The 81,265-nt window shown below is 38.1% G+C and carries 70 protein-coding genes and 3 tRNA genes (1 of these 73 running past the window's edge); 46 read left to right on the forward strand and 27 right to left on the reverse strand.

The genetic code is table 11. The features are described 5' to 3' along the window. The 7 genes from K5G00_RS16380 to K5G00_RS16405 all read left to right on the forward strand — a co-directional run. Positions 1-21: the 3' portion of a hypothetical protein gene (locus K5G00_RS16380; protein WP_238767264.1), read on the forward strand. The gene continues 741 nt to the left of window position 1, outside the view; only the last 21 of its 762 coding nucleotides appear in the window; the start codon falls outside the window, past its left edge; it ends in the stop codon at positions 19-21. An 82-nt stretch (positions 22-103) separates the two neighbouring features. Continuing rightward, on the forward strand, positions 104-373 hold the full coding sequence (locus tag K5G00_RS16385; RefSeq protein WP_238767265.1) for a hypothetical protein: 270 nt from the start codon (positions 104-106) through the stop codon (positions 371-373). Continuing rightward, complete coding sequence (locus K5G00_RS16390; protein WP_238767266.1) at positions 366-866, forward strand: hypothetical protein; 501 nt, start codon at positions 366-368, stop codon at positions 864-866. The genes K5G00_RS16385 and K5G00_RS16390 overlap by 8 nt, the downstream gene beginning before the upstream one ends. A gap of 378 nt (positions 867-1,244) precedes the next feature. Next, positions 1,245-1,652, forward strand: coding sequence for a hypothetical protein (locus tag K5G00_RS16395; protein ID WP_238767267.1), 408 nt, complete (start codon positions 1,245-1,247; stop codon positions 1,650-1,652). A gap of 146 nt (positions 1,653-1,798) precedes the next feature. Then, positions 1,799-1,942: a DUF4870 domain-containing protein gene (locus K5G00_RS30210; protein ID WP_394800870.1), complete on the forward strand. Its 144-nt coding sequence runs from the start codon at positions 1,799-1,801 to the stop codon at positions 1,940-1,942. Between the two features lie 213 nt (positions 1,943-2,155). After that, a complete protein-coding gene (locus tag K5G00_RS16400) occupies positions 2,156-2,974 on the forward strand; it encodes a CPBP family intramembrane glutamic endopeptidase (RefSeq protein WP_238767268.1) in 819 nt (272 codons plus the stop codon). Positions 2,975-3,235: 261 nt separating this feature from the next. Further along, positions 3,236-3,637 (forward strand): GFA family protein, encoded by a 402-nt coding sequence (locus K5G00_RS16405; protein WP_238767269.1) that lies wholly within the window; start codon positions 3,236-3,238, stop codon positions 3,635-3,637. A gap of 151 nt (positions 3,638-3,788) precedes the next feature. Here K5G00_RS16405 and K5G00_RS16410 read toward each other — a convergent pair whose 3' ends face one another. The 3 genes from K5G00_RS16410 to K5G00_RS16420 are packed head-to-tail and all read right to left on the reverse strand — an operon-like array spanning position 3,789 to position 9,462. Continuing rightward, on the reverse strand, positions 3,789-5,081 hold the full coding sequence (locus K5G00_RS16410) for a TolC family protein (RefSeq protein WP_238767270.1): 1,293 nt from the start codon (positions 5,079-5,081) through the stop codon (positions 3,789-3,791). Continuing rightward, the gene (locus K5G00_RS16415) at positions 5,081-8,275 is read right to left on the reverse strand and encodes an efflux RND transporter permease subunit (RefSeq protein WP_238767271.1); all 3,195 of its coding nucleotides are present in this window, start codon (positions 8,273-8,275) and stop codon (positions 5,081-5,083) included. Before K5G00_RS16415 ends, K5G00_RS16410 begins: the two co-directional genes overlap by 1 nt. A 2-nt stretch (positions 8,276-8,277) precedes the next feature. Then, complete coding sequence (locus K5G00_RS16420; protein WP_238767272.1) at positions 8,278-9,462, reverse strand: efflux RND transporter periplasmic adaptor subunit; 1,185 nt, start codon at positions 9,460-9,462, stop codon at positions 8,278-8,280. A 387-nt stretch (positions 9,463-9,849) separates the two neighbouring features. Between K5G00_RS16420 and K5G00_RS16425 the strand changes: the two genes are divergently transcribed. The 9 genes from K5G00_RS16425 (at position 9,850) to K5G00_RS16465 (ending at position 20,678) form a co-directional block, all read left to right on the forward strand. Next, a complete protein-coding gene (locus K5G00_RS16425) occupies positions 9,850-10,173 on the forward strand; it encodes a cupin domain-containing protein (protein ID WP_238767273.1) in 324 nt (107 codons plus the stop codon). 84 nt (positions 10,174-10,257) lie between these two features. Further along, complete coding sequence (gene nadB, locus K5G00_RS16430; RefSeq protein WP_238767274.1) at positions 10,258-11,829, forward strand: L-aspartate oxidase; 1,572 nt, start codon at positions 10,258-10,260, stop codon at positions 11,827-11,829. Positions 11,830-11,834: 5 nt separating this feature from the next. Then, complete coding sequence (gene nadC / locus K5G00_RS16435) at positions 11,835-12,677, forward strand: carboxylating nicotinate-nucleotide diphosphorylase (RefSeq protein ID WP_238767275.1); 843 nt, start codon at positions 11,835-11,837, stop codon at positions 12,675-12,677. Then, positions 12,678-13,409: a type III pantothenate kinase gene (locus K5G00_RS16440; protein WP_238767276.1), complete on the forward strand. Its 732-nt coding sequence runs from the start codon at positions 12,678-12,680 to the stop codon at positions 13,407-13,409. Beyond that, on the forward strand, positions 13,396-14,700 hold the full coding sequence (locus tag K5G00_RS16445) for a PorV/PorQ family protein (protein WP_238767277.1): 1,305 nt from the start codon (positions 13,396-13,398) through the stop codon (positions 14,698-14,700). The genes K5G00_RS16440 and K5G00_RS16445 overlap by 14 nt, the downstream gene beginning before the upstream one ends. Positions 14,701-14,729: 29 nt before the next feature. Then, positions 14,730-16,367, forward strand: coding sequence for a tetratricopeptide repeat protein (locus K5G00_RS16450; RefSeq protein WP_238767278.1), 1,638 nt, complete (start codon positions 14,730-14,732; stop codon positions 16,365-16,367). 63 nt (positions 16,368-16,430) lie between these two features. Next, positions 16,431-17,114, forward strand: a complete 684-nt coding sequence (gene lptC / locus K5G00_RS16455; RefSeq protein ID WP_238767279.1) for an LPS export ABC transporter periplasmic protein LptC — start codon at positions 16,431-16,433, stop codon at positions 17,112-17,114. A gap of 10 nt (positions 17,115-17,124) precedes the next feature. Then, on the forward strand, positions 17,125-18,390 hold the full coding sequence (locus K5G00_RS16460; protein ID WP_238767280.1) for a hemolysin family protein: 1,266 nt from the start codon (positions 17,125-17,127) through the stop codon (positions 18,388-18,390). Positions 18,391-18,554: 164 nt separating this feature from the next. Then, positions 18,555-20,678, forward strand: coding sequence for a peptidylprolyl isomerase (locus tag K5G00_RS16465; protein WP_238767281.1), 2,124 nt, complete (start codon positions 18,555-18,557; stop codon positions 20,676-20,678). A 62-nt stretch (positions 20,679-20,740) separates the two neighbouring features. Here the strand turns inward: K5G00_RS16465 and K5G00_RS30215 are convergent, their stop codons facing one another. Both K5G00_RS30215 and K5G00_RS16470 read right to left on the reverse strand, forming a co-directional pair. Next, complete coding sequence (locus K5G00_RS30215) at positions 20,741-20,869, reverse strand: FKBP-type peptidyl-prolyl cis-trans isomerase (protein WP_394800868.1); 129 nt, start codon at positions 20,867-20,869, stop codon at positions 20,741-20,743. Then, positions 20,869-21,174 (reverse strand): FKBP-type peptidyl-prolyl cis-trans isomerase N-terminal domain-containing protein, encoded by a 306-nt coding sequence (locus K5G00_RS16470; protein ID WP_238767282.1) that lies wholly within the window; start codon positions 21,172-21,174, stop codon positions 20,869-20,871. The genes K5G00_RS30215 and K5G00_RS16470 overlap by 1 nt, the downstream gene beginning before the upstream one ends. A 126-nt stretch (positions 21,175-21,300) precedes the next feature. Here K5G00_RS16470 and K5G00_RS16475 point away from each other — a divergent pair, with 126 nt between their 5' ends. Next, the gene (locus K5G00_RS16475) at positions 21,301-22,605 is read left to right on the forward strand and encodes a hypothetical protein (RefSeq protein WP_238767283.1); all 1,305 of its coding nucleotides are present in this window, start codon (positions 21,301-21,303) and stop codon (positions 22,603-22,605) included. 55 nt (positions 22,606-22,660) lie between these two features. Here K5G00_RS16475 and K5G00_RS16480 read toward each other — a convergent pair whose 3' ends face one another. The 5 genes from K5G00_RS16480 to K5G00_RS16500 form a co-directional block, all read right to left on the reverse strand. Further along, entirely contained in the window at positions 22,661-23,440 is a 780-nt protein-coding gene (locus tag K5G00_RS16480; RefSeq protein ID WP_238767284.1) for a LytR/AlgR family response regulator transcription factor, read from the reverse strand. After that, entirely contained in the window at positions 23,430-24,464 is a 1,035-nt protein-coding gene (locus K5G00_RS16485) for a sensor histidine kinase (RefSeq protein ID WP_238767285.1), read from the reverse strand. Before K5G00_RS16485 ends, K5G00_RS16480 begins: the two co-directional genes overlap by 11 nt. A gap of 64 nt (positions 24,465-24,528) precedes the next feature. Further along, positions 24,529-25,170 (reverse strand): hypothetical protein, encoded by a 642-nt coding sequence (locus tag K5G00_RS16490; RefSeq protein ID WP_238767286.1) that lies wholly within the window; start codon positions 25,168-25,170, stop codon positions 24,529-24,531. Between the two features lie 106 nt (positions 25,171-25,276). Beyond that, the gene (locus tag K5G00_RS16495) at positions 25,277-27,409 is read right to left on the reverse strand and encodes a TonB-dependent receptor (protein ID WP_238767287.1); all 2,133 of its coding nucleotides are present in this window, start codon (positions 27,407-27,409) and stop codon (positions 25,277-25,279) included. 155 nt (positions 27,410-27,564) lie between these two features. Next, positions 27,565-28,482 carry a hypothetical protein gene (locus tag K5G00_RS16500; RefSeq protein WP_238767288.1) on the reverse strand — a complete coding sequence of 306 codons (918 nt, stop codon included), beginning with the start codon at positions 28,480-28,482 and terminating at the stop codon, positions 27,565-27,567. Between the two features lie 219 nt (positions 28,483-28,701). On the opposite strand from K5G00_RS16500, the gene gpmI reads away from it, so the two are divergent. From gpmI to K5G00_RS16520, 4 genes are all read left to right on the forward strand, one after another. Beyond that, positions 28,702-30,231, forward strand: coding sequence for a 2,3-bisphosphoglycerate-independent phosphoglycerate mutase (gpmI, locus tag K5G00_RS16505; RefSeq protein WP_238767289.1), 1,530 nt, complete (start codon positions 28,702-28,704; stop codon positions 30,229-30,231). Positions 30,232-30,294: 63 nt separating this feature from the next. Then, entirely contained in the window at positions 30,295-30,885 is a 591-nt protein-coding gene (locus K5G00_RS16510) for a DUF3109 family protein (protein ID WP_238767290.1), read from the forward strand. Positions 30,886-30,941: 56 nt separating this feature from the next. After that, a complete protein-coding gene (locus K5G00_RS16515) occupies positions 30,942-31,172 on the forward strand; it encodes a hypothetical protein (RefSeq protein ID WP_238767291.1) in 231 nt (76 codons plus the stop codon). Positions 31,173-31,241: 69 nt separating this feature from the next. After that, positions 31,242-31,460 carry a hypothetical protein gene (locus tag K5G00_RS16520; protein ID WP_238767292.1) on the forward strand — a complete coding sequence of 73 codons (219 nt, stop codon included), beginning with the start codon at positions 31,242-31,244 and terminating at the stop codon, positions 31,458-31,460. On the opposite strand, the gene K5G00_RS16525 is transcribed toward K5G00_RS16520, so the two are convergent. The 4 genes from K5G00_RS16525 to K5G00_RS16540 all read right to left on the reverse strand — a co-directional run bounded on the left by K5G00_RS16525 (position 31,447) and on the right by K5G00_RS16540 (position 35,148). Then, positions 31,447-31,974, reverse strand: coding sequence for a GNAT family N-acetyltransferase (locus tag K5G00_RS16525; protein WP_238767293.1), 528 nt, complete (start codon positions 31,972-31,974; stop codon positions 31,447-31,449). The genes K5G00_RS16520 and K5G00_RS16525 overlap by 14 nt on opposite strands. A gap of 5 nt (positions 31,975-31,979) precedes the next feature. Continuing rightward, on the reverse strand, positions 31,980-33,878 hold the full coding sequence (locus K5G00_RS16530) for a sulfatase-like hydrolase/transferase (protein WP_238767294.1): 1,899 nt from the start codon (positions 33,876-33,878) through the stop codon (positions 31,980-31,982). A 93-nt stretch (positions 33,879-33,971) separates the two neighbouring features. Continuing rightward, positions 33,972-34,361, reverse strand: a complete 390-nt coding sequence (locus K5G00_RS16535; RefSeq protein ID WP_238767295.1) for a VOC family protein — start codon at positions 34,359-34,361, stop codon at positions 33,972-33,974. A 115-nt stretch (positions 34,362-34,476) separates the two neighbouring features. Next, positions 34,477-35,148, reverse strand: a complete 672-nt coding sequence (locus K5G00_RS16540) for an HD domain-containing protein (RefSeq protein ID WP_238767296.1) — start codon at positions 35,146-35,148, stop codon at positions 34,477-34,479. A gap of 222 nt (positions 35,149-35,370) precedes the next feature. Here K5G00_RS16540 and K5G00_RS16545 point away from each other — a divergent pair, with 222 nt between their 5' ends. From K5G00_RS16545 to K5G00_RS16565, 6 genes are all read left to right on the forward strand, one after another. Then, the gene (locus K5G00_RS16545; protein ID WP_238767297.1) at positions 35,371-37,035 is read left to right on the forward strand and encodes an AMP-binding protein; all 1,665 of its coding nucleotides are present in this window, start codon (positions 35,371-35,373) and stop codon (positions 37,033-37,035) included. 111 nt (positions 37,036-37,146) lie between these two features. Further along, on the forward strand, positions 37,147-38,316 hold the full coding sequence (locus tag K5G00_RS16550; protein ID WP_238767298.1) for an AIR synthase related protein: 1,170 nt from the start codon (positions 37,147-37,149) through the stop codon (positions 38,314-38,316). Between the two features lie 35 nt (positions 38,317-38,351). Continuing rightward, on the forward strand, positions 38,352-38,480 hold the full coding sequence (locus tag K5G00_RS30220; protein WP_394800869.1) for a GIY-YIG nuclease family protein: 129 nt from the start codon (positions 38,352-38,354) through the stop codon (positions 38,478-38,480). A 205-nt stretch (positions 38,481-38,685) separates the two neighbouring features. After that, on the forward strand, positions 38,686-39,771 hold the full coding sequence (prfA, locus tag K5G00_RS16555) for a peptide chain release factor 1 (protein WP_238767299.1): 1,086 nt from the start codon (positions 38,686-38,688) through the stop codon (positions 39,769-39,771). 81 nt (positions 39,772-39,852) lie between these two features. Further along, the gene (gene pyrF / locus K5G00_RS16560) at positions 39,853-40,686 is read left to right on the forward strand and encodes an orotidine-5'-phosphate decarboxylase (protein WP_238767300.1); all 834 of its coding nucleotides are present in this window, start codon (positions 39,853-39,855) and stop codon (positions 40,684-40,686) included. Between the two features lie 20 nt (positions 40,687-40,706). After that, on the forward strand, positions 40,707-41,699 hold the full coding sequence (locus tag K5G00_RS16565) for a zinc-binding dehydrogenase (protein WP_238767301.1): 993 nt from the start codon (positions 40,707-40,709) through the stop codon (positions 41,697-41,699). 4 nt (positions 41,700-41,703) lie between these two features. Here K5G00_RS16565 and K5G00_RS16570 read toward each other — a convergent pair whose 3' ends face one another. The 3 genes from K5G00_RS16570 to K5G00_RS16580 form a co-directional block, all read right to left on the reverse strand. Continuing rightward, a complete protein-coding gene (locus tag K5G00_RS16570) occupies positions 41,704-42,144 on the reverse strand; it encodes a hypothetical protein (RefSeq protein ID WP_238767302.1) in 441 nt (146 codons plus the stop codon). Between the two features lie 13 nt (positions 42,145-42,157). Beyond that, the gene (locus K5G00_RS16575) at positions 42,158-42,313 is read right to left on the reverse strand and encodes a hypothetical protein (protein ID WP_238767303.1); all 156 of its coding nucleotides are present in this window, start codon (positions 42,311-42,313) and stop codon (positions 42,158-42,160) included. Positions 42,314-42,411: 98 nt separating this feature from the next. After that, a complete protein-coding gene (locus K5G00_RS16580; RefSeq protein ID WP_238767304.1) occupies positions 42,412-43,230 on the reverse strand; it encodes a hypothetical protein in 819 nt (272 codons plus the stop codon). Between the two features lie 130 nt (positions 43,231-43,360). Here K5G00_RS16580 and K5G00_RS16585 point away from each other — a divergent pair, with 130 nt between their 5' ends. The 6 genes from K5G00_RS16585 to budA all read left to right on the forward strand — a co-directional run bounded on the left by K5G00_RS16585 (position 43,361) and on the right by budA (position 49,836). Next, entirely contained in the window at positions 43,361-44,821 is a 1,461-nt protein-coding gene (locus K5G00_RS16585; RefSeq protein ID WP_238767305.1) for a sulfatase family protein, read from the forward strand. Between the two features lie 337 nt (positions 44,822-45,158). Further along, complete coding sequence (locus K5G00_RS16590) at positions 45,159-46,145, forward strand: ABC transporter substrate-binding protein (protein WP_238767306.1); 987 nt, start codon at positions 45,159-45,161, stop codon at positions 46,143-46,145. A gap of 22 nt (positions 46,146-46,167) precedes the next feature. Beyond that, on the forward strand, positions 46,168-48,096 hold the full coding sequence (locus K5G00_RS16595; protein WP_238767307.1) for a SpoIIE family protein phosphatase: 1,929 nt from the start codon (positions 46,168-46,170) through the stop codon (positions 48,094-48,096). Continuing rightward, positions 48,080-48,496: an ATP-binding protein gene (locus K5G00_RS16600; RefSeq protein ID WP_238767308.1), complete on the forward strand. Its 417-nt coding sequence runs from the start codon at positions 48,080-48,082 to the stop codon at positions 48,494-48,496. Before K5G00_RS16595 ends, K5G00_RS16600 begins: the two co-directional genes overlap by 17 nt. Before the next feature lie 34 nt (positions 48,497-48,530). Continuing rightward, on the forward strand, positions 48,531-48,860 hold the full coding sequence (locus K5G00_RS16605; RefSeq protein ID WP_238767309.1) for an STAS domain-containing protein: 330 nt from the start codon (positions 48,531-48,533) through the stop codon (positions 48,858-48,860). 178 nt (positions 48,861-49,038) lie between these two features. Further along, positions 49,039-49,836, forward strand: coding sequence for an acetolactate decarboxylase (budA, locus tag K5G00_RS16610; protein ID WP_238767310.1), 798 nt, complete (start codon positions 49,039-49,041; stop codon positions 49,834-49,836). Positions 49,837-49,843: 7 nt separating this feature from the next. Here the strand turns inward: budA and K5G00_RS16615 are convergent, their stop codons facing one another. Further along, positions 49,844-53,617, reverse strand: a complete 3,774-nt coding sequence (locus K5G00_RS16615; protein ID WP_238767311.1) for a beta-galactosidase small subunit-related protein — start codon at positions 53,615-53,617, stop codon at positions 49,844-49,846. A 75-nt stretch (positions 53,618-53,692) separates the two neighbouring features. Further along, entirely contained in the window at positions 53,693-54,553 is an 861-nt protein-coding gene (locus K5G00_RS16620; protein WP_238767312.1) for an AraC family transcriptional regulator, read from the reverse strand. A 114-nt stretch (positions 54,554-54,667) separates the two neighbouring features. Here K5G00_RS16620 and K5G00_RS16625 point away from each other — a divergent pair, with 114 nt between their 5' ends. From K5G00_RS16625 to K5G00_RS16675, 11 genes are all read left to right on the forward strand, one after another. Then, positions 54,668-55,711 carry a uroporphyrinogen decarboxylase family protein gene (locus tag K5G00_RS16625; RefSeq protein ID WP_238767313.1) on the forward strand — a complete coding sequence of 348 codons (1,044 nt, stop codon included), beginning with the start codon at positions 54,668-54,670 and terminating at the stop codon, positions 55,709-55,711. 21 nt (positions 55,712-55,732) lie between these two features. Then, positions 55,733-56,980 carry a DUF6807 domain-containing protein gene (locus K5G00_RS16630; RefSeq protein ID WP_238767314.1) on the forward strand — a complete coding sequence of 416 codons (1,248 nt, stop codon included), beginning with the start codon at positions 55,733-55,735 and terminating at the stop codon, positions 56,978-56,980. A gap of 66 nt (positions 56,981-57,046) precedes the next feature. After that, positions 57,047-57,940 carry a DUF6807 domain-containing protein gene (locus K5G00_RS16635; protein ID WP_238767315.1) on the forward strand — a complete coding sequence of 298 codons (894 nt, stop codon included), beginning with the start codon at positions 57,047-57,049 and terminating at the stop codon, positions 57,938-57,940. Positions 57,941-58,042: 102 nt separating this feature from the next. Continuing rightward, the gene (locus K5G00_RS16640) at positions 58,043-58,396 is read left to right on the forward strand and encodes a four helix bundle protein (RefSeq protein ID WP_238767316.1); all 354 of its coding nucleotides are present in this window, start codon (positions 58,043-58,045) and stop codon (positions 58,394-58,396) included. A gap of 68 nt (positions 58,397-58,464) precedes the next feature. Continuing rightward, positions 58,465-59,838, forward strand: coding sequence for a Gfo/Idh/MocA family protein (locus K5G00_RS16645; RefSeq protein ID WP_238767317.1), 1,374 nt, complete (start codon positions 58,465-58,467; stop codon positions 59,836-59,838). Positions 59,839-60,200: 362 nt separating this feature from the next. Then, a complete protein-coding gene (locus K5G00_RS16650) occupies positions 60,201-60,401 on the forward strand; it encodes a hypothetical protein (RefSeq protein WP_238767318.1) in 201 nt (66 codons plus the stop codon). 365 nt (positions 60,402-60,766) lie between these two features. Beyond that, positions 60,767-63,799, forward strand: coding sequence for a SusC/RagA family TonB-linked outer membrane protein (locus tag K5G00_RS16655; RefSeq protein WP_238767319.1), 3,033 nt, complete (start codon positions 60,767-60,769; stop codon positions 63,797-63,799). Between the two features lie 38 nt (positions 63,800-63,837). Beyond that, positions 63,838-65,556, forward strand: a complete 1,719-nt coding sequence (locus tag K5G00_RS16660) for a RagB/SusD family nutrient uptake outer membrane protein (protein ID WP_238767320.1) — start codon at positions 63,838-63,840, stop codon at positions 65,554-65,556. A gap of 718 nt (positions 65,557-66,274) precedes the next feature. Then, on the forward strand, positions 66,275-68,329 hold the full coding sequence (locus tag K5G00_RS16665) for a DUF2264 domain-containing protein (RefSeq protein WP_238767321.1): 2,055 nt from the start codon (positions 66,275-66,277) through the stop codon (positions 68,327-68,329). A gap of 53 nt (positions 68,330-68,382) precedes the next feature. Continuing rightward, complete coding sequence (locus K5G00_RS16670; RefSeq protein ID WP_238767322.1) at positions 68,383-69,747, forward strand: BNR-4 repeat-containing protein; 1,365 nt, start codon at positions 68,383-68,385, stop codon at positions 69,745-69,747. A 120-nt stretch (positions 69,748-69,867) separates the two neighbouring features. Further along, positions 69,868-71,265 (forward strand): putative oxidoreductase C-terminal domain-containing protein, encoded by a 1,398-nt coding sequence (locus tag K5G00_RS16675; RefSeq protein WP_238767323.1) that lies wholly within the window; start codon positions 69,868-69,870, stop codon positions 71,263-71,265. Positions 71,266-71,363: 98 nt separating this feature from the next. Here K5G00_RS16675 and K5G00_RS16680 read toward each other — a convergent pair whose 3' ends face one another. Then, positions 71,364-72,932 carry a M28 family peptidase gene (locus tag K5G00_RS16680; RefSeq protein WP_238767324.1) on the reverse strand — a complete coding sequence of 523 codons (1,569 nt, stop codon included), beginning with the start codon at positions 72,930-72,932 and terminating at the stop codon, positions 71,364-71,366. A gap of 113 nt (positions 72,933-73,045) precedes the next feature. On the opposite strand from K5G00_RS16680, the gene K5G00_RS16685 reads away from it, so the two are divergent. Continuing rightward, on the forward strand, positions 73,046-74,512 hold the full coding sequence (locus K5G00_RS16685; protein ID WP_238767325.1) for a M48 family metalloprotease: 1,467 nt from the start codon (positions 73,046-73,048) through the stop codon (positions 74,510-74,512). Here the strand turns inward: K5G00_RS16685 and K5G00_RS16690 are convergent. The 7 genes from K5G00_RS16690 to K5G00_RS16720 all read right to left on the reverse strand — a co-directional run bounded on the left by K5G00_RS16690 (position 74,463) and on the right by K5G00_RS16720 (position 80,006). Continuing rightward, complete coding sequence (locus K5G00_RS16690; protein ID WP_238767326.1) at positions 74,463-74,918, reverse strand: hypothetical protein; 456 nt, start codon at positions 74,916-74,918, stop codon at positions 74,463-74,465. The genes K5G00_RS16685 and K5G00_RS16690 overlap by 50 nt on opposite strands. Positions 74,919-75,183: 265 nt before the next feature. Continuing rightward, positions 75,184-75,256, reverse strand: a tRNA-Gly gene (locus K5G00_RS16695). Between the two features lie 2 nt (positions 75,257-75,258). After that, a tRNA-Leu gene (locus tag K5G00_RS16700) sits at positions 75,259-75,346 on the reverse strand. 19 nt (positions 75,347-75,365) lie between these two features. Continuing rightward, a tRNA-Gly gene (locus tag K5G00_RS16705) sits at positions 75,366-75,438 on the reverse strand. 86 nt (positions 75,439-75,524) lie between these two features. Beyond that, positions 75,525-78,143 carry a DNA mismatch repair protein MutS gene (mutS, locus tag K5G00_RS16710; RefSeq protein ID WP_238767327.1) on the reverse strand — a complete coding sequence of 873 codons (2,619 nt, stop codon included), beginning with the start codon at positions 78,141-78,143 and terminating at the stop codon, positions 75,525-75,527. A gap of 94 nt (positions 78,144-78,237) precedes the next feature. Beyond that, positions 78,238-79,446 carry an Lnb N-terminal periplasmic domain-containing protein gene (locus K5G00_RS16715; RefSeq protein WP_238767328.1) on the reverse strand — a complete coding sequence of 403 codons (1,209 nt, stop codon included), beginning with the start codon at positions 79,444-79,446 and terminating at the stop codon, positions 78,238-78,240. Between the two features lie 137 nt (positions 79,447-79,583). Further along, complete coding sequence (locus tag K5G00_RS16720) at positions 79,584-80,006, reverse strand: DUF1761 domain-containing protein (RefSeq protein ID WP_238767329.1); 423 nt, start codon at positions 80,004-80,006, stop codon at positions 79,584-79,586. Positions 80,007-80,102: 96 nt separating this feature from the next. Here K5G00_RS16720 and K5G00_RS16725 point away from each other — a divergent pair, with 96 nt between their 5' ends. Next, the gene (locus K5G00_RS16725) at positions 80,103-81,200 is read left to right on the forward strand and encodes a PSP1 domain-containing protein (protein ID WP_238767330.1); all 1,098 of its coding nucleotides are present in this window, start codon (positions 80,103-80,105) and stop codon (positions 81,198-81,200) included. Positions 81,201-81,265 lie beyond the last annotated feature (65 nt).

Raw genomic sequence — 81,265 nt, forward strand, 5'->3', positions numbered from 1 at the left:
AAATATGAATATTTTAATTAAAACCAACCCATAACGGTAGGTTTGAAGAAGCAACCAATTTCCAAGAAAAATCATCTTATGGAATAGCTAAATGATTAAACCAATGAAAACAGAACAATTAATGATTTTAATTTTCAGCATGATTCTTATCCTCAATTCAAGCTGCCAGAAAGAAAATGATTTTATCGAAAATCCTACATTCCCAAACAAAGGGAAACTGAAACGGATTTTGTTTTATCCTCCAATCGAAAGTAAAGATGCAGTTAGCATTGATAAAGAATATGAATATGACGAAAATGGAAGAATAAGTAGGATTAACTCCCCAATGTACGAAAATGGTGAAATAACAACAGGATTGTTTTCTTATGAATAATTACAATTCCATAGGACAGTTGGTTAAAATCGAAAATTATCATGCTAATTCAAATTCACCAACTGTTTTTATCAATTTGAAAAACTATGTGTATTCCTGTACAGACGATGGTAAAATTGACAAAATAGAAGTATCCAATGATTATTCCTTGTACAAATACGAAAATAATTTATTAACGAGAATAGAAGAATATGGAAACTCTGGTGGATTGGAAAGATATACAGAGTATGAGTATGACAATTCAGGCAAGCTTATTAAAGAAACTGATTATGGATCAGACAACCGACCTTGCGCGTATACAAAACATTCCTTTAAAAATGGGCTAAATATTCAGTCTGACATATATAACGGAGAGGAAATGACAACACGTGTACGCGAGATACATAGAACCTATGATGGAAATAATAATTTAATCATTAAAGAATCAAATGAATTGTTATTAACTAGCTCAACAATTAGCTATGTATTAAGATATGAATATTTTGAAGAATAAAAACCTTCCCACAGCAAATTGCATTGCAATTGCAGTGGTACATGTTGTCTCTGCTCCTTTCCTGACCGTCTTCGTCCTTCGGACTCCGACGTTCTTCTAAACCCGCAACGATAACTTGCAAGTGACCGTCAGGCTGTGCAAAAACTAATAGAGTATTCGGATAGGTATACATAAAAAAATGGAAGAAATGAAATCTCAAAAGGTTAAATATAGTTTTTACACAGACTCCCGTTATCACTCATTGGGAAAATAAAGATGTAACATAAAATAAAAACAATTTTTCTGAATCTTCATTACCACGTACAACGACAATAAATTTAAAGAATACTGTAAAAACAAAATGAAATATAGAAATAGGTTTAATATAAAACAAACAATATGAAAACAACGTGTCTTAATTTAATTTTTAAAAATATTTTCATTGCATCCGTGTTAATAGCAATGATTAGTTGTAACAAAGAAACTGAAAATCCTCCCGGAGGAGATCATCTTACACCAGAAGAAATAGAAGAACAGGCTTTTTTAGGGGTGACTGTTCCTTTTCTAATTCAGGAAGACAGTGATGGCATTTACACTGTAGGACTATCACCTCATGCAAGACCGTTCTCTTTTAGTGAAAAATTAACAGATGGAACAAAACATCTAAAACTTCTTAAAGACTCAAAAGAAACAGATATTCCTGTCAGAGTCTATGTTTATCCAAATACCAATGATATTTGGTGGGTCGAAGAAGCAACAAAGGAAGATATTCAGAAATATGAAGCTGCAAAACAACAAAAAGAGTAGCAGAAACAAAATACTGGAAATTTGAACTCAAATAAAAAATGTGTGGTAAAAAATTGCAAATTGTGTAATGCGGGACTTGTGCTTTTGCGCTCCAAGTTTTACCAGAAGAAATCATAGATTGGCAGATTCAAGAAGATGACAATATTATAACATTGATTAATCTATCTCAATTTAGATTTATGTTTTCTTCTTGGATTGGAATAATCGTACCAATGATTATCTGGATTAACAAAAAAAATAAAAACGTTGATTCTATCGGTAAAGCAATTTTAAATAACCAGATTTCCTGAAACATATATTACTTTTTGGAATGCTGATAGCCTCATTTGTAATAAGTCCACTAATAACTATAATCTGGTATTTATATAATTTTATATTATTATCAACACGAAAAAATATATCAAGAAAAAACCAGTGAATTATAAACCAGCTTTTAAAATTCTGTAATAAATTGCGCGACACGAAAAGTGCAACCATAAAATGGCTCACAAAAAACATAATCTATGACGAAAAATTATCCAAACGTAACGCAGAGTTTTGGAATTGCCGGAATTGTAATTTTAGGGATGTTATTCCTCAATCCGGTAAATATAGTATTGGAAAAATTGATAGGAAAAGAGGCCTCAATGTTTATTTATTATCTTTTGGCAATTGGACTACCTTTTCTCATTGTTTATACCATAAGAAAAAGAAAAACAAGGGAGGATTCATTTAACCTCAATATTGAAAACAAGCTTATAATACCTTTTGTAGTTGCCGGAACAATAGCCCTACTTTTTGGAATTATTTCACCAATTGGAAGTTTAATTCCAATGCCTGAAAATATTCAAAAAGTATTTATGGATTTCGGTAGTCAGACAGGATTTTTTCCATTTTTACTAATGGTTGTTGCCGCTCCGATATTGGAAGAATTGATATTTAGAGGGATAATCTTAGATGGTTTGTTGAAGAATTATTCACCCGAGAAATCGATCCTTCTATCAAGTTTTTTATTTGGGCTGGTACATTTAAATCCATGGCAATTTGTAACGGGATTCATAATTGGACTGTTTGCAGGGTGGGTTTACTATAAAACTCAAAGCTTATCACTGACCATAATAATTCATGCAACAGCAAATCTGAGTGGATATATAATGAGGTATTTTATAGATATGGATTCTTCGATGGATGACAGTTTGGTGAGAATGTACGGAGGGCTTACCAATTTAATATTTGTAATTCTTGGCTCAATTATTATCGCCTCTGCTTGTATATATTTCCTGGGAAAAGAATTTAGTAAAACGAAAGTAGAAATGGCCGCACAAAACAAAAGCTATATATAATGCGGGATACAACGGGTAAAACAACTGCAGTCCTCCGCATAAACAACACCAATTCATCTTTGATGATTTGGGTAGCTGACTTTAAAAGAATAAAATATTGAAATTTCAGGGATTTAATTTTACGTTGCAGACAAACTTGTTATGCTTTATTTAAACAGGGAGAAACAGCTTCAACGATAGGAAAAGTATAAGAAATTTAGTTTTAGTACCGAAAAAGGATTTCTACCGAATTCATAATTATAAAAAATACTAATTTATCATATGGAATACCTGGGGTCTTGTTTGTGCAAAGGAATTAAATTTAAAGTTACAGGTAACTTTGAGCATTTTTATTTATGTCACTGCAGATACTGCAGGAAAGACACAGGCTCCGCTCATGCTGCAAATCTGTTTTCAACAACTGCTAAACTTGAATGGATAAAAACAGAAACCGAAATTAGAACGTTTCGCCAAAAAAAAAGTGACCATGTGAAAGCCTTTTGTACAAATTGTGGTTCTGCGTTGCCCAATTTGCAAATGGAAGGGAAGCTTTTAGTGATTCCTGCAGGATGTTTAGACACTAAATTAAAAAAACGGCCTGATGCACATATTTTTATCTCAAATAAAGCAAATTGGGATGAGTCGCTGGAAAAAATAAATAAATTTGAACGTTTCCCTGATTAAATCGGAAATAGTAGAAGTATTAATATAAATAAAGCCGGAGAAATAGCTTACGGCGATTAATTGTTGAACCTAACTGAAAAATTCTCTCTCAGTCGATCACAACCATCTATAAAAAGCGGGGAATTTCAGAAATGAGATTCCCCGCTTTTTTTTATTCATATTCCTGAATTATCGTACCGGTAAGCCGCAACAATGCAGTGTGGGAATCAATAAAATTATAAATTGCTTCCAGTCTTTGTTGCGCAGCATTTAAATAAATATTCTGAACATCGCGAAAATTAAAAGAATTGATAGCTCCTGCTTCAAACTTTTCACGCGAAATCTGAAGATTCAATTTTGCTGCTTGAAGATTTTCATTAGCTACGTCCAGTAACTCTTTCCGCACCTGATAAAATTCAAATAAATTGGAAAGGCTATTGGTTAAATCATGTTGCATCTCTCCAATCTCAACCGTTCCCACTTCCTCATCAATCTTTGCTATTTGCAGGGCACGTTTTCGGTTTCCACCGCTAAAAAGATTAAAACTTAGTGTAAAGTTTCCATAAAATGATGCTGAATTCGCCCAGTTTGTACCCGAATTTTCGAAAGCGGTTCTTGCGCTGTTTCCATTCGCTCCGCCTGAAAAATCCAAGCTTGGAGAGAATGCACTTTTAGCCGAAGCAACTGCATTTTCCAGTAAACGCTGATTTACATATTGATTCTGCAAACTTTTGTTGTTCTCAAACATCTGTGTTCCCAGTTCTGCCAATGAATAATCCACCGGAATTGCCTCAAAACTGTCGGTCAGATTATAGGCAACATTACCGTTTTCCGCCATCAGATAATTTAAATCTCTAAGTGCATTCTTGTATGCCACCTCCTGCAACATAAATCCGGCTCTGTCAGAAAGGTAAGAATTCTGTGCCTGTAAAACATCATAGGTTACAAACGTTCCAAAGGCTTTTCTTTCTTCTGCCTGTCTGTACCTGTCTTCCGAAAGCGACATCACCTCGCGATAGACTTCAAGCTTTTCTTTCTCAAGCAAAACAGTATAATACGAGAGGATAACAGATTGAATCGTACTTTCTACCATAATAGCGGTATTTTGTTTTGAAAGTTGTTCAAGCTCCTCAAATCGTTGTTTGGCAATTCGAACTGACCAACCGTCAAATAATGTCCAATTCAAACTTGCACCTCCGGTAAACCTGTTTACCGTAGTGTTTTCACCTTCCGAAATATTATAGGAATTATTGTCGGCCAACGACAAATTCATGTAAGGATATCTTCCGGCGTTTCCCCAGTTATTTTGAATTTCTGCGATTTGCTGTTCACCGCGAATAATTTTCATTTGATAATTATTCTCAAGGGCTCTTTCAACAGCTTTATTCAAACTTAATGGCTGTTGAGCTAAAGCAACAAAACCTGTAAAAACAAACAGGATTAATATTGAAACTATTTTTTTCATTATTCGTTCTCTTTTTCAGGTTTCTTCCCGTTATCTATTTTCACCTGCGCATGTATCCATGCAATCTCTACTTCTTCCGGAGAAAACTCACGTCCATACCAGAACTTTCTGACTGTTCGACGAATATCGTTTAGCACTAAAATCAGAGCAGGAAAAAACAAAAGAATAAAAAAGGTACCAAACAATACACCATAAACCAATGAAATGGCCATAGGAATAAGAAACTGTGCCTGGAAACTCTTTTCCAGAATCAAAGGATACAAGCCAAAAGACGTTGTTAATGAGGTTAGAATAATGGGACGCAATCTTGTTTTTCCTGCTTCAACAATTGCATCTTTTACTTTTTTCCCTTCAACAATCAGTGAATTAAATTTTGACATAAAAACCACAGAATCATTTATTATCACTCCCGTTAAAGCAACAATTCCCCATAAACTTAATATCGACAATGGTTTTCCGTGTAAGCCATGCCCCCAAACTGAACCTAAAACAGAAATGGGAACTAAAATAAGTATGAGTAATGGTTGCTCAAATGATTTAAAGTTTATCATCAAAATAAATATAATGGCGAGAAAAGCCATTGGGAAAAGAAACATTAAATCGCCCATACTCCGCTCACTTTCTCTCTGTTGTCCCTGAAACTCTACACTTAATCCCGGGTAAAGCATTTTTAGTTCAGGTATTATATCAGCTTTTATCTGATCCAGTATTTCTGTAACCGATGCATCGGGATCAACCAGGTCGGCATTTACTCTTATCTCACGTTTTCCATTAAAACGATTAATGTTAACAGGCCCGCGTTTTAGTTCGTAATCGACCAACTCCGTTAACGGAAATTCTCCCTGTGGTGTTTTTATCCTCATTGCTTCCATTTGCCCGATTCGTGCTCTTCCTTCAGCCGGATATCTCACCCAAATTCTAAGTTCATCGCGACCTTCCTGCAGGCGTTGTGCTTGTCCTCCGTAAAAGCCTTGGCGCACCTGATTGGCAATGCTTGATTCCGTAAACCCCAACATATATGCTTTTGGCTTTAGTTTGAGTAATATTTCCTGTTTCCCCATCGCATTTGTATTCACAATGTCCTTTAATTGAGGAAGCTCATGTAATCGCTCCATCAAATAGTCCCGAGCGGCTTCCAGCTCCTGAATATTTCTGGAAAGTAAACCAACTGAGACAGGATCTCCAAACCGGTTCCGTGCACCAATCGTATATTTTTCCGCCTCGGGAACCAGCCCAACCTTCTGTCGTATGCGCTGAATTATTTCATAAGAACTTATCCCTGTTTCTTCTGAATTTCGCGGAGAAACGTCAACACTCCCTGTATGGGCTCCGGATTCTTCACCATCGAAAGCCGAACCTAAGTGTACGATACTATTTTCTATTATCGGGAGTGTGTCGTTATATTCGGCCATCATTTCCTCGTTAACCACCCAAACAATGCTATCAAAACGTTGCAGGTATTGCATTGTTTGTTTTTCTCCCGAACCGGGAGTAAATGCTATATTGATATTAAAAGAATCAAATTCCATTCGAGGAAAAAATGTCGTTTTAATAAATTGTCCGCCAATCAACCCTACAGTAATCAGAATCATGGCCAAAGGAATTCCCATTACAATATATCTCCACTCCAGTACCAAATTCATTACTCTGTCGTAAGCGTAGTCGCGAAGCCAATTAAAAAAACGCTCGGTATATTTCCGAATACCTTTTGCTTTTGCATGTAATACTTTTTCATTTAATACATGCTTATTGCTTAAGTGGGGAGGTAAGACAAAAAAAGCTTCAAACAAAGAAAAGAAAAGACTTAAAATTACGATCATGGCCATTTCGTACATCATCTCCATTCTCCCGGTTATAAAAATAAGCGGAGAAAAAGCTACCATAGTAGTTAACACTGAAGTAATTACAGCGGGAATTACTTCTACCGTTCCGTCGACAGCTGCTCGCATCGGGCTTTTGCCTTTTTCAAAGTGCTGAAAAATATTTTCACCAATCACAATCCCATCGTCCACAAGAATTCCAATAACCAGAATCATTCCGAATAGCGATTGGATATTGATTGTAATACCAATGGCATTGGCAACAATAAACATAGCCAGGAATGATGACGGGATTCCCCATGCTACCCACAAAGAGAGCCGTGTACTTAGCATTATCCCAAGAGCAAGTATAACCAACAGTAATCCTTGCCCACCATTCTTATATAACAGGCTTAACCTGGAATGTAAAATTTCAAGATACGAACGAGAAATAATTAATTCTACCCCCGGATTTTTTTTATTAAAATCAACTACATATTCTTTGATATATTTGTCAATATCATCCAAATCCTCCGTAATCAACTTCATTACGGTAATGTTTATCAAGGGTTTTCCTCTTTCCAATGCTTTGTTTGGCGTATCGGAGAATTTCTTTTTCACATCGGCAATATCCCGAATTCTCAATACACTGCCATCAGGATTTGCACGAAGAATAATGTCACCAATTTTATTTGGATCGGCGCTGCGGGATCGCAGCCGAATCAATAATTCTTCTTCCTCCGAGCGAATTTGTCCACCTGAAACATCTCGGTTATTTTGTGAAATTGCATTCTGGAGTTCGTCGAATGTAATTCCATACCGTAACAAATCTTCTTCTTTGGCTTCCACTGAAATTTCCAATGAAGGATATCCGGAGAGAGAAACCTGGCTAATAAACCCTGATGCCAGAAAGTCTTCTTCAACCTGCTGTGCATAACTTTTTAAGGTAAGCAAATCAACGTCGCCCGTAACCAGAAGCCGCATTGCCGGTGAAGTTGTACGTCTCTTCGAAACAATTGGTCGTTCTGCTGCTGTTGGAAAAGAAGATATTCCATCCACCGCGTTTTTTACTTCTATTAATGCTTCATCGATATCGTAGTTAGGCTCAATTTCGATCGTCACACGTGAGCTATTTTCTGAGGATACAGAATTTATTTCATAAATCCCCGGGATAGCTCTCACCGCCTCTTCTATTCTGGAAGTTACTCCTTCCTCCATTTCCACCGGTGAAGCTCCCGGATAAAATACACTCACTGATAAAATATGTGATTCTCGCTCCGGGAAGAATGACTTTTTCATTGAAACCATACTTAATCCTCCCACAACAACGAGAAACAGGATAATCAGATTTGCGTAAAATGGAAACCTAACAAATAATTCAACTGCTTTTTTCATTTTTAAGCCTGTTTGTCCGGTTTATTATTCTGATTATTTTGTCCTTCTCCCGTTTGATTATCTTCATCCAGAATTCCTACCGGGCTATTTTCTTTCACATTTATAAGTGGCTCAACAACAACTTCTTCACTCTCTTTAAGTCCATTAAATATAAGTGTTGTCTCATTGGTTTTTAATATATTAATCTGGCGTTTTTTGAGTTCTCCACCTTCTACGATAAAAACTTCATTTGAATTAAATATTGCATTTCGGGGAATTTCCATTGCACTGTGAATCTTCTGGCCCGGAAAAAGCACTTGTTTATATTCTCCAGTCAATAGTTCATCGTTATTTAAAGAGTTCACTCTGACAAAAATACTTCTAAACTGATTTTCGTTTACAAAGTCTGATTTTCGGACCACAGTACCAGGTTTCATATCTGTGTGGTTTCTTGAATAAACCTCTACTTTATCTCCTATTTTAATCCATTTGCTTTGTTCATTTACAACAGGCACTTCAACCTCCAGCTGGTCGGTACGAATCATTTTTGCAATTTGCCCGCCGGTATTTACATACGCTCCGACTTCAAAATTCACCTCTGTAAATGTTCCGCTAAATGGCGCGTACAAAGAGTGTCTGCTTAATCTTTTTTCATCCTGTTTGATGCCGTAATACTCACTCAAAACACCTCGGCTTGCCAAAAATATTTTTAATTGTTCTTGTTCTACCTCGGGCAATTCCGGCAAATTTTTATTCATATCAATAGCATTAAAAAACTTTTGAAATAATTCATACTGATCAGGATAATCAATTTTAATATCGGGAAGTAATGTTGTAATGGAAGTTAAAAAATTACTTTTTCGTGCTTTCAGAGCCAATTCAACTTCGTCTTTGTATATAGTGGCTATCAATTGTCCTTTTCGAAACGAAGTTCCTTTTCTTAATGACACTCCTCCTTCTTCTATTTTACCTGAAGCTTCTGCAACCAGCATCACTTCGCTGCTCGACACCACCCTGCCCTCGCTGGAAAGCGGTGAAACAATATCAGAGTAAACAACCGTTTTGGCTTTAACAAATCTTTTCAAGTCCTGTTCAGGCCTCATCTGCGGTTCGGGTTTTAGCGAAATAAATAGCATCGAAAGTGCTGCAGAGCCTCCCAACAATAGAATCAAGGCCACAACAATAAAAGTGATTTTTCTCCAACTCATAATCTAAACGTATTTAATGTTTCTGGTAAATTTTTTTGACACAAAATAAGCTTAATAACAAATGTTTAGGCTTTGCAAAAAATTGCAAATATAGATTGTTATTTGGTAATAATTCTTCTAAAATGAAATAAACCATCAACCTGCTCATTATTAGAAATCTACTTTGAGACTTGCTTTTTTATTGAAAGTTTAAATTTAAAACTGAAAAATATTTCAAAATAAACCAACAGTGATAATGCTGATTGTACTCTGAAACGTTCAAAAAGAAACTTGCAAAAAAAACAAACTAAAAGCCTTTTTCTTTATTCTCATAGAAAAACAGAAAGAAAAATTTTGATGATTTGAGCCAGTCTTTTAAATTCACTTTTCAAATTTTATTAAATAAAGATGTTCACTAAAAACAATTCAAAAGCATTTAAACCACTCATCGAAGGAGTTTTAATGCGTCCTTTGGTTTTTGAAGAAAAAACAATACTATGCGAATTCAAGCTTCAAAAAGGAAATATTCTGCCCAGTCATCAACATCCGTATGAACAAACCGGCTACCTGGTTTCAGGGAAATTAAAATTCAGAATAGGAGAAATATGGCACGATGCTGAAACGGGAGACAGCTGGTGTATACCTGAGAATGTGGAACATGAAGTTGAAATAATTGAAGATTCGATAGTAATCGAACTGTTCTCACCCATCCGTCCCGACTATCTTCCTTAATAAATCTATTATTCGTGAAAAAATTCATGTAATTGCTTAAAAGAAATACTAACTTTGCGCGTCGATCCGGAAAGGACTATTTTAATGCAAATACTTGAATTTGACACAGTTGTAATAGGCAGTGGATTAGCAGGGCTTACGGCTGCATTTCACTCTTCGAAATATGGGAAAGTTGCTGTTGTAACAAAATCGCAACTTGACACCAGTAATTCTTATTATGCCCAGGGTGGGATTGCTGCAGCAATTACCGATGACGATTCTCCTGAACAACATTTACGCGACACCAGCGATGCAGGCCGCGGACTTTGTGACATTGACGCCGTCGAGGTTTTAGTAAACGAAGGAAAAGAGAGAGTTTTAGACCTTATCAGTTTAGGTATGGCCTTTGACAAAAAAGAAGGGAACTATGTACTTGGACTGGAGGGAGGTCACAGAAAACGTAGGATTTTGCATGCCGGAGGAGATGCAACGGGGAAAGAACTAACCTGTTTTATGCTGCAGAAAGTAAAAACGCAAAAAAATATTCAGGCTTTTGAATATGTAGCAGCGATCCATCTGTTAAAAGAAAAAAACTGCATTTTAGGCGTTCAATGTTACGACTTCACCACGCAAAAGAATATTGTATTTAAAAGCAAAGCTGTAATACTGGCAACCGGAGGTTTATCCAGAATTTTTGCCCGTTCGACAAATCCGCACACAGCAACCGGAGACGGAATAGCAATGGCTTATGAAGCCGGAGCAAAAATTGCAGACATGGAATTTATTCAGTTTCACCCGTCGGCGCTGTATGTTCCCGGAAAAGAAGCCTACCTGATTAGTGAAGCTGTGAGAGGAGAAGGAGCCTGGTTACTTGATGAAAACGGGAACCGATTTATGAAAGACATTCATCCACAAGCCGAACTTGCACCGCGTGATGTAGTTGCTTACAATATTTTCAGACAAATCCAGAAGTCAGAATCCAATCATGTATATCTTTCTCTCCGGCACCTCGAAAAAACAAAAATTGAAAAACGTTTTTATCATATCAATTCTCATTTAAAAGAATATGGGTTTGATTTAAGTTCTGATTTGTTGCCTATATCGCCGGCAGCACATTATATGGTTGGGGGAATAAAAACCAACCTTGAAGCGGAAACCAACATTTCAGGACTATTTGTTTGCGGCGAAGCTGCTTCAACAGGGGTAATGGGAGCTAACCGACTCGCCAGCAACTCCCTACTTGAATGCCTTGTATTTGGAAAAAGAGCCAGCGAAAAGGCAGCAAAAATCAAAGAAAAAGAGTGTAATTTCCCTGAAATAAATCCAATAAACGTAGACCCTTCAAACGAAAAAATATTTCTGGAAATTCAAAATAAACTGGCAGAAACGATGACAAAATACCTCGGAATTGTCAGGACACAAAAAGAAATGGAAGATGCGCTGCGTTATTTCAACCAGCTTGAAACCAGATTTGAAAATTACAATAGTGAATACAATCTTTTAAAAATAAAAAACTCCGTTCAAATTTGTAAATTAATAACAATGGCTGCGCTGAATCGTAAGGAAAGCAGAGGTGGACACATTCGGGAAGATTTTAAAAATGAAAAACCGGAATTTGAACACCATAGCATTCAGCAAAAAGACAGGAATATTCAATTTGAACCAGTAAGAAAATAAATATCATGGATGAAAAAATATTGAAATCAGCAGAAGTGCTTTTTAATTTGGCATATGCTGAGGATATAGGGGATGGTGATATAACCACAAATAATCTGATTCCACCAAATAAAAACAAAACCGCTATTTTGGTAGCGAAAGAAGAAGGGGTAGTTGCCGGTCTTCCGGTTGCTGAAATGGTTTTTAAAAAATTTGACGGGAAACTGCAATGGAAAACGATATTACCGGATGGAAGTAAAGTAAAACAAGGAGATATTATCGCTGAATTCAAAGGGAATTACAGGGCCTTATTAACCGGTGAAAGAAAAGCTTTAAACTTTTTGCAGCGTTTATCGGGGATTGCTTCTTATGCCAGTAAATGTATGAAAGAAGTTGAAGGAACAAAAGTTGAAATTCTGGACACCCGCAAAACTTTACCCGGCTACCGTTACCTCGATAAATATGCCGTAAGAATGGGAGGGGCATCAAATCACCGTTTTGGTTTGTATGATATGGTTATGATTAAAGACAATCACATACAGGTGGCAGGTGGCATAAAACAAGCGGTTGAAGCTATTCGCAATAAGATTCCGAAAAGTATCAAGATTGAAGTTGAAACGACAAATCTTGATATGGTACAGGAAGCATTGGATGCTGATGTAGATATAATAATGCTCGACAATATGAGTTCCAGACTGATGACAGAGGCAGTTAAACTCATAAATAAAAAAGCTAAAATTGAAGCTTCAGGAAACATGACAATCAAACGTATCAGAAAAGTAGCGGGTACCGGAGTTGACTATATTTCCATTGGCGCATTAACGCATTCGGTAAAAGCGTTGGATATCAGTCAAAGAATTATTGATTAGATGAATCTGGTAATTGATATTGGAAATACCCGCACAAAGTTTTCGGTGTTTAACCACGGAGAAGTTTTAATAACGGTTCCCGTTGAAGAATTCTTACCGGAACATATTGAGGTTTTAAAAGACGAACATCCTTCGCTTGACAAAGTAATCTTATCATCGGTAAAAGAATATTCGCCACAGCTAAAGAAAGCGTTACAAAACAATTTCAAAACATTTATTGAACTGGATTACGAAACGCCAATTCCTTTAGAAAACAAATACATTTCAAAAAAAACACTCGGGAAAGACCGAATTGCGGCAGCGGTTGGTGCATACGATTTATATCCTGGCACAAATATTTTAATTATTGACGCCGGCACAGCAATAACATACGACATGGTAAACGACAAAAGCCAATACCTTGGCGGAAATATCTCTCCGGGAATAACGATGAGATTTAAAGCATTACATCAGTTTACCGGAAAACTTCCATTGGTGGAACAAAAACAATACAGCAAATTGTATGGTATCACCACTGAAGAGGCCATCCTTGCCGGTGTTCAAAACGGTGTAAGCTACGAAGTAGATAAAACCATTGAAAATTTTAAGGAATTTTATAGTAATTTAAAAGTTATTATTACCGGAGGCGACGCTGAATTTTTTGATAAAAAATTAAAAAATTCTTTCTTTGTACATTTCAATTTAGTAGCCTTAGGTTTAAATCGCATATTAGAACATAATGGGGAGAATTAGCAGAGTTAGTCTTATTATCGGATTAATACTTTTTCCGACAATATTATTCGCACAATTTAATAACAACACAACATCACCTTATTCGAGATTTGGATTAGGAGATCTTTCTTCCAGAAGTCTGGGGCGAACTGCAGCCATGGGAGGTGCTTCACTGGCAAGCCGAAACAGTTTGCAAATAAACATGGCAAATCCGGCATCGTACAACTCACTTGATTCGCTTGCCTTTTTATTCGAATTTGGAATAAATGGTAAGTTCTCAAAATTTAACAGTGAGCTGGAAAGTACAGGTGCAAACGATATCAATTTCAATTATCTGGCATTCAATTTTCGTATCACGCCTTGGATGGCTGCGAGTATGGGATTGACACCTTATTCAGATGTTGGCTACAATATTGAAATTTACGATTACCTGGAGAACACAGGCAATTTTTATACTGTATATTATGGCGATGGTTCACTGTCGAGGGCTTATCTTGGTTTCGCGGTAGAGCCCTACAAAAATATTTCTTTGGGTGCAAACCTTAATTATCTCTTTGGAAATCTATCTCACAACTCTGAATTATATTTTTTGGACTCGCCTTACTTCTATAATGCTCAAAAATATGAGCGGGTAAGAATTCGTCAGTTTGGTTTTGATTTTGGCCTGCAAGCCATTTTGCCGCTAAAAAACAACCAAAAAATTATTTTTGGTGCAGTACTGGAAAATAAGCCTGAATACAGAGCATTTAAATCAGACATCGCCCAAAAAAATATAAGTATAAGTGTTCCGGTAGGAACATCAACAACTACCGTCTCTGATCAGGACACCATAAACATCCAGGAAGAAGAAAAAGGAAAAATTAAATTTCCGTTAACATATGGAGCAGGCGTCTCCTATGTAAAGGAAAACGAGTGGGAAGTAAATTTTGATTACTACCATCAAACATGGTCAGATGCAACTTTTTTTGGAACTATAAACCCGGTTTTGACAGATTTAAATAAATTTGCAATTGGTGCAGAATGGATTCCTGATAAATTTTCTATTCGAAGCTATATAAAAAGAGTAGCATATCGCGCCGGGATAAAATATGAGAAATCATACCTTATGCTTAACAATCAACAAATTAATGATTTTGGCATAACTTTTGGTATTGGTTTACCGATATATCGTTCCAGTTCAACAATTAATATAGCTGCTGAATTGGGGAGAAGGGGTACAAAAAAGGATAATTTAATTGAAGAAAAGTACGCAAAATTAAATCTAAGTGTTAATTTGCACGACCTTTGGTTTATCAAAAGGAGATACGATTAAGAATAATTAAAATAAAAACTAATACTACAATGAAAGCTAATATTCGTAAAACGCTGCTATTTGTGTCAGTTTTGATGTTTTTCTCAACTTTCGTAATAGGGCAAAAAGTTTTTAAAGGTACAGTTTACCGAGATGGTGAGCCAGCTGCCGGGGTTACAGTTGAAGTTCACAGAGGGGGAGATATGATGACCAGTTTCGATGGTAAATATGAGTTACAAGGCGATGAAAAATCAAAATGGATTCGGTTTACGTTTATCGATGATACAGAAAAAATAGATATTCCTGAAAATTCAGATGGTATTATCAATTTTGCTTTTGACGGAAATATTCCTGAAGAAGGCGGCGGTGGTAGCACAGCAGTTGGAGGTGTTAGTATGAAAAGCCAGGAAGAATTGGTTAAAGAGCAGAACCAGGATTATATTAATGAATATTCGTTATATACTGAATTCTACAAACAAGATGATTACAATTCGGCACTTCCTCACTGGAAAAAAATATATACCAACTACCCAAAATCTTCTTCCAATGTATACATTCAGGGGATAAAGATGTACCAAAGTTTTGTTGAGAATGCATCTACTCCGGAAGAAAAAAACAAGTTCATCGATGAGTTGATGAAGGTTTACGACAAAAGAGTTGAACATTTTGGAGAAGAAGGATATGTTCTTGGAAGAAAAGGAACGGATTGGTTAAAATATAAAGTCGTTCAGCAGGAACTAAGCTTAGATGCCCAAAAAAGTGCATTAAAAAGCGGTTATGAATGGATCAGCAAATCGGTAGAATTACAAGGCGACAAAACAGAAGCACCTGTTTTGGTTTTGTTAATGCAAACATCAAAATCATTGTTCAAACTTGGTGAGCTTTCAAAAGAAGCAGTTGTAATGAATTACGAGAAATGTAATACCATTATGAACTCAATAATAAGCCAAGATTCCGATGCAGATATGGTTTCTTTAGTTAAAGAAAAAATTCAACCTGCAATTGAAAGTATTTTTGGAACGTCAGGTGCAGCTGATTGCGAAGCCTTGGTAAATATTTACAAACCGCAATTTCAGGAAAAAGGAAACGATATCGATTTCATCAAATCAATGCTTCTTAAATTGGGGCGTGCCGATTGTGACGAAAGCGAACTGTTTGCTGAAGCAACTGAAAAATTATACGAACTTGAACCATCAGCCTTGGCTGCCTACAACATGGCCCGCCGCCTCGTAAAAAGGAACGACATTGAGAAAGCAAAAGAATATTACAAAGAAGCCATGGAACAAGAAACAGATGAGGAGCTTCTTGCAACCTATTATATGCAGTATGCAAAAGTTCTTTTTAGCCAAAGTACCTATCCGGAAGCGCGGAGTTACGCAAGAAAAGTTTTGGATATCGAGGATAACTGTGAAGCGAACATGTTGTTAGGTGAAATCTATGTTCAGGCTACCCGTTCCTTTAGCGGTTCAAAACTTGAAAAAGATGCCATTTTCTGGTTGGCTGTTGATTATTTTGCAAAAGCAAGAAGAGGAGAAGATTGCTCAATTGAAGCAGCACAAAAGATTGCTACTTACAGCGCTTACTTTCCAAATAAAGAAGATGCTTTTATGGAAGGATTACAGGAAGGACAAACTTACAAAATTGGTGGTTGGATAAACGAATCAACAAAAGTAAGGTTCAATAAATAAGAAGAACACTTCTTCAAATAGGATTTACAAAATCAAACCTATTAAAATTGGTGGTCGGAATATATGAATCGTCAAAAATTAGGTTTTAAAATAAAGCAACAAATAAAAGCATTAGGTATTGCAGCTCTTTTTATGGGGGCTGCAATACTTTTCTTTGCCTGTGAGAAAAATAACCTCGAAGAAATAAAAGCATTCAGCTCCGCAGAAGATCTTCCTGTTCTGGAAGCATCTGATTTTGAAACCATCGATACCGACTCAGGTGTTATCAGATACGAATTAAAAGCACCTAAATTGCTTCAGTTCGAAACAGAAAAAGATTCTTATTCGGAATTTCCTGAAGGTGTTGAACTAACAGAATATGATGCAAACAAAAAAATAATCTTTAGTATAACTGCAAATTACGCCAAACAGTTTTTAGAGGAAGAAAAGTGGGAAGCAAAGAACAATGTTATTGCAATAAATGCACAAGGAGATACACTTAAAACAGAACATCTGATATACGAAGAGAAGGAAGGGAAGATATATACCGAGGAGTTTGTCCGGATTATTCGACCAGATCAGACCTACACAGGCGTTGGCTTTGAATCGGATCAAGCTTTGGGAAACTGGAAAATCAAAGATCTTAAAGGGACTGTTTTCGTATCTTCTAAAAATACGGAAAAAACGGAAGACAATATTTCTCAAGAAAATGATTCAGGGAATGATGCGGACACCCAATCAGGTCAGAAAAAAATAGAATTCAATTAGTAAACCAAAGATGAATCTGTATATTATCATCTTAATTACCATTCTTCTGTCTGCATTTTTTTCAGGTATGGAAATCGCTTTTGTATCTGCCAATAAATTGCGATTGGAACTGGATAAAAAGTCAGAGCCGTTTAGTTCCAGGATTCTAAAATTTGTTACGGCCGACTCAGGGCATTATATAGCAACCATGCTGGTGGGAAACAACATTGCCCTGGTAATATATGGTATCGCTTTTGCCGGACTTCTCGAACCGGCTTTCCGGAATTTTATTGAATCCGAATCATTAATTCTGCTCCTCCAAACCATTGTTTCCACAATAATTATTTTGGTTTTTGCAGAATTTTTGCCCAAAACACTGTTTCGTATTTTTCCAAATACCATTTTGAATATTTTTGCCCTACCTCTTGCATTGTTCTATGTGATCTTTTATCCAATTACAAAATTTACAATTAGTATAACCAATTCATTATTAAAATATTTCCTAAAAGCCGATGTAAAAAAATCATCCAAAGATCTCGTTTTCGGGCGGGTTGATCTGGATGAATTTGTAAAAGAAAATGACCTTCAAAGCCCCGACAAAAAAATAAATATCGAAACAGAAGTAAAACTTTTTAAAAATGCGCTCGATTTCTCAAAAGTAAAACTCCGGGAGATTATGGTTCCGAGAACAGAGATTGAAATGCTCGATATTAATGCAACAATTAACGATTTACGTCAGAAACTGGTAGAAACAGGCTATTCACGAATCCTGATTTTTGATGAAAATGTAGACAACATCATCGGGTACGTCCATTCATCGGTAATTTTCCAAAACCCCACCTCAATAAAATCTCACATTCAAAAAGTTTTGATAGTCCCTGAATCAATGCCAGCCAACAAATTGTTGAGTACATTCATTCAGGAACACCGAAGCATAGCTATTGTGGTTGATGAATTTGGAGGAACTTCAGGGATGGTTACCAGTGAAGATATTCTGGAAGAAATATTTGGAGAAATTGAAGATGAACACGACACCAGCGCAATTATAGAAAAGAAAATAAGTGAAAGCGAATACATTTTCTCAGGTCGGGCTGAAATTGATTTATTAAACGAAAAATACTTCTTTGAACTCCCCGAAAGTGAGGAATTTGAGACGCTTGCCGGACTAATACTTTTTCGTCATGAAAGTATCCCTAAAATTAATACGATAATAAAAATTGATAATTTCCAGCTAAAAATATTAAAAGCTACCAGCACAAAAATAGAATTGGTAAAACTCACACTGCCCAACGATTAGAAATTACCAAAGCACTGTCGCGAATTTATCTTAAAATCAAATGTTTACATTATTTAACAGGGTACTGTTAAAAAAAAAATAATTGTTCAGGTATAATATCGAAAATTGTTATCTTCGTAGCTCGAAAAAATTAAGTAGAAATTTATTAAAATTACTGTTATTCAATGGCAACGTTACAAAAGATAAGAACGAAAGCAGGATTGTTGGTAGCAATTGTAATTGGTGTTTCACTTGCCGCATTTATTCTTGGCGACATGCTACAGTCAGGAAATTCTCTGTTTCGGAAAAACCAGCTAAAAATTGGAGAAGTTGACGGAGAATCAATTCAATATCCTGAATTTCAACAAAAGGTTGAAGAACTTGGTGAAATTTACAGAATGAATTCAGGCCAAAGTCAATTGGATGAAAATACCTGGGTACAAATACGTGAACAAACCTGGCAAAATTTTATTCAGGAAAAAGTTATGGGAGATGTTTATGATGACCTTGGAATTGACGTAAGTTCCGACGAACTTTTTGATATGCTCCAGGGAAGCAATCTTCATCCAATCGTTCAGCAATTGTTTGCAAACCCCAATACGGGTCAGGTTGATCGAAATGCAATCGTAAATTTTTTGAAAAATCTGGATACAGGAGTTGATCCAGAACAAAGACAATACTGGCTTTATCTTGAACAACAAATTGTAAAGGACAGAATTCAGACAAAATATGCCAATATGGTTGGGAAAGGTTTGTATGTAACCACCGAAGAGGCACAAAACAGCCTCGTTGCCAGAAACAAACAATTCAACATCGACTATATTCTATTGAATAACAATTCAGTTGCCGACAGCCAGATTGTGGTTACACAAAAAGACATAAAAAATTATTACGACGCACACAAAGAAGATTATAAACAGGAAACGACGCGGAGAATAGAATATATAAACTTTCCCGTTGAACCATCTGCTACCGATTTCAGAAATACTGAAGAATGGGTCAAAGATATTAAAACCGACTTTGCATCGGCAACAGACAATATTCAGTTTGTAAATTCAAACTCTGATATAAGTTTTGACGGAACCTGGTTCAAGAAGGACGAACTTCCTGTAAATATTGGCAATTGGATTTATGAAGAAAATGCTGATACAAATGATGTTTTCGGTCCTTATTTCGAGAGTGAAGCATACAAACTTGCCAAACTCAATGCGATTGAGATGTTACCCGATTCGGTAGAAGCACGTCATATTTTGTTGCGGGTAAATACACAAGCTGAAGTTGCAGTCATACAGAATTTGGCCGACAGTTTAAAAACTGCTATTGAAAACGGAAGTGACTTTGCCACACTGGCACGCCAGTTCTCAACCGATCAGGGCTCAGCAATTCAGGGGGGAGATCTAGGTTGGTTCGGTCGTGGACAAATGGTAAAACCTTTTGAAGATGCTGCTTTTAGCAATAAAGTAAACGAGGTAACTGTTGTTATGTCTCAATTCGGGTTTCATGTAATTCAAACAACAGATCGTGGAAAATTATCAAAACAAATTCAGGTAGCTTACCTGGTAAGAAATGTTCAACCAAGTACACAGACCTATCAGGATGCATATGCAAAAGCAAGCAAATTTGCGAGTGAAAATACAAATTATAAAGAATTTGAAGCTGCCGTTGCTGAACAAAACTTAACCAAAAAAGTTGCGACTATTGGCGAGAATGACCGTTTGATTGCCGGGTTGGAAAACCCAAGACAGTTAATTCGTGCAGCTTACGAAGCTGAAGAAGGTGATATAATTTTTAGCCAGGAGGAAACACCTATTTTTGAATTGGGTGATAATTTTGTAATCGCTGCATTAACCAATATTACAGAAGAAGGAATTGCTCCTTTAGATGATGTTCAGGCACGTGTGGAGCTCGCTGTTACAAAAGAGAAGAAAGCGGAACTACTAAAAGAAAAAGCAGCTGCTGCAATGAATGGAAAAACAGATTTGCAGGCCATTGCAGGAGAACTTGATGCAACCGTTGAAAATGCAACAAGTATTAACTTTAACTCGTTCCAGTTGCCGGGAGTAGGATTAGAACCCGCTGTTATTGGAACTGCAGCATCGCTTGATACAGATCAGCTTTCAAAACCAATCGTGGGTAACAACGGAGTTTTTATTGTACAGGTTACGTCAGTTAACGAATTGGAAAATCAGGATGTTGCTGCAGAGCAAACTCGTTTGGCACAAAGCTTAACATTCCGGGCAAACTCTCAGGTTGTGAGTGCCCACGAAAGTGAAATAGAGATTGTTGACAAAAGATCTAAATTCTATTAAAAATATTTGAGAATAAGAGAGAAAAGCTGGCTCCATTGGGAGTCAGCTTTTTTATTTTTAATCTATAAGATTTCCAATAAGCGAATATCAAAAATCAGTGTTGCATTAGGAGGTATTTTGTTTCCTGTTCCTTTTCGCCCCCACCCTAATTCGGGAGGAATCCAAAATTTAAATCTGCTCCCTGCATTCATCAAAAGCAAGCCTTCCTGTAAGCCCTCAATAGCTCTTCAACTTTAACAAGCTCGGGAGCATTTTGTCGGTAGGTATCTTCTAATATTCTTCCATCAAGCAACATGGCTCGCTGATGAATCTTTACTTCGTCAAAAATGGCCGCAATCCTACCACCTTTTTTTTCTTCTACGATTGTATATTGTAATCCGGATTCAGTCTCAATTACGCCTTCTTTTTTTCTGTTTTGAACTAAGAAGTCCTCGCCAACTCTCCTGTTATTACCGGCGGAACCTTTATTTCGTTTCTTTTTCTCTCTCTTTGCCATAAACAATCTGTAAAATTCAACTATTTGAAATGTAAATAAAATATATAAATTTGCACGGTTTTTATTAACTAAATCCCCCCGGAAAAACAAAATTGCAACTTTAACCTAACTAAAAACGAATTATAGATGATTTCAAAAATATTTAATCTTACCGTCGTTATTCTTCTTTTGGTCACTTTTCAGATTTATGCCGGCAACAATCCAACAAACGACGATATCAAAAATATAAATACTACACGCATAAAGGGAGTTTCCCCCTACGGAAAAAAAGAAGGTAAACCGAAAGTTTTTATCGAAGGAATATGGCTCGATTTCGACTACATGAGACGGCACCTTCCATATATTGATTTTGTAAACGACCCTGCCGTTGCAGATATCCACATTATTATAAACAACCGCATCAGCGGTTCTGGCGGGCAGGTTTATTCTATTCGATACAACAACAATACGTTTGAAAACTTCACAGAATATACACTATCGTGCACAACAGCCTCAAGCGACACATACGAAGAAAGAAGAGGAAAAATCGTAAATACCATTACGCTGGGGTTAATGCCTTTTGCAAACGAGACAGAAGTAGCCGGCAACCTTTCTATTCGCTATCGTGGAGAACAAAATGAAATTAAACCGATTGTAACCGATGACCCCTGGCATAACTGGACATTCAGGGGAACCTTTAACGGAGATATTTATATGGAAGAAAGCCGAAAAAACTTCAATTATTCATATAATCTCAGGGCTGATAAAGTTACGGAAGACTGGCGTATAAGAAATTTTGGACAAATGAGTGTAAGAACAAGAGAATATGAGGATGATGGTGAAATATACCGTTCTGAAAACACCAGTAGTAATATTTCGTCAAGTGTAGTAAACAGTCTTTCAAGCCGTTGGTCTGCAGGTGCGTTTTTTGGTTATTCAAACAGCAACTACAGCAACCTCGTTTATTCTATTTCGGCAAAACCAGCTGTGGAATACAATATTTTCCCCTGGGATATTTCAGACCGAAAAGTTTTCACAATCGCCTATTATATCGGACCGGAGTGGAAAAGGTATTATGAAGAAACCATTTACGGAAAATTTCAGGAAAGTTTATGGGAACAGACATTGCGCCTGGACTTGCAAATTGTTCAGACCTGGGGCGAAATTGAAGCCGGACTGGATGCTTCAAACTATCTTCATGACTTTAGCAAAAACAGAATCACTTTTGACTCTGATTTATCCGTTCGTATTGTTCGCGGCTTCTCCGTAAATTTCAATTTCAGGGTTGAGAATATTCACGACCAGATTTATTTGGCAAAAGGAGATGTTTCACTGGAAGACATACTTCTAAACAAAGTTCAGTTACCGTCGACTTTCGAAGTGAGAGCAGGAGTAGGTGTCAGATTACAGTTTGGGTCCATATACAATAACATTGTAAACAACCGGTTATAACACCAGTTTAGATAAAGATTTACTTTTTACAAACAAGATCTCTTTTCATCTTAAACTAACTGTCTCCTTCAATCCATTTTTTAAAAGTTTTTACTTTTTCGCGCGCGACCAAGAAATCATCCTCAGCGGGGTTTTGAACTTTCAGCTTTAATCTTGAATTACTGTATGCAATTACATCCTGAATGCTTTGTAATGAAATGAGATACTTCCTGTTTATTCTGAAAAACGCAGATGGATTAACCATTTCTTCAATCATTTCCAGGCTGTAATCCAAAAGATAATCTTTCCCATCTGCCAGTTTCACATAGGTTCCTTTTTGATAACTATAAAAATACAGGACATCATAAATTTCGATAATCCGAAGATGACTGCCCACTTTTGCAAGAAATCTTTCTTTAAACTTTCTCCGGCTAAACGATGAAACAATCTCCTCTATAATTCCTGGCGAAAGATTCGGAGGTTTGGAAGGTGCTATTCTTTCATATTTTTGCAAAGCGTTTTCAAGTTCCTTTTTTTCAATCGGTTTCAGAATATAATCAACACTGTTAACTTTAAAAGCCTGTATCGCGTATTGATCATAGGCAGTAACAAAGATAACCGGGCAATTCAAATCTACTTGTTCAAATATTTCAAAACTCAGTCCGTCGCCAAGTTGAATATCAAAAAATGCCAAATCCGGTTCATCATTTTTCGAAATCCAGTTAATTGCAGATTTAACCGTATCGCAAACCTCCAAAATCTTTGCTCCCGGCTTCAAAGAAGCAATCAGAGCTGCCAGTTGCGCTGCAGCCAGAGGTTCATCCTCTACAATTAATATTTTTATTTCATTCTCCATCCAAAACAATTAAAGGCAATATGACTCTGAAGTAACGATTGTTTTCACTGATGTTTACTTTTTTGCCGGTTAAAAACTCGTAGCGGCTCGCCAGATTTTTTAAGCCTGTTCCACTACCCGGCTCCAACACTTTTTTAAATTGAATATTATTTTCAACTATCAATTCGTAATCATCAGTAATTGCAATCACTATTTTGAGTGGATTCGCTTTCGAAATCTCATTGTGTTTTACCGCATTTTCAACCAACACCTGTAAAGAGAGTGGAATAACTCTTCCTCTAATGTTTTCATTTGCTATAATCTCCACATCAAGTGCTTCGCCAAAACGGATTTGTTGTAAATAAATGTACTTTTTAACAAAAGCAATTTCTTCTTTTAACAAAATAATATCCTGATCTTTATAGTGAAGAACATCGCGGTAGAAAAGCGACAGTTCACGCGTAAATTTTTTTGCCTTTTCTGAGTCAACATCAATCAAAGATCCCAGCACATTTAAACTATTAAAGAGGAAGTGTGGATTTACCTGATTTTGTAAAACCTGATACTTTAATGACAACGCCTCTCTTTTTATTTCTTCCGACTGAGTAACCTCACTTCGCCATGCCTTGAAAAATGAGATCGCATAAATAATAGCTGCAACAATTATAAAAATAATATATTCAGAGATTATCATAGACGTATTTGAAGCCCAGAAATCTCTCAACTCCTGATCTAAAACTACTATAAACCAAAACCAGTTTACAATAAAGATTACAACACTTGAATATACAAAGTGCATTAAAAGAGCTGCAACAACACTTTTCACTGGTCGATTAATCCAGTCTATATACCGTTTTTCGTACCAGCGGAACAGATATCCGTTGGCAAACAACGGCAATCCGAGACACAAAGAATAACCCGCGTTCCAAACATAAACCGAAAAAGGCCGGTTTAATGTGCCGGTTATTAACAGCATTGTAGTTATTCCAATTAAAATGGAAATAAATGCAGCATAAACAATTCCAATAAAATTCTTTTGAAGCACGGTGCAATTTTAAAAAATGATATACATTATAAAAATAAACTAAAAAATCAGGGAATTAACAATCCTACGATTCTCCCAGGCAAGACTTTAACATTTGGGTATTGTGTTCTTTTCCCCAGGTAGGAGACAGCGAGCTCAGAGCTTGAAAAGCTTCAAACTTTTTTGTGGCTTTTTCAAAAAAGGGTTTGGCCTTTTCAGCTCCACCGCCAAACATTTTGGGAGTATGGTAGGTATTCATGCCACGCAAATAATAAACTCTCGGATTTTCAGGATCTAATTTTTCTGCAACGGCCAACGCTTCATTTGCCAATCCCGAATATTTCATCCCTTTTGTCATATCGGTTATTCTTAGTTGGTAAATAAACGCTTGTAAAACATAAACTTCTGATTCTTCAGAAGCCATATCTTTTAAAACATCCATTTCATTTTGAGCCATATCCAATCTCTGATGTTTTTCGTCGGCACTCATCTCGCCAAATACGGTCGACATAACAAAACAATACGAAGCATAATACCTTGGAAGCCATTTGTCTTTTTCAACCGAGGCAATCCGAAGAAACTGGTTTGCCTGGCTTAGCATTTCAGGCCCGGAAGTTATTTTATACATTTTCTCAATGTTTTTCTCCATTGTTTCTTTATAGCCAGAGGCAAAAGTGCTGCTCGCATAAACAGCAATAAAAAGAGTGACTATTAAATTTTTTTTCATGACATTGTTCTTTTTAAATTTACACTATTCAAATTTCTTACAGATTTATTCTTTTTGAAAAACTTGTTAACCGAACTGTTGATTTCTAGGGATGAATTGCAAATGATTAAAAATTCAGAAACAGCCCAATAAAAACCATTCGTTTTAAATCGCGTTTTACCGGAATCATTGTGTAGTTTCCCTGCGCATCCGATAGATTTGATGGACGATAGCTCAAGGTATTATCATTTCCCAAAACATTATTAACCGAACAGTAAAGAACCGAATACTGATCCCCGATATAAAAAACGTGGCTCAGGTTTAAGCTCAAGTCGGAATACGGTTTTGTCTTTTCCGCCATAAACTCATCCGAATTTATATTGTTATAAGGCCGGCCACTCGCAGCGGTGAACGAAAGACCAACCTGGGTATTGATTTGATTCACCCAGTACTTGCCAACAAATGAAAAATTATGATCCGACACAAACCAGGGCGTTACTTTCTCAGAATAATTTTGGTATTTTCTTTTTGTATCTATGTATGAATACGTTATCCAGTAATCAAAACCTTTGATTGATTTAAGGTCGCGCCAGAAAATATCAATCCCTCCGGCATAACCGGTTCCGCTGTTTCGGATATTGGAAATCTGATATTCGTTATCTCCGCTGTAAGTAACCAACTGGTTGTAGGTTTTGTAATAAACTTCAGCGCGAAACAAACGTTTTGATATATCGCCAAACTGGTAACTTAAAATATAATGATATGCCCTTTCAAAATCGAGCCTTGTTTGCCAGCGAAGATAATCAGTCTGCGGAGTTTGATGATACAAGCCCCAGGCACCGGAAACCTGAGCTTCTTTACCGGTTTTTAATGCAACAGCAAATCGTGGCGCAAAATTCCATTTATTTATTACAGATGAATATTCAGAACGAATTCCGGGTCGGATGGCAAGCTTTTTACTGAATTTAATCTCACTTTCAATAAAACCTCCAAGCAGGTGATCATCAAAATCCAGTTTCGAAGACGCGCTTTCAAACGGTTTGTATTCCAAATCGTATTTATTATACGTTTCATTTGCTCCCCATGTAATTTTCACACCATCTGAAACATCGTGAAATACAGAAAAACGCGTTTCCACATTCATTTCCAACGTTTGTATATTGTCAAAATCCAAGCCCAATTTGTTGTTCTGAATAGTTGACGAAACCCCAATTTTATAGCAACTTTTATCCGAAAAACAGTCGCGGTAGGAAAGATTAGAGTAGACGGTTGTTCCATTGTTGGAAATTCGCATTAACTCATCAGGTTTAGCAGCAGGAACAAAATACGAAAGATTGCCCCAATCGGTAGTTACATATCCTTTGAACATCCCACGTGAGCTGGTTTTGTGCCGGAATACAGCAGTTCCGTTTACTGCCTGAACCGGGTTTTCCCAGTCGATACTGCTGTTAAAAACCTTATCGTATGCCGAAAGGTTGGTATAGCCCCCCGACAACATTAGCGACGACTTTGTCCAGCGTTTGGTTTTGTTCACTTCTCCACCAATACTCATTATAGAGAGCCCTGTATTATCATTTTCGGCAAGGTCGTTGGAATTCAAAACCAGAACTGACGAGAGCGCCTGTCCGTATTCAGCTGAATATCCACCGGAATTAAATGAAACGCCGCTAAACAGCGAAGGAGCGAACCGCCCGCGGGTAGCCACATCAGGTGTTTTTGAAAAATATGGTTTTGCTGCAACAAGACCGTCAATGTATGTTTGTGTTTCATAAACATCACCGCCACGCACCAGCAAACGTCCGTCGTCGGAAGCAGCCTGATTTCCTGGCATGGTTTTCATGGCTGCCATTATATCGCCATTTGCAGTTGGTGTTGTATACACATCGAGCGATTTCATAACTGAAGCCCTCGATTCATCGGAAGCGGCAAAACTTCCGGCTGTAATCGTAACCGCATCAAGGGTATTTACACTTTCTTTTAAAATTATTTCAACATAAATATCTTCTGAAAGATCAACTTCTTTTTCCCAGCTTTTGTAGCCAATAAAAGTGGCTTTCAAAAGAAAAATACCCTTTTCGTCTGTTGAAAATGAAAAATCTCCGTTCTCACCGGAACTGGCACCATCGTATGTGTTTTCCAAAAAAATATTTACTCCGGGAAGTGCTTCTCCGTTTTCTGATTTTACATACCCGTTGATTTTGGTTTGACCACTTATTAAAAGAGAAAAAGAAATAAAAAAAATGGATAAAATTGTTTTCATGGCTTTGAAATTTATTTTGTAAAGTTCTGTTTTCATTTTCCGTTTGAATTGTTCATTCTTGCGAATCTTTTAATTCAAATTTCAGATGAAAACACAGCCTGTAAAAAACAATTCTACCGAACTGTAATTTTTTAGCGATGAATTGTAAAAGAGGTTCAATTAAGACTTATATCGCCTTCAATATATTTGTTTCCCAACCAAATTCGTCCGTCTGATTTCTTCCATTCACCAGCATCGACATTCGCCCCGGGAAAGGAAAAATAAAAGTGAACATTTCCGCTCGGTAAATCTGAAAAACCACCCCGGGAGATTGTTCTGGTTATCGATTTTCCCGGAACCAGTTTATAATACCAATTGCTTCTGATTTCCGGAGATGAAATACTTTCACTCTGCGAATAGTAACTAACATTATCTTTACGAAATGAAACCCCGTTTGTATAATAATGGAATCTCCCCTCGCCCATTTTGCTGGGGTCTAAAACGTAAATACTTTCTATATCGTTGTTTGTTATACGAATGGTGTATTCAAGTGTAGTTGCGTTTTTCTTTTTTAGCTTAGTTAGCTCAACATCTATTCCTTCGTGCAAAATCCCGGAACTTTCCAATGCCTCCCTGAAATGCTGAAAATTGGCACTTGTATCCACCGCCGAAGAAAAATTGATTCCACCTAAGCCGATAACATCTTGTGGATAAAAAAAGTCATCGTGTGCAACAATACTTGGAAATTGCGGCATAAATGACCAGTATACTGCAAAAAACACACCCAGGAGAAGAGGTGTATCACCGTCTTTTATTACAAAATAATTTCCCGAATATTGTCCTTTTTCCTTTTCTGTATTCAAATAAAAAATGTGAGATGACCAATCGTAAAATTCAATCTCCGAACTCTTTAACCATGGTGTACTCTCTAATTCCAACGACTCTAAATCCTCGTTTGGCTGAGAGCTGTCAACCTCCCCATCCTTAACAATATAAATAGAAATGTTGTTATCTCCGGTATTACGAAAATCGACATCCTCGTCAATACATGAAATAAAAAGCGGAAGCAAAAAGAACAGGAAGATTTTTTTCATGGTTTAGTTTTTCACGTTTTTAAACAGACGAAGTTGGCTATTATTTGGTTGCGTTTTTAGCTATTTAATTTTTAAAAAAGATTGATAACATGTTTTCGCAAAATTAGCCGAAAGAATTTGTTAAATCCTTTGTTTCATCCATTTGTTATTTCTTAAATGGATGGAAAAAAGATACTTTTGTCTGTTCTTTAAAAAGTAATATAATAAAACAACAATATTATGGCTGAAATACAAAAGACATTATTAATGATCCTTGACGGATGGGGGATTGGCGATGGTTCAAAAAGTGATATCGTTGCAACTGCCCCAACACCGTTTATGGATTCTGCAAAAGAGAAATATCCAAATGCACAATTATTAACTTCGGGAGAAAATGTTGGTCTTCCCGACGGACAAATGGGGAACTCTGAAGTAGGCCATCTAAACATCGGGGCAGGCCGTGTTCTATACCAGGACATGGTAAAAATAACAAAGGCAATCCGTGATAAATCGTTGTGGGAACATCCTCAAATTATTAAAGCCTACACTTACGCAAAAGAAAACAATAAAAAAGTTCATCTTCTTGGATTAATCGGGCCCGGTGGAGTCCATGCTTTGAGTTCGCATATGGTGGCATTGGCACAAATTGCAACTGATATGGGTTTGGAAGATATCTTTATCCACGGGTTAACAGATGGACGCGATACAGATCCTCGTTCAGGGTATGGTTTCATTGAGTCGGATCTGGAGGCTTTGAAACCAACAAATGCAAAATTTGCTTCATTGATTGGCCGATACTACGGAATGGATCGTGATAAAAACTATGACCGTTTAAAACTGGCATATGATTTATATATTGAAGGAAAAGGCGAGAAATCATCTAACATTTTAGCTTCTATTCAGGCATCATATGATAACGGTGTCACTGATGAATTTATGAAACCCATAGTAATGGTAGATGAAAACGAAGAGCCGATTGCGAAAATAGAAGAAGGCGACGTGGTAATTTGTTTTAACTTCCGCACCGATCGTTTGCGCCAGACGACCATTGCATTTACTCAAGAAAATCTTCCTGATTATGGCATGAAAACCATGAATCTGCAGTGGTACACCATGACCAACTACAAAGCTGACTTTAAAGGAATTAATGTTATTTTCGATAAAGAAAATGTTGTAAATACGATGGGAGAGATTGTTTCGAAAGCCGGGTTAAAACAAATCCGAATTGCCGAAACAGAAAAATATGCCCACGTTACTTTCTTTTTTAGTGGAGGCCGAGAAGATGAATTTGAAGGAGAAAGCCGAATTTTAATTCAATCACCCAAAGTTCCTACTTATGATTTACAGCCGGAAATGTCGGCACCCAAAATAAAAGATGCCATTGTTCCCAAATTAAAAAACGGGGAAGCTGATTTTGTTTGCCTTAATTTTGCCAATGGTGATATGGTGGGACACACAGGAGTTTACGATGCCATTTACAAAGCGGTAACCGCTGTTGATCAATGCGCTAAAGAAGTTGTTGAAGCAGCTATTGAAGGGGGATTTAATGTGATGATTATAGCGGACCACGGAAATGCTGACAATGCAGTAAACGCTGATGGCTCGGAAAACACAGCCCATTCTCTTAACCCGGTTCCCTGTGTTTTTATCAGCGACAAAAAAGATATTCAAATTGAAAACGGCATATTAGCCGACGTAGCTCCCACCCTTCTTTCTGTAATGGGATTGGAAATACCAAAAGAAATGACAGGAAAAGTATTAGTAAAATAAAATACTTTTTAAATTTTTGTGCAAATTGAGAGTTCTTATTAAAAGAGCTCTCAATTTGTTTTAATGAATAAAAACAGAATGATTGAAATTGGCCGTACACTAATTAGCCTCGACGTTTTTGAGAAACACTTTCTCTGCGACCTTTTAAAGTGCAAGGGAGCATGTTGCATCGAAGGTGATTCCGGCGCCCCGCTGACAGAGGAGGAAGCAGGAACTATCGAAAAAGATTACGCGGCTTACCGGGCTTACCTCCCCAAAAAGCACATCAGAGAAATTGAGAAACAAGGTTTCTCGGTTATAGACAGTGATGGCGACCTGGTAACTCCTCTCGTAAACAACCGGCAATGTGCTTATTCATTTTACGATGGCAATGGAATTTTGAAATGTAGCATCGAAAAAGCGTATTTTGAAAGAAAAACAACATTCAGAAAACCTGTCTCCTGCCACCTCTTTCCTATTCGAATAACAGAATATAAAAGATTTGATGCTGTTAATTATCAGGAACTCGACATTTGTAAACCAGGGAGACAGTGCGGTTCTTCAAATCAATTGCCACTTTATAAATTCTTAAAAGAACCTCTTATCAGAAAATACGGAGAAGAATGGTATAACGAAGTTGAAATTGCTGCAAAGCACCTGCAGGAGGGGACTTAGTACCTCTTCAAAAACTATCCTGCATCATACCGAAAAGAACAACAAAATTTTACCCCATGCCCCAAAATATATTATTTATATTTCTTTCGATACTCTTCCCTGTAATTTCATTTAGTCGTTTAAGGTTGGTCAATATAACAGGAAATGCAACATTTAATCGTCTCCTGTATAATGTCAGCGAAGCTGGAGAAGAATTCGTCTCCTCGCTCGAAAATGAATCTGATTTATGTCTCGACATTAAATATTCAAACATTGGGGACAAATGGTTGAATCCCAACAGAAAATAGAAAATCAGTGTTCAAAAAAACAGATATAAACTGGCCCCTGACATTGTAATCGAAACAAGAAGAACAGGAATGAGAAGCAGGTCGTGGCAAAGCCATGGCGTGGTAAATATCCGTTACGGGACAAGCTACCGGTCAATAACCAATAATCCTGTATATTTTTTCAGAGGCAAAACCGAAATTCTTAATATCCTCATAAGCATCAGAATAAGTGGCATTTCATTATATCGTGGAGCACAGGATTTTGAAACAAATATTATTATTACAGTTATGACGACTAATTGTCCTTAAACACCCTGAAAATAAAAACAGGAGCACCTTTAAACACAGCATCTTTCTCAAACTCCATTTTATTGTTTTTGGCAACCTCCATCGAAGCAATATTTTCCTTATGAACAATAGAAATCAAAGAGTCAGCAAAATCTCTCTTAAATGCAAATTCTCTGCATTCGTTTGATGCCTCGGTTGCATACCCCATCCTCCAAAATTTGGGATGAATTGAATACCCTATCTCCATTTCCAAAATACCGTCAACTTCCTGTACTAAAAGACCACACATTCCAATCCGCTCACCTGTAATTTTATCGACCAGAACATTATGCCCTCCTGTATTTTCTCTGTATCTTTCAAAAACCTTATCGAACCAAAAACGACAAAATTCTTCCGGATTTAAGTTCTCTGTAAAATCAAAATAACGGGTAGCTTCTTTATCCGAAGTAAATTCCAGCCACCATTCAAAATCAGTTTCCTCTAGATTCCGATAAAGCAAACGTTTCGATTCCTGTCCGGTTAGTAAATATTTCATTAATATTACCAGTTAAAAACCAAATCGTATTTAAGCGGATCCAGCCCCCATTTTTCAAATAATCCTCGGGCTGCACGCAAATCATAACGATTACGATCCATATCGGGCATCCTTTTTATCATAGCAATCACTCCGTCTATCATTTCCGGACTTGAATCTTCTGTTCCGTCAATGGCATTTAAAGCATAACAACGCGCAAAAGGATTCCCGTCTTCAAGAATTTCAATCAATGCTTTTTTGCCTTTCTCTTTTTCTCCCAGTTTGTAAAGTGCCTCTGCCGCTGCAACAACAACATTTGGAGATTCATCTGTTAGTGCATCTTCCAGGTCTTGCTTTGCTGAAGCAGCTTTTTCACCTAAAATCAATAATCCGGTTGCTCCCCAATACCGAACTGCGCTTTCATCATCTTTTAGATATGAAACCATCAAATCCACGTTCTCGGGTTTTCCGTGTGTTGCCGTTTCTGCCACCTCAATAAGTTTCTCCAGATTAACACTGCCATCTCTCATATAATCATAAAACGGCTCTTCTTCTGCCCGTTCAATCCGATCGGCTTCAGGAATAAATCCGGTATCTTCAATCCGCAACATCCAATCCTTGTTTGCTACTCTCATTCTATCTAAAACGTCCTTATAAGAAGGATCCTTTGCCAAATTATTTACTTCCCAAGGATCGTTCTCTGTATCGTACAATTCCTCCGCCGGTTTTGGTTCCCAGAAAACACTCTGCACTTGGTTACATTCACCGTCTTTGTATGCCCGCTCCCATGAGCCAATTGAAGGAGCACGCCATAAATATTCCAGATGCTGGCCATAAATCCGGTACGGCATGTAATTGCGAATATATCTGAATTTTTCATCCCGAACAGCCCTGCTCATATCATAGCGTTCGTCCATTCTTCCACGAAACATAAAAGCATATTCCGGATCTTTTGTTTTTTGCTCTCCCAAAAAAGCATCTCCCTGAAGGTAATCAGGTATTTCAATTCCGGCGATGCTAAGCAAAGTCGGGACAAGGTCAACAAAACTTACCAAACGGTCTACTTTCGCCCCCGGCTTGCTTTCAGGAAACAGATATTTATATTTTTCAGGGATACGAACAATAAATGGAACCCGTGTTCCCGATTCGTAAACGTATCTTTTGCTGCGCGCAAGCACACCACCATGATCGCCGTAATAAAAAACAATGGTATTATCAGCGAGGCCGGCATCTTCAAGCTCCTGTAGCCATTCTCCAATCTGAGCATCCATATCTTCAACCTTATCATAATATTGTGCCCAATCATGTCTCATTTCAGGAGTGTCAGGATGGTAAGGAGGCAGTTTTACGTCTTCAGGTTTGTGCCTCAGGTATTCGTTGGAAATCCACTTATGGATTGAACTTTCGTGTGAAATCGTAGTATTAAAGACTGCAAAAAACGGTTGCCCGGGTGCCCGATTCTTATAGTGAGCCTCCCTGCTGCATTCATTCCAAATTTCATCCGGGTTTATCGATGTCGTATTATAATCAGTTTTAACGTTATTGGTACAGTAATATCCTACTTCCCGCAAAAACTCGGGATATGTTTTTACTGTCTCCGATTTAGGATAATAACTCCGCATGTGCTGATTGCCATTTGAACAAGCGTAAACTCCTGTAATTATTGTATTTCGTGCAGGTGCACAAACTGGTGCATTTGCATATGCATGTGTATACAAAAACCCCTCCGACGCTAATTTATCCAGATTTGGAGTTGTAGCAAACTCATCTCCATAACATCCCGCAAAGGGGCTATTATCCTCACTTGTCAGCCACAAAATATTTGGCAATTCCCGGGGTGCCTTCTCCTTACAACTTATAAAAAAAATAAAGGTTAAAAAAGAGAATAACAAAGTTGATTTTTTCGAAAAATAGTGAAGTCTCATTGGTTAAGATTTTAGTTGAATCCCAAAAGTAACAAAACAACGGCTGCTTTTTCCGTTTCGGGGAAAATAATATTCAACAAAAACATTAAAGTTTCAGGCCACGATCTCAACCCTGTTTCCATCCGGGTCTAAAATGACACTTTCGTAGTGTCCGTCGCCTGTTGTCCGGGGTTTACTCACAACTTTAAATCCATCTTCCCTGAGCATACTCGTGAGTTTATTTACATCAGTTCTGGAATTCACTTTTATGGCAAAATGAATTAAACCGGAGAATTGTTTTATCGGGTCATTTTTTGATTTTGGAATGCCGGGCATTTCCATGATCTCCAAGCGGCAATCACCGTCAAAAGAAAGAAAATAGGAACGGTATCCTTTGGAATGATTATAATAAATCTCGTTTGAAGATGCATCGAAATAATGCATGTAAAAACTACGCATTCCTTCTAGGTTACTGGTCCATAACGCAATGTGTTCTATTTTCATATTATCTGTTTTTGTTAAGAAACGTTTTAAAACCAAAAGACTTTCTATTGTTGTAACCAATCATTTTCCATATTCAAAATTAAGAAACAAACATCATATTATTTATTCTAATTCTTTAAAAAATATTATCCCATTCAGAAAAAAACTGAAGAAGAAATTTTTCCATAAACTCGTGTCTGTTTTGGGCTATTTTTCTGGCTGTTTTAGTATTTAATCTGTTTTTAAGTAACAACAGTTTTTCGTAAAAATGATTGATAGTTGGAGCCGTGTTGTTTTTATACGCGTCAAAACTATTATGTCTAACCGGCTTTATTCCGGGATCGTAAATAATGCGGTTTTTATTTCCTCCGTAAGCAAAAGTGCGCGCAATCCCAATAGCTCCAATGGCATCAAGCCGGTCTGCATCTTGTACAATTTTGGCCTCTATTGTTGTTGTTCTTGTTTCAACACCTGCCCCTTTAAACGAAACCTCGCCAATTACCCGAAGAATTCTTGTCCGTTCTTCATTTTTAACGCCAACTTTTTCAAGCCAGCTTTCAGCTTTGCCTGTTTCTTCGCCACCGTTTAACTTCCAGTCATCCAGATCATGTAAAAGAGCTGAAAGTTCAATAACAAACTTTTCGCCTCCTTCCAACTCTGAAATTTTAAGCGCCAGATTGTATACCCTGTAAATATGCCACCAATCGTGCCCGGAACTATCTTTTTCAGAAATACTCTGGACATAATTGGCTGTTTGAGTAATTATATTTTTCTGATCTTCATTCATATTGATGCGAAATATAGTCATTCCCCGGCCATTTTAATTTCATAAAAAATGTTAATTCCTGCTCCGCACCAATCAAAAATCTGTTTTCCAGCCAGCTATACGTATATCGAAAAGTGGATATAAATGCTTTCGAAAGAATTGTTCATAGTTTTTTTACTATTTTTGCTCACTGAACAAAGCAGATTAGGAAACTGTTTTTTTATTGACAGTACAAGTTAAAAGTTTTAATAGTAGTAAATTAGAATGGTGAACAAATCGAAACTTACTTTACCTTCATTAATCAATGAATCGGTAGAAAGATATTCCGAGAACACCTCGATTGTTTTTGCAGGCGAGAAAGGCTACACCTACAAACAATTGGGTGAGGATATCAACCTGGTCGCCGATTTTTTAACAGAATTAGGAATCTCCAAAGGTGATAAAGTAGCTATTTTGAGTACCAATATGCCTAACTGGGGTGTTGCTTTTTTTGCCATTTCAGTGGTTGGCGCTGTTGCTGTACCCATTTTACCCGATTTTCATGAAAATGAAATAAAATCGATCCTACAGCATTCTGAAGCCAAAATTCTTTTTGTTGCAGGAGGATTATACAAACATATAAACAGCGATGCAGCTCAATCTCTTCAAAAAATAGTCTTGTTGGATAAATTTGCTATTATTCCCAAAGAAACACCGGCAGAACATTTGTATTCATTATCCAGTTCTCTTCCGGTTATTCCAAAAAAACAAGAAAGAATAAATGTAGAAGAAGAAGATCTGGCAACAATAATTTATACTTCGGGGACAACGGGAAACTCAAAAGGCGTTATGTTAACACATAGAAACCTGGCCTGGACAACGCAACAGTGTTATTCACTGTATCAGGTTAAATCAAAAGATCGTTTCCTTTCTATTTTGCCCTTGTCTCACACACTTGAAAATACAGTAGGATTTTTACTACCAATCAAGTACGGTGCGTCGATCCATTATTTACGAAAAGCTCCTGTTCCGTCGGTTTTACTTCCGGCATTTGAAAAAGTAAAGCCAACAATCATGCTTTCCGTTCCGTTAATTATCGAAAAAGTTTTTAGAGCAAGGATATTACCTGAATTACAAAAAAGTCCGATAACAAAATTTCTTTATTCGGTTCCTCCCACACGTAAATTATTACACAGAATCGCTGCTAAGAAACTCCATAAAACTTTTGGCGGCCATTTACATTTTTTCGGGATAGGAGGTTCCAAGCTCGATCCTACAGTTGAAAGGTTTCTCAACGAAGGAAAATTCCCTTACGCAATTGGGTATGGTTTAACAGAAACTTCTCCACTTTTAGCTGGTGCCGTTGTTGGAAAAACAAAAATAGGCTCAACCGGAGTAGCTGTTGAAGGAGTAAAACTAAGAATTGCGGATGCTGATGCGGCTACAGGAGAAGGAGAGATCCAGGCAAAAGGGCCAAATGTAATGAAAGGATATTATAAAGCACCGGAAATTACAGAAGAAGTTTTTACTGAAGATGGATGGTTCAGAACCGGCGACCGGGGTTGTTTTGATAAAAACAATATGCTTTACATTAAGGGGCGCATTAAAACGATGATTGTAGGTGCCAGCGGAGAGAATATTTACCCGGAGGAAATTGAATCGGTCATCAATAAAATGCGTTATGTATTGGAATCTCTGGTTGTAGAAAAGAAAGGCAAACTTGTTGCAATGATTCATCTGAATATGGAAGAGGTTGAGCAGAATTTTAAACATCTGAAAGCTGAAGCTCAACAATATATTCATATCAGATCAGAAGAAATATTAAAAGAGATACAGAAAAAAGTGAATGAGGAAGTAAATAAATTCTCAAGAATCCAACAAGTTGTATTACAACCCATTCCTTTTGAAAAGACACCAACAAAAAAAATAAAGCGTTTTTTATACGCTTAGCTTAAAAATACAAATTACAAAAATGGAAGGTCAAAACGATGGCTTTCCATTTTTGTGTTTTAAGGTGAATATAAAATATTAATTTTGCAGCCATAAATCCGAATTAATCGAATGGTAACTGAATCAAGATATAGCGCCAGAGGAGTTTCAGCGTCAAAAGAAGATGTGCACGAAGCAATAAAAAATGTGGATAAAGGACTGTTTCCAAAAGCCTTTTGTAAAATCGTACCCGATATTTTGGGTGGCAATTCGGAATGGTGCAATATTATGCATGCCGACGGTGCCGGAACAAAATCATCGCTGGCCTACATGTACTGGAAAGAAACAGGAGATCTTTCTGTTTGGAAAGGTATTGCTCAGGATGCTTTAATTATGAATGTTGACGACCTGCTTTGCGTGGGGGCTACCGATAATATTTTAGTTTCGTCAACCATTGGCAGAAATAAAAACAATATCCCGGGCGAAGTAATTGCGGCAATTATAAATGGCACAGAAGAATTGCTTGCCACGCTCCGCGACATGGGAATAAGTATTTATTCAACAGGGGGTGAAACAGCCGATGTTGGCGATTTGGTGAGAACAATTATCGTTGATTCAACCGTAACCTGCAGAATGAAGCAGGAAGACGTAATTTCTGCCGATAAAATCTCAGCCGGCAACGTAATCGTCGGACTTTCTTCTTCTGGGCAGGCAAGTTATGAGACTGAGTACAACGGCGGAATGGGTAGTAACGGATTAACCTCGGCCCGCCACGATGTTTTTGCAAATTATCTGGCGAAAAAATATCCTGAAAGTTTTGATCCGGAAGTACCTTCCGATTTGGTCTATTCCGGGAAAATGAAGCTTACTGAAAAGATTGAAGGTCTAGGTATTGATGCCGGAAAGCTGGTTTTGTCTCCAACCCGAACCTATGCTCCTGTAATCAAAAAAATTCTTGATCAATTCAGAAATCAAATTTCAGGAATGATACACTGTTCCGGTGGTGCGCAAACAAAAGTGCTTCACTTTGTTGATAATGTACATGTAATTAAGGACAATATGTTTCCGGTTCCTCCACTTTTCAAAATGATTCAGGAACAATCGGGAACTGACTGGAAGGAAATGTATAAAGTATTTAACATGGGACACCGTTTCGAAATTTATACAGACACTCGTACTGCAGAAGAAATAATTTCAATATCAAAATCATTTAATATTGAAGCTCAAATTATTGGCAGAACTGAACCCTCCAAGGGGAAGAAGCTTACCATAAATTCTGGAGAAGGGACCTATTTTTATTAGCTCATTCCCACGAAAGAGAGAACCTCATTTTACTTATGGCAAACTTCTGTGTTTACATATTAGTAAACAAGAAAGATGGAGTTTTGAATACAGGTTTAACAAATGAACTTGAAAGACAAATTGGAGAACACAAAAACAAAATATTAAAAGGGATTACTTTCTAAATACAATGTCGATAAATTAATATATTTTGAAGAATTTAACACATATGGAGAAGCTTTTAAAAGAGAAGAAAGATTAAAGAAATGAAACAGAAACTGGAAAATTAATTCAATTGAAAAAGAAAATCCAAACTGGTTAGATTTATCGGCAGAATGGCAATAAAAAAAATTCCCGCCTGCGCGGGAATGATGAAAGGAAAAAATAAAAATGGCACAATACGCATTACTTGAAAAATTTGAATCGATAAAACACCGCTACGAAGAGGTGGAACAATTAATTACCGACCCGGAAATAATTGCCGACATGAAACGGTACGTAAAGCTAAACCAGGAATACAAAACACTGCAAAAACTGGTTGCGAAATTCCAGGAATATAAAAACCTGGTAGATAATATTGAATCGGGCCGAGAAATTCTTGCTGAGGAAAGCGATGAAGAAATGCGCGAGATGGCGCGCGAAGAAATAGAATCCTCGGAGGAGATGATTCCTCAAAAAGAACAGGAAATAAAAATGTTACTTGTTCCGGCAGATCCGGAAGACAGCAAAAATGCAATTCTGGAAATCAGAGCCGGAACAGGTGGTGATGAAGCCAGTATTTTTGCCGGCGACCTTTATCGCATGTACACCAAATTCTGCGAGAAAAAAGGCTGGCGAATGGAAATAACAAACGTAAACGAAGGTACTGCCGGAGGTTTTAAGGAAATTGTAGCCAATGTTACAGGAGAGGGAGTGTACGGAATTCTCAAATATGAGTCAGGTGTGCACCGGGTTCAACGTGTACCTCAAACAGAAACTCAGGGACGTGTACACACTTCGGCAGCAACAGTGGCAGTTTTGCCCGAAGCCGATGAGTTTGATGTGGAGTTAAAGAATGAAGATATCCGCCGTGATGAATTTTGTTCTTCTGGTCCCGGAGGTCAGTCGGTAAATACTACCTATTCGGCCATTCGCTTAACCCATATCCCAACGGGAATTGTGGTAACTTGTCAGGATCAGAAATCAAAACTCAAAAACCTCGACAAAGCGATGACTGAACTTCGAACCCGATTGTATAATATGGAATACCAGAAGTACATCGACGAGATTTCTTCAAAGCGTAAAACCATGGTTTCCACCGGCGACCGTTCTGCCAAAATACGTACATACAACTGGCCGCAAGGTCGCGTTACAGACCACCGGATTAATTTGACATTATATAACCTGCAAGCAATCATCAACGGCGAAATCGACGAAATAATTGAAAAACTGATGATTGAAGAAAATGCAGAAAAACTAAAAGAAGCTGAGATTTAATAATCATTCCCGGCTAGCCGGGAATCTCAATATTTGATACCAACAGATTCCTTTTTTTACGGGAATGACAAAAGACAAACGATGAACAAAGATCAACTTTTCGAACAAATTCAAAAAAAAAGAAGTTTCCTTTGTGTAGGACTGGACACCGATATTCTTAAAATTCCAAAACATTTAAAAGACACTTCTGACCCCATCTTTTCGTTCAACAAGGAAATTATTGACGCTACTGCAGAATTTTCGGTGGCTTACAAACCCAACTTAGCGTTTTATGAAAGCCTTGGATGGCAAGGCTGGGAAAGTCTGGAAAAAACAGTTCATTATGTTCGGGAAAAACATCCTGATATTTTTCTGATTGCGGATGCAAAACGTGGCGACATTGGAAACACATCGAATTTATATGCCCGGGCTTTTTTTGATAAACTCGATTTTGATGCGATTACTGTGGCTCCGTACATGGGAGAAGACTCGGTGAAACCATTTATGGCTTATCTTGACAAATGGGTAATTCTACTGGCCCTTACTTCAAACAAAGGTGCTTTTGATTTTCAATTTTTGAAAGATGAAAGGTCGGGAGACCAATTGTTTGAGTCCGTTTTAAAAACCTCGCAAAATTGGGGAAACGATGAAAATATGATGTATGTTGTTGGAGCCACAAAAGCTGAAAAATTACAAGAAATTCGCGAAATTGTTCCCAATCATTTTTTGTTGGTTCCGGGAGTTGGGGCACAGGGAGGCAGCTTGCAGGAAGTCGCGAAAAACGGAATGAACAACAAGTGCGGGCTTTTGGTTAATTCTTCAAGGGGAATAATTTATGCCTCATCAGAAACCGATTTTGCAGAAAAAGCAGGCGAAGCTGCACAAAAAGTACAACGGGAAATGGAAATACTTTTATCAGAATCGAAACTAATTTAAGGATATTAAAAATGGGTAAAATGAAAGCTGCTGTTCTACCCGAAGCCGGACAGCCGCTCAAGATTTTGGAAATAGACATACCCAAACCTGGTCCGGGAGAAGTGTTAATAAAAATGCATGCCTCTCCTATCAATCCCTCTGATTTAGCCTTTATGGGCGGAGGGTACGGAATTCAAAAAAAATATCCGGTGGCTCCCGGATTTGAAGGCAGTGGAACAGTGGTGGAGGCAGGAAAAGGTTTTCTTCCAAAACTATGGAATGGAAAGAAAGTTTCTTGTGCTGCTTCTCCAAAATACAATGGCTGCTGGGCTGAATATATGGTAACATCAGCCAATATGTGTGTTCCGGTTTCAAAAAAAATAAACATGGAACAAGCATCCATGATGTTTGTAAACCCGATGACAGCACTTGCCTTTTTTGATATTTTTAAAAAGCTGCCAAATTTAGAAAAAGAAAAAAGAGGCATTATTAATACTGCTGCAGCAAGCGCCCTCGGCAAAATGATAATCAAGCTAGGAAAAAAATACAAGATCCCGGTAATATCAGTGGTAAGAAGACAGGAGCAAGTGGGTATGCTAAAAGCTGAAGGAGCCGAGTTTGTTGTAAATAGCTCTGATGTGGATTTCGAATCCCAACTAAAAAAAATTTCCCATAAACTTAATGCTACCGTAATTTTCGATGCCGTTGGAGGCAGCCTGGTCCAAAAACTGCTGGATGCGGCTCCCCGGGGTGCTCACTTGTTTATTTATGGCAGGCTCGACCCGGATATTTGTGAAATACTGCCCGGAAATTTAATTTTTTCGGGGAATCATATTCATGGCTTCTGGTTAACGGAATACCTGGAAAACAAAAACTTTTTTCATTCTCTAAAAACCACCCGTAAAATCCAGTCACTGATTGGCAATGAATTATCCACGCAGGTAAACAAAACTTTTCCGATTGAAAAAATATCAGAAGCAATTGAAACATATAAAAATAATATGAGTTCGGGTAAAGTACTGCTCCGCTTTTAATAAATCATTCACTGACAAAAAAGGTTGTCACTGTTCCCGGCGGCGCTTCGTAAAGCAACTTACCTTCTACTACCTCATATATCCCAATTTCAGTATATTTCTCCGATTCTGCTTCATTAGTCCGGAACGCCTTAAACGCTGATGCTTGAGTACCTGATATGGCGATAATACAGGGTTTATTCCATTTATCACTCATATTTATAATTACAAAAGCGTCGGTCTCCGCAGAACTTTCTTTACCAAATGCAATTACAGGAACCTGGCTTTCATTAGATGTCGTGCGGCAAACCACAGCTCCTGGTTGTCCGGCACGGGTTATCTGTTTATAAAAATAATATCCGCGACGGACTTCGTATGTATCGTCCTCATACACTATAAAAGCCGAGTCTGCCTTTTTTGTTTCATCCAGTAAGCTAAAACCGCCGTACTCCTGCTGGAAACTCATTATAATCCGGTGTTTATGCGGTTTCAACATAGTTAAATCCAACCCCAGCCCAGTCTCTTATTTTATGATCAAATTTTCCACGTATGTCTACTCCCTTTATTTCCGGATACTGGGCAAAAACTGAAACAAATACAAATATTGAAGAAGTAAGTAGAATAAACTTTTTCATCGGTTTAGTTTTAAGTCGAATACCTGAAATTTACGAATTCAACAGCTCAAAAAAAAGAATCTGTCGCTAAAGAATTAGGGTAAAACTGGTTGTAAACACTATTGATAAATAAACTCAAAAGTATCACTTCTTTTCACCGGATATCCTTCCGAATTGTATTCGTATTCATACTCTGTAATCTGCACTGGCTCTATATAATCGTCAACTTCGAAATGAATTGTATATGTTTCTTTTACAATGTTGTTCAGGTTGGTATTTCGCCCCGGAATCATCAATCCACGAAAACAATAATAGGGATTATGTTTGTCGTCAAACTCATATTCTGTTGTGGTTCGCAGCTCGTTATTGTCTTTCGACAACATGTTATACCGTTCAGTTTTTACCAGGTTGCCCTCAGCATCATAATGGTATTCATCGTACGATGAAGGCCTATTATTGGAGTAAAATGTTCTCCGGTTTATCCTCCCTTTCGTGTTGTAACTGTAAGTTAAAAAAGAGGTATAACTGTTTTTCACCCGAAACGTTTCAGATCTCTCCAACTGTCCTGAACGATCATAATAAAGTATTGAATACGAATCTCTTTCTGTATTTTCCGGACTCACCCATTCTGTCCGATTCATTGCCTCTTCCAAAACATAAGAACTACTGCTTGCAATTCTTTCGTCCCAGTAATTATCGGAGTGCACCAGTTGGTTAGAGCTGTTATATTTATGTTTTGAATAATGAAATTTACTTTTCTCTTCAAGCACAAAACCAGCGTCATTATACGTGTACGTGTAATAGGTTTCCCCACTAATTTTCACCTCTTTTAACAAAGTTCCGTCACCCGAAAAACCAGGTCTGAGAACAGGTTCTTTTTCACACGATAAAAGAAAAAGAAATACAATGGGGCTCAGAAGTACTTGTATTTGTTTCATCGGTAGTTAGATTTAAGTTATTTATCAGATGTTTAAAATAATAAAAAGGTTGCTTAATAAAAGGCAGTTTAATAAAATGAAAGCACTATTTTTATAGTTACAATTGAATAAACCAAATAAACTATCTGTTATGAAATCCATGCTTTCTGTTTTAGCCACCACCCTTTTTTTAGCTTTATTTTCCTGTACAACGCAACAAACCGGGGAAAAAGAAAACGCCGGTTCTCCCAATTTCGTTTTGGTTTTTATCGACGATATGGGTTATGGCGACATTGGTGTTTATGGTGCGACAGGGTTTAAAACGCCAAACCTCGACAAAATGGCTGCAGAAGAAATGCGCTTTACCAATTTTTATGCAGCGCAACCGGTTTGCAGTGCTTCCCGTGCCGGAATTCTGACAGGCTGCTATCCTAATCGAATCGGAATTTCAGGAGCTTTGTTTCCCTACGACAATATTGGAATTAATCCAAATGAAACTACAATTGCTGAAATGTTAAAAGCCAAAGGCTATTCGACAGCAATTTTTGGCAAATGGCATTTGGGGCATCATAAAAAATTTCTGCCGCTGCAAAATGGGTTTGATGAGTATGTTGGACTGCCTTACTCCAACGATATGTGGCCACTTGATAATGTAGGTCAACCACTGCCGGAGGGGCACAACAGAAATTCCTTCCCCGACCTTCCTTTGATAGAAGGAAATGAACCGATAGATTTTATTACTTCGTTACAAAAACAAGATACGCTTACAACGCTTTATACGGAAAAAGCAGTTGACTTTATTAACCGAAATGCCGACAAACCTTTCTTTTTATATATTCCACACAGTATGGGCCACATTCCACTTGGAGTTTCAGACAAATTCAGAGGAAAAACGGAAAAAGGAAAATACGGCGATGTGATGGAAGAAATAGACTGGAGTGTGGGTCAAATTGAAAATGCGTTGAAAGCCAATGGAATTTCAGAAAACACAATTTTTATTTTTACAACCGACAACGGGCCCTGGTTAAACTTTGGAAATCACGGTGGTTCTGCCGGAGGATTGCGTGAAGGAAAAACCACCAGTTGGGAAGGAGGACAACGTGTACCGTTTATTATAAAATGGCCGGGACATGCTCCTGCGGGAACCATCTGCAATAAACTGGCTTGTGCAATCGACATTCTTCCGAGTTTTGCGAAACTGGCCAATGCCAGTTTACCTCAATTAAAAATTGACGGAGTGGATATTACGACACTGTGGCAGGGAAATTTTGACGCCGAACCTCGTAAAGACATCCTGTTCTACTATGGGAAGAACAATTTAAATGCTGTTCGGAAAGGAAACTGGAAATTGGTGCTTCCTCATACCTGGGCTTCATATGATGCCAAACCCGGACAAGATGGATATGGCGGCCCAAGAATTAGAAAAACAGTGGAAAGCCCGGAATTGTACAACATGATGCGCGACCCGGGAGAACAATTTAATGTAATTGAATATTACCCTGAAAAAGCGAAGGAAATTATGGAACTTGTGGAAAACACACGCGCTGAACTTGGTGATCTAAATGTTGGGACTGAAAAAGGCAATGGTTCCAGAGAAATTGGAAGAGATTGATACTATTTTAAACAAAAAACCAAAATAAAGCAATGGGAATCATGCCAGCTAATGTATCAGTTTTGCCTTTTCTACTCTTCCTTTTTTTCTTAATAGTTATAAATAAATTTCTGTGTTTATAATTAGCTTGGAGTATGATTAGTGCCATTCACCTTCGGAGCAAATTCAATAAAAAACCCGGAAATAAGAAATTCATTAAATATTTGGAGTACTGGTCCACATACAACTGGTTTTATTTTCATATAAAAAAACAACATGGTCGGTTGGATTTACAAAAAAAATCGAAGCGAACAAACAAACTAATGTTATTTTTAAATTACTCGGGAACTAATACCAAATGACAAAAATAAATTTATACAGATACGTTATTATTACAGGTTTAATTTGCCTTTTTAATCTCCTAAAATTAAATGCCCAGGAAAAAATAACATTTATTCCACAATGGCTTCCTCAGGCGCAATTTGCCGGATATTATGCAGCTCTTGATCAAGGTTTTTATAGCGAGGCAGGACTGGAGCTTACAATTATTCATCCGTTGGCCAATATTTCATCTTTTGAATATTTAAAAAACGGAAAAGCAGATGTAGTTTCAGCTTTTTTAATGGATGGAATCAAACAACGGGAAAAGGGTACCCCGCTGGTAAATATTGCTCAGCTCTCACAGCACTCTGCCTTAATGATGGTTGTTAAAAAAGAAAGCGGGATTAATCAGATAAGAGATCTTCATCATAAAAAACTGGGGATATGGAGCAGTGGATTTGATGATATTCCGCTGGCATTTATGAACGAAAATAATTATGAAATTAAACTGATCCGTATTTTAAACACGGTTAATCTTTTTTTGATGAACGGTGTTGATGCCCAAGCTGTAATGTATTACAACGAGTACGACCAGATTATAAACAGCGGAATAAATGAAGATGAGTTAAACACTTTTTTCTTTGCCGATTATGGTTTTGATATTCCCGAAGATGGTCTTTACTGTTTGGAAGAAACACTGGTAAACAAAAGAGAAGTTTTGAAAAAGTTCATTTCTGCTACTTTTAAAGGATGGGATTATGTTACCCGGAATAAAGATTACGCCATTGATTTGGTTGTGGAAGAAATGAATAAAGCCCATTTACCCAACAATACGGCTCATCAACGATGGATGCTGGATAAAATTCTGGAATTGATGAAACCGGGCAAAAAAAATGTAAAAAAAGGACACCTGCTCGAACAGGATTATTACAGGGCACTAAGTGTATTTGGTTCTATAAAACCCGATTATTGCAAACAGATCTTACACCTGGAGAATTTTCACCAACCACTTTTAAACGAATAAGCAAATCCCGGAGAAATTAAGGATGAAAAAACGCAACCTTTCAATAAAAATTATTTCACGAATTCTGATTTTCTGTATCGGATTAGGGACTATTATCTTTTCAATTTACTACTATTATACGCGCGCAGCGATACAGGAGTCAACAAGGGAAAATGCCGTTATCCTGGCGGAGAATACAATCAACCAAATAGAGGAAGTAATAGAACCTGCTGAAAAGTTACCTGAAAACCTTGCGTGGATTATTGAAACAGGGGTTATACCAAAAGATTCATTACAATATTTTCTGGCACAACTGGTCAAAAACAACCCGGCAATTTATGCCAGTGCCATTGCATTCGAGCCCCATATTTTTTCAGAAAATACACCGGCATATGCACCTTATGCATTCCGAAACGGTGCCAGAATTAATACTATCGATTTATGGTCGCCTGATTACAACTATTTCATCATGGACTGGTACCAGATTCCGGCCATACTGCAACAACCTTACTGGTCTGAACCCTACTACGATGAAGGAGGTGCCGAGGCTTTACTTTCAACCTACTCCGTGCCATTTTTTATGAGCAAAGAAGGTCAACAGGTTTTGGGTGGAATTATAACTATCGACATCTCTCTGGATTGGCTGACTGAAATCGTAAATTCAGTAAAAATATTTGATACCGGTTATGCTTTCCTCTTGTCACGAAATGGTGTTTACGTTACCCATCCCAATCATTCGCAAATAATGAATGAATCCATATTTACCCAGGCGAAAGAAATGGAGCAACCTGAAATGAGAGAAATTGGGCGTAATATGATTAAAGGTCAAAGTAACTTAACTTCCCTTAATTTGAAAGACAAGGGCAAAGTCTGGATTTATTACGCTCCCATTCAGTCTACAAAATGGTCTTTGGGTGTCGTATATCCTCACAATGAAATGTTTGAAAGCCTCCAAAACTTAAATATTATTATCCTTCTGCTTGCCTTTGCCGGACTGGGATTACTTCTCTTTTTCACAATAAAAATCATAAATCAACAAATAAGTCCGCTGGCAAAATTTGCAGATTCAGCCAGAACGATCGCTGAAGGAAACTTTAACACCCGATTACCGAATGCCGGCAATAGCAAAGAAATGAAAGAGCTGCATGATTCTTTTGAATTCATGCAAAAAGAACTCGATAACTATATTGTTAATCTAAAGGAAACTACTTCAGCAAAAGAAAAAATCGAAAGTGAGCTTCGTATAGCCAAAGAAATTCAGATGGGAATGATTCCGCGCATTTTCCCTCCCTTTCCAAACTTAAAGGAAATTGATCTTTTCGCGTCGTTGGAATCGGCCAAAGAAGTTGGTGGTGATTTGTATGATTTTTTCCTGCTGGATGAAGAACACCTGTGTTTTGCTATAGGCGATGTTTCAGGAAAAGGAATCCCGGCTTCTCTCTTTATGGCTGTTACACGAACATTGTTACGATCAGTTGCCGACAATAAAAAAAGTACAGCAGAGATTGTTGGTTCGATTAACAAAACCCTTTCATTTAACAATGAATCAAATATGTTTGTCACATTTTTCCTTGGCATATTAGAGATAACCACAGGCCGGCTGAGATTTTGTAATGCCGGGCATAATCCGCCAATTCTTATTAAGAATAAAACAGAAGCAAACTTTTTCAATATTACAAAAGGCATTCCTGTAGGTTTATTTGAAGATTTTAACTATTCGGAAGAGGTTGTTCAAATCGAAGCAGGCGACCAGTTATTTTTATACACTGACGGGCTAACGGAAGCTGAAGACAAAAACAATAAGCTCTTTGAAGACAACCATTTACTCGATATAATCAGACAATATGCCGAATCAGTTCCAAAAGAAATTATCGAAAAAGTAACAAAGGAAGTTAGCCTGCACGTAAACGGTCACATCCAATCCGATGATTTAACCATGATGAGCATAATTTATTATGGAACAAAAAAATAAACAACTCACTATTCTAAATTCGGTCGAAGAGTTACACCGTGTCGTCGAATTTCTCGATCTGCTGGAAAAAGAGTGGAATTTGGCAGAAGGATTGAAATCGTTGATAAACCTTGCGCTTGAAGAAGCGTTGAGTAATATTATTTTTTACGCTTTTGAAAAAGACTCGAAAAATAAAATTACAATTGAATTTGTCCTGAAAAAGAAAAAACTGACTATTATTATAAAAGATAAGGGAAAATATTACGATCCGACAAAAAAAAGAGATCCCGACGTCAGCCTTTCGGCAGAAGAAAGACCAGTTGGTGGGTTGGGGATTTTTCTTATCAAACAAATAATGGATGAAATAAATTACCGGCGGGATGGTGTTACAAACCAACTTTTAATGGTGAAAAAATTATAGAAAAAATATCAATCAAAATAAATTACTTTTTCAAATGGAAATTACAAGCCAAAAAACCGATGATGGAATTATAATTTTTGTAAAAGGAAGAATCGATACAACCAATTACAACGAGTTTGAGAATGCTGTCAACGATATATTCAAAGATGATGTCTCGCAAATATATCTCGACTGCAGTGCTCTCAATTACATTAGCAGTTCCGGACTTCGTGTTTTTCTGACCATTCAGAAAAAAATGATGGGTACAGGAGGTAAATTTAAATTGTTTGCCATGCAACCTTCAATTAAAGAGATTTTCGACATTTCAGGATTTAGCTCAATTTTTTCTATTTATGCTGATTTTGAGACTGCCAAACAAAATTAAAATCCCCATAAACGGGGCTCATTCAATTGAAATATGACAATAACCTTATGGGAAGTATTGATAGTGAAAATAACATGTGCTGTGTATTCTTTCTTTTATGCCCTTTGGCATGGGTCTCATTCTCATCGCACTATTTCCAAAGGAATTAGACTCCATAATTTCACAAAAAAATTTAGATATGAAACACATCTTCAAATTTAATAAAATAAGCCTGAGCATATTTTTATTTCTATTTTTCTTAAGCTGCTCAAAAGAAGAAACCAACGAGATTGACGAACAGCTTGTTGTACAAGTTTCTACCATAGATGCACTGTTGCAGGGAGTATTTGATGGCGAAACAACGCTAAATAAATTAACAAGCTGGGGAGATTTTGGGATTGGAACGTTTAATTCGCTTGACGGTGAAATGCTTTTTTATAACGGAACTTTCTATCAGATTAGAGGTGACGGAAAAATATACAAACCTTCCGGAGATACAAAGACACCTTTTTCTACAGTAACCTATTTTGCCCCGGAAGTCAATTATAGTTTAAATTCTTTTTCCTATGAAGAATTGAAGAATACAATCGACACGTTGATCGTGAGCCCCAATTTATTTTACGCGATACGGTTACAGGGAAATTTTAACTACGTAAAAACCAGAAGTGTCCCGGCGCAGCAAAAACCTTACCCTCCTTTAGTGGAAGTAACCGCAAACCAACCTGAATTTGAAATTCAGTCGGTTTCCGGAACTTTATGCGGTTATTATTGTCCGCCTTTTGTAACCGGAATTAATGTGCCGGGCTATCACCTTCACTTTATCTCGGAAGATGAAACATTTGGCGGTCATGTGCTGGAATTTGAGTTGGATGAAGGAACACTGGATCTTGATCAAATTACAAACTTTAAACTCATTCTTCCGGGCGAGGGCGAGTTTTTAAACACAGACCTTAACGAAGATCTTTCAGGCGATTTGGAAGATGTAGAAGGGAGTTAATCCTTTGTTAAAACGGCTTTATCGTTAGTTTATATCTCCCAACATGCGCCTTTACCCTGTATTTTTGCAATTGACGAATGGCTGTGCCTCCCAAACCTGAAACTTCATAATCCACATTCAAAATGGTATTGGGTGCTTCGTTTAGCTGATAAGTATACATTGCTCTGGAAAGATTATCAGTGGAATATTTGTGCAGACTAAAATTCAGTAATTCGCTCCCTTTTATTAACAAGCCGTCGCCATTTTTATTCTGAACTTTTAGCCAGCGCACATCAGTGCGATTGCCATAATCCTGCGGAATCACATACGGCGTATACATCTTATCAGCATTCGATTTATATACGGCAACCTTTGCACCCGTTTTGCGGTCGGGGTAGGTTTCAAACGGCCCACGACCATACCATTCAACCATATTGAATTCCTTGTGTAACTTAAATTGCAGGCCAATTTTAGGCACCATATCCGGCATAGGGCCGTAGGGAATAATTTCCTGTTCCAGTTGAATGGTTCCGTCGGCAAATACCGTCCAGATTTCGTTTCTTTGAAAAGCGGAGAAATAACCTCTCCCATTTAACCTTTTGTTGGCGGGCAACGAAGAATTTGAAAAAGCCTTAATTTTCACCACAACTTCTCCCCCCGGCTTTTTAATAATTTCTGTTTCATGAACTTCCGGCTCAAGATCACGCATTCCCATGCTACGCAGCTGATTGTCGATACTTCGTCCCAGCCCATCTGTCATTTTACTCCTTTCAAAGAAATAACTCCCCCAGGGGTCGATATCATTCGCCAATGGCGCCCGCCAGACATTAAAAACAGGGCCATCTTCAACATATTCTTTACCGTTAAACTGAAGAGACATTAATTTACCCGTTCTTTTATCCAACACATAGTTAAAATTACTCCCGGTGACTAGTATTTGGCTCTCATTTTCCGAAGCATTTACCTCACCTTTTTTAAATTCATTTTCAAGGTTATAAACCGGAGACGTTATATACAACTGCTCCCAGGCAATTTCATGCCCGGCTTCGGCCCATTTCGTATCTTCTTTTAACTGAAAAGAAATCGTCAGCAGGCACTCCGAGTTAATTTCAACTTTGGGTATTCTAAAATCAATGGTATCTACTTTTGATAGTTGTGCAGGAAGGTCTGTCTCAAAAAAACCATGTTGAATTGTATCACCGTTTACGGTCAATTCCCACACTCCGGCCAGTTCATTCAAATTTTTAAAGTGATGCCGGTTGGTTATCTTTAAAATTCCATTTTCAATATCAACAGATTCAATGTGAACCGGCTGCCCCGATTTTTTTATTTGGTGAATTTCGGGCTGAATCTCCCTGTTGGGCCAGATAATTCCGTAGGTACGGCCCCCCAATCCAACAGCAAAAAAATCATCTCCTTTTTTATTTTCTTCAAAATTGAGTGCTAAAACTTCGTCGGATACAGGTTCTTTCAACTGAGAAACCGGAACAGCTCTGTCAAATACCCGCACTTCATCAATCGTCATTTCCGACAACCTGCCTGAATATTCTCCCTGATCCTGTGTGTCGGCTTCTCGGCCAATACAAAGTGGGAAAGGTGTGTGGCTTATGGTTTCGCTAAAACGGGTTTCTGCTACAATGTTTTCATCAACGTATAATTTCAACGACTTGCCATCGTAAATACCGGCGATGTGATGCCAGTTTTCATAAAAATTTTCATCGACCTTTGATTTTGCTGAAATCCGTTTTCCGCTATGGATATAAAATTCGAGTGTTTCTTCATTTTCCATTCGTATACCGTACTGAAATTGCCCTTTTGCAACAAAGGTATTTGGTTGAGGAATTTTAGAAGGTTTTACCCAAAAGCCTATGGAAAGCTCATTTCCGGTAATATCAAGACTTGGGGCACGGTAAAACTCCACCCAATCATCATGTCCTGAAAAAGCTAGTCCCCAGCCATAGACGCCCTGCTCAAAAACAGGCCGTCCCATAATTTGCCCGTCATTTTTATGGTTCGATAAATCGGGTAAAATCCAACGCTGTGTTTGAATTGCCGGGCTCACCCAATCCCAAATGGCGCCCCCCGTTAACCTTGGATACTTCCAAATCCATTCCCAGTACTCATCCATTCCGCCCAAACCATTTCCGGTTGCTGCCAGGTATTCATCCATAAAAGAAGCGCGTTTATCACCTATACCCAAAACTTTCCCATCAGCAAGATTTTTATAGTCGATGGGTGCCCAGTAACGCGGCCCAACCAAATCTTCATAAGGAATATAGAACTCGTTTCCTCCGTACATCCAGGCAGGTCGGCTTGGATCAATTTTCTTACCGGTCCGAATCACCTCATTAATATTATTTCCGCTTCCTGATTCATTTCCCGCACTCCATACAATCACCGACGGATTGTTTCTGTCTCGGCACACCAGTTTTCGCGAACGGTCTTTATACATTTCGGTCCAGGCCGAATCTTTTGAAAGCTGGGTATTTGAATGTGCCTCGTCACCCACTTCATCAAAAATATATATCCCCAGCTCATTTGCCATTTCAATGTATTCCGGCGTTGGCGGATAGTGGCAGGTTCGTACACAATTGATATTGAATTGTTTCATAAAAATCAAATCTTTTCGCAAAGTCTGAAGCGGAACTGCCTGTCCGTGCAGAGGATCGTGCATGTGGCTGTTTACGCCGTTTAATTTTACCGGCACACCATTTACAGTTAAAATATGATTTTTGTATTCCACTTCACGTAATCCAATTTTTTTGGTGAAAGCTTCCAGTATTCTCCCGTTTTTAGTTTTAAGTTGAAAAAGAACGGTATACAAGTTCGGATATTCTGCCGACCATTTTTTGGGGTCAATAACCACCGTTGAAAGGGAAACTTTTTTAGAAGAATCAGCCGGAACTGAAAATTGAATAGCAGGAGCACCATCTGTCAGAATGGATCGCTGTTTGGCATCAAAAACATCAATTTCCAGCGAACAAACCGCAGAATCCTTTAACGTATTGTATATCTCAGTTTCAACATTTAGTGTTACATCTTTATAATCGTTGTCCAAATCGGTAACGATATAAAAATCGTGAATAAATGTTTTGGGCTGCGTGTACAGTTTTACATCCCTGAAAATACCTGAAAGCCGCCACATATCTTGGTTTTCCAAATACGACCCATCGGAAAAACGGATCACTTCAACAGCCAAATCATTTTCACCTTCCTTTATAAATGGAGTAATATTGTACTCGGCAGGTTCAAATCCGCCCTGATTGTAGCCTACTCGTTTTCCGTTTACCCAAACATATGAAGCCGATTTTATACCTTCAAATCGTAACATCACCTCCTTTTCTACCCAACTTGCAGGAACTGTAAATTTGCGTTTATAACAGCCAACAGGATTATAATAGTCAGGAATATGGGGAGGATCACTTTCAAAAGTGAGTCTTACATTTCTGAATTTGGGGTGGCCATATCCTTTCATTTGCCAGTTGGAAGGGACTTTTATTTCATTCCATTCTTCCACTTCAAAATCCGGTTGCCAAAAAGCTTCCGGTACCTGGTCCGGAGTTTCCACCCATTTAAACTTCCACAGCCCGTTTAACAACTGGTAGTTTTTATTGCCTGAAATATGATTTCGAAAAGCTTCTTTTTTTGATGAAAAAGGGATATGAAAAGCATGTGGTGCATTTTGTCCTTTTTCAAAAACGGCAGGATTCTCCCAATCATCGGGCAAAAAATCAATTTCCTGGGAAAAGGCAGTTATATTCAAGAAAATAAAAACAGTAAGCAAAGGACGAATTCGATTCATGATGTAGCTTTTTGGCTTTGTCTTTTTTTTGATTCTTCTAAATTAAAAACAAACATTGAAATTTAACTGACCATATCAGTTTTTATTGAACTGCCTGTAATATTCGGTAGGAGTAAATCCTGTATGTTTTTTAAATATCCGGTTAAAATTGGAGAGATTATTAAAACCAGCCTCAAAACATACTTGAGATATTGTTTGTTTATGCTCAATAATCAGTTTGCAGGCATAACTTATTCGCATGTCGTTAACATAGCCCAATAACGACTTTCCGGTTTTTTCCTTAAAAAATCTGCAAAAAGCCGAAGGGTGAAGATGTGCCATTTCAGCTACTTTCTCAAGCTTAATAGTGTGTTGGTAATTGATGTTGATATAGTGCATTACACTTGTTAGCCTATCACCGTCAATCTCAAACTTTTCCGGCTGATAAAATTCCCCTGCCAGCAACTCGTATTCGTTGGTCTCTGCTAACATTTGCAATACCTTCATTAGCTCGATAATTCGCTCAAAACCTTTTAAATCAGTAATTTCAAGTATCAAATTAGAAACCTGTGCTACTACTTTAGGTTGAAACCGTATTCCCCGGTTTGAACGTTCAAGCAAATCGGCAATCAGACGAAACTCCGGATATTTCGATATTTGGTCGTGAAAAAAATCATCAGGAAACTGAATGACAACATATTTCACTTTCTTTTGGCTGCCTACCAATTCATATGACTCATCATTTTTCCAGAAATGAGGCAGATTACTCCCAAGTAAAACCAGGTCGCCCGAGTTAAACGGTTGAATAGAATCGGCAACATAACTTGTTCCTGTGCCGTCGATCACATACAACAATTCATATTCGCTGTGAAAATGCCACGGATAGGTAAACCCTGGTTCTTCGCGCTTTTTTACTTTGATTGCTGAGCGCCCCGGAAAATCAATATGCTCGTGCATTATTTTCATCACCAATATTAACAATTTTGCAAACAAAGTACAATATATTGCTAAAAAAGTACTGTCAGACTGCTTATTATCTCCATATATTTGTAATAACTTCAACCTAAATTTATGACAAACGAACAATGGGAAATCCTACTAAAAACGGTAAACGGAAAAACACCTAAAAACCCGGTAACCGGATTTATTATAGACAGCCCCTGGTTGCCTGGATGGGCTGGAGTTTCAACAATGCAGTACTATTCATCTGAAGAAATTTGGTTTGAAACCAACAAAAAGGCTATTGAAACTTTTCCGGATATCACATTCCTTCCCGGGTTTTGGTCGGAATTTGGAATGTGTACCGAACCTTCGGCATTTGGAGCAAAACTGGTTTGGAATGAATACAACCTTCCTCACGCAGATAAGATCATCAGCAATATTTCGGAAGCCGGCAGTCTAAAAATACCTAATCCCAAAACCGATGGGCTGCTTCCTTTTGTTATTCAGCGTCTTGTGAATTGTCAAAAATCTATTCAGGATATGGGCCATGAAATAAGATTTGCCATCGTTCGCGGCCCTTTAAACATTGCCTCTTTTTTAATGGGAACCACCGAGTTTTTGATGGCCTTGATGATGGATCCGGAAAATAGTCACAAGTTGTTGGATACCATTACAAAATTCACCACAAACTGGCTGGAGTTTCAAAAAGAGAAATTTCCATCGATTGAAGGCATCCTCGTACTGGATGATATTGTGGGCTTTGTGGGCGACGAAGAATGTAAAGAGTTTGCCGTTCCGTACATCAAAAAGATCTTTCAGGCGTTTGACTCCAGGCTCAATTTTTTTCACAACGATGCACAGGGTCTGATTTCAACGCCTTATCTAACGGAAATGGGTGTACAACTTTTTAATTTCAGTTTCGAACATTCAATGAAAGAAATAAGGGAACTTGCCGGACCCGACGTGGCATTAATCGGAAACCTTCCACCTCGTGATGTTTTGGCTGAAGGAACACCGGAACAGGTAAAAAATGAAACCATAAAAATGGTTAATGACTTTGGGGATAAAAACAGGGTAATCTGGTCGTGCGGAGGAGGAATGCCTCCAAATGTCTCCACCGAGAATATTCTTATTTTTAAAGAAACGATTGAAAACGAAATACGTAACTTGTAATTTTATTCAACCAAACCAAAAATGAAAATAAAATACTATATAATCCTGATGTATGTGTTTTTATCGCTGCAAACAACTGCGCAGGAATTATTACGGTTTTCAGTTCAACCTTCTGAAAAAAGAATCAACGCCCCGGTTTCAGTACCTTTAAACGGAATCAATTACAATTCGGATGACGGAAAACTCGTATTGTATGAGATTCTGAATGGAAAAGAAGTGGAAGTTCCGTGCCAGATCGAGTTGGGATATTCAGCCCGGCTTTGGTTTCTTTTGGAGGGAACAACCGAAGCTGAGGTTAAAAAAGAATATGTTTTAAAGCTGGAAGATAAAATTCCCAAAGGGAAGTTGGGAATCGCCTTAAAAAAAGACCACAAAGATCTGCATCTTTTTAGCGGTGAGAAACCAATTCTGAATTACCGTTTTGCGACAACGTTCCCGCCGGATAGCATCGATCCGATATTTAGACGTTCTGGTTTCATTCACCCGCTATGGTCTCCCGGTGGTGAGATCTTATCACGGATACAACCGCCCGATCATTATCATCATTACGGGATTTGGGGTCCCTGGACAAAAACCAGCATCGATGGCCGCCATGTTGATTTCTGGAATTTAGGCTCCGGTGAAGGCACAGTAAAATTTACCAGTTTTCTTTCTCAAACGGAAGGAAATATTTACAGTGGCTTTCAGGTACTTCAGCAGCATATCGATTTTGGTGCCAAAGGTGAAGACCAGGTAGCTATGAATGAAATTTTGGATATAAGAGCCTGGAATCTTGGTGAAGATATTTTTATGTTCGACTATACCACGTCGTTAAACAGCCCGTTGGGAAACGGGATTCTGCTTGAGGCTTACCGCTACGGTGGTGGAATTGGTTTCCGTGCCACTGAAAAATGGCACAAGAACAACTGCACTGTACTGACTTCAGACAACAAAACCCGTTTAGATGCTGATGGCTCCTATGCCAGATGGTGTATTGTGGAAGGAGAATCGGACACCGAAGAAGGTCGTTCCGGACTATTGTTTTTAAGTCATCCTTCAAACCGCATGCACCCCGAACCCATGCGCGTTTGGCCGCTCGATGCCAATGGTGGAAGGGGCGACATGTATTTTGAGTTTGTTCCTATTCGCCACGACGACTGGAAACTGGAGCCCAAAAAAGAATACACACTAAAATACCGCGTTGTGGTTTTTGATGGAAAGATGAATGCTGAAACAGCAGAAATGTATTGGAATAGTTTTGCAAAAATACCCAAAATAAACAGTAATTAATAAATCTGTGTATATGCTTTTTCGCCACAGATTCACACATAGAATTAAACTATAAATTCAATAAGAATGAAAAAATTAATCTTACTATACCTGCTAATTGTTTCCACATTTTCCGGGACATTAGCACAACAAAAAATAACTGCTGAAAAGATTGGCGATAAAATTGAATTCCGTATAAACGGAAATTTATTTAGCAGCTACATTGTCTCAGAATTTGAAAAATACCCTTTCTTTTACCCGGTAAATGGTCCCTCAAATGCCGGTGTCACTTCGACGCGAAACGCCAATTATCCGCACCACAGTTCTTTGTTTTTTGGATGCGATAAAGTTAACGGTGGCAATTACTGGCAGGAAGGTTTGGAACGCGGGCAAATTTTATCTCTGCGCGAAGATATTATTGAAACAGGCGGTCCAAGAGCCGTAATCGAAAATGAGTGTATATGGAAGCGCCCGGGGGCTAAAGCTCCGGTTAAAGACATCAGAAAAATAACGGTAAGCGCTCCTTCTAAGGAAATGTTTCAAATTGATTTTGAAATTACAATTGAAATGCTTTTGGATGTAACCATTAGTAAAACAAACCACTCTCTGTTTAGTGTGAGGATGGATCCGGATCTGGCTGTTATCAACGGAGGAACAATGATAAATGCAGAAGGAAAAACAGGAGAAAAGAATACCTTTGGGAAAGCTTCTGCCTGGATGGATTACTACGGAGAAAGAATGGGAAAAACCGAAGGGTTGGCCATCTTGCAACACCCCTCAAACGATTGGTACCCTGCACCGTGGTTTACACGCGATTACGGATTTTTCTCACCCACTCCGATGTACTGGCCCGAAAATGATGAATTCATTTCGCTGAAAAAAGGAGAAAAAATACATTTAAAATACCGGGTGCTGGTTCATTCCGGTGACCATTTGGAGGCTGATATTGCCGGAGAGTTTGAGAGCTTTAAGGAAGAATAATACCGGTTGAGACAACAGAAGGTAGATAAGCGGTGACAGATGACTGGTAACAGTTGACCGGTGACTGATGACCGATGGTGGGTGACGAAAAAACTAAAAAAAATGAAATTCAAATTTGAAAAGCTTGTAGTTTGGCAAGATGCAATGAAATTCGGAGAACAAATAAATACTTTGACTGACAATTTCCCACCCAAAGAAATCTATAATTTGTCTTCGCAAATCAGACGAGCTGCTGATTCTGTTGCTCTGAATATTTCAGAAGGTTCTATTGGTCAATCAAATCCGGAACAAAAAAGATTTGTAGGATATTCCATTCGTTCTTTAGCTGAAGTTGTAACATGTTTGTACAAAGCAAAAATGAGAGAATATATCTCAAATGAAGAATTTCAGTCATATTACGATTTTTCATTTAAATTGATGAATATGCTAATTTCATTTAAAAACAACATAAAATAATTGACATTGAGCACTGATCATCTGTCTTCGGTCAGAAAGAAATAATTACTAAACCAAAAAATAATATCATGAAAAGAAGAAATTTTATAAAAAAAACGGCTGCAACAGCTGCCGGAACAATGATAATTCCAACGATTGTTCCGTCATCAGTTTTTGGAAAAAGCGCGCCGAGCAACAAAATAAATATTGGGCAGATTGGTTGCGGAAGAATTGCGCGTGGGCACGACATGCCGGGAGTATGGCAACACGAAGTGGCGCAAATCATGGCTGTTTCCGACCTTGACAGCAACCGGATGGCCGATGGAAAAAAATTAGTAGAAGATCATTACAATGAAAAAACCGGAAGCAACAATGCGGTTGATGTAAAAATGTATGCCGATTACAAAGAGATGCTTCTCGACAAAGACATTGATGCGGTTGTTATCAGTACACCCGACCACTGGCATTCCCAACCTGCGATTGAAGCTGCTCTGGCTGGAAAGGACATTTACCTTCAAAAACCAACTTCGTTAACTATTACTGAAGGACGGTTGTTAAGTGATATCGTACACCGCCAGGGTGTGATCTTACAGGTGGGGACCCAACAACGCTCCTCTCCTCAATTCAGAAGAGCTGCTGAGTTAGTGAGAAACGGCCGGATTGGTAAGGTTCATACTGTAAAAATCGGCCTTCCCGGCGATCCTTCCGGGCCACTTTTTGAAGAAATGCCGGTTCCGAAAAGTCTGAATTTTGATATGTGGCTGGGCTCAACACCTGAAATTCCTTACACAGAAAACCTGGTTCATCCGCAGAAAGGATACGATCGCCCGGGCTGGTTACGTCATGAAAATTATGGTGCCGGAATGATTACCGGTTGGGGACAACATCACTACGATTCAGCTGCATGGGGAATGGACACAGAGTTCACAGGTCCCATTTCAGTTGAAACAGTAGCCCAGTTTCCAAAATCGGGAAGCTGGAATGTACATGGTGATTTTATGGTAAAACACGAATATGCTAACGGGATGACGGTTTATACCAGCGGTGGTTTTCCAAACGGAATCAGGTACGAAGGTACTGATGGATGGATCTTTGTAACCCGCGGAGCATACCGGGCTACAGCAAGCGACCCTATACCGGAGGGTTCAACCAAAGCACTGGATGCAAGCAGCGAAGATATTTTACGATCGCAGATTGGCGACGATGAAATTCACCTGTATGTAAGCGAAGAACAGCATGGAAACTGGCTGGACTGTGTTCAATCGAGGAAGCAACCCATTTCACCTGTAGAAATTGGACACCGCGCCTGCACGGTTTGTTTGATTAGCCATATTGCGATGAAAATTCCAGGTGTTTTGAAATGGAATCCTGAAGCAGAAAAGTTTGTTGATAACGATGTAGCAAACTCCATGTTAAGAAGGCCGCAACGGTATCCTTACGGTACTGATTATATAATGCGATAAATTCAATTTCAGAAATTCTTAGTCAGAAAAAATAAACCATAATGCATTGAAAATACATAGGTCCATAGATTAAGAATAAAATTCAAAAGAACCATAATACTTAATTGGAAGACAGAAGTATTTTTTTCTGTCTTTTATCTTTGGATCTTATTATATCTGAAATTTTATAGAAGCTAAAGTATCTGCGACGAAATTGCAGTTTTTTTTAAGCTCTAACTAAATAATAAACTCTATTTTTCAAAAACTGTAAAAATCATAATAGCTATCCAAATGCGAGCAAAAAGAATATTTATAGGTGTTGTTCTGCCGCCCGTTTGAAATTTTTCGGAGCCAATTGTTAATTTTAAAGCTCCCTGAAAATTTTGAAGTTGATAATTAAGGTAGACAACGAACAAAACCGCGCAGGGAATGAGGTAAGAAGAATCTCACTATCAGAAATTAACTATAAAAATGATAAAAAAACATTGCAGCGGGTATCCGAGTTTAGCTTTTCTCTAATCCGGCTTTTGGGAAATTCTTCCAATACCTATGATTACCTATCTGCACCAGTCGGTGATTTTTAGTAATAAACCATCTATTGAAATAGATTATGCTTTAAACATAATCGAAAATGGTTGAATGCTGCCGTTTAAATTTGTATGTTTTCTAACACACAGGTATGCAAAAAAAGTATTATGTTTTGTTAAATCTATTCTAGATAATAATCCAGAATTTATTTACTTTTATGTGATATTTTTAATTGATGTTTTGGAAACACTTAATTTCAAAAATTCAAATAAAAAAACATAACTAAAAACTAACTTAAACAAATTTACAATGAAATACATCAAGCCTCTCTTCTACACTTAACATCTTTATAATTTGCTATTTCAAACAATTGGACAGGGGTCCTTTTGTTATTCTTTATAATTTATAAAAATCTCTATTTATGCAAAAACTATTAACTTTATTAATGGTAATTTTTGTTACCATTGGTAGTGCAATGGCACAAAAAGAAATTTCAGGAACAGTTACATCTGAGGGTGTACCCTTACCAGGTGTTACTGTTTTTGTTAAAGGAAGTACGATCGGATCCGTCACCGATGCCGACGGCAATTACAACCTTTCAGTTCCCGATAATGCAACTACTCTTGTGTTTTCTTTTATTGGAATGAAAACACAGGAAGTTGAAATTGGTAATCAATCCAATATAGGTGTTGATTTGGAGCCTGATGTCATTGGCCTTGGAGAAGTCATCGCAGTTGGATACGGTACAATGCGAAAAAGCGACCTGACAGGTTCGGTGGCCAGAGTATCGATGGAAGATAAGGCACTTCAGGCTGATCTAAACATTTTACAATCTTTATCAGGGGCATCAGCTGGGATTAACGTTCAGCAAACAGGAGCCGCCGGAGGAGAGCCTGATTTCTCAGTGAGGGGGCAAACTTCTTTATCTGCTTCTGATAGGCCTTTGATTGTACTCGATGGTATTATTTACAATGGTGACATTGCCGACATTAACGTTAGCGATGTTGAATCGATTGATATATTAAAGGATGCCAGTGCTGCTGCCGTTTACGGATCACGCTCGGCAAACGGTGTTGTTCTGATTACTACCAAATCAGGAACTACCGAAAAACCACAGGTAGAGTTTAGTATGTACTATGGTTTTCAGGATATGACCAACACTCCGATGAAGGTGATGAATGCAGAACAGTATGCCATTCGTCTTACCGATTATTACTATCAGCAAGATTTGTACACCTGGTATAAAACCAATCCGACAAGTGATGCGGGAAAACCGGTAAGGCCGGATATAACCAACCGGGAAGTTGTTGCTTCAACTCTTCGTACTCAGGAAGAAAAAGATAATTACCTTGCCGGGAACGAAATTGACTGGGTTGACGAAGTCACTCAAATTGCACCAATACAAAACTACAATTTAAGCTATTCGGGCAATACAGGGAGAACAAACTATTACGTATCTGGTTCCTATGCAAATGAGGAAGGAATACTGGTAAATGATAAATTCTCGAGATTTACAGTTCGATCAAATATAGAAAGCGATATTAATGACTGGCTTACAGTAGGATTAAATACAGCTTATTCTTATCGCGACTATTCTGGATTGTCCGCGGATCTCGATGATAATACGATTCTTGCAGACGCAAGAAATTGTAGCCCGCTGGCAAACAATCATATTGGTCAACCAGATTATGATATGTACTTAACCGGCGAAGCCTACATGCCATACCCATTGATCCATCTATATGCCGACAATAGCGATATCAGGAATAACCTGTTTATGGTGGGTAGTGCAAACATTAAAATTCCCTGGATAAAAGGATTAAGTTTTGATATTAATTACTCTAACACCAGTTACACCCGAAATAATTTTACATTCTTCCCAGTGACTCACTACGACGGAGCTGGCAATAATGGTGCTGGTAGTAAATACCATTATGAGGAAAGAAGCTGGATTCAGAACAACATACTTACCTATCTGCGCAATTTTGGCGACCACAATTTAAATGCAACTTTCCTTTACAGTCGCGAACATTCGGCTGCAAATGCCTCTACCTTGTCGGCATCAGGATTTGAAAACCAACAGCTTAGCTACAACGGACTTGGATTAGGGACGCTTTCTACTGTATCTACTTCAGCATGGGAAGAAGACGGAATATCTTACATGGGAAGAGCTAGTTACTCGTATAAAAACCGTTACTACCTTACAGGTACTATACGCCGCGATGGTTATTCAGGCTTTGGCGCAAACAATAAATTTGCAAACTTCCCATCCCTTTCTTTAGGTTGGGTTATTTCTGAAGAGGATTTTATTGGCAGCAGTTTTCCATACATGAAATTGCGTGTATCCTATGGTATAAACGGAAACCAGGGATTGGGACGCTATAAAAGTTTTTCAACAATGGAGACACTCTCATATATTTATGGTGCTGAAACAAGTATAGGTCTTTATCCAAGCGAAAGCCTGGGCAATGATGACTTAAAATGGGAAAAGACAGCATCAACCAATATTGGTGTCGATTTTGCATTTCTGAATCAAAGAATTTCCGGATCTTTGGATTTATACAATGCAAATACCACAGATGTACTTGTACAAAGGGCATTACCTGCAACCGCAGGATATGAAAACGTTTACACAAATATTGGAGGGATTAATAATAAAGGGATTGAAATCATGTTGAACACCATTAATATGGAACAAAGTGATTTTAAATGGACTTCAAATTTTACCTTTAGTTTGAACCGAAATGAAATTACAAAACTTTATGGCGATGAAAACGATGCCGATATTGGAAACGAATGGTTTGTAGGTGAATCAATTAGTGCTCAGTACGACTATAAAATGGCCGGGGGCGTCTGGACTGAAGAAGAACTCTACAGCGGGCAAATCCTCGACGATTGGTATCCCGGTCAGTTTAAATATGTTGATCAGAACGGAGATGGAGTAATTGATCCAACTAACGACAGGAAGGTAATTGGCTACGAAGATCCAAACTTCCGCTTCAGTATCAACAACTCATTATCTTACAAAAATTTCAGCTTAAACTTTCTGCTTAACTCAATATGTGGTGGAAATGGTTATTACATAATGGATAACGCTGGTGTTCTTAATACGAAGTGGAGGTCCGATGATGTATATCGTACAAACATGTCGGCAGTACGTCAATACTGGACTCCGGATAACGGAGTAAACAATGCAACTGGAATTTACAACTCACCGGCTGTGTCAAGTGGAATTTATCAAAGCAGAGGATTTATCCGGCTTCAGGATATTTCTCTGTCATATAAATTCAATGATTCGGTATTAAACCGATTGAAAATATCTAATTTACAAATGTACATTTCAGGTAAAAATTTGTATACCTGGACAAAATGGTCGGGTTGGGATCCTGAAACAGGCACCAGTAATACGCCATTAATGCGAAATATCACTGTAGGAGTAAAACTTTCGCTATAATTAGTTAAGGAGATTAGAAACCTATAAATTTTAAAACGATGAAACAAAAAATATTTAGAATAATCAGAACATACATTTTAGCGGTATTGATTATTCCATTGATAGGCATATCATGCAACGAAGATGAAATATTGGAAGAGACACCACTGGATTTTTTGGCACCAAAAAATGCATACAGCAGTGTTGCCGGAGCACGGCAAGGTATTTCGGGGCTTCACGCCTATGCCCGTAATTATCTGTTCAAAGATGCAGCTTCACAGGAATGTTTTGCATGGAGAAGAGGAGTGAGTACCGATATCGCTTACCATGGTGAAGATCCGGCCAGTACTAAATTCCCCTGCGATTTTGTCTCCTTTTTTACTTCTACCAATTATGTTAGTCGTGATAGCTGGACACGTAACTATAAATTGATACAAAATGCAAATGTATTAATTGCAGCAATCGAGGAATCGGATCTGGAAATATGGGAAAATGAAGATCAGATGAATGCATACAAAGCCGAGGCTATGTTTTTCAGGGCTTATGCATATCGCGAACTTGTATCGTGTTTTGGTGCTGTTCCTATTGTTACAGAAGTGATAAATGCGCCAAAAACTGATTTTACAAGAAACCCTGTTTCAGAAGTTTATGCAGCAATGGAAAGCGATCTGAAGTTTGGGACTACCTACCTTCCCGTACGTGGAGAAGAAGAAGATCCAGGCAGGATTACCCAGGGAGCAGCATGGCACTTTTTGGCAGAAGCCTATGTGGCACAAGGGAAAAACCAGGAGGCTGTGGAAGCTTGTACCCATGTGATAGACGATTATGGTTATGCAATTATGACCGAACGTTTTGGAAGTACTGTTGATGTTTTTGGAAGTGGCGATGTTTACCTTGACCTGCACGCTTACGGAAACCATAATCTTGATGCAAACACCGAAGCAATTTGGGTTGATCAATACGAACCCCTTGTTGAAGGAGGTTCTAGCAACCTTGGTGAAAGGGGATTTGGTTGTGCTTATTTCAGGATGGGAAATACCCCCGACGGTTATCAGGCATTTTTAGGAGAGTACTACAACGGAAAATACACAGGATATTCTGACACTCTTGGCCGTCCTGTCGCCTGGATTAGACCTACATATCACGCTGCGAACGCCATTTGGAAAAGCGATTGGGACAACGACTATAGGAATGCAAAACATATGATAAAACGTAAGTTCTATTGGGACAACCCGGCATCAGCCTATTACGGACAAGCGGTTGACTTTAGCCTTTATCCATCCGATGCCGGAAGGGATCCAATTAAAGATACCTGCCAGTATATTTTCCCGTATTTTATGAAATTTGCCGATCCGTGTAACCATTTTACCAGTCCGGATCGCTCTGGCGGAGGGAACAACCACAAAGATCAGTATGCATTAAGATTAGCTGAAACATATTTGTTACGCGCAGAAGCATATATAAACCTAGGGCAGAAAGGTAAAGCAGCAGACGATATTAACGTAATTCGCGAACGTTCAAATGCAACCCCTATTACAGCCGATGAGGCGACTATTGACTATATGCTCGACGAACGTATCAGGGAACTTTGGGGTGAAGAACAAAGACAAATCACTTTGCGACGTACCGGAAAACTAATCGAAAGAATTCTTAAATACAATAACAATCCTAAATTTCCGGGGCTTAATGCAAAAGACTACCATGTTCTGTTGCCTATCCCACAGACTCAAATTGATCTGAATATAGATGCTGAATTTGACCAAAATCCAGGATACTAATAATCTTTAGAAAAGGATTATAGATAGTTTAGTTATAGTTTGTGAACATTAGTCAGCGATAGTTCTGAAAATGAAATTGCTTAAGCATTTAAGAATGATCGCTGACTTTTTTTAACTTGTTAACATAACAGCGGGTGTGCCTGTTGTAATATTTTTTGTAAGCTGACAGCAAACACGATTTTAACCACATTTATAAAACCTTAAAACTTTTTACGCAAATCTAATTTAATCACATTTTATCCAATCATTAATGCATTATTTATCTGCTTTTGGACAATAATTCTTTTACTGTGTATTTAATTTTGTATCATAAATAATATAATAAATATACTTTGTCGTTGTCAGCTTCTGAAATTCAATCAAATAGTCTAGGTCAAATCAGCCAAAACGAAGGCTAACCGGGACCTAAAGAAAACATCACTCCTTTGAAAGGGGTTGATGATGAAGATGAAATTGCAGAACAATAATAATTTGCACTTTGATAATAACTAATGTTTGGTTAGATTTAAAGATAAAGCGCTATTTTCTTATTCAAAAAAAACAATCCTTCTATTTTATATTGTCAATTAGATAAGATTAGCATTCAACATTGTAAAAAAACTTATCCGCGCCCAATTACTCCCTACAAATAATTCTTAAGTATTGTTTGTTCTCAAAGAAAATAGACTATATTAAAGTCAACTGTTTAATTAATATAAGAACACTAATCCGGCAATCAATGAAAAAAGCATTTGAAGTTAAAAATCCTGATTTTGAGTTAAGTCCGTTAACCGGGATGACAAAGAAACATTATATCGAACTTGCCAAATACCTGTTGAAAAGGGCTTTCAAAAATATCGACTCAATAAATACACCTTTGTCATTTCCAAAGGTTCCGGGTAAAAGCTATCCACAGCCGAATGCACCGGACTGGAGATATCGATCGGCCGAATTTGAGGCGTTGGAAAGAACGTTTACCCTGGCAGGCCCGCTCATTCATGTCGACCCTGAAATAGAAATAAATAATATAAAACTGCGTGATTATTACAAACTTCAGATATACAACACATTTACCCCGGGGCATCCAAATTCGCTGCCGTTGCCTGATGAGTTGCCCGATTCCAACTACCAGTTTACTTGTGAATTCGGCGGTCTTTTTAAGACTTTGCTTTTAATGCCGGAAACCATTTGGACACAATATTCGGAAAAAGAAAAAGTGGAAATGGTGGAATGTATTTCCAAATGGGCTCACCACAGGACAACACAAAACAACTGGAGAATCTTCAACATTATCACACTTTCTTTTCTGAAAAAATATGGCTATAAAATTGATGATGACCTGCTAAAAAGCCATCTTTTGTGGGTGGCTTCCTATCACTCGGGCGATGGCTGGTATCTCGAACAAACATACAATTACTACTCAATTAGTCTTTTTATTGTTTATACAACCATTTGGAACCGCACTTTCGGTGACGAATATTACCCTGAAATTGCTGCAATTATTGAAAAATCGGCTCAAAAACTAATGGAATCACTCACCAGCTTTTTTGGTCGGGATGGATATATCAATATGTGGTCGCGCAGTATTTGTTACCGAACCTGGGTTTCCGGGGCATTCCCGGTTGCATTTATGCTTAAGAATCCTTCGCTGCTGGATGCCGGCTGGGCACGGAGACTTTGTTCCGGTTCGCTCCTTCAGTTTGTAACCAAAGAAGAATTTTTCTATAACGATATTCCAAGCCTTGGTTTTTACGGGCAAAAGGAGTATATGATTCAGAATTACAGTTGCGCTGCCAGTCCGTTTTTAATGTTTCTCCCCTTTATTTGTCTTTCATTGCCTGATGATTCGCCGTTTTGGACCGCCAAAGAAAATGACGGGACGTGGGAAAAACTTGGAAATCATTCTAAAAGAACAGTATTGGAAAGTCCGGGGTTGGTTTTGGTAAATCATGGAAGAAATGGGACTTCTGAGATTATCCCCGGTAAAGTATATTACGACGATCCCAATTATTCAAAGCTAGCCTACAATACACATTTCCCGTGGGAAGATCATGATCCAAACGGTGGGACTTCCATGGAATACAGTTTCCGCAGCCAGGATCCACGAGATGTAAGAGGCGACGACATCAATTTTTATTTAACCGGCTTGACCGTTCAAAACGACTCAGACAAAAACCAGAAATACACCATTTCGCAAAATATGCTTTTTAACGGTGTTCGTGAAAATATTCTGTACCGGCAGGCAATCATGCGGCGGCCTCCAAACAACGGAGTTGGATACATTATTGACCTGGCGGAAATAACAATTCCCGGCGGAGTTATTCGTGTGGACCGCTCACGACTCGCATTTGAGTATGAACTGACACTTGGACATTTTGGACTGCCTCATTTAGAGGGAGAAAAAGCCGTGGTAAATCAAATTGAAGACGAAACAAAAAAGGTGATTACTGCTGCCATCAACGGACGACAAACTGCATTAATAACATACCGTGGCTGGGATACGATTGAACACTTGGTTCATACTAACCGAAACGCTGAAGCGGATACAAGTACTGTCATTTATGCCTACAAAAAGCGGTTGCAAAAGAATCCGCCAATGGAACTAATGATTTCGGCAATGCTGCACAAAACGGACAACAGTGAATGGACAGAGGAAGAATTGTCACCCATAAAAGATATCGAAATCATGGACATTACTTCTGAATTTTCTCCACTGGGCGCCAAAATCACATTAAATAATGGCGAAAAATACAAGATCGACTTTAAAGATATTGACGGCAAAAAAACATGCTGATTTTATATATTTATGACGTTTTCATTTAATTAACGATCGATAAAAACAAAGTAATGAACAGAACAAAAAAACTTAGGTTTCCCGTATTGCCGATAATTTTATTTGCTTTGGGAGCTAGCTTTTCAGCTTGCAACTCAAATAAAAATGTAAAAGAAAAAACAGATTCAATTGCAAAAGATACTATTCCAACATTAACCGACGATGGCGCCTGGTGTTGGTTTTCTGATCCGCGCGCCATTTATTATTCAGAAGATAAAATTGTAACCGGGTGGGTGAAAAAGGATGGCTCAATTGAAACCGCTTCATTAAATATTGAAACAGGTGAAAAAGAATTTGAAAATATAAATCCCAAAATGGAGGTTGACGACCATGACAATCCCGCATTTGCTGTTTTATCCAACGGGAACATCATTACCATGTACGCGTGGCATTCCACAAAAAAAGGTGTAATTTCAAATACAACAACCAACGGTTCCGATGTTCATTCATTTGACGAAAACGTTGTTTTTAAACCTGTATCTGACGAGCTCCTTGAGAATTTTCCCCGTGAGACATACACCTACGCCAATCCATATATTCTAAAAGCAGAAGACAGTAAACTGTTTTCATTTGGCAGGTGGATAGGTTACAAACCCAACCTTATAATTTCAGGCGACAATGGAAAAACCTGGGATCAGCAATATGTGGTGGTAAGCAACGAACCGTTTGACCCTAATAACCGTCCATATGCAAAATATTATTCCGACGGAGCATCCAAAATTCATATGATTTACACCAACGGGCATCCCCGCAATGAAGAATTTAATTCTGTTTATTACTGTTATTACGAAAACGGGGCATTTTGGAAAGCCGATGGGACAAAAATCTGTACTCTTTCTGAGCTTCCTTTTGACGTTGAAGACGGCTCTCTTGTTTACCAGGCAAGCACCGAAACCGGTCGGGCATGGATTGCTGATGTGGTTGAAAAAAACGGAGCACCATACATCTTATATTCGCGTCATCCGGAAGAAACAGATCACCGGTACCATTATGCATGGTACAATTCGGGCTCACAAAAATGGGAAGATGTAGAACTTTGTAAAGCAGGAAAATGGTTTCCTCAAACACAGGAAGGAGAAGTTGAACGTGAACCTCACTACATGGGAAATATGACATTTAACCCTCAAAATCCAAATGATGTTTACCTGTCACGGGAAGTAAACGATATTTTTGAAATTGAAAAGTACAGTACCAATGACCAGGGAAAAACCTGGGATATTACTCCGATTACAGAAAACTCGGAGTACGACAATGTTCGGCCTTATGTGCCGCGCTATCTGCCTGAGAGTGCAAAAACTGTAGTTTTGTGGATGGAAAACAAAAAATACATCCATTACACAGATTACGATACCAGAATAAAATATATGATTGAAGAATAAACCGACTTCCAATAATTTAAAGCTCAATCCACAGAAGAAAACATACAATTAACAACAAAATGAAATAAAATTGTACTTTTGTGTGTACGTACACGGAAACTACTTAAAATTCTATTCACAATGAAAAAATTACCGATAATTGCACTTGCTGCTGCATTTCTTTTGGCATGTTCAGGAGGCAATAAATCAACAGAAACCGAAGAAGTAAAACCCATGTTTACAGGAGCAAAAGGTGAAGTTAAAATTATGACGCTGGATCCGGGACATTTCCATGCAGCGCTGGTTCAGAAAAACATGTATCAACAAGTTGATCCAACTGTTTATGTGTATGCACCTGAAGGACCCGATATTCAGGGCCACCTGGCTTTGATAAACAGTTACAACACTCGTGCTGAGAATCCGACCGCCTGGGAGGAGAAAGTATATACCGGAGCTGATTTTCTGGAAAAAATGCTGGAAGAAAAACCAGGAAATGTTATGGTAACAGCGGGTAACAATGCAAAAAAAACAGAATACATTTTAAAAACCATTGATGCAGGAATTAATGTTCTGGCAGATAAACCAATGGTTATTTCTCCCGAGGAATTTCCAACCCTGGAGCAGGCGTTCAAAGTTGCCGAAGAAAAAGGTGTTCTTTTATACGATATAATGACTGAACGTCATGAAATAACGACTATGTTGCAACGCGAACTTGCACATATTCCTGAAGTTTTTGGAACATTACAAACCGGAACTGAAGAAGAACCGGCAATAACAAAAGAAAGCGTCCATCACTTTTTTAAATATGTTTCAGGAAGTGCATTAAAACGTCCGGCCTGGTTTTTCGATACAAAACAACAGGGCGAAGGTATCGTTGACGTAACTACACACCTCGTTGACCTAATCCAGTGGGAAGCCTTTCCGGAAATTATTTTGAGTAAATCGGATGTAAATGTATTGTCTGCAAAAAGATGGACCACAGACCTTACACCCGAAATGTTTGAAAAAGTTACCAAATTAACAGAATATCCCGATTATCTGCAAAAAGATGTTGAAGACGGTGTATTAAAGGTTTACAGCAATGGAGAGATAAACTATACTTTAAAGGGCATCCACGCCAAAGCCTCTGTAATCTGGAATTTCCAGGCACCTGAAGGCGCCGGAGACACACACTATTCGATTATGCGTGGAACAAAGTGTAACCTGATTATCAAACAGGGAGAAGAAGAAGGCTACAAACCTCAACTTTATATTGAAGCAAGTCCGGATGTTGACATCAAAGAATTTGCCGGTTATTTGTACAATGCAGTACAGGGATTAACATCAAATTATTCCGGCATTGAGTTGGAAAAACTCACCGACACAACATGGAAATTAAATATTCCTGCCAAATTCAAAGTGGGCCACGAAGCACATTTTGGACAGGTTACTGAAAAGTATTTGCAGTATCTTATTGACGGGAAATTACCGGAATGGGAAGTACCCAATATGATTGTAAAATATTATACGACTACTGAAGGTTTAAAAGCCGCAAGGTAAGGGCCTCCCCTAACCCCTCCGAAGGAGGGGGATTTAAAAACAGTGGTGTTGTTCACAAAAAATATTAAGGAAAAGCTGTTCGGAATCGGGCATTTTTTTTAATTTGCCGGCGATCCTGTTTTCCGAAGTGGCTCATAATTTGCCACCTCATAGCCAACCAGAAAAACAAAATCGGCTACCCGTTTCATCTTATCAAAATTAATTTTTGAAACTTCATCGGTGGGCTTATGATAATCGGCATGATAACCGGTTGCCACGTTCAAAATCGGCACATTATTTTTATGAAAATGATAATGATCACTGCTTCGAAGAAATTGTGCAGGCAGTGAATTATCCGGAACCAGGTGCAAACTATAACAAACGGAGTCACTAATCTGCTTCAATTCCGGCCACACATCGTTAGTAAGTGTAAACAGACCATCAAAATTCTTCACCATTTTGGGTGAACGCCTCCAAACCGAATCCCTTGGTTCATATACTCTTCCAACCATATCAAGATTAATACAGGCCGTTGTTTTTTCCATTGGAACAAGCGGATTTCCGGAATAAAAACCAGAACCAAATAAGCCAATCTCTTCACTGGTCACCCACAAAAACAAGAGGCTTCGTTTAGGTTTTACTTTCATTGAAGAAAAAGCTTCCGCCAATTCAAGCAAAACGGTTGTCCCCGAACCGTTATCATCGGCACCGTTATATACATCCCCATCCTCGCTGATTCCCAAATGATCGTAATGAGCCATATAAATTACAAACTCATCTTTCAAATCAGAATCGCTTCCTTCCACCATTCCCAGAATATTTCGTGAATGAAAAGTTTGAATCTCTCTTTGAATATGAATTTCAATCTCATCATTTTCCGGCTCCAACAAATTTGCTTTATTTTCTTTTACAATTGTTTCCAGATACTTTTTGTACCTGTTTTTTCCTCCCAACAAAAAATCGGCAAATTCGGGAGTGGTAATAAAATACTTTTCTCCTTCGCCTTGATTTTCAGTTTTTAACGTGAAATTATTTCTATTCATCCATTTTTCAAGCTGCGCAAAGATCTTATTTTTTTTGTCATTTGGGCTGGTGATAAGAACAACCGCCTCTGCCCCTTTCTCAAAAGCTAATCGTCTCTTTTTATGTTCACAACGATCACTCCATTGAAAATTTTTGTCTTCCTGAAAGGAATCCATATCCCCGGAGGAAAGCAAAACCACTTTCCCTTTTACATCCACCCCCTCGTAATCGTCATAGCCCGCCGATTCATCTTCTTTCCCAAATCCGGCAAAAACCACTTTGCCTTTAAAATCCAGGTTTAGTATCTGCTTATCCAAACAAATAGCAGGCGACTTTAGGCTCTTTTTCTTTTTGGAATGTTCAGCTTTTAAATAGGTATGCGAATTATCTGGATGAATCGAAAAAATATCAACCTTCTGCGTGTAACTATCATTCAGCGGCTGTAGTCCGTTTCTTTTTGCATTTCTTTCGAGATATTCAGCTGTTTTTTCCAAACCATCGCCTACTCCAAGCTTTCTACCCTGTAATTCGTCAGAAGAAAGAAAAGTCAAATGTTGTTTTAAATCGTTCTGAACAATTGATTTTAACGCTTGTTCCTGAGAAAAAGTCAAGGTGGAGATTAAAAGAAAAAAAAGCGGCAGGCAAAACCTTTTATTATTATGCATAAAAATTTCTGAAATTGTTCAAACAGCGCTAAATTTACCAATAAAGGCTGAAAGTTCAAATCGACACATTTAAATGAACTAAATTATTGATTTCAAAAGATTAAGACTTTTATATGAAAAAGATACTAATTTTATCAAAACTCGTTTTGCTAACCGCCGCAATTTTATTGATTCCTTCGTGCGCAGTAAATCCGGTAACCGGAAAGAAACAGCTTATGCTAATGACTGAAGAACAAGAAATTGAGTTGGGAGCACAATACGATCCGACGGTTATTGCCACATTTGGATTATATGAGAATCAGGATTTACAAGCTTTTATAGAGGAAAAAGGTACTGAACTCGCAAAAATCTCGCATCGCCCAAACCTGGAATATCATTTTAGAATTTTGGATTCGCCTGTGATAAATGCATTTGCTGTTCCGGGAGGATATATCTACATGACGCGGGGAATTCTGGCCCACTTCAATAATGAAGCGGAATTGATCGGTGTATTGGGGCACGAAATGGGTCATATTACAGCGCGTCACACAGCCAGCCAGCAAAGTAAGCAGCAGCTGGGACAATTGCTTCTGGTAGGCGGGATGATCGTTTCTGAAGATTTTCGACAGTTTGCTGACTATGCCATGCAGGGGATGCAACTTTTGTTCCTGAAATTTAGCCGGGATAATGAACGACAATCGGATAAACTAGGCGTTGAGTATTCAACCAAAATTGGTTATGATGCACATAAAATGGCTGATTTTTTTCATGTCCTCGACAAGATGCAAATGGAAAGCGAGAGTGGCGGTATTCCAACCTTCTATTCCACACACCCCAATCCGGGGGACAGGTACAACGATGTAAACCAAAGAGCAACATCATGGCAGGACAGTCTTAATTCGAACAACTGGAAAGTAAATGAAGACAGCTATTTACGTATGATAGACGGAATAGTTTACGGAGAAGATCCGCGACAAGGTTATGTTGAATCCGGTATCTTTTACCATCCCGAAATGAGATTCAAATTTCCGGTCCCTTCCGGCTGGAAACTGGAAAATTCTCCCTTACAGGTACAAATGGCTCCCGCCGACGGCAAAGCAGCAGTAATATTCACCCTTGCCAAACAAAAAACAGCATCGGAGGCGGCACAAATTGTAGTTCAGGAATTAAATTTAACGACGCTGGAAAGCAGGAATGTAACCGTAAATGGCTTACCCGCTGTTGTTATTTCGTCACAACAAGTATCGCAAAATGAGCAAACAGGAGCGGAGCAAACAATTAAAGTTTTGTCCTATTTTATCGAATACAGTGGTTCTGTTTATGTTTTTCACGGCGTTTCGTCGGGTGAAGATTTTAGCAACTACCTGCAAACTTTTGAACTTACAATGTCAAACTTCAACCGCCTTACCGAAACTTCAAAACTGAATGTAAAACCGAAACGGATTAAAATCCAGCAGGTGAGGAATTCCGGATCGTTGGCAGATGCCCTCAAAACTTTTGGCGTTTCGCAAAACCAAATGAATGAACTGGCTTTGCTAAACAACATGGAACTTACCGAACAGGTTTCACGTGGGAAACTGATAAAACTGATTGGAGATTAAAAAATATTTGATGTAAAACCTTGTAAGTATTTTGAACGTCTGCAATTCTTTTCCGGATGTTCACAAACAATATCTGGGCGTTTTTCGCCCACCAACACCCGCGAATAACCATAACTGTCATCAATGTACTTTTTATGCACAGGACATCTTCATATGAAATGTAATGGTCTTTAAATTGCCTCCAGAATTCATTTGTAAAATCGGGGCCAGGCATTTCCCGAAATGCCTGGTCAATTAATCTTGCTGAACCGGCTCTACGAAAACGAAACTTATAACCTTCAGGATTCAGCCAGTTCCCGGGGTTTATTCCCTGAACAAAAAAATTGCTGCCATCAGGAGCGACTGGATCAGGTCTGTTGATGGTAATAAACTTTAGCGTTTCTTCGGTTTTGTTCAGGTTGTTCAATTGAGCTTAAAAACACAAACAAGTTAGCAACAGCAGGTATAAAGGCAATTTGTTTTTTTCATTTTAGCCAGTTTGTTTACTATCAAATGAGAAGACAAGGAAAGAAAAGGAACTATATAAAAACTTACAAAAACGTGGAACTCTCCGGGGCACAAAACTCAAGTAACCGAAAAGTCTCAACCTTGTTCCTTTTTATTTTTACTGACTTTCTGGAAAATATAAAAGCAAAAAAAAAGCTCCACAATGTTTTGTGAAGCTTTTTTTGAGCGAGAAACGAGACTCGAACTCGCGACCCCGACCTTGGCAAGGTCGTGCTCTACCAACTGAGCTATTCTCGCAATGGTACCCGAGGCGGGACTTGAACCCGCACGATCATAATGATCATTGGATTTTAAGTCCAACGTGTCTACCAATTCCACCACCCGGGCATCCTTGAATATCGTGATGAGCGAGAAACGGGACTCGAACCCGCGACCCCGACCTTGGCAAGGTCGTGCTCTACCAACTGAGCTATTCTCGCGTATTTAACAGAACGTTTCTTTTAAAGCGATGCAAATATATGGGTAATTTTTTTTCCTGCAAAATATTGAAAAAAAAAGGTAAGTTTTATTTTAAACCTGTTAGCTTTTTTATCTCGTTTAATTTATTTAAAGCTTCAATTGGTGTTAAGTTATTCACATCGAGATAGGCGATCTCATCACGGATCTGTTTCAATACCGGATCATCCAACTGAAAAAAGCTCAACTGCATTCCCTCGCGGTTTCCACCAATTTCTTCCAAAGGTTTTGAAAGATTTTCCGTCTCTTTTCCACCTTCAAGTTTTTTGAGTATCTGTTCGGCTCTTTTTATCACCGATTTTGGCATTCCTGCCATTCCTGCAACATGAATCCCAAAACTGTGGTTACTCCCTCCGCGAACCAGTTTTCGTAAGAAAATTACTTTATTTCCCACCTCTTTTATGGAAACATTAAAATTTTTCACACGTGGAAAAGCGCCCTCCATTTCGTTTAGCTCGTGATAATGAGTTGCAAATAAAGTCTTTGCTTTCGCCTTCGGATGCTCGTGCAAATGTTCCACAATCGACCAGGCAATGGAAATCCCGTCGTAAGTAGACGTTCCGCGCCCCAGTTCATCAAAAAGAATCAAACTTCTGTCGGATACATTATTCAGAATACTGGCCGCTTCATTCATTTCCACCATAAAAGTAGATTCGCCCAGTGATATATTATCAGACGCTCCTACCCTCGTAAAAATCTTATCAACAAAACCAATTTTAGCCGACTCTGCCGGAACAAAACTTCCCATTTGAGCCAATAAAACAATCAGAGCTGTTTGCCGCAGCAGTGCCGATTTACCTGCCATATTGGGTCCGGTAATAATAATAATCTGCTGGTCATCCTGATCCAAAAAAACATCATTTGAAATGTAGGATTCCCCGATCGGAAGCTGCTGTTCAATTACCGGGTGTCGCCCATTCTTAATGTCAATTGTATTAGAATCATTTACCTCAGGCCTGAAATATCCGTAGCTGGTTGAACAACCGGCAAAAGACAACAAACAATCAATCCTCGCCAAAATATTCGAATTCAGCTGAATGGCAGAAATATAATCAGCCAAAGCAAAAACAATTTCGTTAAAAATCTGAGTTTCCAATACCTGAATTTTCTCTTCCGCTCCCAATATTTTTGCTTCGTATTCTTTTAATTCTTCCGTAATATAACGTTCTGCGCTTACCAAAGTCTGTTTGCGAATCCAGTCCTCCGGCACCTTATCTTTGTGTGTATTCCGGACTTCGATGTAGTATCCAAAAACATTATTGTAACTTATTTTCAACGAAGGAATTCCATACTTTTCACTTTCCCGTTTCTGAATTTTTGCGAGATAATCTTTCCCGGAATAGGCAATATCGCGAAGTTCATCCAGTTCCTGTGAAACGCCTTCGGCAATTACTTTTCCTTTATTGATTGCAGTTGGTGGATCGGGTAAAATTTCTTTATGAATTTTTTCACGAATACCGTCACACGGATTTAATTGCTCGGCAAACCTTTGTAAGGTTTTATTGTCTGCATCGGCACACCATTCTTTTATTGGCAAAATAGCATTTAAAGCATTTTTTACCTGAACCATTTCACGTGGATTAATTCTGCCCACCGCTACTTTTGAAACCAAACGCTCGAGGTCGCCAATCTGGCGCAGATGTTCCTCCAGGTTCTCGCGGATTTGAGGATTTTTCAGAAAAAACTCAACCACATTCAGGCGGTCATTGATCGGATCTACGTCTTTTAACGGAAGCGCCAACCAGCGTTTTAACAAACGTGAACCCATGGGCGAAATGGTTTTATCAATCACCTGGATCAATGATTTTCCACTATCATGCAATGGCGAAAAAAGTTCAAGATTCCGAATGGTAAACCGGTCGAGCCATACATAGTGTTCTTCTTCAATCCGACTCAGGCCGGTAATATGTTTTAACTGGCTGTGCTGAGTGATATCAAGATAGTGCAAAATTGCTCCAGAAGCGATAACTGCCAACGACATGCCCTGCACACCATAACCTTTTAATGAGGCAGTTTCAAAATGCCGAAGCAAACGATCGTTGGCTGATTCATCCGTATAAACCCAATCATCAAGATTAAACGTATAAAACTTATTACCAAAAATTTCGGTAAACTCTTTTCCTCTTCCACGCTGAAAAAGTACTTCTTTCGGCTGAAAGGAATTCAACAATTTATCGATATATTCATAATTCCCCTGTGCAGTTAAAAACTCTCCGGTTGAAATATCAAGAAAAGCGACACCAGCCAACTTTTTGTCGAAATGAACAGAGGCTAGAAAATTATTCTCACGGTTTTCAAGAATATTATCATTAATAGAAACTCCGGGGGTTACCAGTTCCGTAATTCCACGTTTAACAATTTTCTTGGTCAACTTTGGGTCTTCAAGTTGTTCACAAATAGCGACCCTCTGCCCTGCGCGTACCAATTTGGGCAAATAGGTATCGAGTGCATGATGCGGAAAGCCGGCCAGCTCAACATAACTTGCCGCCCCGTTTGCCCTGCGGGTAAGTGTAATCCCGACAATCTCTGCTGTTTTTATCGCATCCTCTCCAAATGTTTCATAAAAATCGCCGACCCTGAACAATAAAATTGCGTCAGGATGTTTGTCTTTAATAGCATAGTATTGCTTCATTAAAGGCGTCTCAACATATTTTTTTGAACCTGTCAAATCCGTTTTATTTTATGAAAAACAAAGATACAAGTTTAGCTACAGGAAGGAAACTGCTCAGGATTTTGTTCACAGATTTTTTTCAACAATCAGATTAAGTTAACCGGTCAAAAGTTTTACCCCGCAAAACGAACAAAGTATTCAATACAGCCCGCGCTAAAACAATCAAAGTTAAAAGGTAAAAAACAACATGGAATTTCTGGGGGACAAGAGAACCTAAAAGCAAAAAAAGCAACAACCACACTGAAACAACAACAAAGTAATACCGAGTTACTGTCCTCCACTTTTTTATTTTCCAAATAAATATAAAAATTAGATTCACGGGAATTGCCCACAAAAGATTATAATTGGGGTGCATAGCCGGATGTTCTGAATACAAAACAAACCACAACATAACAACTCCCATAAAACCGTTAATCCCAAAAACCAGGTAATCTGTCAAATAGTTTATCTTCTTTTTCCGCCATTGCCGAACAGACACATAGATAACGAGCAGCAGCAAAATGCCAAAAACTACAAAAGGACTAACTATTTTCAAACTTTTAAATGTTGATTCAGGTGCCTGGTAAATTACATTGGTGGCTCTTACCAAAGGTTTTGTTTCGTTTCCGGTTGTTATTGTTGAATTAGTGAAATGACCCATAAGATAATCGGGTAAAAACATTTCTTCAAAAGCCGAAGCATCTTTATCGGAAGGAGCGACAACAATCAGGTCGATTCCAAAATTTAACCACAACAATTTGGAGTGATATTCCTTTATTAAATCCCTGAATGTTTTTTGATTTTCAGGCTTCTCCGGAAAATTAACGTTTCCATCAGACTGCTCCTGAATGACGTCGCGAACCCGGGTGGCGCAATTATCAAAGAGAAAATTGTAGCGGTAAACCCGGTTTTCCGGTTGGGCATTCCAAAGTAAAAAATCAAAAACTTTTTGTTTTTCATGTTGTGTGAGATTTAATACCTGTTCGTAAATGCTTCTTTTAGCGGCGATATAATCATCAACAAAATCAGAAAACCCGTAAGCCCCAAGCAAATAATCGGTTTGCCCGCTGGCAAAACGGTAAAGAAAATTGGGAGAACTAAAATCAAAAATTCCGTAATTAAAAACCACATCATAATTATACGACTCATCCTTTACACGAATAGCAGAATGTCCGTAAACCGAATAAGCTTCATCTCCGGGACTGCAGGTTAAAACACTTATCTCGGAATGCCTGCTAAGCACAAATGCCCGGGTTTCTTTATTTTGAAGCAAGAAGGCCAGAATCAATAAAAATGTAAGGCGCTGAATTCTCATCGACATAAAATTTCCTTTGAACAAATTTATTTTAAAGGAACAAAAAAAAGCAGAATCCGAATGGAATTCCGCGCCCGAAACATCTATTTTTTATATCTGTTTGTTGTGTTTTTATCTTTTAGTAAAGAAAAACACAACAAAATTTAGTGCCATACACCTAATATTGCCCCCATCAGCACATAAATCACCAAATAATAACCAACATTAATAAGAAACAGTCCAAAAGGTTTTCGTTCATAAAGAACATCGTTTAAGCGACTGGTACCAATCCAGAAAATTGCAATCATAAAGCCGGCGAAAATGCCAAATGACATGTTGGATTCTGCTCCTATAAACATAGCTATGGCAAAAGCTGCCAAAACTGTTGCCACATAATTGATAATCATAATCAAAGGCATTGACATTCCTCCACCTTTCTTGAGTTGTTCTTCGGTAAAACCATTCAGTTTCATCCACTGTTTTCCAAAAAGCGGACCGTACCACAACCAGCCAATAACAAATGCACTTAAAGCCGAAACCAAAACGGCTAAAAAATTAACGCCTGCAAAAATTTCTTCAAAATTCATAAGTTAAAATTTTAATTTAGACTACATTAATTTACGATATTTAAATCTTTTTTCAATCTTTGCACTGGATTATTTAAAAAGAGGGGAAAGAAAACAATGAGTTGCAATGGATGTTCACTTAATAATTCGGCCGGTTCTCAAACAACGGATGTTTTTGACTGGATTAACGATTTACCCGATACGACAGACCAATCAAACATAGTTGAAGTAAAATTTAAATCAACCCGCAGAGAGTTTTTTGAAAACAACAGTCGTATTTCTCTAAAACGCGGAGACAAGGTTGTTGTTGCAACTTCTCCGGGGCACGATGTGGGAGAAGTTCAGTTAACAGGGTATTTGGCCGAAAAACAATTTACAAGAAAAATTAGAAATCCTGAAAGATATACTTTAAATACAATTTACCGCAAGGCTACCGAACTCGACCTGGACAAACTGATTAAAGCGAGGCTTCGTGAAAAGCCTACGATGATCCGTGCCCGGCAGATTGCTGCAGATTTAGGCCTCGAGATGAAAATCGGAGATGTTGAATTCAGGGGCGACAATAATAAAGCTATATTTTATTACATTGCTGAAGGACGTGTAGATTTCAGGGAACTGATAAAAAAATATGCACAGGAGTTCCGCATTAAAATTGAGATGAAACAGATTGGTGCCCGGCAGGAAGCCGGACTGGTTGGGGGAATTGGCTCGTGCGGAAGAGAGTTGTGCTGCTCAAGCTGGAGAACCGATTTTAAAAGTATCTCTTCAGAGGCAGTTACCAAACAGGGGTTATCCCCTTCTGCGCAAAAAATGGCTGGTGCCTGCGGAAAATTAAAATGTTGCCTTTTATATGAACTCGACGCCTATATGGAAGCGAGAAACGATTTCCCAAAAGAATTGCTCGATCTGGAGACTTCCAAGGGACTCGCAAAACCCATAAAAACTGACTTTCTAAAAAAAGAAATCTGGTATTCTCTCGCAGAAGGTTTACCCGGTAACTCTTTCAAACTATCAGTAAAAGAGGTAAAAAGTATAATTCAAAAGAATAAGAGAGGAATAAAGCCTGAAGTTTCTACACACTTAAACAGTGAAGAAAAAGATGTAAAAATGGAAGTCAGCCTGGAAGACAGGCTTGACAGATTTGACAAAAAGAACAGAAACAGAAACAAAAAGCGTAAAAATTACAGACACTGTTTCACAAAGTGTGTAAATTAAAAATACCGAGGGTTTAGCTATTTATAGCTGGACCCTTTTTTCAAATATGACTAAGAACTGATTTA

Origin of the sequence: Maribellus maritimus (assembly GCF_022267315.1) — a bacterium.
Taxonomy (GTDB): Bacteria; Bacteroidota; Bacteroidia; order Bacteroidales; family Prolixibacteraceae; genus Draconibacterium; species Draconibacterium maritimum.

Bases quoted from the DNA above. Each gene is read 5' to 3' on its own strand.
- K5G00_RS16385 (WP_238767265.1), top strand. From the start codon at position 104: ATGAAAACAGAACAATTAATGATTTTAATTTTCAGCATGATTCTTATC.
- K5G00_RS16390 (WP_238767266.1), top strand. From the start codon at position 366: ATGAATAATTACAATTCCATAGGACAGTTGGTTAAAATCGAAAATTAT.
- K5G00_RS16395 (WP_238767267.1), top strand. From the start codon at position 1,245: ATGAAAACAACGTGTCTTAATTTAATTTTTAAAAATATTTTCATTGCA.
- K5G00_RS16400 (WP_238767268.1), top strand. From the start codon at position 2,156: ATGACGAAAAATTATCCAAACGTAACGCAGAGTTTTGGAATTGCCGGA.
- K5G00_RS16405 (WP_238767269.1), top strand. From the start codon at position 3,236: ATGGAATACCTGGGGTCTTGTTTGTGCAAAGGAATTAAATTTAAAGTT.
- K5G00_RS16410 (WP_238767270.1), bottom strand. From the start codon at position 5,081: ATGAAAAAAATAGTTTCAATATTAATCCTGTTTGTTTTTACAGGTTTT.
- K5G00_RS16415 (WP_238767271.1), bottom strand. From the start codon at position 8,275: ATGAAAAAAGCAGTTGAATTATTTGTTAGGTTTCCATTTTACGCAAAT.
- K5G00_RS16420 (WP_238767272.1), bottom strand. From the start codon at position 9,462: ATGAGTTGGAGAAAAATCACTTTTATTGTTGTGGCCTTGATTCTATTG.
- K5G00_RS16425 (WP_238767273.1), top strand. From the start codon at position 9,850: ATGTTCACTAAAAACAATTCAAAAGCATTTAAACCACTCATCGAAGGA.
- nadB (WP_238767274.1), top strand. From the start codon at position 10,258: ATGCAAATACTTGAATTTGACACAGTTGTAATAGGCAGTGGATTAGCA.
- nadC (WP_238767275.1), top strand. From the start codon at position 11,835: ATGGATGAAAAAATATTGAAATCAGCAGAAGTGCTTTTTAATTTGGCA.
- K5G00_RS16440 (WP_238767276.1), top strand. From the start codon at position 12,678: ATGAATCTGGTAATTGATATTGGAAATACCCGCACAAAGTTTTCGGTG.
- K5G00_RS16445 (WP_238767277.1), top strand. From the start codon at position 13,396: ATGGGGAGAATTAGCAGAGTTAGTCTTATTATCGGATTAATACTTTTT.
- K5G00_RS16450 (WP_238767278.1), top strand. From the start codon at position 14,730: ATGAAAGCTAATATTCGTAAAACGCTGCTATTTGTGTCAGTTTTGATG.
- lptC (WP_238767279.1), top strand. From the start codon at position 16,431: ATGAATCGTCAAAAATTAGGTTTTAAAATAAAGCAACAAATAAAAGCA.
- K5G00_RS16460 (WP_238767280.1), top strand. From the start codon at position 17,125: ATGAATCTGTATATTATCATCTTAATTACCATTCTTCTGTCTGCATTT.
- K5G00_RS16465 (WP_238767281.1), top strand. From the start codon at position 18,555: ATGGCAACGTTACAAAAGATAAGAACGAAAGCAGGATTGTTGGTAGCA.
- K5G00_RS30215 (WP_394800868.1), bottom strand. From the start codon at position 20,869: ATGAATGCAGGGAGCAGATTTAAATTTTGGATTCCTCCCGAATTAGGG.
- K5G00_RS16470 (WP_238767282.1), bottom strand. From the start codon at position 21,174: ATGGCAAAGAGAGAGAAAAAGAAACGAAATAAAGGTTCCGCCGGTAAT.
- K5G00_RS16475 (WP_238767283.1), top strand. From the start codon at position 21,301: ATGATTTCAAAAATATTTAATCTTACCGTCGTTATTCTTCTTTTGGTC.
- K5G00_RS16480 (WP_238767284.1), bottom strand. From the start codon at position 23,440: ATGGAGAATGAAATAAAAATATTAATTGTAGAGGATGAACCTCTGGCT.
- K5G00_RS16490 (WP_238767286.1), bottom strand. From the start codon at position 25,170: ATGAAAAAAAATTTAATAGTCACTCTTTTTATTGCTGTTTATGCGAGC.
- K5G00_RS16495 (WP_238767287.1), bottom strand. From the start codon at position 27,409: ATGAAAACAATTTTATCCATTTTTTTTATTTCTTTTTCTCTTTTAATA.
- K5G00_RS16500 (WP_238767288.1), bottom strand. From the start codon at position 28,482: ATGAAAAAAATCTTCCTGTTCTTTTTGCTTCCGCTTTTTATTTCATGT.
- gpmI (WP_238767289.1), top strand. From the start codon at position 28,702: ATGGCTGAAATACAAAAGACATTATTAATGATCCTTGACGGATGGGGG.
- K5G00_RS16510 (WP_238767290.1), top strand. From the start codon at position 30,295: ATGAATAAAAACAGAATGATTGAAATTGGCCGTACACTAATTAGCCTC.
- K5G00_RS16515 (WP_238767291.1), top strand. From the start codon at position 30,942: ATGCCCCAAAATATATTATTTATATTTCTTTCGATACTCTTCCCTGTA.
- K5G00_RS16520 (WP_238767292.1), top strand. From the start codon at position 31,242: ATGAGAAGCAGGTCGTGGCAAAGCCATGGCGTGGTAAATATCCGTTAC.
- K5G00_RS16525 (WP_238767293.1), bottom strand. From the start codon at position 31,974: ATGAAATATTTACTAACCGGACAGGAATCGAAACGTTTGCTTTATCGG.
- K5G00_RS16530 (WP_238767294.1), bottom strand. From the start codon at position 33,878: ATGAGACTTCACTATTTTTCGAAAAAATCAACTTTGTTATTCTCTTTT.
- K5G00_RS16535 (WP_238767295.1), bottom strand. From the start codon at position 34,361: ATGAAAATAGAACACATTGCGTTATGGACCAGTAACCTAGAAGGAATG.
- K5G00_RS16540 (WP_238767296.1), bottom strand. From the start codon at position 35,148: ATGACTATATTTCGCATCAATATGAATGAAGATCAGAAAAATATAATT.
- K5G00_RS16545 (WP_238767297.1), top strand. From the start codon at position 35,371: ATGGTGAACAAATCGAAACTTACTTTACCTTCATTAATCAATGAATCG.
- K5G00_RS16550 (WP_238767298.1), top strand. From the start codon at position 37,147: ATGGTAACTGAATCAAGATATAGCGCCAGAGGAGTTTCAGCGTCAAAA.
- K5G00_RS30220 (WP_394800869.1), top strand. From the start codon at position 38,352: ATGGCAAACTTCTGTGTTTACATATTAGTAAACAAGAAAGATGGAGTT.
- prfA (WP_238767299.1), top strand. From the start codon at position 38,686: ATGGCACAATACGCATTACTTGAAAAATTTGAATCGATAAAACACCGC.
- pyrF (WP_238767300.1), top strand. From the start codon at position 39,853: ATGAACAAAGATCAACTTTTCGAACAAATTCAAAAAAAAAGAAGTTTC.
- K5G00_RS16565 (WP_238767301.1), top strand. From the start codon at position 40,707: ATGAAAGCTGCTGTTCTACCCGAAGCCGGACAGCCGCTCAAGATTTTG.
- K5G00_RS16570 (WP_238767302.1), bottom strand. From the start codon at position 42,144: ATGAGTTTCCAGCAGGAGTACGGCGGTTTTAGCTTACTGGATGAAACA.
- K5G00_RS16575 (WP_238767303.1), bottom strand. From the start codon at position 42,313: ATGAAAAAGTTTATTCTACTTACTTCTTCAATATTTGTATTTGTTTCA.
- K5G00_RS16580 (WP_238767304.1), bottom strand. From the start codon at position 43,230: ATGAAACAAATACAAGTACTTCTGAGCCCCATTGTATTTCTTTTTCTT.
- K5G00_RS16585 (WP_238767305.1), top strand. From the start codon at position 43,361: ATGAAATCCATGCTTTCTGTTTTAGCCACCACCCTTTTTTTAGCTTTA.
- K5G00_RS16590 (WP_238767306.1), top strand. From the start codon at position 45,159: ATGACAAAAATAAATTTATACAGATACGTTATTATTACAGGTTTAATT.
- K5G00_RS16595 (WP_238767307.1), top strand. From the start codon at position 46,168: ATGAAAAAACGCAACCTTTCAATAAAAATTATTTCACGAATTCTGATT.
- K5G00_RS16600 (WP_238767308.1), top strand. From the start codon at position 48,080: ATGGAACAAAAAAATAAACAACTCACTATTCTAAATTCGGTCGAAGAG.
- K5G00_RS16605 (WP_238767309.1), top strand. From the start codon at position 48,531: ATGGAAATTACAAGCCAAAAAACCGATGATGGAATTATAATTTTTGTA.
- budA (WP_238767310.1), top strand. From the start codon at position 49,039: ATGAAACACATCTTCAAATTTAATAAAATAAGCCTGAGCATATTTTTA.
- K5G00_RS16615 (WP_238767311.1), bottom strand. From the start codon at position 53,617: ATGAATCGAATTCGTCCTTTGCTTACTGTTTTTATTTTCTTGAATATA.
- K5G00_RS16620 (WP_238767312.1), bottom strand. From the start codon at position 54,553: ATGCACGAGCATATTGATTTTCCGGGGCGCTCAGCAATCAAAGTAAAA.
- K5G00_RS16625 (WP_238767313.1), top strand. From the start codon at position 54,668: ATGACAAACGAACAATGGGAAATCCTACTAAAAACGGTAAACGGAAAA.
- K5G00_RS16630 (WP_238767314.1), top strand. From the start codon at position 55,733: ATGAAAATAAAATACTATATAATCCTGATGTATGTGTTTTTATCGCTG.
- K5G00_RS16635 (WP_238767315.1), top strand. From the start codon at position 57,047: ATGAAAAAATTAATCTTACTATACCTGCTAATTGTTTCCACATTTTCC.
- K5G00_RS16640 (WP_238767316.1), top strand. From the start codon at position 58,043: ATGAAATTCAAATTTGAAAAGCTTGTAGTTTGGCAAGATGCAATGAAA.
- K5G00_RS16645 (WP_238767317.1), top strand. From the start codon at position 58,465: ATGAAAAGAAGAAATTTTATAAAAAAAACGGCTGCAACAGCTGCCGGA.
- K5G00_RS16655 (WP_238767319.1), top strand. From the start codon at position 60,767: ATGCAAAAACTATTAACTTTATTAATGGTAATTTTTGTTACCATTGGT.
- K5G00_RS16660 (WP_238767320.1), top strand. From the start codon at position 63,838: ATGAAACAAAAAATATTTAGAATAATCAGAACATACATTTTAGCGGTA.
- K5G00_RS16665 (WP_238767321.1), top strand. From the start codon at position 66,275: ATGAAAAAAGCATTTGAAGTTAAAAATCCTGATTTTGAGTTAAGTCCG.
- K5G00_RS16670 (WP_238767322.1), top strand. From the start codon at position 68,383: ATGAACAGAACAAAAAAACTTAGGTTTCCCGTATTGCCGATAATTTTA.
- K5G00_RS16675 (WP_238767323.1), top strand. From the start codon at position 69,868: ATGAAAAAATTACCGATAATTGCACTTGCTGCTGCATTTCTTTTGGCA.
- K5G00_RS16680 (WP_238767324.1), bottom strand. From the start codon at position 72,932: ATGCATAATAATAAAAGGTTTTGCCTGCCGCTTTTTTTTCTTTTAATC.
- K5G00_RS16685 (WP_238767325.1), top strand. From the start codon at position 73,046: ATGAAAAAGATACTAATTTTATCAAAACTCGTTTTGCTAACCGCCGCA.
- K5G00_RS16715 (WP_238767328.1), bottom strand. From the start codon at position 79,446: ATGTCGATGAGAATTCAGCGCCTTACATTTTTATTGATTCTGGCCTTC.
- K5G00_RS16720 (WP_238767329.1), bottom strand. From the start codon at position 80,006: ATGAATTTTGAAGAAATTTTTGCAGGCGTTAATTTTTTAGCCGTTTTG.
- K5G00_RS16725 (WP_238767330.1), top strand. From the start codon at position 80,103: ATGAGTTGCAATGGATGTTCACTTAATAATTCGGCCGGTTCTCAAACA.